The following is a 114,047-nucleotide window of genomic DNA, read 5'->3' on the forward strand; positions in this document are numbered from 1 at the left end:
CAGGTAACACGGACGTGAGCTCGCCATCTTTCCAATGCAGCTCAACGGAGAGCAAGCCATCTGCAGATGGCTTGAGAGCAACCCCTGAAGGCAACTCCAGAAGGCTCGCCGGGCATCGGCTTCGCAAAGATCCCGCACCCTTGGGCGTCATTCCATCCGACCGGCATCGGACTGGGTTTTCAGGACCAAAAATCGACCCGCAACCCCCAAGGTGGTGACGGAGTAGCGGGGGAGACGCAAGGTAGGGAGCAGATCCTGCCCCCCCACAGTGGTCAGGTAAATACTGGCCAATCCTAAATTCCACCGTCGTGTGAACTGGCTGGCGAGAGAGGCAAGCGTTACTTCCTGGTCCGCGATCAGGCGGGGACAATCCTTGATCCAGATCTGCAACACCAGAGGCAGTGTGCGCTGGTAGCAGAGCTCATTCGTGGCCAGGCTCACAAGTTGTGTTCCGGCATGGGCGGTGTAGTCCTCCTTGGTGGGATTGGTGATCACGAGAGCGGCGACACTCCCTCCGAGCAGGAGCGACATGGCGATCGCTGTCGCCGGAGGCCAGCGCCAATGTGCAGGTGACGTACGCAGGGCCTGGAGGGCGGATTGGTAGATTCTTACCGACGCGGCGGGCGTCGCCAAGTGGTTAAGGCAGCGGCTTGTGGCGCCGCTATTCGGGGGTTCGAATCCCCTCGCTCGCCCTACACATCTTTCTTTGTGAGATTCACGGAGCGATCAATCCCCTCGTGAGGGAATCTGCACCTTGTCTGATCGGATCAGAGCAGGGAAGGGAAAGTTTTTGGCTGAGTTCTGCTGTTTCGCGCTCGCATTCCTCATCAGTCAGGCCTGCGGTGTTCAGCGCCACAGCTTTCACCAGAGGTGGCGGCCCGGCTCCTCGCGGTCGGCCGATGGAGGCAAGTCCTTCACACAGCTGAATCACGTCCTCAAGTGGTGGCAGAGCAATATCGGGCAAGCGATGGATCTGCGTCTGCCGGGCACGATGAACCATCAGCAACGCCGTTGGCTGGCTGCCGCGCATCAAGGGCAGTGTGGCTGTCGAGCCTGGATGGCAAAGCGATCCCTGTCCCTCCACGAGAAGAAGAGCATCGCCAGGTACTGAAGACGCTGCGTTGAGCACAGCCGCCTCTACGGCACCAGCGGCGTAATCAACCCGCACCGCATCCAGGGGCACTCCCTGGCCACTGATGAGGATTCCCGCCTGTCCTGTCCCCACAAAAACGGCCGGCACATCAAGGCAGCGGGCTGAGTCCTGAATGGCCAGACAGGCACTCATTTTGCCGACAGCCATATCGGTTCCAACAGCCAGAACGCGCTTGCAAGGCAGAGCGGCAGCCCTGGCCTGGCCAACCCTGAGTCCCTCGGGCTCGCAGCGGAGATCCCAAATCCAGCATCCAGGCTGAACCGCCGCGCTGAGCTCCGGATCATCCGCCAGATGGGTGTGAAGACCACTGGCCACCGACAGCCCCGCACGGAGTGCAGACAACACATCCGAGCGCAGGGCCGCAGGCAGCACACCACCAGATGGAGCAAGACCGACCACGGCCACGGACGGTCGATAGAGAAGCGCATCGTCCAGATCCTTTACGACAGGCACAGGCCTGGGAATACCCGTAATGCTCTCCAGCGTTCGACCAGCATGCTCAGGGTCAATCACAGCCACGATCGGCCCACGCCGATGACGCAACATCGCCAGGCCGGTCTTGCCCATGAGATTGTCCAGCCCACCGTGCTGAAGAAGCACCACAGGATCCTGGTCAGCAAGCATCAGGAGGCCTCCACCGGCGTAACGCCCAAGCCGCTTCCCTGCGGTGGCAGAAGTTGATCCCCTTTGAGCGGCAAACCCTTGTAAGGATCGTTCACCAAATTGAGGTGGCTGTCCAAGTCAGGCCAGCGGATCAGAGACAGCAATTGAGCCGCTGCCGCATTAAGCAGTGTGCTGTCGGAATAGCAGCCCACCATCAGATCTAGGTCAAGCCGCTCAGCTACCTGGGCCATCAGCCAGGCCTCAGTCAGACCTCCAGTCTTCAGCAGCTTGAGATTCACGCCGTCAACGTGTGGCGCAAGCCTGAGTAGGTCCTTCAGATCCCAACAGCTCTCATCGGCCACCAAGGGCAGATTGCAATCTGGGCGTAGCGCTGCAAATCCCTCCAGATCCTCCTCAAGATCAACGCGAGCGGGCAGCGGCTGCTCCAGCAACACCACCCCCGCCTGCTCCAACGGTGCTTGCATCGCCTTGGCTTGCTCGAGAGTCCAGCCGCCGTTGGCATCCACCTGAAGTTCATGCGCCACCGCCATTCGCTGGGAGCGCTCCTGAAGGGCGATAGCCACCGCCTGCAACAGGGCACGGTCATGATCCAGTCCCTCGGGACTGCCGAGTTTGAGCTTGATGCGGGTGGCTGGCATCTGCCTCCACCAGCGATCAAGACGCTCAAGAACCTTCTCAACAGAGGCGAGACCCAAGGTGACGCTCGTGGCCACCTCGCTGGTTCCATCCAACGCCAACAGCCTCCAGATCGGTTGCCCCAGCTGCCGCCCCCACCAGTCCCATAGGGCCAGATCCACCGCACAACGAGCCGGCGGAGACAGGGTTGCCAACCACGGTGCCAGGCCATGACGGTCCTGAGGATTCAGGGACTCCAAAGTCGGCAACAGGGCCTGGAGTTCAGCCTCGATGTCCTCCAGCGCATAGGCGCGATGGCCCGTATCCAGCCCGCCGGTTTCCCCTAACCCCACAGTCCCGCCATGGTCCAGGCGAAGTTCCAGGCGTTCCACAACGGACGTGATTCCCCTGCTGATTGCCAGAGGCACCGCCTTCGTGAGCGGAAATCGACGCAGACTCCAACCCATGGCCCGCGAGCACCAGTCCACAAGCTGGCACAGCACCGCCGTATCCGACACTGAAAGCAGCGTTCGACGCCGCCGATCCCTCGGACGGCTCTTTGCCTTGACCGTAACCGCTTCACCTACCACCGAAATGCTGCCGAACCGGGAGCGTGGCAGCTACTGGATCACCACGTTCGGCTGCCAGATGAACAAGGCCGATTCCGAGCGCATGGCGGGGATTCTCGAATCCATGGGCTATCGGGAAGCGAGCGGCGAACTGGATGCCGATCTAGTGCTCTACAACACCTGCACCATTCGCGATAACGCAGAGCAAAAGGTTTATAGCTATTTAGGACGTCAGGCCCAACGCAAACGCACGAACCCAAATCTCACCTTGGTAGTGGCGGGCTGTGTGGCGCAGCAGGAAGGCGAATCCTTGTTGCGACGGGTGCCGGAGCTCGACCTGGTGATGGGGCCTCAGCACGCCAACCGGCTCGAAACGCTGCTTCAACAGGTGGACAGCGGGCAGCAAGTGGTTGCCACCGAAGAGCACCACATCCTTGAAGACATCACCACCGCCAGACGCGACAGCAGCATCTGCGGCTGGGTGAATGTGATTTACGGCTGCAACGAGCGCTGCACCTATTGCGTGGTTCCCTCGGTAAGGGGCAAGGAGCAGTCACGGCTCCCGGATGCCATCAGGCTTGAGATGGAGGGACTCGCGGCCCAAGGCTTCAAAGAGATCACCCTGCTGGGGCAGAACATCGACGCCTACGGACGTGACCTGCCGGGAATCACGCCCGAGGGCCGCCGGCAGCACACCCTCACCGATCTGCTCCATCACGTCCACTCCGTGGAGGGCCTTGAGCGGATCCGCTTCGCCACCAGTCACCCCCGCTATTTCACCGAGCGCCTGATCGATGCCTGCGCCGACCTTCCCAAACTCTGTGAGCACTTCCACATCCCGTTCCAAAGCGGTGACAACGACGTGCTGCGGGCCATGGCTCGGGGCTACACCGTGGAGCGCTACAGGCGCATCATCGACAGAATTCGGGATCGAATGCCCGATGCCTCTCTGAGTGCAGATGTGATCGTGGCCTTCCCGGGTGAGACCGATGCCCAATACCGGCGCACCCTGGCGCTGATCGAAGAGATCGGTTTCGACCAGGTGAACACAGCCGCTTACTCACCACGCCCGAACACCCCAGCCGCCAACTGGGACAACCAGCTTTCTGAAGACACCAAAGTGGAGCGACTCAGAGAAATCAATGCGCTGGTGGAGCGCTGCGCGCGGGAACGCAACGAGCGCTACTCCGGCCGCGTGGAAGAGGTGCTGGCTGAAGGCATCAATCCCAAGGATCCGTCCCAGTTGATGGGGCGCACCCGCACCAACAGATTGACATTTTTCCGTTCTGAGAATGGGAATGGCCGCCGCTTCAGTGCCGGTGATCTGGTTCAGGTGCGCATCGATGCCGTTCGATCCTTCTCGCTTAGTGGCACTCCTCTGAACAGCTGATACGTTGCGGGTTAACCCGAACTGCCAACTCCGAGCCCATGCCGACTTCCCTTCTCCGCCTTGGCGTGGTGTTCGGAGGTGAGTCCGGAGAGCATGCCGTGTCGATCCAATCGGCCCTCACGGTGATCAAGGCATTAATCGCGCCGGACAATCAAGATCGGTTCGAGGTCATTCCGATTTACATCGATCGCGAGGGTCGCTGGTGGGGCCCGACCGTGGCCCAGCGCGTTCTCGACCAGAACCACGCCATCAACTCCGAAGACCTGCCCCAACCTCTGCCCGCTCCAGGGCTGCGTCAGTGGCCGGTGGATCCCGACACGGTGGACCTCTGGTATCCGGTTTTGCATGGTCCCAACGGTGAAGACGGCACGGTGCAAGGACTGTTCACGCTGATGAACAAACCCTTCGTGGGCTCCGGGGTGCTCGGATCCGCAGTGGGAATGGACAAACTCGCGATGAAAGCCGCATTCGCGGCAGCAGGACTCTCCCAGGTTCCCTATCTGGGATTGAATGCGATCGACCTGGAGGAACCGGAGCGGCTTGAGCAGCTTCTTACCAGGTTGGAGAAGGAGTTGGGATACCCCTGTTTCGTTAAACCCGCCAACCTTGGCTCATCTGTGGGCATCACGAAGGCCCGAACGAGAGATGAGCTACTGGATGGCTTGCACCAGGCTGCTGTGCTCGACACCAGATTGCTTGTGGAGCAAGGTGTCAAAGCCAGAGAGCTCGAATGCGCCGTATTAGGGCGTCGTCATTTGCGGGCCTCTGTGGTGGGTGAGATCCGCTTTGACGCCGACTGGTATGACTACGAAACCAAGTACACCGAGGGACGCAGTCAAACGCTGATTCCCGCTCCACTTCCAGCATCAGTGAGCCAGCAGATTCAAGCCATGGCGATTCGGGCTTGCCAGGCCGTCCATGCCTATGGCCAGGCCCGCGTGGATGTGTTCTACGACGAAACGTCGGGCCAGATCTGGCTCAATGAAATCAACACCCTCCCTGGCTTCACCTCCCAAAGCATGTATCCCACACTCTGGGAGGCCACAGGTATCCCATTACCGCAATTGGTGGCGCAGCTGGTGGACACAGCGCGAGAATGAGTCGAGTGATTCAGGGAAAGCGGCAATGATGCACGGACTTCTCTGGCTACCACTGCTCCTCATGTTTGTGCTGCTTGCAGCACTCGGTTGGCTCGAGCGGCGCAGACAGAACCTCTTCAGGCAGTGGAGTCTGTCGGCCGAACTCGCCAAACTCGACGGGTGTGGGGCGGCTCGTTTGAAGGAGGGGGAACTCACTTGGAGCAGTTTTCATGCCGGGAGTTTCCGAGAAGAGGGTCGATTTGTGATTAAGACCCTGGAGCTCGTTGAGCTGATGTCCCTTGCCTCTGGAGACACCCCACTGTCTGAGGAATCCCAGGGACAGTGCCGTCTTCGACTGATCGGCGAGGGACAGCAGATGGACGTGCCCTTCTCGGATGCGGAACGGGCCCGTCGCTGGATGGAGCAGCTGATGACCAAGGCCCGATGTGACCTGTGATGGCCAGCATTCAGACCCCGTCAACACCCTCACCAACGCCGAACCCGTCGGCCCCACTTCCTCCAAACATCGAGCGCCGCCGAAGGCTTCGGCAAGAGAAACAGCGCGAACGGCTCATTCAGGCATGGCGGATCCTGTTCTTTGCCGGTTCAACCACTGCGCTGGCTTGGATTTTGCTGAGTTCCGGCTGGAACCTCCGCTCAATCGATCAAATTCGAGTCAGCGGAAGCGAAAGGGTGGGGGCGGAGAGCGTTGTCGAAGCAGGGGACCTACGTTTCCCAATACCACTTCTGTCACTCCAGCCGGGCAACCTCGAGCGACGCTTGATGGACGAACTGCCAGTGCAATCTGTCTCTATCCATCGCCGGCTCCTGCCACCTGGCCTGGAGATCAAACTGCTGGATCGACGTCCGATCGCGGCAGCCACGCGAAACGCAGCTGGCGGCATCGAGAGAGGGATGGTTGATCGTGAAGGGTTTTGGATGCCTATGACAGCAGCCCTTGCAGAAGAAACCCCTGAAAGCGATGTCCGCGTTCAGGGCTGGACTTTGACTCGTCGCTCAACCATCGCAAAACTCCTCGAGAAACGGGATCAACTCGGCAGCCCTCTGCAGGTGGTTCTTGTGGCTCCCGATGGAGATCTCAGTGTGCGCATGGCCTCTCTCGGCCTCGTGAAACTCGGGTCAAACGCGGCCTTGCTGGACCAGCAGATCAACACCGTGATTGAGCTGACACGCAGCCTGCCTCCACAGCTGCGAGGTCAGAACGACAGCACGATTGATTTATCGGATCCCAGCAAACCTGAACTGCAGTTGCCTCCACCTCCCCCGAAGAAAGCGAGCAAATCCTGACCACCGGTTGCGCTCTTCCTGAAGAAAACCGAGTGTGTCGGCACTGTCGGCGATCGTCACTCGCAGGGACATAATGCAAACGCAGCACAACGGCTCAAAAGTAACGATGGAGATGGTGAACGGTCAGCAGTCGTCGTCTCCAGCTGAAGAAGGAATTCTTCCAAGTCAGTCAGCGCGCATTGAAGTCATCGGCGTTGGTGGTGGTGGAAGCAATGCTGTCAATCGCATGATCATCAGCGATCTCGAGGGAGTGACCTATCGGGTGCTGAACACCGATGCCCAAGCTCTGATCCAGTCCGCGGCCATTCATCGTGTTCAACTCGGTCAAACCCTCACCCGGGGGCTCGGCGCTGGTGGCAATCCCAGCATCGGCCAGAAAGCAGCAGAAGAATCCAGAGCTGATCTTCAGCAAGCCATTCAGGGTTCTGATCTGGTCTTTATCGCCGCAGGCATGGGCGGCGGAACCGGAACTGGCGCAGCCCCCGTTGTCGCTGAGGTCGCCAAGGAAAGTGGTGCGCTCACAGTCGGCATCGTCACCAAACCCTTTGGATTTGAAGGTCGCCGCCGGATGCGTCAAGCCGATGAAGGGATCGCACGTCTTGCTGAACATGTGGACACGCTGATCGTGATTCCCAATGACAGGCTCAGAGATGCCATTGCAGCAGCTCCTCTTCAGGAAGCATTCCGCAGTGCCGATGACGTGTTGCGAATGGGTGTGAAGGGAATTTGCGACATCATCACTTGCCCAGGCCTTGTCAATGTTGATTTTGCCGACGTGCGTTCGGTGATGACCGAAGCCGGTACAGCTCTGCTTGGTATCGGCGTCGGATCCGGTCGCTCTCGTGCCATCGAAGCGGCTCAGACAGCGATCAACAGTCCACTCCTCGAGGCGGCTCGGATCGATGGTGCCAAGGGATGTGTGATCAACATCAGTGGTGGTCGTGACATGACCCTCGAAGACATGACCAGCGCTTCAGAAGTGATCTACGACGTGGTGGATCCTGAAGCGAACATCATCGTGGGAGCCGTGGTGGACGAAGCTCTCGAAGGGGAAATCCACGTCACTGTGATTGCCACGGGTTTTGAAAGCGGCCAGCCCTATCGCAGTGAGCGAAGCATTCCAAAACCGGCAGCCATGCCTTATGTGTCCCCTGAATCCATGGATGCTGGAGCAAGGATTCCCGAGTTTTTGCGTCAGCGTCAATCCCGCACTGATCAATCGGAATGATGCGGGCATGCCGGTGAGCGTCCCACGATGCCGTCGGCTTCATAGGGGGTGACCCGGAATCCACGCCTGTCCCGAGCATCCCGTGTGGCTGCTGCCTTCCGGATCTGACCAGGTTTGGGCGTCTGAACCGCATGGGTCCGAGTCACTCAAGATGTTAGCAATGGACTTCTCCTGAACCGAGGAAGGGGTTGCGAGCCTCTGATCTGATCCGCTTCAAACAATCCGGTCGCACCATCGCCATGCTCACGGCTTGGGATGCCCTCAGTGCCTCTGTTGTTGAAGAAGCAGGAGCTGACATCGTGCTGGTAGGGGACTCCCTAGCCATGGTGAGCCTTGGTCACGCCACCACGTTGCCTGTGACCCTTGAGCAGATGCTGCAGCACACCCAGGCGGTCTGCAGAGGGTTGCGCAAGGCTCCATCAGATCAACCTTTGGTGATTACGGATCTGCCCTTTCTGAGCTACCAGTGCGGTCTCGATCGTGCCGTGGCTGCTGCAGGGCACCTGCTGAAGCACTCCTCTGCAGCCGGCGTGAAGCTGGAAGGCGCCGAACCGGAGGTGGTGAAAGTGATCGAGCGGCTGGTGCGCATGGGCATTCCAGTCATGGGCCACTTAGGACTGACACCCCAATCAGTGCATCAGCTGGGGTACCGCCGCCAAGCGAAGGATCCAGTTAGCCAGGAGCGCTTACTGCGCCACGCCAGCCACCTCGAGACGGCCGGCTGCTTTGCGTTGGTTCTGGAACACATTCCGGAAGGGCTGGCGGGTCAGGTGCGGCGAAACCTTCAAATCCCTGTGATTGGAATCGGCGCTGGGCAGGACTGCGATGGCCAGGTGAGCGTGACAGCTGATCTGCTGGGGCTGACTCCAACGCAGCCACCCTTCAGCCCTGCACTCCTGGAGGGGAGGACTCTGGGCGTCGAAGCACTCCGGTCCTGGTTGGAGGGTCAGCGTGGATCGGCAACGACTCCCACCACTGCACCACCTCCACCAGGATCTGATTGCTGAGGGCCATGCCAAGGGGGTCTGTGAGTCGCCAGCGTCCCCCTCGTCTCTCCATCAAGCCCTGATTCAGGAACTGCTCCCAGCGTTCTGCCAGCTGGGGGAGATGCAAAGAACAGCGATGGGCAGTCCACCCACAGTGTTGAGCCTGCTGCTGCAGATCCACCCCTTCTCGGCGTCGCAGCCCCACCAATAGTCGGTCTTCCAATGAGAGCGGAGTGGCACTCTGTGACAACAGAGAGGAATGGGGCCCATCCAGTTCTTGCCGGTTAAGCCACTCGGCATAAGCCTCCCGGGTGCGCGGCCTGGCGAAACGCTCTCCCCAGGGTGCACTGGTGGCGCCAAGGCCAAAAGCCCACCATCCGGCACCGCTCCAGTACACACGGTTATGGCGGGAGGCGTGCCCCGGTCTGGAGAAATTGGAAATCTCATAGCGGCAATAGCCCACGTCAGAGAGATACTGCGTCGTGAAAGCGATCCGATCGGCCGCACCGTCCTCATCAGGAAGCATGAGCACCCCCTGCTCCTCGCGCCTGGCAAACACGGTGCCGGGTTCAACGCTGAGGTCGTAAATGGATAAATGCGGAGGCTGCAGCTCCACAGCCTGCGTCAGCACATCAGCCCAGGCCTCATCATCTTGATTCGGGAGATTTCGAATCAGATCAAGGCTCCAGCTCCGAAGACGTCCGTCTTGCAGAAACCGCTGCATCCAGTGGCAGGCCTCAAGCACGTCCTTGCGGCGATGCCGGCGTCCCAGCCCAGCGAGAACACCGTCATCAAAGCTCTGCCCACCAAGGCTCACCCGATTCACGCCGTGGCGGACCAGCGCCCTGAGTTCCTCAAGAGAGAAGCTGGCTGGATCCATCTCCAACGTGATCTCAGCCCCTCTCTGCACGCCAAACCGATCAGCGAGAGCGTCGAGCAAACATCGCACCTGATCAGGCGTGAGGAGAGATGGCGTGCCGCCGCCGATGTAGATCGTCGCCAAGGGAGGACCTGGTGGCGACGAGCGGATCTCCTTAAGAATCAGCTCCAGATAAGCCTTGATGGTGCGACTGCCGGGACCGTTCTGGGCGTTGACGCGATCGCCAAGAGGAACCACTGCGAAATCGCAGTAAAAGCAGCGGCGATGGCAGAAGGGAATATGGAGATACGCACTTCTGGGCGCAAGTGCGGACATCATCCCGGGCCAAACGATCGACGATGATGCATGCTGCCTTCAAACGGGGTGAGCAGCCGGGATCCAACACGATGGTGGAAGCGCTCATTCTCATTCTGTTTCTGATCTCCGGTTCAGCCACAGGCTGGATGGGGGTCCACCTCCTGCCACAGGAGCTACTCGATGACGTGAATGCCCAGTGGGTGCGTCTCGGGCTCACCGCCACGGGCGCAGGCATTGGCATCGTGGCCGGCCTGGTGTTCCGGAGACTGCGTCAACAGCTGATGCAGCAAGTGCGGACCATGCCGACCGACCTGCTCGTAAGCCGAGCTGTTGGCCTCATCTTGGGGCTTCTGGTGGCCAACTTGCTGCTGGCACCAATCCTGTTGCTCCCCCTGGCAGGGGCTAGCTCCCTGGTGAAACCCCTCGCAGCCATTCTCAGCAACGGATTCTTCGGTGTTCTTGGGTACAACCTGGCCGAAGTGCACGGACGCACCCTGCTTCGGCTCTTCAATCCAACCTCAACGGAAGCACTGTTGGTGGCCGACGGAGTTCTCACACCGGCGACAGCCAAGATTCTTGATACCAGCGTGATCATCGATGGTCGTATCCGCGGAATGATCGGCTGCGGTCTGCTCGAAGGGAAAGTCATCGTGGCGCAGACCGTGATCGATGAGATGCAGCAGCTTTCAGACTCCAACAACCTCGAAAAACGCGGCAAAGGGCGTCGTGGACTCAAGCTGCTCAATGAACTGCGCGAAGCCTATGAGCGCCGATTGGTCATCAACACCACCCGCTACGACGGTGCCGGAACTGATGATCGTCTACTCCAGTTGACCGAGGACACCGGTGGCACCCTGGTGACCGCTGACTTCAATTTGGCCCAGGTGGCACGGCTCAAGAGCCTGAAGGTGATGAACCTCAGCGAACTGGTCATTGCGCTCCGTCCAGAAGTACAACCTGGGGATGAACTCAATCTGAAAATCGTGCGTGAGGGAAAGGAGGATCACCAGGGCGTGGCCTACCTCGAGGACGGCACGATGGTGGTCGTGGAAAACGCCCGTTCGGCGATTGGAGAACGCCGTCCGATCGTGATTACTGGCGCCCTCCAGAACCCAAGTGGTCGCATGGTTTTTGCCCGTTTAAACAAGGACAGTGCGCCGGTGGGTGGAGGCAAAGAGAGCCGAAACGCTCAGCCAGCACGCAAGAGCAAAAACAACGAACGTCCGACACCGGAATCCCGCTAAGCTCCGTCTCACGACAGTTGATGAGAAGCGGATGACCACATCAGCCCCTTATTACGGAGACTCGTCGGTGATGAGAACACCACCGCCGGATCTTCCTTCATTGCTACTGAAGGAACGAATCGTCTATCTGGGTCTTCCACTCTTTTCCGACGATGACACCAAGCGTCAAGTGGGTATCGATGTCACTGAGCTGATCATCGCCCAGCTCCTTTATCTGGAATTTGATGATCCCGACAAGCCAATTTATTTCTACATCAATTCCACAGGAACGACCTGGTACACCGGAGATGCCATTGGCTTCGAAACAGAAGCGTTCGCGATCTGCGACACCCTCCGCTACGTAAAACCTCCTGTCCACACCATCTGCATCGGTCAGGCCATGGGCACAGCGGCCGTGATCCTTTCTGCCGGTACCAAAGGGCAGCGCGCAGCGCTTCCGCATTCCTCGATCGTGTTGCACCAACCTCGTAGCGGTGCCCGCGGCCAAGCCACGGACATTCAGATCCGAGCAAAAGAGGTTCTTCACAACAAGCGCGCCATGCTTGAAATCCTCGCCGCCAACACAGGGCGTTCTGTGGAAGAACTCTCAAAGGATTCCGACCGCATGAGCTACCTCACTCCGGATCAAGCCAAGGACTATGGACTGATCGACCGGGTTCTTACCAGTCGCAAAGATCTTCCATCTCCGGTTCCCGCGACCTAACACCCTTCTTCCTCCACTCTTCCCACTCTTCATCCCCCAGGATCCATGCCCATCGGAACCCCGAGCGTCCCTTACCGCCTTCCCGGCAGCCAAATGGAGCGCTGGGTCGACATCTACACCCGTCTGGGAGTTGAGAGGATTTTGTTTCTTGGCTCAGAAGTTAATGACGCCGTCGCCAATAGCTTGGTGGCTCAAATGCTGTACCTCGACTCTGAAGACAGCGGCAAGCCGATCTACCTCTACATCAATTCTCCAGGTGGCTCGGTAACGGCTGGCTTAGCCATCTACGACACCATTCAGTACGTGAAGAGTGACGTTGTCACGATCTGCGTCGGCCTCGCCGCCTCCATGGGCGCTTTTCTGCTTGCAGCGGGTACCAAGGGCAAGCGATTGGCTCTCCCTCACAGCCGAATCATGATCCACCAGCCCCTAGGCGGGACAGCGCAACGGCAGGCCAGCGACATCGAAATCGAAGCCCGGGAAATCCTGCGCATGAAGGAGATGCTCAACCGCTCCATGGCGGAGATGAGCGGCCAGAGCTTTGAGAAAATCGAAAAGGACACTGATCGTGATTATTTCCTCAGCAGCCAGGAAGCCATGGATTACGGCCTCATCGATCGTGTGATCGCTCATCCGAACGAGGCTTGAGTGAGCTGTCATTCATGAGGGCAAGCAGGCGCTCGCCTGTACTGGGATCAATGGGCAATCCCGTCCCATCGAGCAATCCGAGCTGAACCAACAGTCCAGCTTGATCCCAGTAAATGTGTTCGAACGACACTTTGCCCTCGGACAACCCAACCACAACCACTAAAGCAAGGGTTACTCGTCGTCCTGTTGGCTGGACCCCTGGCAGCAGATGACTGATGATTTGTGAATGGGTGAAGCGGATCACCACTTCATCCACCAAACGGTTCGCATCGGTCGTGCGCGAGATCGGAATGAATTCAGCATCCGGCGGAAAAAACTGACCGATCAGCTGCTCGGCATAAAAACGTCGGACTCCATCAGCACCCTGTCCACCAGTCCCTGAACCCAAGTTGAGCAGATGGGGATGTTTCACCATCGTTGCCATGGTCCCGTCAAGGTCCGAGGCCATTTCTGCACGCATATGTGCATCGAACAGAGATGAAGCAGCCGCAGCAGCGGGATCAAGGCAACTAAGGACAGGATCCATAACGATCGCAATTAAAACCAAAACTAGGGCTTCAAACGTTGCGCGTCAGACAAGTCCCGACGCTCCCTCAAAGGTTTAAAAACGGTGCTTGCGTAAGCTCAGTCGTTACCAAGCTCCACAACCACCGTCCGGATGGCTCAGCTTTTCTACGACACCGATGCCGATCTCTCGCTACTCAGCGGCAAGACGGTAGCCATCATCGGCTATGGCTCCCAGGGCCATGCCCATGCCCTCAATCTCAAGGACAGTGGCGTTGACGTGGTGGTGGGTCTGTACGAAGGCAGCCGCTCCGCTGAGAAAGCCAAGGCCGACGGTCTCGAGGTTCTCTCTGTGGCGGAGGCTGCCGAAAAAGCCGACTGGATCATGGTGCTCTTGCCCGATGAATTCCAGAAAGACGTTTATGCCAAGGAGATTGCACCGCATCTGAAAGCCGGCAAGGTGCTTAGCTTTGCCCATGGCTTCAACATCCGCTTCGGTCTGATCCAGCCGCCTGCCGACGTTGATGTGGTGATGATCGCCCCCAAGGGCCCAGGGCATACCGTGCGTTGGGAGTATCAGAACGGTCAAGGTGTTCCTGCTCTCTTCGCTATCGAGCAGGACGCTTCAGGCCAAGCCAGAGGCCTTGCCATGGCCTATGCAAAAGGGATCGGTGGTACCCGAGCAGGAATTCTGGAGACCAACTTCAAGGAGGAAACCGAGACTGATCTGTTCGGTGAACAGGCCGTACTCTGCGGCGGCCTCTCCGAACTGGTGAAGGCTGGTTTCGAAACCCTGGTAGAAGCTGGCTATCAACCCGAGTTGGCCTATTTCGAATGCCTGCACGAAGTGAAACTGATTGTGGATCTGATGGTGAAGGGTGGTCTGTCTGCCATGCGTGACTCCATCTCCAACACCGCCGAATACGGTGACTACGTCAGTGGTCCACGCCTGATCACCGACGACACCAAAGCGGAGATGAAGCGCATCCTCAGCGACATCCAAGACGGAACCTTCGCCAAAAACTTTGTCGCTGAATGCGAGGCCGGCAAGCCCGAGATGAACAAGATCCGCGAGAAAGACCGTGGCCACAAAATTGAAGAAGTGGGCAAGGGTCTGCGGTCGATGTTCAGCTGGTTGAAGGCCTCCTGAGCTCAGGACCATTCAGCCCGTTGTCCTGGTGATCGCCGCTGCCGGTCTCGACTGGTTGATCGGCGATCCCCTCTGGTCTCCCCATCCCGTTGTTGGGATGGGCCTGGGCATCGAACGTCTCAGGCAACAGATGGAACACTGGGCAGGAGACCGTCCCAGGGAACTCCGGTTGAGCGGTTATCTGATCACCTCTGTGCTGGTTTTAACCAGCGTTGCCGCTGGTTGGCTGATTGAGCGCCTTTGGCTGCAGTCCAGCGGACATTGGCGGTGGGCCTCTGGTCTGCTCCTGGTTGTGGCGTTAGCGAGTGCTCTTGCAGCACGCAGCCTCCACGATGGTGTCATGGCCGTCGTCAAAGCCCTCCCAGCCAAGGAGGATGAAGAGCCGTCCCTTGCACGAGAACGTCTCAGCTGGATTGTGGGCCGCGATACGAAGCAGCTTAACCGGGAGGAAATTCTGCGAGCAGCTGCGGAAACAGCCAGTGAAAATGCCGTTGATGGCGTTTTCGCGCCCTTGTTCTGGATGCTGGTTGGCGTTGTTCTATGGAGCGCAGGCTTGCTCCAAAGTCCTGGCCCTCTCGCACTGGCCTGGGGATTCAAGGCCAGCAGCACCCTTGACTCAATGCTGGGCTACAAACGCGGGAGGTTGCGCTGGTTAGGAACAGCAGGCGCCCGTTTGGACGATGCCCTCACCTGGGTGCCATGCCGGCTGGTGATGTTGACACTGCCGCTGATCAGCCGCAGCTGGCGATTATGGCTTGCTCTAGTGCTGGCAGCAGAACGAGATGGAGCTCTGGATCCTTCACCGAATGCGGGACGGTCTGAAGCGATCTACGCCCATTGCGCCGGGGTTCAGTTGGGAGGCAAAAACCGTTATGGAGACACCTGGATCACAAAACCACTCCTTAAGGCTGGAGGGAATCAAGCCAACCCGCACGGAGTAAGAACCATCCTGGGCCTGTCGGCACGACTTCAATGGGGGTGGCTGGTAGCAGCGGGGGGACTGAGCCTGCTCACGCAGCAATGACTGAACGGAGAAGGATCAATAAGCCCCCCGGTCCATCGGCAGCAGAAGAACTCCAAACGTGCGCAGGATGATGGCGAAATCAAGCCGGAATGAACGGCCTCTGGCATAGGCCAGGTCCAATCGAACCCTTTTGGCGTAGCTGAGATTATTGCGACCACTCACTTGCCAAAGCCCAGTCAATCCTGGGCGAACGGCCAGCACCTCATCCATGTAGTCGGAGTAGCGCTCAATTTCCTTGTCCACAATCGGCCTAGGACCCACCACGCTCATCTCTCCACGCAACACATTGAGAAACTGTGGAAGTTCATCAAGACTTGATCGCCTGAGGAAACGACCAATCGGAGTAATCCGCGGATCGTCCCGCAGCTTGAAATCACGCTCAAATTCAGCACGCATGGCTGGCGATCGCTCCAACACCTGAGCCAACACAGAATCCGCATCAGCCCGCATGGTGCGGAATTTGATGCAGCCGAAGCGCCGGTATCCCCGACCAACACGTTTCTGCACGTAAAACACAGGCCCAGGAGAGCTGAGTTTCACGAGTGCTGCCAACAATCCGAACAGCGGGGCACCCAACGTGAGAACAGCCAGTGAAAACAAAACATCACCACTGCGCTTGATGGTTCGCCCGACTCGGCTTTGCCGGCGAACGAGGGTGAGCGCCGTCAGGCTTGAGGGAGGAGCGGCAATCAGCTGAAGATGCCGTCGCGATGCGCGACGCCTGAGCCCTGAGGCCGAAGACTTCAAGACAGATCGCCCTGATGCGCTGAGCAATCCCTGTCCCCTGTGTCTCACCCCAATCAACCGTAGTGCAGGCGATCCGTCAGCGCTGAAGTGCCAGTAACTGCAACGGCACAGAGCGAATGCTGCAACGCTTTACCAGCATCAAGGCGTCTCACAGCGCGACAGCTTCATCACGAAGTTTCTCAGGAAATTGCCGACTGCTCGTCCCGTCCCGAAGCTTGGGTCATGCCAATGACCAGCACTTCTCTCAACAGCCTGCTCGAGGAGTCCCTCGAGGAGCCCTCAATCGGGGAAACCGGCCACTTTCGATGGCATGCCACACCTGTAGGCATCGCCGCGGTCTGGCAATCCAACGTTCAGCCTCTGACGCCCCCTTTTGAAGATGCGTTGAAAGAGGGCTTGGAAGTCGGACTGGACCTCAGTCGCGAAGAAAGAGAATTTCACCAGGTCAGCGTGGGGCTTGTTCTGCTGTTTCACTCCTGATCAGGCACTGGACGCCAAGACGATTCAGGACAAGTAGAGGCAGACATCACACCGGATTCTTGACAGGCTCAAGGGTTACCAGAGGCTCAAAACCATTCCGGAACTTTCAACAAGGATACTTCTCATGGGATGTCAAGGCGGTGATCGTTCGCCTCTTGGAGAGCAAAGCTGTGAATCACCGATGTGCAGTGGACTCCATAATCTTCAAGATAATGCATTCCCACAATACTCATAACCTTGATATCAAAAACACCGAGACTAACAATCATTAAACGCTATCATTAAGTTTGCTGCATTCATAGCGATAACAAACGTCGCCGGCCAGAGGCCCTCGCCACTTCCCGACCGACTCAAATTGGAATCCGGGAAGAACTCAATTAATTACGGGACAACTCAACGTTAGAATTTTCGAAGGAAATTGACATACGTCACCAAGCCAAAGACCACAATGATGGCTCAAGCACATTGATGAGCAATCGTAAAAACTTGTCCTCATGGAGTGTGATTCTCATAGATGGACAGGAAGGGGAAGCGCTGCATGCGCTCCAAGATTTGATCAACTTCAGCCATAGTCCACTCAATCGACGACCTACTGTTACGCGGCCGTCTGTAAAGAAGCCGATCAACATTTTTAAGATGCTGATGGTCGAAGGGAAGCATCAAAGCGCGCGAAATTCGTGAGATCTCCTCATCTGGGCAATCAATTAATTGCTCATGGTAACTGATTAAAAAGCTCGATTTCGTCTTTTTTGCTTCTATAGCAGCCAAAGCATCACAGTGCATAAAAAACCATCGAATGCGATCTTCAATTGGTGCTTTGCTGCGTTTGTGCATCGTGGCAATCGTATCAAAAGGATTACGGATTGAGGCAATTAAAAAAACTTTCGCTTCTAATGTCTTCTCCAAACCAGAAATCAGGTCATAGTCTCCATGCAGCAGCAATGTTGCTGGATTCCATATCTTGTCACCATAAACACTGACAGCAGACTTTGAACCAGGTGCCGCACCAATTTGGTATTGATACTCTTCAGACTGACGCCCAGACTGAAAGTTAGCAGAAGAATTCTCAATGATCTCCCCAAGAATGTCACTCTTACTAAGTCCTCTCCAGAAGACTTGAGACGCCATGGTTTCATTGGCGATAATGGCATTCGGATGCGCATCCACAATTGAGCCAAGGATTGTCGAACCACTTCGAGAATTGCCGATAATCAAACAAAACGACTTAAAATCACAAAAATGCTGTTGATTGTCGCTCACTACTTCCATCGCTGTCGGAAAATATTTAACCAAGCCACAGATTTTTCGGCCCGAGTTCACGACACCCCCTAGAGCAGACTTAAAAAGTTTAGAAATAAGCTTTTGAAACCATGCAAGAACTTTTGATTGACCCCTCATGAAAAAATACACCACTTATTGCGATACTATCATGCTCAAGCATTATCAATTCTCTTCAGCAGTCTTGCCGAAGATGCTTCCATTCACATTAGCTGCACAGGAAATATTTTGGATCACAGATCTGAACGCATCTACGCAATCGCGCGAGTCTGCCACATAATCAATACACATTAAAAAGTGGAAAGAAATCATCACTCACAAAAGCGATAGGCTTGCGACTAAGAGATGCATTCAAGGTGAGGGATAATCCAATCACGAATAAACGAGTTTAATTAACAATGCAATTGCTCTAAGCCTTCACTCCAGGGTTAGTTCTGGGACGCGTTGAAGAAGTGCTTTTGTCAACTCATCTCTTCTCTGGTATAAATCCTTATACCATTCAAGCCTAGCGACAGACTGCTGAGATTGAAGACGATTAGAACGAATCCAGTTTCTTGCATTGCTTGCACATGCTTTTGCCAAATCTGGACACTCTCCCCACAACTTCAAAATCTCGGCAACACGTTTACCATCCACTGCTATTTCACCGTTAAAACCTGGCTCAATCACTTCGGCATAGACTGTTGGACTCGCAATGGATGCAACTTCATACCCTGAGGCCTCGACAAACTTCAGATCTGATTTCATTTTATTGAACTTAGTATCCCTAAGAGGCATAAGTGCAACGTGACTATCACTTAAGAGTTGTCTGTATTTCGCATAGTCACAGATTGGCGTAAAGCGTTTATTGTTGGTCATAAGAGAATGAAAGAACTTTTTATCATGTACAACTTCGAATTCAAAAAGATCTTCATGTTCAAGCAGCAAGTCATTGATGCAGGGCAGCCATGCTTCCCAGTCAGCCTCACGATTTAAAGCACCAAAGAATACCCTTAGCCTTGGATTTGAAGACTTAACTATCCATTTACCAAGCTTCGATGCTGGCAAAAAGTCCAGGCAATTCTTAAATACTTTCACTTCAGGGTTATACTTTTTCATCGAGGACGAAAGACTATCTGTACTCACCTGAACAGCATGCACTGCCCGGAAACTTAAATACTTGTTGTCAATTATGCTCTGAAAATGATCCGGATCATCGTCAAACTCACTAATCAAGATATAACCAGCTTTGATTATTTTTTTAAGCTGCGTCAAAGAGCTCTCATAAGTTAATGTCTGTCTTTGCCAAATCATTATTTTTGGCACGCTGGGATCTAGTGATCTTAACTGAAGACCCGTACTGCTTAATTCTATGTTTACCCCGGGAAAGCTAGCGACACTTTTTAATGGTTGAATCATTCTCACCTCGTTCATTCCTGCTTGAGGTTTTAACATTAAGCCACTTATGTATACTGGCTTGATCAACTTTTTTGTTGCCGTAACAATATACTGAAGAGGAGCTGAACCTTCTAAAAACTTTTGGGGAGTCTGGCCCATCTTTTCTAGACATGGCTCCAAAATGTTCGCAAATTTTTTTGCCTGCTCTAAATTAAATATTCTCGGCTGAAATGAAGTTATCTTCAGTCCTAAACTAGCAAATAGTTCAACAATGCTGTTTCGTGTGAACCAGCGCAAGTGAGTTTTATCAAAAATCCCTGTGTCGTCTTGTGGCCAATTTCCTTGTATCAGATTGTAGAGCACACTCCAATGCTGCACGTTAGGAATACATGCAACCACGACACCATCAGGACTCAGCCAAGACACGTGCTCTCGAAGTATTTTTTGTGGATCTTTCAGATGCTCAAGAACATCTCCATAAACAAGAGCATCAATTGAATGATACCTCTCTGGAAGCTCAAACTGAATTTTCATATCTTCAACATCAATACACCACACTTGATCAAGTCTTTCTTTGGCAAGTTTTGCCGGTGTTTCCATCAGCTCAATTCCCAGATATTGAGCTGATGGATTAATCATCTTATAGGCATGACCAAGTGCACCGCTACCACAGCCAACCTCTAAGACAGTCGCGCAACTTGTCGGGATTCGGCTAAGAAGACCTGGATTTGCGTGATCGTAATAGGACTTTTCGACAGCCATACGCAGAACCGCGACATTCGCCTTATCGTAAGCTTTTGCTGACATCCTAGCAACCAAAGATTTTGCATTTTGTTTGGCACGAATGTCAGCACCTGAGCCAGAGGCGAAACATTTGGGAATCTACTTTGTCTTCAGTATCTAGCGACAAAAATGATGAACTTAGTCAAGACGACGAAGGGTGCAATGGCTCCTAGCCCTGAAATGATCGTCTTGAATTCATGACTACAGCGTCAACCTCGCGTCGGTTAGTTGTCAAAAGAACGAGCTGATTGATTGCAGGAAATTACGTCGACACAACGTCTCTATGTCTTAACCCCTGATGCAACCAACTTATCTGACCCTGGCAATGGAGAACAAGTGCTTCTTAACAAGAGCAGAAAACCCAACTAAATCAATAAATGATCGAAATTATTCAGGCGTAGTTAATGTCAACAGCCCTGCTCAATCAAAGCATCGGAGTCAATCCGGCACATTTGCGAACCTTGTTGAGCATTGAAACGGAGAGGGTGGGATTCGAACCCACGAGGGTGTGACCCCTACACGATTTCGAGTCGTGCGCAATCAACCGGACTCTGCCACCTCTCCCTGCGCAGTCGTGCGCTCGGTCACTTTAGGGCTATGCCCTACGCCCCACCGAGGCAACCTCCCCGCGTGATGTGACAAATCCCTGCGACGTAAGGGAAACAACCGCTGTCCCACCTGCATCTGCAAGTGACGACCTCTGACACCGGCCACGCGCAGACCGAGGCCAGCACTCCTCAACGTCTGCCCAGAACGCAGGGGCAACTGCCCCTGGTTTTCCGCCACAACGGTATGAGCCAGGGAACTCCAACACCCGGACTGGTCCATGGCCACAGGATCCATCACTGCCACCCAATCGAAACGGGCATGGCCAAGCCCCTCTCCCAGTTGCCTGGCCACATGGCAACTCAGGCCATCGCCATGGCTGCTCAACAGAGCCGCACGACCGCGATGCCGCAGCACCAGCCAATGGCGTCCCCACTGTTCAACCCTGATCAGGTCATCACTGAACTGCACCCACCCCTGCACCACCACGGCCAACAAGGCCAGGGGAGCGGCGTGGCAACGCCAACGGCGAAGCGTGGGTAACCACCAGGGGATCAAGGCGAGGGCAAGCAAGAGCACTACCAGCGGTTGGGGACGGCCGGTGAGCAGCTGGGCCCAAGGCCAGCCACTGATCCAGTACACAAGGGCGATCAGCAGACCTGCCAGCTTCTGAACGGGCCAGATCAACAAGGGCAGAACGAAGGTGGTGAAAGTTCCCGGCAGCACCAGCACAAGCAGGGCCAACGCCATCGCCGACAGGGTGAGCGGAGCGAGCAACGGAGCCGCAAGCAGATTGCTGACAAGGGCGTAAAGGGGGGCCGAGCCGAAGTGGAGCAACTGCAACGGCAGGGTCCAGGCCAGGGCAGCCAGGGGAACGGACAGGGCAGGGGCGAGAGGGCGTAGCCAACTCAGGCCATGGGTGCAGAGCCACTGTTCCAGGGGGGCGGCCGACAACACCAAACCAGCGGTTGCTGCAGCGCTGAGTTGAAATCCCACTGAACGGGCCCAGGATGGATGGAGGAGAAGCATCAGCAGCAGGGTGAACACCAGCACGCCGAGAGGGCGACTGCACTGGCCCCTTTCGCGAATCAACAGAGCCGCTGCTCCCATCAGCACGGCCCGCACCACCGAAGGCTGGGCGCCAGTCAGCGCAAGAAACAACGCCATGGCGCTTCCTGCAGCCACGAGGCGCAGCGCAGACGGAAGTGAACGGGTGCCAGCCAGGGTGGTGCCAAGCAGCACGGAAAGATGAAAACCCGATGCAGCCAGCGCATGGGATAAGCCCGCCACCCGGAAGGCCTCACGCAGATCCGCCAATAAATTCACCTGTGCACTGCCGAGCACGAGGGCAGCCAGTAGACCACCGCACGATGGTCCGGCTGCCTCGGTGAAGGTCTCCGCAATGCGCCGGCGGCCATCCGCCAACGGCGTCCAGGAATGGCGCAAAACCCGGATGGATTCAGTGCGGATCTGACTCCAACTGCCTCGGGCGACCAACCGCTCCGCTCCGCCGCGAAGCAAAGGGTGGGCGGCAGGCCGAGGCCGGCGCAGCGGCCCGGACGCTTCAATCCAATCGCCCAGACGCAAAGGCTCCTGACAAGGATCGACAAAGAGTTCCGTGCGCCCCCTGCGCCGCTCACCATCGAGATGGTTCACCTCCACAAGAGCCCGGCAACGCCCATTGCGGACCTGACCATCGCTCAGCAGCCGCCCCTGCAGGGTCACCACCTCAGCCGGGCCCCTTATCGGAATCCGGCGACTGGGATCCAGGGGATGGGGGCGCGGCTCAGCGGCCAGACCGGAGCGGGCGATCACGAGCATCAGCGAAAGGGTAATCAGGCCCAGCGATTGCCCAGAAAGCTGCAGCCATCGACGCAGAACGGCAAGACCGAGACCCAGCACCACCAGCAATGTGCACCAGTGGTGCCAGGTCTGGGACAGCGCGGCTCCCAAAGCTCCCAGCAGCAAAAGCAACGCCGTGGCCAGGGCCGAATTCATGGCGCAACCGCATCAGAGATGCACCGAGGATTCCCCGGTAGGACGCAAGCGGATCAGACCGCTGCAGCTGCCGCACTCGACTCCAGCAAGGGAAATCCGAGCCCCTCTCGCTCAGCCAGCCAGGCTTCTGCCACCTTGCGGGCCAGCGTTCGGATCCGGCCGATGGTGGCCGTGCGCTCGGTCACTGAGATCACGCCACGGGCCTCCAGAAGATTGAAGGTGTGCGAGCACTTGAGCACAAAATCCAAGGCCGGAGCGGGCAGGTTCTGGGCGATCAAATCCGTGGCCTCGGCTTCATAGATCGCGAAAAGCTGCTTTAGGCGCTCTGAATTGGAAGCCTCAAAGTTGAAATGACACTGACCCTTCTCGAAAGGAAGCCAGATATCGCCGTAACTGTGCGATTCATTCCAGCGCAGATCCCAGATGCTCTCCACATCCTGGAGATACATCGCCAGACGCTCCAGTCCGTAAGTGATTTCAATCGAGACAGGCTTGCAATCCAGCCCACCGCACTGTTGGAAATAGGTGAACTGCGTCACCTCCATTCCATCCAGCCACACTTCCCAGCCCACACCCCAGGCACCGAGAGTGGGGGACTCCCAATTGTCCTCCACAAAGCGGATGTCGTGATCAGCAGCCTTGATGCCGAGAGCGTCCAGGGAGGCAAGGTAGATCTCCTGAATGCCGTCAGGGGATGGCTTGATCAGCACCTGGTATTGGAAATAGTGCTGGGCTCGATTGGGGTTATCGCCGTAGCGTCCATCGCTGGGCCGGCGACAGGGCTCTGGATAGGCCACAGCCCAGGGCTCGGGTCCAATGGCACGCAGCACCGTATGGGGACTCATGGTTCCAGCCCCCTTCTCGGTGTCATAGGGCTGGAGCAACAGACATCCCTGCTCAGACCAGAAACGGTTAAGGGTGGAGATGATGTCCTGGAAGTGAGTGCCTGACTTGCCTGCCATCGAGAGAATACCTGAGATTGACTGGTATGACTAGCCCTTGCAACCGATAACAGGGGCAGACGTGGGCGAAAATGCAGCTATAACTTTGCTATAACAAAGTCAGTCACTACGACTTTCGCCATTTGCCAGCCTAGTCCAGCAAAGGGTTCTGCTTCCACTGCTTGAAAGTTGCAACAGCATTTGCACCTGGGCTGTTTCGTTCAAGCAGACAAGGCGTCAGGCACCAGCCGAGACCAAACAAGAACGACTGCAAACACTAAATTGTTAACAACCGTATTCGTTAGAATATATAAATAGATAGATACTAATTTGATATGCAATTAGCGAATACTCTAAGCAAAAGAAATAACTTGATTGCAGCACACGCTTCTACTGAAGAATGCTTACGTGCAGATAGGTTGATGATGCGGCTGAACCTCAGCAGCTATGGGCAGCTTGTGCGCCAGTTGCTTGAAGAGAAAGCACGGGCACTCGGAGTTCAGTGATGGCTATCAACAAGAACCCGCTTGGCAGACTGCAGGATGCCTTACGGAAATTAAATTTAGGAACACTCGACGATGCGCGTCAGGGTTTCAGGCGTGGTATGCAGCCGGCATCAGAAGATGCAAGGCCTGTGCTGTACACCTACAGAGACCAACGTGGCTTAGATGAGCCACCGTAGATAGCAGAGCAGGGTGCACGCTCCGGTCTGCTAAGCAATGTCAGGGAAATTGCAAGCGCTGCCCAAGAACAATTGGGTGCGCTGAAACCGTTGTCTGGAATAGCGTTCAACGACGAGATGCTTCGGACAAGGCTGGAGCAAGGGCAAACCATTGCTGGCAATCCAATGATGTTCGACGAAGCACTTGGCACCGTGCTTGATAAGAAGCGGAAGAGATACGAAAGCAGACTAGAGAACGCAAGCTTTGGTGAAGTCTATGACCCAAGTGAAATTAAACTAAGCGACAGTGAGTATCGCAAGGTCATTGGAGATACAGCAAAGAAACTGAGACGAGAGATTGGCGGGCAATCAATCCTCAAGAAGCTTGGGTACACCTTGGGTGCTGGTGTTGGTGATATTGCCGAAGACCGGACGAGGTCTCTGTACTGGCTACTCAATGCGCCTCAGGCTGTAACCGCAACTCTTGCTGACCTTGGCGTTTCAAGAGCCAACCCGAACCTCAGAAGCAAGCGCAATATCTACAGCAAAAGCTTTATCGATGCTGAGCGTGCTGGCTTACTGAGAAGAGTAGGAAATGCACCACTAGAAGATTCAAGGCTAAAAATAAAGACCCAGAAGACCTAGACAAGGTTCGACTACAGATTGGTAATGATTACACCGACGACACAAGGCTGAGTTCTTATCTCAACCCAGACAACTACCAGCCTGCTCAGCCTGGAGTCAGACGTGGATATGACCAAGACCTGAAGCAGCCTGTCTTTCAGCAATGCCGGCTTGGCCCGAACGTTCTTGCACTAGCTGGGCTTGGAGCAACAGGACTTGCAATAAATGCTGGGCTCGGCTTGTTTGGCTCAGAAGATAGCGGCGTTCCTGTTGTAGGAAGGCGCGAAGGCTATGCAGCTGCAGCACCGTCGGAACTAGATCCCAGAGAAACCGCCAATGCCATCAATGAAATAGGCGCCAGGTACATCTTGAGTAGAGACGGCAACCTGCTACCGAAGGATGACTTCCTTCTGGAGAGACCTGATGTAACGCCAGGAGAATTTGGCGCATACAACGCTTATCGCTTTGACAAAGAGCTGGACTTCAATCCATTTGATGATGGCAAGATGAACCTTGGCATTCTCAAGACAACAACTGAAGGCATCCACGGACCAGAGGCACAGCTGCCTGGTCAGACACTGAGCCTCAATGAAGCAGGCGTCCCAGTACTGGGTGCATCAGCAAGTACTGTGGCCGGCGGATTGATTCCAAATATCAGACAGATCAGATTGCGTAAAAGCCGTGGCGATTATGACCGGACAAAGAAGGTAATGATTAATCGGATTATGGGAAACATTCCTTACGTCAAGATGAAGACGTACAACAAGGAGAACGATAGAGCACCTTGGATTAAGCCGGGCTCAAGGATGGACAAAGTAACCAGCGCAATTGAAGACCAGTTCCTGACCACAAACCCAGTGACTGGTCAACTAGATATGAACGTACCTAAGACTGCAGGACTGATGGCTGCTGGTGCACGCACAGGACTAGCACTTGGTACAGCCATCGGCTTGGGGATGGAAGACCAACGCCGCCGTGATAACTTTGCTGGGAACAATCCAGGTGTGGACTACGACGTCGACAAACAGAACGCAAGGGATTTGATTGATCGCAAGTACGAACTCATCAAAGCAAATCCAAATGCGATGGAAGAGAAGGAGAAGTCTGGCGTAGGTTTCAGTAAGCGTTCACAGCAAGAAGTGCTGCAAGCTGAGGCAGTAAAGCAGCAGGCATTAATCAATCAGCTGATTGATGAGGAGCGTAAGTCACGCGCTCTCAAAGCGAATGACGATCGTCAAGTAGCACTCGACCGCTTTGACGAAATCGAGGCCTCATTTGAACGCTAAAACTTTTAAACTAAAACTATTAGGAGTATTATCATGGCTCGGCAAAGACAAACAGTAGAAACAAAGCGAGGCTTATTCGGAGGTACAAAGAACCTTGAAGAAGTACTAGCAGCTGAACGTAATAACAGAAAAGTTAATGTAGCAGATCAGTATTTAAGCTACCTGCCCAAGTCAGTACAGGAAAGACCAGTCGCCAGAAACATTGCAGATAAGTTTGTAGATCTGCAATACCTTCCACAGAACAGAGCGTGCCAAACTGCAGCAGCAGTAGCTGGAGTGGCAACACTTGGCGGTGGTGCATTGAAAGCATATTCAGATCAAAGGAATGATTATCTGCCTGCCGGTCCAATTGATGTAGCCGGACGTATGGTCAGCAACCTATTCCCAGCACCCGCCGTCAGTGCAGATCCATTGGCAGCTGCACGTAACAACGTTGCTGCTGCAGCAGAGTTGGTTGGTTCAGAAGCAATGGTTGAAGGCTTGGCTGCTGATCAAATCAGGGAGATGCGCGGAACGAATCAAGCAGCAATGACTCCCCTCGAGTTTGAGCAGATGACATCTGTTCAGAAGATGGTGGATGAACGTGCAAAGCAATTGATGCAGCAGCCCATCCAAAAGTCTGTTGGCAGTGTTGGTCCCGTGCCTTATGACACAGCACAAAAGATTACCACAGAACAAATCAACATGGAGCTGCGTGCTAATAATGCTTACTGATTTAAACTATTAACTATCAAAGGAGAATACCAATGTCGATTAGAGAACAAGCGATTAAAAGGATGATGGCAGAGAAGGCAGCGAAGGCTGTCCCGATGTCTACCTCAGACCAAGTCATCATCCGCCAGTCACAGTCAGATGCACCTGGCGTATATATCTCTTCTGATCAACAGCAGCAAGATACTTACGGTCAGGCAATGACAACGCAAGAGCAGATGGCAGTCATGAATGGCATGGGACTTGCTGCTGCATCAGCACCTCAGCCAATTCAGAATCCAAACGTTCGTGTTGAAACTCAAGGTCAGAACATCACTGCTCTGCTAGATGGAACCGTTGTCTATTACTGATAATGAATATAGATCAAGCAGAAGAACAGCTGAAGATAATTTCAGAGCGTTGTGAGAACAGAGCAGATGTAGAACGGGAGATGAATAGCCTCCCTAAAAAAGAGAAGATGGAAATCGTCTTTGCGTTAACACGGAGAGACTATTGCGAAGACGTGCAATGATGGTCGATGTGGCTCATCGATTTTATTGATGCACAAAACCTCATCAACAATTATGAGACGGGCACGTCGAGACGTGAGCTGGTCACAGGCTTTCTGAGAACGACTGCCTTGCTGTATCAGCAATCGGCAGACGATATGACGAGGGCTGAACTGCAAACACAAACAAAGGATTCGCAATATGCAGTGGCCCTTGCAAATGAAGCGTCGATGCTAGCCGATGCATTGAATAAGTTAGTCAGCCAGATTATTCAATGTGATGCTGATTACATGGCTGTGCTTAACGGACGTAAGAGTCACTGGCATTACACAGATGGTGATGGCAAAGGCAGGCCGTATCCACGCAAGCAATTAGAAGCAGAGCAAAGAGCCATTGCTCAACAAGAGCGTAGGCATAGGAAGGAACTGAAGGAAGCTCGACGTAAACACACGTTTAACTTTTGGAACTTTGCGCCACTGCCTGAGCTAAAGCCAGATAAAACCGAAGTGCAAACGATCATCCCTCTATGGGAGGCAGGCTTTATGACATAAAAGAACTTCCAGTAATTCACGATGCAGTATCAACTCACCAAACTATCAGAGTATACAAATGCAACACACATCTCCAGTGCAACCTCCATAAGGAGAATTGAATCGTTGTGGAGTCAGGCCATGATCTGCGCTAACTACATGGGCCAATCCTGCGGCCTTCAATGTTGTATGTGCAAAGCCGAGCAGTTCGCCTTTTTTGAACACAACGAACCTGACTTTAACGAGTTCTGTCCTATGCTTCACCGCTACGGGGAAATGCTTGATTGTAGCCAAGGCAGCAAGGCAAACGATCAGGGCAACCACTGGTCAACGTCTCGCTGGCAGTGAAAAAATAACTGGAGGAACGATAAAAGAAGCGGAAAAGGAACCGGCGTTAGCCGGCTCCGGTGTGGGCTTCAGCTGACTGCAGACTCAGCTTCTTTAACGGCAGACTTACGTCTTCGCTTCTTGGGCTGCTGGATTTCCTCTATCAGATTGTCCAGCTCATCAGGTGCAGCCTCGAAGGGAACCTCCTTGGGGTTTGCCTGTGTAGCCAACGTCTCTGACTCAGGATTGTCCTGGGCCTGTTTGTTGACGAACGTGATGACGTCAAGAGCTTCGTCATACCCAAGCTTCAGACCAAGGTCAGCCTTGGGAATCTGCACACGCTCGAAGGTGGATAGGTCAGGCTGAATGCAGCTGACAGAAACGAATAGTCGCCCTGCCCTTTGCAGCCAGGCTGATCTGAACCTGTTCAGCGTGCTGCTGCTTGGTCCTTGCATTGAAGCAAGTGAGAAAGCTAGACGCTGTCCAGCTACTCAAGCCCATGCGGTACACCCAGTTGGTGCCATCACTTGCAGTGACAGAAACCAACAGCTTGTCCACAGGATCGAAGCTGTCATACGTCTGTGTGACGACAGCCAGGTCAGTGACCCAGCAGCGCAATATGTTTGGAAGCCAGATCCGGCTGCCGTCGTCCCCGAGCATGTAAGAACAGCGGCCTTGGCTCTGGGCTGACGCACCTCTGATAAAGATGGTGGTCATCATTGACTTACGCAGAGTGTCCTCAGCTTCATCACTGAAACCTGTGAGGCCTTGAGCCAGCTGGTCGAAGCCTTGCTCGTCAACGTTGGTGGTGGTGAATGTCAAGAGAATGAATCTCAATAACGACACCCAGAAAGAAAGTCGGCGTTAGCCGGCCTGTTTTTCGGCAGCAATGATGCGGAACTTTGCCTCGTCTTCGCCTATGTCAGCCGTTACAGCACCCGCATCATCCACAATCAGACTGATCAGAGTGCGAGCCAACGCCATGCCATTGACTGAATCTCACATCAGCTACCGTATCGTCCGAGACGACGGTGTGGATGATGCCCTCACCCGTCTGAGCTTTGTCAGTTATGACCAATCCTATGACGAGCTGGAGCGTTACTACGAAGGCGTGTGCTGTTCCGATGATCGAATCGAGTATCAGATCCAAGAGATCAGATAGCTAAACGATCGTAGGCTTCCCGGTTAGTAATCGGCTTGAAAGCAGAAACCATTTGCTTTAGATAGATTTGATTTGAACGCAAAGGCATATAGACGGCGGTAGCCGGCCTTATTCTGTTGTGATTTCAGATCAAGGAAAGTCCAACTGAAGAAGAGCGTCTGCGCCTGACGAAGTGACGAACCTCTGCATCAGCGGTTGCAGTATTTAGAGATCCGCAAGTGAAACGTCGCTCTATAGATGACTCGCCAAATGATTGACGACTTGTTGTTCCAATGCGCGATTGCATTTGCCTAGTAAGTAGATGGATATTGCAGACCTACCCCGTTACTTCAGGAAGCACTTGAGTTTTCTACTGGCTGGCTCTCTACCTACTGGACGACAATGACATCGTCTCTATTCACCTGCTAGCCCAGTTGTGAATGAGGTTTAATTCTGCGGCCCGAACCAGTGGCTAGGCCTGGTTGGGTAAGCAATGAATTCAGCATGCACGGCTGGCACTCACACGTCAAGCATCAACTACTGAGCATTGGCTGAGTGGGCGTTACTAAAGTCAGACTGCAGAAAGATTTAGTCACAGTCAACAAGGTATCAAGCACCGAACGCTTCAATCACAAGAATGGTGATGAGCACTGGAGCTACAGCAGCAAGGACAATCATTGTGGATATCAATAACTACATAAAAAAAGCCGGCATTAGCCAGCCTGTTATTCAGAAATTTGTGTGGATTTATCCTCTATTGGCTTGCCACCTGCTGTTAGATAAGCAGCTCTAGCCTCATCACCAGTGATACGGACAAGAGTGCCTTCGTCATCAAGTAGGCAAATCTTTCAGACGTGCGCTCTAAGACAGTCATTCATTTAGCCCTAAAACTTAACATTATCGCTGCACAAAAGCAATAGTGAATAAAGCCAGCGTTGGCCATTGCCGCAACGCTTAGACTTTACGAGAGTATGAATAGCGACAGTCTGTTGGTTATGCAGAACAACACTTCATCCATAATCAACGCAACTGCCGTAGGATTACTTGCCATTGCTGTCATCTTTCTCGCAATCAAGGAGCCGAGATGTGACTGTCAAAATAACCCAAAGCAAGACGAAGCTTCGTCTGTTCAGCCGCCTTCTCCACCAAGGGCAACAGGAAGCAGAGGACAACGCGAACTTCGCAAGTTTTGAATAAGCAGCCAACCCACAACAAACGGTTAATAGAAGGAAGGACGCTGAACAAAAGCCGGCATTAACCGGCAATCACCGCCGCCGTTCGGAACGACGAGGCGTGTTGTTGTTCCTGGTGCACGCCTGACCAATCAAGCCAAGCACCAGGGCTGGTACAAACCAGCACGCGTGGATCAGGACGATGAGCACGAAGGCTCCACCGAACCAAAGCACCGCACCGACAAGGATCTCCAAGGTTCATAGGACGAAGGACGCTGAACAAAAAGCCGGCGTTAGCCGGCATTGGTTGCTCATCAGTTATCCGACAGCTGCAGCATCCGTAATGCACGTACCTGCTGAAACGTAGGTACGTCCTCACGCTGCATCACGGGGACACTTCGGGGCATCCCTAGTTCCTCGCGATACCGGACCGCACGGGTCAAGTAGCACTGCAGTGCGTGGATGAAGTCATCCCCCGCGCAGCATCTGGAACTGGGCAACTGCACCCGAAGGCGCAGTGATGCCGGTCATATGCAGCACCTGTCGCAACAGGTCGATGCGTGATAGCCGCTGGCTAGCAGCAATCATCCTGGTGCATACCTCTGCGACATCACGGGCAGCAGCTCCGTGTTGTCCCTTGGGATAGAAGTGAAGCACCTCATACAGATCGTGCTGACACGTCCCGATGGTGTACACGAAGCCGGGGATATCACCGTCGGGTTTGATGGCGAAGATGCTGAAGACGTCAGCCTGTGCAACCCGCTGTTGCTCAAGGAGAACAACAGGGCCGGTGAATGACTGGATCATACTGGTGTGAATATCAATGAACACGACAGACAGAAGCCAGCGTTAGCCGGCCTAGCTGTTGGCTCACTGGTCTGCCAGTAGCTCAGACACGTACTTCTCGGTCGTCTGCTCGATAGCAGCGAACACGGTGTCAGTGTCCCTGAAGCACGACCAGGCGAAGTAGCTGAAGGCAAGCACTGCTGCCTGGTAGCCCAGACTAAAGAAATGGCCGAGCCAGTAGCCGATCAGGTAGTAGGCGACGGAGACCAGGCCAAGTGCACCGAAGGCGCAAGCGTGGAAGGTCGCACGAAGTTGTTGCTCGTTCAAGGTTCAAGTAATGGAAGATCACTGAACTCAAAGCCGGCGTTAGTCGGCCTGCTGTTGGCCGTTGGTTATTGGTTGTTAAGCTCCTGCTTAAACTCAAGTTCTGCTTCAGCTCAAGCAACGCAAGCAAACTTACAAAGAAACAATTGAAGCAAAAGCAAACACAAATAATTCTGAGCTTTGCGAAATCATTTGCAAAAAATATTGCAGAAGAAACCTTCAGCTAAAAGTTTTGGTGGAAATAAATTCCACGAATAAATGCTGCAGAAATAAATTGCAGCTCGACAAAAACAGAACGCAACAAAGCAAAAGCTTCTCGCGTGCAATTGCTGCTGCTGAAACTTGTAGCTTGCAGTTGCTGCAAGTGATTAGATAGTTACAATTAGCACCACTATATTTTTTTGTTCAGCCAAGCCCAAAGCCTGGCTGAAGGTGCACTACCGCAGTGCCACATAGCCCTGTTCGCCTACGGAATACGGCTCAGCTCCCGATACCAACGACAGAGCAGACGCATTTGCTCACGTGTCGCTCCCTCGCTAGGTGCTTTACCTCTCACGCCTGTGTATTACCTTGAACCAGACTGAAACGGCAGAGCTGTGCCGGCGCTGCACGAGAGAACACGGGGAGGAGAAAGGGCCTCCCCGTTTTTGTGCCCGCGTCCCTGCCTCGGGCTAGGTGATTCACCCCTGGCAGCCGTGTATCGAATTGAACCATCCTGAAGGGGAGCACCGCTAGGACTCCGGACGGTGCTGCGCCGAGCGGAGAGGTTCTGGGAAAGCCTCCCCTTTTTGATGACTGAACTTCTCAGGGCTGCACAACTCAAGCCATCGCGACTAGAGCTGATGTACTACTGCAGTGCTAACGATTGGGGGAGTGGGCCTTTGTTGACGACCGTGAGCTTGCGAACTAGAAAGGCAACAGGGTCTGTATGACCTGCCATCACTTCACCTATGGGGTGAGTGCCCACCGCCACACCTTGGTTGCGTGCAATCTGAGGCAGAAGCAACTTCGACAAGGCGAGCACCTCACCAAGCGCTGCAGGCAGTGAGCGCCAACGTGGCAGAAGGAGATGGGCTTGGCTCCTGAGGCGGGGTGGTTACCACTTCACCTTGATTTCACCTCCATTAGGTCCCTCAAAGGTGACTGCTCCTTTCGAATTACGTGGCTCGTAGTGAGGCCCCCAATCAAAGGGACGACGGCCAGTCCACCAAGGCCCGTTTCGCGCACAGCGGCCTTCACCTGCGTAGTGATACCCGATTGCGCAGACCTGGTGGTCACGTCGATGCTTGGGCTTGCAGTAACCAGAACCCAACTGAGATCCCGTCTGCACCCAATGTGCATCAGCTCCGCAATTTTCAATCGCCTGAGCTGGGAGCGAGGCTGCTGTGAAGATCTGCGCAACTGTAAGCATCGCGGCAGCTGCTGAACCTATTCGAAGCATCTAATTGGTGTGGGACCCTCAAACTGGCAACGCCGATCTGCTTTGTCAGCTGTTTTTCGAGGTCATGAGGTCAAGCGCAGATCTGCATGACCTGTCAGCACTTCGCCTATGGCGTGGACAGGCATTGCCACACCTTGGTTGCCTGCAATCTGAGAAAGCAACAGCTTCAGCAAGGTGAGCACTTGACCAAGCAATGCCGGCATTGGGCACCGACTTGGGAGAAAAGCTAAGGCTGGACTCCTAAATTTGATTGCCTAATATCGTCCAATGGACAATCAAGCATCAGATAGTTCGGAGCAAAAGCTGCTGGAAATGTATGTCCGGCTTGATGCTTTGCATACCAACATCGAGGTAAACCTTTCTGGTAGATACGGAAGCCCTACTGAACAGGCGCGTCGCCTAGACGAAGTCAAAGAGCTACGCCAGCAGGTCATCGACAAACTTGGCTATACACCTAAATCAACTTTGGATAAGGAGATAGAAGCAATGAAAAGGGGAGAAGACCTTCAAGAGCCTTATAGAAATTACTGGTCTGGCCACGATCCTGTTTTCACTGGTCCGCGTGGTGGCCGTTATCGCATCAACAGTAATGGACGTAAATCTTACGACGTCTAAAGCTACACAATGGCATTCGATTAAAGCCACAACAGCTAAACATTCAAGTCACAGTTCAGAGATAACAAGCGCATAATTCTTTTAGTCACCGTCAGCAAACTCAGCAATCAAGTCAGCCTCGGTCAACTGCTCATACGAACGCTCCATCACCTTGATGCTGTGGCCAAGGTTCTTGGAAATCAGGTACGGGGTGTGGCCAAGAGCCAGCAATCGGGTGACACAGAAGCCGCGACTGCTGCGAATCGTGTAACCCTTACCGTCGAGGCCCAGGTCCTTGATCACTGAACGGAAAAAGTTCCCCAGCAAGCTGTACGAATACGGCTGTTCGGTCATCGGATTGCCGAATACCAAGTCGTTCGGATTCAAAGGCCGCAGACCAACGGACTTTCGCCAGTCAATGCAGTAGGTGCGCCACAAAATCAGGTAGTTCCCGGCGTCACACACAGTGGTTCTGCTGCCTTTGCCGGTGGCATGGCGGATTTTTAGGGAGCAAGCCCCCGAAAACCGTGCATCACCCGGCGATTTCCCTGGATTCAGGGGCTTAACGTCCTGCCACTGCAGCAAATTCGTGGCTTCTTGCGGCCTCATCCCCGAATCACAGAGGACTTGCAGCAATGTCTTGAGCATCGTGCGGAAATAGCGCTGGCTCGGCAACAAATCCCTGCGTTCCCCCTGCGTTTCCTTAGATAGCCGCAGCAATTCCCCTTCAATCAGCGCCCAATCTGCAGATGTGAAGGCGACATTGCGCGTTCGTGGCTCTTCACGGCGCATACTCGCCTCCATCAGGTCGATATCCACGTCAGTCAGCCGCTTCTTCCGCAGGTATTTCCAGAACGCTCTGACCTCGCGTATTGATTTGTTGAGTGACGCTCGTTTCAGCGTGCCTTCCTTGCCGCTCGTCACCTTCAGCGACTTATCGCGCCGCCATTCCATGTATCCGTCGAATGAATGGGGCTGAACGTCCGATATCCGGGCAATGTCCTCCAATTTGCAGAAGATCAGGAAGGTCTTGAGCTGTGTCTCCGAATCACGCCTGGCACCGTCCTTGATTTCGCCAGCCTCAACCCTTGCTTCCTTGTGCTTCAGGTATTCGTGCACAGCTGCCTGCAATGTCAGCGTCTCAGTCGGAACACCTGCCTTGATTAGAGGGACCAGCTCTTTCCATACCTGGATTGCTCGGTCAGTTGCTAGCGATGCTTCCTCTGTCTTCAATGAGCGGACTACATACCTGCGTTTTTCCTTGTTCCAGAAGCGGACATACCAACCAGGCCTGGTGTCATACCGGAAGATCTGAATCTCTCCACCCATCAGCCGGGTGATGTCTGTCGTTCGCATTCAGAAGCAGATCCTTGCTTGAACCTTGCAATAACAGCAAGCAAAAACCCTGTCATAGCAAGGCTATGCAGGAATTTCCTGGAAGAACATGCCCGGCTTGCCTGCCATCGAAGAATGAACCTAGAACTGCTGGTATGACTAGCCCTCGCGAGGGAAGTCGGGAAATGGTCAAGGAAGAGGCTGCTGCAATAACTTTGCGATGACAGAGCCAATCGACAACCACTTGACCAACGGCCAGCGTAGTCCAGCACTATGTTCTTGCGAGGTGGCCGATTCGCTTAAGCAATCAGAAAAGTGATTGGCACTGCCAAGAAGTGCCAGAAGCACAACGAATAAACAATTTTCAAAAAGTGATTTGTGCCCCATACGCAGGGCTTACTCACTTCGCCAAAGCCCATATTCAGCGATGACATGCCTGACCAATCTCGCTGGCACGAGCAGTTCAACTGTTATGACGCCCCTTACCTAGTGGTCCTTCATTATCACTGGGACAACCCAGAATGACCAAAAGAAGAATCATGCAATAATAACTCAGTTTACCCAACAGACATGGGAAGCTGGCGATCATTCGCATCGAAATCGGAAGCACTTCTCAAATCGAATAATATTGCCAAAGCACAGAAAAAAATTAGCGCAGGCTTAGAAAAGCATCCCAATCAAGCCAACCTCCTCTGCATTGCGATCCAAGCTTTCCGTGCATCAGACAAGCGCCAAGAGTCTCTAGAGTTCGCGGAACTTTTGATCAAGCATCATCCAACAAACTGGGAGGGATATGGACGCGCAGCACAAGACCTCGTTGCACTCAAGCGCTTTGAAGAAGCACAGCAACACATTCAAGCAGGCCTAAAAAAACTTCCCAATCATGCCACTCTCCTCAACATTGCAAATGCTGTCTTCCTTGCATCAGGCAATCGCGAGAAGGCGCTGGAGTACGCCAAACTTCTAATCACTCATCATCCAGGCATCTGGGATGGCTATGAGCACACCGCCAAAGATCTAATTGCACTGAAGCAGTTCGAAGATCTTGAACGATTCGGCGAGTGGCTGAGAGCGAAACCAATCAAAGAAATCTTCTTAGAGTCTATCAACGATTGGATTTTCACCGCGAATCTGGGTCAGCGCGCACTTAAAGATCTTGATGAAAGCTGCCTACCCAGGAAATTACAAGAGTTTTCAGAAGGCAGGGAAATCTTTATCCCCATAGGCGATTGCTGTTTGGGCGCTCAATTTATTAGTGACTCAGGAGGCAGAAAGTTCGCACTTCCATTTGACTGGCTTTTTATCGAACCAAAGCAAATCAAAAGAATCATCAAGGATGACTTTCAAAACTTCATCAATCTAGAAAATCTGCAATCTCAATACCCACGAAGGCAGTGTGGCCACACGCTCTACGGAAATACAAACTTCTTTAATCATCATGATCCATCGCGAGAGCCGGACAGATCAGCATTTTTAAGAAGAATTGAACGATTCAAAAAACTAGTCTCGACCTTCAATTCAGACATTGTGTATTTCAATGTCCGACTAGAAGAGAGGCACAGGGATCTTGTCGATCTCCTAGACGTCCTCCCGAGCAGAAGCAAAATACTGTCATTTGTTTTCTTGGGCAATGGCAGCCACGAGAAGCCAACGATCAATGATCTCGGACAAGACCTTCTCCAGATAGTTTTTCAATGCGACAATAAAAATACAAAGTTTGCAAAGAAAGATCTACACCCAAGTGGATATACCGATGGAAGTTTCATTCACTGCCCCTATTCCAGCGCTTACGCAGGGTCCATTTTGAATCATATTCTCTCCCACTCACAGCGTCATCACCGCTAATCAAGCAACAGGCTGTTAAATTTTTATCAGCAGCCATGTTTTGACCTCAATCAAAATATCAACAACACCATTTATTGGCAGCTTGCCAACAAAGCCGCTCTTGAAATCATCAAGAAATAACTCGAGAAAAAACTAAATCAATGATTATCAAACTCCCCACAATGGGATCAACTTGTTATCTAACCCATCACTTCGATCAGCGGAGAAGACGGATCAGTTTCTAGAACTGCCTTCTTTTAAAGCTCCCGAGCTCAACTCAACGACAGGCACCGGTGGAGATGGGCAATGGCATGGTGACGATGGGGATGACCTTTGCCAGGCCCCATCATGCCCAGCCAGAAACTGCCATCTCCCTGGAACACGAGCACCGGCTTGGACGCCCCCTTCCCATGGGTCTCAAGCAGAGACATACAGAGCTGTTCAGCGACCTCCGCTCCCCTTGGACGGGAACGCAGTCGGCGTAACACAGGATCCACCTGCGAAAAGGACACAAACGTGGCTTTCTGAGAGTCGGTCACCAGGATCATCCCATCCAGCCACTGGACTTCTTCCAAGAGATCTTCGATCGACGGCAGAAGCGACGGCAGCGGAAAAGCCAACGTGAACACCCCCGTTTCTTAATCATTTCTTTCATAAGTCATCGGTCTCACTTGTCGCAACAGATACAGGATGAGGAGTTATAGCTCTTCAACAACGCAGGGTCAGAAGCCCCATCAGCCCTCCGGCCATGGCGCGATGACGGGCACAAGCGAACCCTGCTTCTTTCGCCAGCTCTTCTTGGGCTGTGCCATCGGGAAAGCGCAGCAAACTGGCTTCGAGGTACGTGTAGTGGTCTTTGAGGCCAAGCCCCTTAGCCACAGGCACCACCACACGGCGCAAGTACGCACGCTGGAAGCGCGCCGCCCCTGACGCAGCAGGCAAGCGATTGAAATCAAGTAGGCCTGCCCGTCCTCCAGGCCGCAGCACCCTTTTGACCTCCCTGAGGCCAGCCGCCGGATCGGCAAGGTTACGAAGCCCATAGGCCATCACCACCCCATCAACTGAAGCGGTGTCGCAGTCCAGGGCCAGGGCATCGCCCTGCTGGAAATCAAGAGGCAACCAGGGCTCGCGCGCTGCACGTCGACGCGCAACGTCAAGCGGCGCCTCAGCCGCATCCACCCCGACCACCTGTCCTCCAGGACGAACACGCCGGGCCAACGCGAGGGCCAGATCTCCGGTGCCGCAGCACAGATCAAGCCAGACCTCTCCCCGTTGCGGAGCCAAGGTGAGGAGAAGCTGGCGTTTCCATTGGCGATGCAAGCCGAGACTGAGCAGGTCGTTCAGCCGGTCGTAGGTGGGGGCTGCGTCATTGAACAGCCTCTCAACAGCTTCAGGATCTCCTGGTCTCAAAGCAAAAAGTCATTCAGGGTCATCACCATCACCGTGGCCAATCCAACAGCTGCTGAACACACCAAACACCCTGCGAGCATCAACGAAAACTCCTGCTGATCAACAGCCGATTGCATGAGCTGAAGCCCCCATGCAACGAGAGCAATCACGACGATCGTCAGGGCAAGGCCAATCCAGGGAGCTGGCGTCCATGCAACATCCATGGGCAGCAACAGTGCGCTCAGAGACAAAGGTTTCGATCGTGAGACCAGCACTAAGCCTGCCAATTCGCAATATGTTTCAAAATTTTAATAATCCAGCTAGCCCTCAAGGGGTCGAATCGCCAAACCACGACGCAGCAATTCTTGCTTGATCTCTTGAACAGACAGCAGTCCGTCGTGAAGCAGGGACGCCAGCAATGCCGCAGATGCGTGTCCACCGTTCGGGCCCTGGTCGAGGGCCGCAGCAATGTGATCGAGCGTCCCGGCTCCGCCAGAGGCGATCACTGGAACCGGAACCGCTTGCGCGACAGCACGGGTGAGGTCGAGGTCGTACCCCGCCTGGGTGCCATCACCATCCATGGATGTGAGCAGGATTTCTCCGGCTCCGAACCTCGCCACTTCACACGCCCAATCAACAGCGTCAAGACCGGTGTTCTCGCGACCACCCTTCACGAATACATCCCATCCGCCACCATCACGGCGACGGGCATCGATCGCCACAACGATGCACTGGCAACCGAATCGCTCTGCCCCCTCTTTCACCAGCTCCGGACGCCGGACAGCTGAAGAATTGAGGCTGACCTTGTCGGCTCCGGCACGCAACAGCTCTGTGATCCCCTCCACAGAGCTGATCCCTCCACCCACAGTGAATGGAATCGTGACCTGCTCGGACGTGCGCCTTACCAGGTCAACGAGGGTGGCACGCCCCTCATGACTGGCCGCAATATCCAGAAACACCAGCTCGTCGGCTCCAGCCTGGCTGTACCGACATGCAAGCTCTACGGGATCTCCAGCATCGCGCAGTCCTACAAAATTGATGCCCTTCACCACCCGGCCAGCGGCGACATCGAGGCAGGGAATCAGGCGGAGAGCGACCATTGCGTTTGAGTTGCGGCTGTTAAGGTTGCGGCCACTTTCCAAGCCTCGCAGGCCATGTCACAGCAGGCAGTCACCATCGACATCGGCTCCAAGGTGCGTGTCACCCGCGTTCGTGATCGAATCCCCAAGGCTCTTGTTGAGCTGCTGAAGTCCGACTCCAATGGCACCGTGACTGATTTCCGGACCGTGGATGGCAAAGGCATCGGCGTTGTTGTTGAGCTCAGTGATGGGTCCACCAACTGGTTCTTCGACGATGAAATTGCTCCCGCCTGAGGACCCAACGCGTGAGTGACGCCCGTCAGCTGCTCGGCATGAAAGGTGCCAGCGGCACCACCAACATTTGGAAGCTGCGCCTGCAGCTGATGAAACCCGTGACCTGGATCCCACTGATCTGGGGTGTTGTCTGTGGTGCAGCGGCCAGCGGTCATTACGAATGGCGCCTGGATCACTTCGCAGCGGCCCTTGCCTGCATGGTGATGAGTGGTCCGCTACTGGCTGGCTACACCCAAACCATCAACGACTACTACGACCGCGAGATCGACGCGATCAACGAGCCTTACAGGCCAATTCCCTCAGGAGCCATCCCCCTGAGCCAGGTAAAACTGCAGATCTGGGTTCTACTGGTCTCAGGCCTCGCCGTGGCCTACGCCCTGGATGTCTGGGCAAGACATTCCACTCCAGTGCTGTTGCTGCTTGCACTGGGTGGTTCCTTCGTGAGCTTCATCTATTCCGCTCCCCCTTTGAAGCTCAAGCAGAACGGCTGGCTTGGCAACTATGCCCTTGGAGCGAGCTACATCGCACTTCCCTGGTGGGCTGGTCAAGCGCTGTTCGGTCAGCTCACCTGGGCGACAGCACTTCTCACACTGGCTTACAGCCTTGCCGGACTCGGCATCGCTGTTGTCAACGATTTCAAAAGCGTGGAAGGCGATCGTGCACTTGGGCTCCAGTCACTTCCAGTTGCATTCGGAATTCGGCCAGCAAGCTGGATCAGCGCTGGGATGATCGACATCTTTCAGCTGTTGATGGTTGCCGTACTGATCGCCATCGGGCAGCATTTTGCTGCTGTGCTTCTTGTACTGCTGATCGTGCCTCAGATCACTTTCCAGGACATCTGGCTGCTGCGAGATCCCGTGGCCTACGACGTGAAATACCAAGCCAGCGCACAGCCATTCCTGGTTCTCGGCATGCTGGTGACGGCCCTGGCGATTGGCCATAGCCCCCTGACCCCGGGGATGTGATTCGCACTCGTCTTCACTGGTTTCTGATTGGTGGATGCGCCGCTGTGGTGGGAGGTGGTGTGGCCCTTGCCCAGGCCGCTATCACCCGTGCCTTTGACGCCACCCTTCCTGATGCCCGGGGCATCAGTCGCTTCAACCGTCCAGGCACGATCACACTGCTCTCCAGCAGCGGAGCTGTGATCCAGAAGCTTGGCCCTGCCACCCGGGAGAAGATCGAACCTGGACAGATGCCCCTGCTTGTGAAGCAGGCCTTCATCGCCGCTGAAGACCGTCGCTTCTACAACCATGACGGAGTCGATCTCTGGGGCATCGGCCGAGCCTTGGTGCGCAACGTTCGCCAAGGTGCTGTTCGAGAAGGAGCCAGCACGATCACCCAGCAGCTGGCCCGCACAGTGTTTCTGAGCCAGGACCGCACGCTCACTCGAAAGCTCAAAGAAGCGGCCCTGGCCTACAAACTCGAACGTCAGCTCAGCAAGGAGCAGATCCTCGAGCAGTACCTCAACTACGTGTATCTCGGCTCCAGCGCCTACGGACTTGCGGATGCCGCCTGGGTCTATTTCTCCAAGACACCCAATCAGCTCAACCTTCCTGAGGCCGCATTGATCGCCGGTCTGCCTCCGGCACCCTCGGTGTATTCGCCCCTGGTGAACCCAAAACTGGCATTGGAACGGCGCAGTCTGGTGCTCAGCCGCATGCTTCAGGCTGGGTTCATCACAGAGAGCGAAGCCGAGCAAGCCCGCAACAGCCCCCTGGCGCTCACACCCGCTATTCCCAAATATTTCAACAGCGCTGCGCCCTTCTTCACCAGCTGGGTTGCCCAACAGCTACCCCGTCTTTTGACCCCTGAACAGCTGGAAGTTGGCGGCCTGAAAATCCGCACCAGCCTCAATCTGAACTGGCAAAAAAAAGCACAGGCCGTGGTGCGTGAATTCGCCCCGTTCGACACCGAAGGCTCGATCGTCTCGATGGAACCCGGCACAGGCCTGGTGCGCGTGATGGTGGGAGGAAAGGACTTCAGCAGCAGTCAATTCAACCGCGCCACCCAGGCCCTGAGGTCACCAGGTTCCACCTTCAAGCTCTTCCCCTACGCCGCAGCGATCAATGCCGGTGTGAAACCGGAAAGTAAATTTGTGGACGCTCCCCGCTGCTGGGCGGGCTACTGCCCCAAGAATTTCGGCAATAAATACTTCGGCACGATTTCTCTGGCTGACGCCCTGAAGAACTCACTGAACACCGTGGCGGTCCAGCTGCAGGACAAGGTTGGGTTTGATGCAATCATCGGTACTGCCAACAAGTTGGGCATTGGCAACCAGCGCCCGTTGGGTAAGTACTACCCCATGGCGATCGGGGCCTACGAGCAAACCATTCTTGACATGACAGCCGCCTATGCCGCTGTTGCCAATCGCGGTATTTATGTCAAACCCTCAGCTTTCGAAGAGATCCGTGGCCCCGATGGCAATGTGCTCTGGAGCCGACGTGTAGACGGAGACAAAGGACGGAGGGCCCTCGACAGCGATGTAGCCGACGCCATGAACTGGATGTTCCAGCGGGTGGTGAGTGGCGGAACCGGCGCAGCAGCCCGCCTGGATGATCGTCCCGTCGCCGGTAAAACCGGAACTTCGGAAGGAGCACGTGATCTGTGGTTCATCGGATCAATCCCACAACTCACCACAGCGGTGTGGTTCGGCTACGACAACAACAAAGAAACCAACAGCAACAGCGGAGAGGCAGCCTGGGCCTGGAAGCAGTTCATGGAGGATGTGAAGGACACCTACCAGGTGCAGAACTTTCCTCCTAAGCCCGTGCTCACCCGCACATTCCAGCCCCCTGGCAAAGCCAAAGGTTCAAACAAAAAGAAAGAAGCTCCTGACCGGGGAGACAAAGACTCTCCTAACTCCGACCTCTGGGCCCCCGGCGAAGAACCGTTTCTTGGTGGGACTGAACCACCCGCTACACCTGCTCCTGCGCCTCCCCGTTATGTAGCCCCACCGGGGGGACCTCCGGTGGATGAAAATTTCAGGCCGCTGCCGGTGCAGTGATCACAGCTGCATAAAACCCATCTCCCCCCTGGGGGTCAGGCCAGCGCTGCTGTTCAGACACCAGCACAAGTTGGGGATGACGCTGCAACCAGCCATGAATTTGATCGGTGTTCTCGGCAGGGTGCACTGTGCAGGTGGCATACACGATGCGGCCGCCAGGCTTGAGCAACGGCAAGAGTGCATCAAGAAGACCAGCCTGAAGCTGCACCAAATCGGCAATCGAAGATTCACTGATGCGCCAGCGCGCATCAGGATGACGGGCCAAGGTACCCAGGCCTGAACAAGGGGCATCCAACAGGATCCGATCGAAGGAGGCCATCCACTGCGGGCGTTGCTGAAGCAATTGCGATGCATCCGCCGCCAAGGCATGAATGCAATGACTGCCGAGCCGAGAGGCATTGGCTGCCACGCGTTGCAGGCGCCCGGGTGAACGATCCACAGCCCACACCTCACCTTGATCACCCATCAGTTCGGCCAGATGGGTGGCTTTACCGCCGGGCGCTGCACAGGCATCCAACACTCGCTGTCCTGCCTCAACCGCCAGCAACGGAGCCACCCACTGCGCCGCGCGATCCTGCACACACCAGTGCCCTTCGTCATAACCCGGCCACTGCCGAAGATCCCCAGCCGGATCCAACACCTGCAACCCATCCGGGCAGCCGGGGATCGGAGCCGTGGGCATGCAGTGTTCGGCAAAGCGTGAAGCCATCTCTGCTGGCGATGCGCGCAGACGATTGATGCGCAAATCCAACGGCGGCACCTGATTGCAGGCCTGCGCCACCTGAGCGGCCTGCACTAGACCGCACCAGCGCAGGAGATCGCGGGTGAACCAGAGCGGAAGCGACTGGTCCTGCGCCAGCTCCATCTCCGGTTCAGAAGGTCGCACCAAACCGTCGCCAGCATCACGGGCCCGCAGGGCTGCGCGTAGCAAACCATTCACCACAGGTGCCAAGCGTGCCAACGGGCCGCCTTTGGCCAGTTCCACAGAGGTATTCACTGCCGCGGCTGGAGGGATCCGTTCCATACGCAGAACCTGGTACAACCCGAGATGAAGCAGCCAGCGCAGACGTGGAGGCTGTTTGCGGGCAGGCACTTTTCCGAGCTTGTCGAGCCAGGCGTCCAGCCACTGCCGCCAACGGATGGTGCCATAGGCCAATTCGGTGGCCAGGCCACGGTCAGCGGCTTGCAAGGGGTGCTGCCGCAGCGCCCGCTCAAGGGCCACATCGGCGTAAGCCCCCGCCGCCACCGCTTCAAGCACCTCCAACGCCACCCGGCGAGACGCCAGCCCAGGCTTGTCGGATCGAGACGGCGACTCACTCACGCGTGACAGGCAACACACCCTCCAGAGCTAGCGCCGCGAGCTCAACACAACCAAATGCAACGCGCCTCTTGCACGGATTTCGAGAATGATTATCGTTCTCATAACAACAATTTTTGTCATCCATGAATCCCGTCGTTCGGCGTCTTGCCGTTATCGCCTTGGTAGGCGCAACGCTCGGCATTAGCGAAATCGGCTACTCAAAAGGGCACGCCCACGGCGCTCATGGCGGAGCAACACAAGCGGAAGAATTGGAAGCCGGTGAATTTCGAGCCATTCCCGTGCTGACCATCGAAGGCCATACGGGATTTGAAAACAACCTGGAAGGACAGCCTTACCACTCAGCCATTGATCTCCAATTCGGCGGCGTTTTCGAGTGGGGGCTTGGCGAAAACTCAAACTTCACCATCGAAGGGCAACTCGGCCCGGCCATTGTTTACGGTGAAGCCGAACACTTCTACGGGCGTGTCGAGATTGAAGAAGAAGGAGAAGAAGAAGAAGAAGAAGAAGGAAGCCCTTACCGCCGCGTCGATGCGAAAGGTTACTTAGCAGCTCGCTATCAACCCAACGACAAGCTGTCGATCTCCGCAGACTGGAAACCCTATTGGGTCAGCGCAACACAAGCCGAAGATGTTCGTGGCTTCAAGCATGAAATCGGCACCGAAGTCGTTTACGCCTTTGGCGATGGAGATGTCAATTTTGCGCTGGGAGATGGACTTGAGAGCGTTGTCGATGGACTTTTCGTCTCAGCAGAAAATCGTACTGGATGGGAAAGCAACGGAACCTACCTGGGCAATTACACCGACACCTGGGTTGGCTTTGGCTTCAATTACGACCAATTGAATGTCACCATTTCTGGAGGACCTCGCTTCTACATTCCCGGTAGCTATTCAGGTCTCGATCAGAGAACTGACTGGGGTGGTGAGATCGAACTCGAGTATCCCTTGAACGAGAAATTAACGCTCTTTGCGCACTGGGAACCTGTGTACAGCACTGACGAACGTGAAGCAGGCGGATGGGGCAAAGGATTTCAACATCACGTCGGCCTGGGTTTAACCGTTGCCTACTAGAAGCATCGATTAAAAACTCAGTCAAAAACGATCTCACAATCGCGACAGAGTATCGAAGGCTAGTGATTCACTGAGCGGTTCAATGCAAGCGCTGAAAATGCCCCTGGTCGTGAGCTCCTTGGGGCTGATCACTCCTGTCGTTGCAGAGGCAACCGCCCAGAAGATCTCTGAAGACAACTCGCACGGTCGTTAGGCCTCAAAAAGCAACCTTCAATCAATCACCAGCCTCAAGCAGTTCTCAGATATGGTCTCTAACGACTGGCCTGGGAAGCCTGGACAGTGGAGAGGTAGGCGTTTTATCTCCACAGGGACTCGGTACTTCAATCAATAATCTGGGCGGCTTGATCAAGACGAGCTTTCGCTTCCGAACGATCACAGCGCGACAGGGCCTGTTCGAGAAGCTCAGATTGAGGCTCCCAGAGGAAACGACGTAGAGGAAGCCGCCCCTCGTCATCCACGGGAATGCCTTCGCTGATCAGCAGCTCCCGCTGCATCCAGTCAGATCCCTCACGGCTCAGGCTCATCGAAATCCGACCCTGGGCATTCACAACCCGTTGCCAAGGAATCGTCGATGGAAGGGTGAGCCGGCGCAAGGCCCAGCCCACCTGACGGGCACAGCCATAGGCACCGATCCAGTCAGCCACCTGCCCATAGGTCGCCAGACGTCCATAAGGAATTAAAGCCACAACGGCATAAACACGAGAGTCAAACGTTGCCGTCATCACACTCCTCTTGGTTCCGAAGCGGTTTCGGAATCCAAGCATTCACAGATCATTTTTTGAAAGGGACCAGTATTAGAGAGTGAGTTCATGAATGGCATGCTGAACACATTATTGGCCGGACTTGGTTCAAGCCTCACCTTACTGAGCCCTGCCATTTCATCTGAGAACAACAAGATTCTTGAACCATCGAAATCATCACCATCCTCGGTATTAATCAGCGGACTAGGGCAAGGTTTTTGCTGGGCTCATATTCCTGCACCCAATGGACCGGTGACCAAACTCACCAACTTCTGCGGCGGTGGTGGAGAAGGCGCGGGTGATACCAGCTGTTCTCCATTCTTTTATCGGCCATTCCAGTTCAATCTCGATCAAAATCCAGTCTTGCAATCAGTGTGCGGAGGCGGACCCTATGAAAACATCGTGGCTGGAGCTCAATGGAATATGGGTGCTCGAACGTGGGCTAGTTTTCCGAAAAGCAATCGAAAAGACTATTGGGTCTTCCACAACTGCGACGGTGCGGGCATTCAACCCGATTGCCTTGGAGATATTAAATATATTGAGCGATTTGACGGAGGCAATACTCAACCAAGCTGCACAAAAGGCCCCCATGGTCGCAATCACTGCACCTTTACCCACCCCAACTCCAAGACAACCTTTGGACAGATGCGTTACTGGGCTGGCTGGTATGGATCTGGTGACGACGTACGCAATGGGGCTATTTGCGGCGCTGGCGCAGGCAAGGCTCGCCCCTGGTACAAACCTGTCTGCGACAAGATCATGGCCATTCACAAGTCTGGCAATCCATACGACAACGTCAAAGGCAAAATCCATACCTTCAGCTTCGCCCTATACCCATGGGTCTGCGAACAGGACTCCAGCATGCCGAACGCGAATTTCACATCGCCAAGTATGGATTCCTATGGGGTGAAATCCGGCTGGAAATGCTATGCAGATAACGAGCCTGGGGTCAGCGGAAAAGGCTGGCCTCCTTTTGTAGAGATCTACTTCGCCGGACTCTTTCAAGAAAGCCCTAATAAATATGTTTTACGACTCGACAAATGGATGATTAACAACAGCAACACGCCAACGCGTGTTGGAGAGGGTTACAAGATCTATCCCTGCAACTCCGGTGATGAATGCGAATGGTGAAAGTCAGCATCTGACTCCTTCTATTCATTTCAATGGTGCGATGCTTGGCATCACATTTCAACCACCATCCACCTGACAGCCGATCAGCGCGCCGGCAGCACCACCCACTGGCACTCCAACCCATCGACCATTCCCCCGCGAGAGGGAAGCACCGAGACCAGCACCCAACAAACCTCCAATCACACTGCCTTCGATACAACTATTTGTATCAACATCTGGGTTATCTCGTGACGTCCGCCGAACACGATCATCCCGAGCATAAGGATTATCATGATAAATATAATTGCCTTCCACTCGATGCATAGACTCTCCTGCGATTCCCTGCAATGGTGAAATCACCAATCCAGAAACACAGAAACCAGCCAGCAAGATCCTTTTCACAATGTGATCGGTAGGAATCAACCCCATTCTTGAGGCCATTGGCTCATCATTGATGACCAAACCCCCATCCGATTGCAACCAGTTGTGACTCCTCGTTCACGACCATCCAAATGCCTTTCTGCTGGTGTCGTCGTCACGACCCTGATTTTCGTCACACTCGTCCTCGGCAGCTTGAACTGACGGTCGGTTCAACAACCCCAGGTCAGCCAACTCTTTGCTGGATCTCATGAATGCTCGTCTCGCCTGGATGCCAGCAGTGGCCCAGAGCAAGTGGATTCTCGATCTGCCCGAGGTCAACAAACGATTTCAAATTTTTTATTCGGCACAAATCGAAGCCGCCTAAGCACTTCAACGTCAACAAGCTCGCGACCGTCTCTAGAACAAGATTCGACCCAGTTTGCTCGCTCTCGGCAAGCAAATGGCATCACTCATTGTTCAACGATCGTCCAGCCCAAGACGTCCGAATGCGCAGGCCATGGTGCATGCAACTCTGAGGTGAGGATTCGTGGCGACTTCTGTATGCACGCAATCCGGCACGCAGCCCCAGTCAGCCCATGCCATTGCTTCCCCGTCGATTCGAGCGCCTAAAGACGGTCTTGAACCAACGCATGTCCGATCTGACCGTCTTGGTGGAGCATGTCGAGAAACCGCACAACCTCTCGGCCATCCTGCGCAGCTGCGATGCCGTGGGTGTGCTCGAAGCCCATGCGGTGAGCTTCAGCGGCAGACCGCGAACCTTCAACAGCACCGCCCAGGGCAGTCAGCGCTGGGTGTCTCTTCACGACCATGCCGATATCAGCACCGCTGTGCATCACCTCAAGGAGCGGAGCTTCCGTCTCTACGGCACCAACTTGGGCGTCGATGCCCGTGATTACCGCGACTGCGATTTCACCGGTCCCTGCGCCTTCGTGCTCGGCGCTGAGAAGTGGGGTTTAACGGAAGAGGCCACGGCCTTGATGGACCAGGCCATCTTCATTCCGATGCGAGGAATGGTGCAGTCCCTCAATGTCTCGGTGGCCACGGCCACCCTGCTGTATGAGGCACTGCGTCAACGCCAGGCAGCAGGCCTGGCTCCTCTGAACGGTGAAGGAGTTCCAGCGCAGCACTACAGCGATCTGCTGTTCGAATGGGCCTATCCCCAAGTGGCCGCCTGGTGCCGCGAGCAGGGACGTTCCTATCCGGAGCTGAACGAACAAGGAGAAATCCTCGAAGACCTTCCGCGCACCGCCAAATTGCGCTGCTGACCTTCGAGCCGGCGGCTACGGTCCGAATAAGTGAAAGCGACCGCCCCGCGATGGCCATCGAACTGGGTGATGTGCATCTCTACCGCATGTCGATGCCTGAGCATGAATGTCCCTGGGGGCTGAAGGCCATCGCGCTGCTGCAACGCCGAGGTATCGCCTTTCAGGATCACCGTCTCATCAGCCAGGAGCAGGTGAACGCCTTCAAGCAGCGTCACAACGTGCCCACCACGCCGCAGATTTTCTCGGGCGACAGGCGCATCGGGGGCTACAGCGAACTGGCTGAGGTGCTTGGCGAGAAGGCTGAGAGCGCCGAGTACTCGTATACCCCTGTGATCGCCGTGTTTGGCACGGCCCTGTTGATGGCCCTTGTGCTGGGCAACAGCATCATCCAGCACTTCATGGGCATCTCGATCTGCGCTCTGGCGATGCTCAAACTGATGGATGTGGAGTCGTTCGCATCCAGCTTCGTGAAGTACGACCTCATCACCCAGCGCTGGCGGCCGTGGGGCAAGCTCTATCCCGGAGTGGAGCTGCTGATCGGCCTTGGCTTTCTGCTCAGTCCTCCCTTGCCTCTGGCCGGTTGGGCTGCACTAGTAGTGGGCGTGCCGGGCATGGCGTCGATAATCAAGGCGGTCTACATCGACAAGCTCGCCCTCAACTGCGCCTGCGTGGGCGGCAACACCAAAACCCCTCTGGGGGTTATCAGTTTCATGGAGTACGCCATCCTCACCGTGATGGGCGTGCTTGTGGCATTCCAGCTGGCGTTTTAAGACTCTCCAGCAGGTTCGATCAGAACGGCATCAATACATCTTTGCTGCCCTGAGTTCGTTCCTGCACGGGATGATTGCGACGGGCTGCGGGCAGACGTAGCGCAAACACCAAGGCCAACAGTTCCAGCATCAGACTGCGGCCGATAAAAAGGACCACCAGCCCCAGGGTGATCGCCAGCATCTGCTCCAGAAGGCCGATCACATCGTCTGGATTGCTGCGGCCAGACACCCAGAGAATCACCATTAACGACAACAAAACCAGCGTGGCCCAAAACGGCATGGTGGGATCAAGCGCTTGTTTCAGTGTGCCGCGTCGCGACCGGTGCTGCTCACCCAGGCCTCCAGACCTTCACCCAGAAAGGAGAGACCGAGAACCAGAATGAACATGGCCAACCCCGGATACAGGGCTGTCCACCAGATTCCAGTAGGGACAGCGGCCAAAGCCAGGTTCAGATCACTACCCCATTCCGGAATCGTTTCCGGCAAGCCGAGGCCGAGAAATCCCAGGCCTCCCAGAACCAGCACCGCATCAGCTGCGTTGAGGGTGAGCAGCACCGGAACGGAGGTGATCACATTGCGCAGCAAGTAGCGGCGAAGGATCCAGACCGGACCAGCCCCCAGGGTGCGGGCGGCTTCCACGAACAACTCAGCCTTCACCTGGGCGGTTTGATTGCGCACCACCCGGAAATACTGGGGCACGTACACCACGCAGAGAGCTGCGGCAGCGTTGGGGATGCCCCGCCCCAGCAGAAAGGCCAATACCACTGACAGAAGCAGCACCGGCAGGGTGTAAAGGGTGTCCATCAGCAACACCAGAATCCGGTCAACACCGCCGCCGAGATATCCGCTCACCATGCCTAGGGGCACTCCGATCACAAGGGCGAGCGCCACAGCCAGAAGTACCACCTGCAACGCCACCCCACTGCCTTGCAGCGTGCGCACACACACATCCCGTCCGAGGCGGTCAGTTCCGCACCAGTGCTGGAGCGACGGCGGCGCATAGATGGGATTCTCAAGCCCTGCATTGGGATCGGGGAGCACTCCCGCAGCCAGCAGCAGGGGAGTGACCAAGGCGACCAACAGGTACATCGCCACAATCACCAATCCCCAACGCGCCATCCGGCCCGAGAGGCTCGGGCGGGCGGAGCCCAGAGGAGAAGACGCAAAGCTCACGTCATTGCAGGTGTGTTGTGCCAGTCATTCTTGCCTGCCTGAACCGGAACGAGCAGGATTGACGCATGCACCGTTCGCGATTCTGGAAACACCGCCTCACAGGCAGCATGCTGGGCCAGTTGCAGCTGGCCACTTATGCCGCCGTGCTGCTGGGATTCACGGCGGCAACCAGTGCAGGCCTCTGGTTAAGCGAACGCACACGCCTGCAGATGGGAGAGGCGGAGCTGCGAGCTGTTTCTGATTTAGCGGCCAAACACCTGATGGATATTGAGACTGAAGATGCAGACGAAGTCCTCAGGGAATTGAACTACCACTCGAATTCGCTCATTCAACACTGGCTAGAGAAGGCTGATGGAACGCTGGTCGTCCCCAAGAGTCTCCGGCGGCCTTCATTGCATGGACTCGTGCAGTCCTCCATGGCTACCAATCTGCCACGAACTCCGGGCAAGGCGAACATGATCGAGGTGAGGGGACGCGATCACCTCACCATTGTGGACCGAAAGATTGACTCCGGCGATTGGCTCTGGAGCAGCATGGAGATCACCGAGCTGGGCCAATCGCAGACCGAATTCCTGGGCTGGATGATCGTGATCTGGGGTTGCTGCCTCGCAGGCTCCCTGATGCTGGGCACCCTGCTGGTGCGACGGATCACCAAGCCCCTGCAGGATCTGAGCGACCGCAGCGCAGAACTCACAGCCGAGGGGCTGAAAACGGCGGCCCTGCCCGTACCGAGGGGGCCCATCGAACTCGCCCGCCTCACGCGAACCTACAACGACCTGATCGAAAGGCTGGCGTGGTCGTGGAGTCAGCAGCGACAATTCGTGAGCGCGGTGAGCCACGAGTTGCAGTCGCCGCTGATTCTCGTGTCAGGTTCGCTGAAACGGGTGATGCGCAAGGCACCGGATCTGGATCCGGCGTTGAAGCAATGCCTCCAGGATGCCCAGGACGAAACCGCCGAGATGCAGCAGCTGCTCAATGATCTGCTGGATCTCTCCCGCAGCGATTCCGGCCGGTTGCAGTTGAAGGAAGAAGCGGTGCCCTTGCAACCACTGCTGGACACCATCGTGCGCGTGCAGGGGCCCGCCTACGGGCGCTTTCTAGAGCTCACCCGACCAGACGATGAGTGCTCCCTCGTTGCCCTTGGCGACGCATCCCGCCTGCATCAGGTGCTGGTCAACCTGGTGGAAAACGCTCACAAATACTCTCCTCCTGATCAACCGATCCAGTTGACCGTGGCGCGCGTTGCCGAGGGGCTCGAAGTGGAGGTAATCGACCATGGCATCGGCATTCCCAGCACCGACCAACCCCACATCTTTGAACGCTTCCATCGAGGGTCGAACACCGGGGGCTACAGCGGCAGCGGCCTCGGTCTCTCCGTAGTGAAATTACTCGTTGAGGCGATGGGGGGATCGATCACTGTGGCCAGTGAACCCGGGATGGGCAGCCGCTTCCGCATCCTTCTGCAATCAGCTTGATGATCGCTTATTTCATTCTCTGCACATTGTTGGTTCCGGCCAACCTATGGGCCACGATCACCCCCCACCTGCACAGCGAGTTGAGCATGCGCCTGCTGCATGCGCTTTCAACCGCCGTGCTGATTCCGCCCCTGGTGAGCCTGTGGCATCAGCGTCGCAGCGTCCAGCCGCTGCCCGCCTTGCTGTTCGCTCCCTTCTCGATCGTGCTGATGGTGGTTAATACCCACATCGCGCTGAGGGGCATGGGCGTGCGCTTTGGCTGGATCGATCATTTGTTTCTCACCATCGCCTGCTTTGCCGTGATCGCGTTTTATCTCCTTCATGGCGGTGATGCCGAGGACGTGGATCCGAGGGACGGGGGCATCGCCTGAGGCTGATCACGAACACGGCACCCCCGCCCTCGCCATCCTCCACCGACACTTCTCCTTCCATCTGGGAGACGAGGGTGGACACCACCGCCAGGCCAATGCCGCTGCCAGGAATGCCGGTGTTGTGTTGCCCGCGGCGGAAGCGCTCGAAGATCAAACTCCTCTCCTCCGGCGGTATTCCGGGACCATGGTCGCGAACGCGCAGCTCCACCACAGACGGCGTGGTAGAGCAGCCGATCTCCACTGGTGACTGCTGGGGGCTGTACTTGCAGGCGTTCTCGATCAGATTCACAAGACACTGCACCACGCGGTCCCGGTCGGCCCAGGCCTGAAGCGTGTGAGGGTCAATGCCATCGTCAGGACGTAAAAGGAATCGGCGCTCACCCGCCCCACCGGCCAGGTCAATCGCCTGCTGCACGGCGTCGCAGACACTCAGAGGCTTGAGATCAACCTGCAAGCTGCCGGTTTCCGCTCGAGTGAGAGCCAACAGATCGGTCACCAACCGCCCCAGACGACGGCTCTCTTCCTCCACGATCCCCAACTGATGGCGCTGGTCGTCGGAGAGGTTGTCTGAACGCCTCAGCAAGCGGCGGCTGTAGCCGCCAATCAGCGTGATCGGATTGCGCAGCTCATGGCTCACGGTGCTGGCGAACTGGCGCTGGCGCTCAAAGGCCTCGGTCAGGCGATCCAGCAGCGCGTTGAACGCATGGGCGAGAGGCTGGAGTTCTTCTGGTTGCTGATCCGGCTCAAACCGTTTCTGTTGTAGAGAACTTGAACGCACAGCGCTGAGTGTGTCACCGAAGCGACGCAGGGGGAGCAGGCTGCGCTGAATCCCGCGGCGATTGAGCATCAAGGTGACCAACGACGCCAGCAAGGCCGCCGCGGTAAGGATCAAATTGAGCTGTCGCTCCATTGCAACGTCCTGACTGACATCAGTGAGCAGGTACAACCGCCAGGGCTCATCGCTGAGATTGACCGCGGCGGTACTCACCGTGTAAGTGCGTGCCTCGTGCGCAAAGGTCTGAGGACTGGAGGCGCTGCGGGCTAAGTCCTGCGCCCGTGCACGCAACTCGGGATTGGAAGCGATGAAATCGTTACTGCTGAGTTGCGGCATCACCATGCCTGCAGCAGAGCCGGTCGGTTGCCCCCAGATGGCGCGATCAAAGGTTGAGAAATGGTTGAAGCAGCGCTGCAACGCTCCGCCATCATCCTGGTCCCCCTTGCTGCTCACAAGCAGACGCTCCGCCATGGCCATCGTGTCCAGTTGGCGCTGATCACGGTTGCGGCTGAACACCTGAAGGTTCACCAACAGCAGCATGCCATACCCCAGAAGCACAGCACTCGCACTTGTGCGCTCCAGACGGCGCTGAATTCCCGACGAGGGCATCCTGCACGGGCGCAACAACCTCTTCAGTTGAGCACGAGTGTTCGAGGCTGCCATCCCTCAATCGGGAGAAAGTGCAGGCGCAACTTAGGCAGCGCGCCTGGTGCGCAGCCGCCGCTCACCCCCAGAGGCATCCGGCAACACCTGCTCGATCTGCAGCTGCAGCACAGGCAGGTTTGAGTCGGGAACAGCCTCAAATCCTGCATCGGGCGCTGCCGGCAGCGCATCCAAGAGCACCCGGTTCTGAAACGCACCCTGGAGATTCAGCACTCCATCGAGCCCGTAGGACGGACCGCAGCGCATCAGCACCTGGCCATGCCAAATCGCAGACGGTGCCTGGCCTACGGAATAGACGATCACAGCGTCTCCACGGGCATCGGGGTCGCCGGGGTCCATGGCGATGGCGAGCACCGGTCGCCGTCCGCTGAGGCGACAGGGCCAGGTGGATGAAAGTGGTGGATCCACCATCCAGCCATGGCCAATCGCCACTTCATCGCGAATCAGCTCCAGGGTGCGGCGCTGCAGCCCTGAAGCCTGCAGATGCCTGGCCATGGCCGTGCCCAGCCGCAGGTCGGCTCCGATCAAGCGCAGCAACAGCACAAACAACGCAGTGCCCAAACTCAAGGCCAACAGCAGCTCCAACAGGGTGAAGCCCCTGGACCCTTGGCGTGGAATCACAGGCTCAGCCCTCCTGAAGCAACGGCAGACACTGGCGGCTGCGCAACGCCTCTCCATCAGCAGAGGGAGAGGCCGAATACCTGCCGACACGGCTGATCCCCAAGGGCAGGCTCACCACCAGACAGCGTCTGCTCGTCACCCGCGGATGGCTCAACACCGTGGTGCCACCATCGAGGAGCAAGCCGTTGGCTGACACCCGCAGCACCGAGGGCAGGTTGGTGTGCACTTTGATCGCGGCCTGACCAACACCCTCCTGGAGCGACAGGGCCGCACCGCTGCAGGGGGGCAAGCCGGCGTGATCGGCCGCCACCCAGCCGCCCGCCACCAAGGCCACAGCACAGGCCTGCTGATGCCTGCGGGCCGAAAGCCGAGCCCGTTCAAGACCCAACCGCAAGCGACGAGCTGCCGCATCGAGCTGCAAACGATCCCGGTCGGCACCGGCATGCACCAGGCCGATGCTGCAGATGATGCCGACAAGGGCAATCGCGATCATCAGCTCCACCAGCGTGAAGCCATTGCGGGTGGGGGTCATGGCTGGCACAGGCCATAGGCCGCTGGAGTGATCAGTTGACGCCGCTGCGGACCAACAGGGCCCTGGGGTGCGTGCGCCTCGAGCTCCTGCCAAACTCCGACGCCATCGGGATCGGGTGTCCATTGCCGGCGGATCCCCTCCGGCACCGGCAGAGCCTGATCCATGGCTGCGCTGAGGGTGCCTACTTCAAACTGACAGGAGCCATTGGTGAGCCTCTGCGCACGGGCTTCGGAGATCAACCAGCGATGGCTCGCAAGACGGAGCTGTTCCAACTGATCCACCTGCTGTTCCAGCCGAGTGGACGCCGCCACTTCGCTTGCCGCCTGACCCCACACCCCCAAAGCCGCAGCACTGCTTCCTGCCAGCAGCAGGCTGGAGATGAGAACTTCGATCAGGTTCATCAGACGCCCTCCTGGACCGAGCGGCCGAGCAGCTGGGGCTCTCCGAGCGCTGTCACCTTGAAATCACCTGCAAAACGCACCAGAACTCGGGCTTGTCGGCCATCGTCCAGAGCCAGCAGCAGCGTTCCGCGGCTGGCAGCGGGCTGCCAACGGATCAGGCGCCAGGGCTCCCCATCCACGACGCCGCTTTTCAAAAGATGAGGGTCGGCCTCTGGGCAAGCAGATCGCGCAGCCTCCCAGGCCACGGACGGCAAAGGCAGCAAACAGGCCTGGGGGCCTTGGGAAGCTGCAACAAACGCCTGCGCCGCCGAACGCAGCTGATCCGCCCCGACGGCGCGTTGCTGATGGGCCGCCACCCGCAAGCGCCCCTGGAGGCTGAGGGTATGAATGGAGGCACTGCCCAACAGGAGCAAAGATGACGCCCCCAGGGCCAGGGGCATCACAAAGCCTTGGGTCTGCGGCCTGGGCTGATGCCGAAGCGGTTCACAACAGAGCATGGGAACGGGAGCAGCACAACTGGCTGAAGCATTCCCCGGCCTCCACCCATAAGGTGACGGCATTGACCTGTTTGCGATGGCCGAGGAGCCCAGCGGCCAACTGTTGATCGTCGACGACGACCCGGAGCTACTGCAGTTTCTGCTGGAGGAACTCAGCCAACACACGCAGGTCTGCCAAGGGGCGAATTGCGGTGCGGAAGCCTTGCTGCTGCTGCGCCAGCAGCACTTTGATCTGGTGGTGCTCGACTGGAACCTTCCGGACTTCAACGGCCTGGAAATCTGCAGGCGCCTGCGCAGCAGTGGCGACACCACACCGGTGCTGATGCTCACAGCCCATCACGATCTGGAGGATCGGGTTCAGGCACTCGATCTGGGAGCGGATGACTACATCACCAAACCGTTCGAGCTGCCGGAACTGCATGCGCGGGTGCGCGCCCAGCTGCGGCGTAGCCGTTACCCAAGTGTTGAACGCCCCAGCGAACCACTCACCCTTGGCGATTTAAAGATCAATCTGATGAACCGCACGGTGCGCCGCGGCGAACGCGATGTGTCCCTCACCCAGCGAGAGTTTGATCTCCTGGCCTTTCTGGTGAAACACCAGGGCACGGTGCAGCCACGCCAGGGGATTCTCGACAGCGTTTGGGGAGCACCCTTTGTGGGCGACCCCAACACGCTCGATGTGTACATGGGCTATCTGCGCCGCAAGCTGGAGGGGCCAGAACGGCCAAAGCTGCTGCACACCGTGCGCGGCGTGGGCTTCATGGCGCGTCTGGAGCAAGCTTGAAACGCAGCTGCAGATCAGCCCCACCGCCGGGGGCATCGGCGATCACCACCTCAGCGTTCATCGCTCGCATCAACTCATGCACAAGGGCAAGACCGATCCCAGGGCCCCGTTGCCCGGCAGCACTGGATCCGCGCTGGAAACGCTGCAACACCAACGCACGCTCGGATTCAGCGATTCCTGGGCCGGAATCCTGCACATGCAGCACGAGCTGCTGATCACTCCTTTCGGCAAAAAGGCGCACCGAACCGGTGCTGAAGTTGAGCGCATTGGTGATCAACAACTGGAGGCACTGTTGAACACGGCTGGAATCCGCTGAAAACAACGGCAAGCCGTTGGTAGATGGAGGCGGTAACGGCAACCGGTCGGGCGAACGCGGCCAGGCCTGCTCATGGACCAGCAGCAGTTGTTCATCGGCATCGAGGCGCTGGAATTGCAGCTGCAATCGACCGGCATCGCAGCGTGCCAGTTCACGCAAAGCCGTTAGCAAACTGCCCATCCGCCTGGCTTCCGCATCAATCGACTCCACCGACTTCAGAGCGAGATCGGGAAGCACCTGACGCTGCAAGCGCTGGCTGTGGCCGGAGATCACCGTGATCGGCGTGCGTAACTCGTGGGCAACACCATCCACAAACGATCGCTCCCGTTTCCAGGCCTCTGCCAGGCGTTGTTGAAGGTTGTTGAAGGCGTGGGCGATGGCGCGCAACTCCTGGGGCTGCAGCCTCGGATCCAGAAGATGATCCCCAAGCGTGTCGGCCTCCAGGGCCTGCAGCTCCTGATCAAGGTCGTTGAGGGGAACCACCAGACCCCTCCTCAACACCGGCCGCAGCAGCAGCGACGTGAACAGGATCGAAACACCAGCAGCAGCCACCAGCAGCAGCTGCGCCAGGTGCTGCTGCTCGAGGTCCAGGCTCACGTCCTGACGCAGCTCAAGCAAGCGACGCTCGCCATTGGCAAGCTCAAGGGTGGAGCGGCTCACCAGCCATTGCTGGCCGGACGGCCCCTTGCGAAGGCTGGGGCGTAGCTCGTCCCCCTCGGGCAGCACCCTGGCCTCCAGGCCGAGAGAGCGCATAGGTCCTGCAGCCAACACCCCTGTAGCAGCCTCCTGACGCAGTGATGCCGCCAACTTCAGGTGCTGCTGTCTGCGCTGCAGATCACCGAGGGCGGCATTCACGCCCAGCAGCAACACATAGCCAGCAATCACCGACAGCAAAGCGGTGGACTGCAGCCAACCGCGCAGCGATGGCAAGACGTAGCGCTTCAACGGCTGAGAGCAACCCTAAGAGCCTTCTTAGGAAGCTTTAGCCGTTCATTCCTGTACGAACCATGAGAAAAGGAGATGGTTGATCTGTGGGCACACCAGGTGCCGAAACCATTCATCCCATCCACTGATCAGCCATGACCACTCTCAACAGCCGGCTGCAGCTGGCACTCCTCAATCGCAAGAAAGGCCGCAATCTGATCGAGAAGGGCTTCACCTTGGTGGAGCTGATGATCGTGATTGTGATTGTTGGGATCTTGTCTGCAGTTGCACTCCCTAATTTCTTGAGTCAAACCGCCAAAGCGAAGGCAACAGAATGCACATCAAAGGTTGGCGCAATCCTCAGCCAAGTCGCAGCGGAACACCAGTTAGACCCCGATGATGCCGCTGTTTTCCTGACAAACGAAGTAGGAGCGGCAAACGCGGACAGCGAAAACTGTACCTTCATCGATGCCGGGCTTATAGCGCCTGCATATGGAGTCAATGTCACAGGAGCAGATCAATTGTTAAATAAATACGCAGCGAAATCTTGCGTCGATGCAGATTCAGGAAAGCGAGATATTAAGAGTAAAACAGGAGACCCTGTTACTTTAGGCGACGTCGCAGCTGCTGTCTGCGCATGATGACAAGGAAGTGCTACCAATCTTTAACCATATCCCGCTCACAATGCTCACTTCATAAATGATCAACAAACAAAGCCATCAAAAACAAAATAATAAAGATGGCTTTGTCCTCCCCCTCGTTGTCACCATCGGCCTGATCATGCTCGCGGGCAGCGCCGCCATGCTTACCCGCAGCTTTGGCGGCCTGATCGGCTCCACCCGTCTCGAACAATCGCGCCAAGCCAAAGCGATTGCCGAGGCGGGTTTGGCACGCACGATCGAAGGATTGAATCGGAACTTCAACTACCTCCTTATTAACTGTTATTCCCAGAGCGGCTCAGCCCCACCCCCTAACGATTGCATTAACACCGGCACCTGGGGCACACCATCGCTGCCCTCATCCATTTGTTCAGATGCCACCCAAACAGGAACCCCAGCCCTGACGTCAAGCAACACCAATCCAAGCGGGGACTACGTCATTGATTACTACGCCTATTCAGGTACGAAATTTTATGGCGGCACAGGTCGCCTTCGCGTGATCGGCTATAGAAAAAATGCCGACAACAGCAAAATTCTTGCCACTGCAGCGGTGGAAATGAGCTTTGACGTGAAACCAAAACCCTGCAACTGCCGCTTCGGTGATTTTTCCGGCGAGTGCTCCTCCAGCGGCTTTCCAGGGCTTCTCGGCTCCTACATCAACCTTGGCAATAATGACGTGAAGGGGGCCATATCTGGAAATGTACTCTGCACCCGCTGCACCAACCCCAATCCCGACGGTCCACCCACAGAAGAGCAGGCGAAGGAAGCTATCGGTGCTCAAGCCAACAGTGATGTGGATGGTCAGATTTTTCTAGGACCAATTAATCTCCCACCGGTTCCCACCTTCCCGGAAGACTTAATTCAATACATCAATACAACCGGCAATATCCAGGATTTTCCGATCAAAGACAAAACAGACAAAAAATCATTAGAAAACACATACTTTATCCAGTCTCAGAGTAAACCAACAGAAGAAGAAGACAACAAAGAGCCTTCGAGCAATGGATACTGCGCAACAGATGCAAGCAACCCACCGGTCACGCACTGCCGCATCAACACGATCTTGTTAAGCGGCAAAGAACGCCTGGAAATTGATACGAGCTCAGGCCCAGTGCGCCTCTACGTCGAAGGCTTGGATACAGACACCCAAGGAGGAGAAGTAGTCAAAGTTGGAGGCAACACGGGGATCATTCATGACGGCCGTCCCGGAGACCTCTCCATGTATGGACTACCAATGAGTGCTGATCCAAAATGCAGCACGGCCAATGAGAATGACACCATTCAAACAGTGACCTTGGCAGGCACATCACAAGGCAACAATCAAAAAGCAGCCAATATGTTTGTGTATTTTCCCTGCGCCACAGTCGGCATCAATGGCGGTTCAGGGGACTCTGCTGACTGCGATCTCGATGGTGAATGCGGCGGCGGCGATATTTCCGGAGCCGTATGGGCCAAGACCTGGGACGGCTCAAACTCAAACAACGCCCAATTGGTGGTTCCCAAAGACATGGGTTCACAACTGTTCACCGGCTTGGGCACTCGCTTTGGAATTAGCATTCAAGATTACATCGGCCTGGGAGTAAACAGCTGGACATCATTTGAGAAGCTCTGATCATGGTGGTCACGACGAGGGACTCGAAAACGAATTCAGGATTCACCTTGATTGAATTGCTTGCAGTGATGATCATTGCAGGCATTCTCAGCGGGATTGCCATCCCATCCTTTCAACGCAATTGGCAGCAGGAACGATTGAAAGCAGCAACCCGCGAGGCTGCCAACTGGATCGAAGACATACGCCTCCGCGCAGTGCAGCAAGCGCAAATATGCATCATCCAAGTTATCGATAGCACGGCGTCACTTGAGCCCACGCCAAACACAAGTAATTGTAACAATATTAGCACACTCAAGCTTCGCGAAATCGTTGAAAATTCTGAACAATTAGTGATTTGTAGCCAAACAGCTTTAGCACCAAGCACGTTCAAATGCACCAAAGAAAATAACAATGCACTGCCCACTGAAATCGTCTTCACCCCAAGAGGAACAGTTTCCAAGGGCGGTTTGATCAAATTACACTTCTCTCCAGACATTCCCAATCGCTGCATTGCCATCATCCAACCCCTTGGGTTGGTTCGCCAAGGGATTGAACGTTCCAGCGGCTGCGACTACAACACTGCGTTTTAAGCTATGGGATTCACACTGACTGAACTTCTGGTCGCAACGTTCATTGGCATGATGACGGCCACCGTGGCAGGGCAAGCACTTGTTTCCCATCTCGAAAGCAGCGAAAAAGCCGAAGCGATGGAACGCCAACGCAACGATTGGTCAAGGGCAACATCCTTTGTTGAAGCTGAAATTGCACTATCAGAACGCTTAATCACTGATAGCAGCAATGTACTGATTCCGCCGAGTTGCCCAATCAACACCAGCAACACATTGTCGGAATTTCGCTTTGCTATCGACATGCGCCGGGATCTGCCCTTGGCGATCTATGCCGTGAAATCCTCCACAAGCGATTGGCTGCCCAACAACACTCTCTGGCGGTGCGGCCCTGCACTCGAAGACGACGGCTCTTACAACAACAGCCTGGAATGGAGCCCGATGTTGGATGGCCTTGATGGCGACTCTCCAGATGGAGGATTCACAGTCACAAGCAACGATGGCAAGTATGCCTCCTTCACTCTTGCCTTGAAGGGCCATGCCACCGTGAAATATGGAAGCGTCACTGGAGCCCGCTCAAGAATCAGCCCTCTCTATTCAAGGCCTTCGGATGGAAGTCTTTGTGATGCGTCCAACCTTGTAAATGTCCCCGGCAAAGCGGGAGAAGCTGATGAAATTAGTGTACCAATTGCAAACATCAAAGAAGGGGAAGATGTGCTTGTTTGCGGTTACGGTGGCGGAGACAAGATCACAGGCTCTGAGGCCAACGACATCATTGAAGCCGGAGACAACGGCTCGAGCATATTGAATGGCGAAGCAGGCAATGACTTCCTAAGAGGAACAAACGATGCCGACACCTTGAATGGAGGCGACGGCATCGATGTGCTGGTGGGGCGTGGTGGAAGCGATAGTCTCAATGGCGGCGGTGACAAGAATATCTATCTTCCTGGAACTGGAGCCGACAAAATCAATGGCGGCCCAGGCCTCGACATTGTTTTTTTTGAAGGAAGTCGCTCTAACTACGGAACAGCTGGGTGCACAAAAACACAATGCACAATCACCCACGCCGATCAAGAAAATCAAACCCTAAAAAACGTCGAGATTCTCATCTTCGATGACGCCAGACTTGACCTTCCAAATTAGACAATCCACTCTTATCAGGAAATACTCAGATTAAAATCATCAGCATTTCAGTGAATCTATTCCCTTTACAAGCGAAAGAAAGAATCCAAGCAGAGAGAATGCATGGGTGCAAGCAAAAAGATCAACTTCTCATAAATCCTGGCAACGCCTGGCCGTGAAGAAACGCGCCTTTAGCCGTGTTTTCCATTCACACGTCTGGGAGGATCAAGCGAGGGAAGAGCTAGACCATGACACTCACCGAATCCCTGGTCTCATCCTTCATCCTGGTGGCACTCACCACACAGACAGGTCGCCTGTTTGGAGACTCCATGCAAGCCCTGGGCAAGAGCCGAGCAAGAGATACCGTCAACGCAGCCATCCACAGGGATCTTGAAGACGTTCGCCAACAGGTTGCGTTATGGAAAGCTGACAGCTCAATGACAACCAATGGGCAACTCGCTTACACGCCGGATGCAGGTCAGTGTCAAAATGCGACTCTGGGGACAGCACTACTCAACGAAGAATCCAACACTCTGAATGTGATCTCAAATCTGGACTTGTCGCAGAGTCCAACACCTCTTCAAGGACTAACCGTCACACGAACAATCAGCACGGCCAATGCAAACAATAATTTGATCCAAGTGAACTACAGCACCACTGGAAGCAGCACCATCAAGATTCAGCACAGCACCACACTCTCCATACCAGCTCAGAGCTGGTGTCCTACTTAAGGCGCCTCAGCTCCCCCCACCATCATTGAGCTTGAGCACCGCCATGAAGGCCTCCTGCGGCACATCCACCTTGCCCATCGCCTTCATTCGCTTCTTGCCCTTGGCCTGTTTCTTCAGCAGTTTCTTCTTCCGTGAAATATCGCCGCCGTAACACTTGGCCAGCACGTCCTTGCGGATGGCACTGATGCTGGTGGAGGCAATGATGCGGCTGCCGATGGAGGCCTGCAGGGGAATCTTGAACTGCTGGCGAGGAATCAATTCTTTCAGTTTCTCCACCAGAGCCTTGCCCACGTTGTAAGCCTTGTCCCGGTGCACGATCGTGGTGAGGGGATCAGCCCGCTCGCCATTGATCAACACATCCAGGCGCACCAGTTCGTTCTTGCGATAGCCGATCAGGTGGTATTCCATCGACGCATAGCCTTGTGTACGCGTCTTCATCTGATCGAAGAAGTCGGTTACCACTTCCGCCAGCGGCAGTTCATAAATCAACGTCACCCGATCGGTGGTGATGTATTTCATATCGAGATACTCACCGCGCCGTTCCTGGCACAGCCCCATTAGCGCGCCGTTGTATTCATTCGGCGCGTAGATCTCCATCTTCACGTAGGGCTCTTCAATCGATTCGCGCTTCTGCGGATCGGGAAGGGTGGCGGGGTTATCCACCATCACCTCCGTTCCGTCGATCATGTTCACCTTGTAGATCACCGACGGTGCGGTGACAATCAGATCGAGGTCGTACTCCCGCTCCAGGCGCTCCTGCACGATCTCCATGTGCAGCAACCCCAGGAAGCCGCAACGGAACCCGAAGCCCATCGCACTGCTGGTTTCCGGTTCGAACTGCAGTGCCGCATCGGAGAGCTGCAGCTTGTTGAGCGCTTCGCGCAGATCCGGATACTGATCCGCCTCGGTGGGGAACAGGCCGCAGAACACCATCGGCTTGGCTTCGGTGTAACCCGGTAAGGCCTCATCCGCCGGGGCATTGAGCAGGGTGATCGTGTCGCCCACGCGGGCATCGGCCACGGCCTTGATCGATGCCGCCAGATAGCCCACCTCGCCGGCGTGAAGCTCACCCACCTTGCGCTGATCCGGTGCCATCACCCCGATCTCATCAAGCTCGTAGGTTTTCTTGCTGGCCATCAACAGCACCTTGTCTTTGCAGCTGATTCGGCCGCTCATCACCCGGAAATACACAATCACCCCCCGGTAGGGGTCGTAATAGGAATCAAAGATCAGGGCCTTGGTGGGCTCCTCCACCGTGTCCGCTGGCGGCGGCACCCGGTCCACCACCGCCTGCAGAATCTCGGGAACACCCAAACCTGTTTTGGCCGAACAGGGAATGGCATTGCTGCAGTCGAGGCCGATGATCGCCTCCACTTCCTCCTTGATGCGATCGGGATCGGCACCGGGCAAATCGATCTTGTTGAGCACTGGAATGATCTCGAGGTCGTTCTCCAGCGCCAGGTACACATTGGCCAGGGTCTGAGCCTCCACCCCCTGGCTGGCATCCACTACCAGTAGCGCTCCCTCACAGGCCAGAAGGCTGCGGCTCACCTCATAGGAGAAGTCCACGTGGCCGGGGGTGTCGATCAGGTTGAGGACGTACTCCTCTCCATCGGCTGCCGTGTAATTCATCCGCGCCGCCTGGAGCTTGATGGTGATGCCCCGCTCCCGCTCCAGATCCATGTTGTCCAGGAACTGCTCCTGCATGTCCCTGTTGGCCACCGTGCCCGTGTCCTGCAGCAACCGATCGGCCAGGGTCGACTTGCCGTGGTCGATGTGGGCAATGATGCAGAAATTGCGGATGCGTGAGACGGGAGCGTCGGTCATGCGGTTGGCGAAATCCCGGCCCGGGCTAATTCGTTCGTTGATGCAATCCTAAGGAGCTGCCCAGGCCCACCACGAAACGGGGTGATCGGGCTGGGTCTTCCTCCAAGCTCACTCTCATCGTGTGCTTGTGCCGTCTGTGTCGCCATGGGTTCTGCTGCTGCTCGCAATCGGCGCCGAGGTCATCGGCACCTCCTGTCTCAAGCTCTCCGAGGGATTCAGCAGACCCGGTCCCACCCTGGTGGTGCTCACCGCCTATGCAGTGTCCATGACCTTGATGTCACGGGTGGTGCAGGTGTTGCCCATGGGCCTCACCTATGCCCTCTGGAGCGGCCTGGGCATCGTGGCCATCGTGCTGATCGGCATGCTGCTCTATCAACAAACGCCCAGTGCCGGGCAGTTGATGGGAATGGCGCTGATTACAGCTGGCGTGGTGTTGGTGAATCTGTCTCCAGCAACGTCAACAGGATGAGTCATTCTCGAGATCATCTGAAACCGAGCTGATCGCACTGATGCAACGCTGGCGTCGCTTTCTCCTGATCACCGCCACGATTGCTGGGCTGACGGTTTTTTTTCACCTTGCGCAAGTGCATGGGCTGGAGCCGATTCGCAATCAGGTGGAACGCCTCGGCGTCTGGGCGCCGATCGCCATCCTCCTGCTGCGAGGAGTGAGCATCCTCTTGCCCGCCCTACCAAGCACGGCCTACTCACTGCTGGCTGGAACGCTGTTGGGTTTCGAGACGGGGTTCATCACGATCGTGATCGCCGATCTGCTGTTCTGCCAGGCGGCCTTCCTGCTGGCCCGACGCTATGGACGCGGGCTCATCGGCCGCCTCGTCGGCAGTAGCGCGATGGCCAGAATCGAAGGGTTCGGCCGTAATCAATTCCAGGGCAATCCTTTTCTGCTTACTGGATTGTTGATGACTGGCCTGTTCGATTTCGTGAGCTACGCCGCTGGCCTCAGCGGCACAACCTGGCGAGCCTTTGTCGTTCCCTTAGTGGTGAGTGTGCTGCTCAGCGATGCACCGATCGTGGCCCTGGGTGCAGGACTGTTTGATGGTGGTCGCTTGATCCTGGGTCTGGCCCTTTTGGGAATGTTTGCTCTTGCTGTAGTGGCTGGTCTGGTGAAACGCAGAACACAACACAATCAGGCGATGCACCCTTCCACAAGCACTCAACTGGATTGAATCCCAAGCAGTGCATCACTGCGGCGGCGAACCTGATCGAGGAGGTCAGCATCAGCGTTGAGGTCCTGTCCATAGAAAGGCAGCAAGCTGCGCAATCGCTCCTGCCAGGCCTGGGTGGCGAGTTGCTGCGAAAAACATCGGTTCAGAACATCGAGCATGATCGGAACTGACGTGCTGGCTCCCGGAGAGGCCCCAAGCAGTGCAGCGAGAGATCCATCAGCCGAGCTCACAACCTCGGTGCCCATCTGCAAGCGGCTTCCTTCAGGCGTGCGTTTAATGATTTGCACCCGTTGACCAGCCACCGAGAGGCTCCAGTCATCACTCTTTGCCGATGGAAGGAATCGCCTAAGTGCGTCGATGCGATCCGTCTCACTCTGGCGAAGCTGAGAAATCAGGTATTTGACAAGTGGAAGATTGTTCAAGCCCACCTGCAGCATCGGCACCAGATTGGTGCTGCGAACGGATCTTGGAAGATCAAACAGGGAGCCTGTTTTAAGAAACTTGCTGCTGAATCCGGCATAGGGGCCAAACAGAAGTGAACGCTTGCCGTCAATCCAACGGCTGTCGAGATGCGGAACCGACATGGGAGGCGCTCCCACCGCGGCTTTTCCATACACCTTGGCGAAATGCCGATCCACAAGGTCGGGGCGCTGGCAGACCAACCATTGGCCACTCACAGGAAAGCCAGCGAAATCGGCAGCTTCCGGGATGCCGCTGTTCTGCAACAGCGGCAGCGCCCCCCCACCGGCGCCAAGAAACACAAACGGGGTTTGAACCTGCCAGCTGCCGGATGGCCCCTGGAGCTGGATCCCCCAATCGCCTGAGGTCATCGCCTCGGTGCGTTGGCGCTTCAGCCCCTTCACAACCGTGCCGTAGCAGATCTTGAGGGCCCCAGAGCCTTGCAGCGGGGCCAGCAGTGCACGGGTGAGGCTGCCGAAATCCACGTCGAGCCCTCGCTTGATCCGCGTGGCCGCAAGCGCCTGATCGCCTGATCGCCCCTCCATCACCAAGGGCAACCAGTCCGTCATCTCTGCAGGATCCGTGGTCCACTCCATGGCGCTGAAGGCGGGCAGCGCCTTCAGCTGCCGGTATCGCTGCTCCAGAAAAGCCACATCGTCCTGACCCCAGACCAGACTCAAATGAGGCACCTGATGCAGAAAAGTGTCTGGCTTGAGGAGCCCCCGTTCTGCCAACGATGCCCAGAAGGCGAGGCTGCATTCAAAAGCCGCATTGATAGCCAACGCCTTGCTGGTTTCGATCCGGCCATCAGGGCGCTGGGGGGTGTAGTTCAGCTCACAGTTCGCCGCATGTCCCGTGCCCGCATTATTCGCCGCCGCGCTGCTTTCGAGAGCCGGCCCCTCGAGTCGCTCCACCAGCAGCAAGCGCAGGTCGGGATCGAGAGCGTGCAGGAGTGAGGCCAGGGTGGCACTCATAATTCCTGCGCCTACGAGCACAGCGTCGTATTGATCCAAAGGGATGACGGCGTCTGAACCCAAGGGTATGAATCGGTCAGCCCTGTGCTGCGATTACGCTGGGTTTCATAGCTTGATTGATCCATGAGCTCAGAAACGCTGCCACTCACCAGTGAAAACGTTGAAAAGGTGCTTGATGAGCTGCGTCCATTCCTAATGGCCGACGGCGGCAACGTGGAAGTGGTGGAAATCGATGGTCCCGTGGTGAAAGTGCGCCTGCAGGGTGCCTGCGGAAGCTGCCCCAGCAGCACGATGACCCTGAAAATGGGCATCGAGCGCAAAATGCGTGAAACGATCCCTGAGGTGAGCGAAGTAGTGCAGGTTCTCTGAACTCCGAAGCGTGCGACGGGCAGACGTCTCACATGCATTGACGTCATTGAGCACGCCTGCAGTCCACCTCTTAAGCAAGGTAAAAACAGTTTGAGAGGTGGGGTGAGGTGTAAAGCATTCCAACGACTCACTGGCACGACCTGGATGAGCGGGAAGGATTTGAGGTGGAGAGATCGACACCCGACTCAAACGGCGAGCTGAAGTTGATCGCCTGATGTGGTTTGGTCAACAGGCCTCACGATGGGGCAAGTCTTATCTCTTGGCGATTTCTTTCTAAAACCAATCATAGGTGGCTGGTACCAACCAAGGAATTCATCAGCCGCATGAGCCTCCCCTGCCAGGACTCATAAAAGAGTTCGGATCAATTCAAAAACCCAAGATCATTGAGACTGAAGCAACTGAAACGGAATCAAGTCAACAAGGAATCATGTCAAAAGAAGCCGGTCAACAAATTGAGACCACTCTATGGCTGATTGAGACTCAAAAATATATGCTACTTCGTCCGACGAAAGGGGCTCTAAACCAAGAGAATGCAGCAACATCGACAATTCATTGACATCAAAAGAACAATCATCATTACGATCAATAGGCATCAGATAAGCGAGCAAACGCTCTTCATCTCTCCTAAGGTATTGCAATTTATGAATCAACAAACAAAATTCTTCAAAATCAACGAAGCCATTGCGGTCAAGATCCATACTCGCCATCGTGGCATCAAGCTGATGAGCCACCAAATGAGGCGACAATCGCCGACCCGAAAAGTTTGCCGAAGATTGACTCTTGATCAAAGCACGCGAGAACTCGCTCACACTCAGTACATCATCATGATTAACGTCAATGAATGAGAAAAGATCGCGGGCTTGATCCAGACAAGGCTGGTCTAATGGATACCTTTTGAGCAAGTGATGATCACCCGCTGTGCGACACCTCATATTAAAACGGAAGTCTTTGAAAACCCTGAATGCAACTTTAAATCGACGAAGATGCTCTTCCGGTGTGACAATAGAATGCAGGGGAATCGGGATTAATGCTGGCAAGGCTTTGCCAGCTAAACGCATCACCAACCACGTCGTAAGAACAAAACTTAGTGTCAGAGTCGGCAAGCTTCCAATCAATAGTTCTTGCATCAATTGCAAATAGACAGCAACAATGGCACCGATCGACGCAAGAATCAGGCTTCGGATCGTGGGTGTGTGAAAAATCCCCCCGATTGCGATTGCCACTAGCAAGCTATTGTATCCCCAAAGGCCATCTGAAATAGAGACCAATTCAACACCTTGACTTAGAGCTGTCATCATTCCCAGGAGTGATCCCCAAGCCCCTAAACCAGCAGCAATCGGGCTAGCAATCAAAACAGCGAAAAAAATCAAACAACCACTAAGCAATTCTCCATTCAAAAAGACTTGTCCAAAGCTTTTGAAGATACCCACGAAAATAGACTGCGCAATGTCAAGTAAAAAGCCCCTGCCAGTCAATATCTCCATTAGCTCGGGCGATGTATTGATAGCAGGAGTAAAGAAGAGCCACACAACCAAACAAAAGGGCAACGTAAGTGCTGGGGGATCGTTTCTATGAGAAAACCTTTTTCTCCATAGTTCAACGAGCACAGTTGAAAGGCCAGCCGCCAAGAGGACAAGAGCGATGACACCAAATCGATTGAAACTCGAATCAACGTTAATCAATGCAGCAGCTGCACAGCCAACCAGAGTGCCGTTAAAGCCATAAATCCCCTGATCGCGCAGGTTTGGACTCAAACCGAGGAAGTAAGCAGTTAAGTTGGCCGACAACATGGCAGCCAACACAAAAAAAACCGTTGATGGTGAATTAATCCAAAATGCCAAAAAAATGAAAAAACCACTCACCGGGTTATTAATGAAAACAACCTGAGAAAAGCTGCGAAAACAGATCGCGGAAAAGCCACGACTGGAAAGAATTTTTTCGAAAAAGTTTAAATTTCGGGTGAGCGACGGAGCGGGAAGCAAAGCATTAAACTTTTCATAAATAAATTGAGAATCAGAATTCATCATTAAATCAGCAATTGGAGTACCGATCAGACAAAACATCAATTCCTGCTCGAAAAATCCCCAAGGAGACTTCCGCCAAAGTATTTAACTCATCAAGATGAGGATTAATTTCACAAATTTCCCAGCAGCAAACACGCTGATCAGATAAAAGGGTTCTTAGCAAAAGAATAGCCTCATGCGCCCAAAGACCACCAGGTACAGGGGTGCCTGTTCCTTTACAGATCGTTGAATCCAGGCAGTCAACATCAAAACTAACGTAAATCAAATCAACATCTGAAAGATAGGAAAGACAACGATTAGCAGCCGCAACTGGTCCCTCTTGTCTTACATCATCAGTAGTAACGATTGGGATATCGTATCGAGAAAGTGTAATACTCTCTGCAGGCTCGGTGTCTCTAACACCAACATAGACAAGGTTATCGAGGTTTATGGCTGGAGAACTCAATCCATGGAGCCCTTTCAATTCATCCCATAATTGTCTGGTCAGCGAATCAATATCGTTAATAGCCTCTGATTGATTATCATAACCAGATGCTATAGCAACTGGCATCCCATGCATATTACCTGAAGGTGTCGTAAAAGGTGAATGAATATCTGCGTGAGCATCAATCCAAATCACTCCAAGATTCTTCTCTGGGTGAGCCCGTCGAATGCCAGCAATCGTTGATGCCGCAGTTGAATGATCTCCAGCGAGTACAAGTGGAAAAGTATCATTCTCCAAACTATTGCAGACCAACATCGCTGCATCCTTCATTACTTGAGTAATGACCTCAATATGACGCGCATATGGAGTAACAGTGTCTGCTTGTATTTTCGAGGCTCGTGCTAGAGAAGAAGTATCGTTAATATCAACCATTATTTGCTCACATGTGGAGCGTAAATCATGCTGATTTTTAATAGCTTCCTTCAGCATCTCGATCCCGGCACCAGCGCCAGGTTTTCCAGCTCCAAGATCACAATCAACTTCCAACAATGAAATTTTATCCAATCTTAATGACGAACTAATCTGGACTAGTTTCTTTTTCAATAACTTTAAGTCTAAAAGGGAAATATCAAGCGAACTTGCCTGTTGAAGCAGGGCAAGAAATTCAGCAGTATTGATCTCACCGTTTTTATCGACGTCTAAAGAGTCAAACAAAGCCTGAAAAGCATCCGTCATTTTGTCCGCATCAAACAATGACATCAACGTTGAAAGCTCTGCGGAACTTAGAGAGCCACTGCCATCCGTATCAATCAGTTTAAAGATATCTCTGAGGAGTTGATAAGGCCCTAACTCTGGTTGCTTTTGGGCCCACTCTAAAAACTCATCTCGACTAACTAAGCCATTATTTTGCATCAGATTATTGAGCAACAACATCTCATCATTAGCTAAAATATCTGTCATTGACGCAAACACTTGCTCAAGCTCTTTTGACGTAATAAAACCGTCACCATTAACATCAAAGAGCGAGAAAAGTGAGGACAGTTCTTTTGAATTGACCACCACGTTCGTAGATACACACCTAAACAACATTTACACCTAGAGGAATAAAAAACTAGTACTTGATGTTACATTTTTCTTTTTATTTAAGAAAGGAATGACAACCTCTGTAAAGCAGTCCAGACAAAAAGGCGGGCTAAATCTAAAATTTAATGTTACAGGCCTTCTTAGCTTAATGAAATTCAACGGCACTCTGATCTCCCTAAAAGATATTGTCAATAAGCTCGATCGACCTTGTCGCTGGGTCCACAAAGGAGCCTATGAAATTGCCATTTTCGAAGATGAGGTGAGCAACCTAAAACTCAATTGGTGGCCATCGACCGGAGAGATTAGGCTCGTTGGAGACCCCGAAGTTCGAGACGATGCGGTAAAGAAGTTGACACAACTCTTGGCTGAAGTGGGTTCCTAATGTAGACACACTCCTGCAGGGCAATGAAACAAATTCTGCAAACCTGATGACGGTCGCCAATCGGATTGAAACCTGGAATTCGCCCTTAGAACCAACAACCCATGGGCCTCAAAGCAGGACACAGACCTCCGGCTGCTGCCCGAACCCGGCAACAACAATTTGAAGGGCAGCATTGGTTCCCTGAGCGGCTCTCAAATCAAAGAAGCCAGGTTCACTCCGTACATGCGCTGACGTGCAACCAGGACACTGACGCAAGCGGTTGGCATGGCCATCTTTGGTGTAAGTCGGTGATCGCATGCGCCGGACCATCTCAAAACGCTTCAAGTTCCTGCTCATTGCCTCGGTTCTGGCAATCGCTCTGTTGTTGGGCACACGCGCGATCGTGCATCGCGGCCCCAGTGCAGAAACGATTCACTCTGACGCGGTTCAGGAGGTGATGGAAGGCGCCACAGGCCTGGAGGCCATCGAGCCCTCCGAGGAGCTTGTCGCCAAACACCCGTTCATCTATGCGGGCATTCATCTCGACAAGATCTACGAGCTCGACCCTCTCTGGACCTCCCACAAATACGCCGATCTACGTCTGCTGCCTTTGCCCTCCAACGACAATCTTGTCGGAGAGCTGGGCTCCCTCAGCGGCTACCAACTTCAGGGCGCCAGTTTCACACCATTTCTGCGAAGAAGCTCCAACAAGCTGGGCACCTGGTATCACCCTCATTTCAGCCAGGTTCGCTTGGAACTGACATTCCAGTCGAATCTGTGGCCAGGGATTGTGAATTGGATCATCCCCCTGATGATCATCAATTCGATCGTGCTGATGGCGCCATCGGTCGAGGGAACCCTCTCAGATGTGCGACTTGCGATCCCTTCAACGGCCCTGCTCACTCTTATTTTTCTGCAGCAGTCGTACCACGCATCCCTGCCAAAGCTTCCATACACCACCTTCCTTGATGATCTCTTCACAACGAGCTATCTGATCGCCATGGCTCTGTTCGCATTGTTCACATGGGGATACAACGCCTACATCGCTGCACTGGATGAGCAGAAGGCCAGCACCATGCGGCGGATCAATCAAGCCGACATGCGCTTCCAGTACCTCTCCTTATGCCTGCTGGTGCTGACCGCTGTCATCAGCTGGGGGAGACGATGAACCAATGCATCGCGACTGCGACGCGGAGAGGCCTACCCGGCCTGGTCAGCCTGCTGAGCTCGCTGTTGCTCCTCAGCTGCGGACAACGAAATGGGCCGCAGCAAACAGGGACGATCCGCGTGGGCATCCTGCACTCTCGGACTGGCACCATGGCGCTCTCCGAAGCCACGGTGGCTGAGGCGGAGCGTCTGGCGATCGAAGAGATCAATGCTGCTGGCGGCCTCAAGCTCAACGGTCGGCGCGTGCTGGTTGAGCCCATCGAAGAGGACGGCATGTCTGACCCCGCCGTCTTCGCTCGCAAAGCACAACGGATGCTGAACGACGACAAGGCGGTGGCAATCTTCGGTGGATGGAGCTCCGCCAGCCGCAAAGCCATGGTTCCGGTGATGGAGGCGAGTAACAGACTTCTGTTCTATCCGGTGCAATACGAGGGACAGGAGTGCTCTCCTGCCGTGGTGTACGGAGGATCGGTGCCCAACCAGCAATCCGAACCAGCCTTAGGGTGGATGCTGAACAACCACAGCAAACGGTTGTTGCTGATCGGCTCGGATTACGTCTACCCGAGAACAGCCAATCGCATCATCCGCGCACAGGCTGAGCGCGAACAAGCACGTGTACTCAAAGAGCACTACCTCCCGCTGGGGAGTGAAGCTGTTCAACCGTTGATCGCAGACATTCAAGCCGCTCTCAACGCTGGGCCAGTTGCCGTGGTGAATACCCTCAACGGCGACAGCAATATCGCTTTCTTTCAGGCCCTGCAAAAGCAGGGATTGAATCAGCGTTCCGCACTCAAGGTGCTCAGCCTTTCCGTGTCGGAAGAAGAGGCGGTCGCGATCGGAAGACGCAATATCGCCGGCACCTACGCAAGCTGGAGTTATTTCCAGAACCTGCAAACGCCGGAATCCGCCGCTTTCGCGCAACGTTTCCAGCAACGCTATGGCTTCCACCGCGTGATCAACGACCCGGCGGAAGCCGAATACAGCTTGGTTCACCTGTGGGCTCAGGCGGTGGAGACCTCCGGCAGTGTCGAAACCGACGCTGCACGCCAGGCGCTCATCGGCAGCCGTTTTACAGCGCCCCAGGGTGATCTTCAGGTGAGTTCCAGCCTTCATCTGAAGAAACGGTCTCTGTTGGCCAAGGCAGACCCCAAGGGGGGATTCAGGGTGCTGGAGGATTGTGGAGTGATCGAACCCAAGCCCTGGAATCCTGCTCTTCCAAAATCAGCGGGGGCGACCTGCGATCAGAGGGATGCCCCCCTGATCAAGGAGTGATCCCAGGTGGCTGACTTGAAGCAGGAGGCGGACAGGTGCGCGTCTTGAAATTGCAGGCATAGATCGTTGAAGCCTGCCAACTCAAGGGGATTTCGAGCAGATCGCGGGTCCCGGTGATGCCCTGCACCAGGAACAGCACTGCCGCCAGCACATTGGCGGTGACGTGCAGACGCCGCAGGCGCAGGTCACGCAGGATCTCAGGCTGGGCACCGAGAGAAAACAGCATCAGGCCCACCACAGCCACACCGGACCAGTAATGGGACTGCCAGAAGGCTGGAGAGAGTGGATCGTCAGAGAGTCGCCAGACCTCTGGCTGCGCCCCGAGACCGAGCACGCCGGCCCAGGTGATCAGTACAAATGCAAGACGAAGCACAGGCGCCTTCGACACCCAGAGCGCTGCCAAACTCACAAGTGTTCCTGTCAGCACAAGCAACAACTGCGCAGCCCTGGCGGCTCCGCCGTGAAATGCCATCAAGGGCTTGTCAGTCGCAATCGCCACGGTGAGGGCCACGAGCACGACCAGCACCACGCCTACCGACAACCAACGGCCAAGATCGCTGTGTTCGCGGCCCACGGTGGGGGGGCACTTCAGCGTCTTCAAACGACGCGCTCGGGTCTGCATCGCCAATCGCACGACGATGCCGATCAAGGGGTAGACGATCACCACCGCCAAAACGGGGTGAAGAATGCCGAGCCAGTCAACGGTCGTCATACCGATCTCTTCACGCCTGCAACGTAGCCACGGTGCCAGCCTGCATTTACGAAACGACCGAGCCCACCCATCTGATCGCATGCTGAGAGATCTCTGCCCAGCCCTGAGCGGCAAGACGTATTTCAACTACGGAGGGCAGGGGCCCTTACCCGATCCTTCTCTGGACGCCATCACAACCAGCTGGAAACGCATTCAGGAGCTGGGTCCTTTCACAACGGACGTCTGGCCCTACGTGAGTGCAGAAGTGAACAGCACCCGTTCTCTGCTGGCGAGAATCTGCGGCGTCCCGCCCCATCGCCTGGCCCTGAGTGAGAACGTGACCAGTGGCTGCGTGCTGCCGCTCTGGGGATTACCCATCCATGAAGGAGATCACATCCTCATCAGCGACTGCGAACATCCCGGCGTGGTGGCGGCATGCCTGGAACTGGCGCGCCGGCAGCGCCTCACCGTGAATTGTCTGCCGGTGCGTCAACTGCGGGGAGGGCGTAACGATCAGGCTGAGACCGATGCCGCCGTGCTGGAGGCTCTCGAGCAGTACCTCACGCCGCAAACCCGCTTGGTGGTGCTCTCCCATCTGCTGTGGAATACCGGACAGCGGATGCCGATTGCCGCGGTCGCCGACCAGCTCCAGCAACACCCAGGCCAGGCGTTTCTGCTGGTGGATGCGGCCCAGAGCATGGGCCAGATTCCAGTGGATGAGGCCGCCGCTGCCGCAGACATCTATGCCTTTACAGGACACAAGTGGGCCTGTGGACCCGAAGGACTTGGGGGCGTCGCTCTGTCGGAGCGCGTTCTCGAGGAGTCCAATCCAACCTTGATCGGATGGCGCAGCCTCCGCGATGAAACCCGCGCGTCCCTCGACGATCCCCATCCTTTCCACGCCGACAGCCGTCGTTTCGAGGTGGCCACCAGTTGCGTGCCCTTGATGGCAGGACTGCGTTGTTCGCTGAATCTGCTGGAGCAGGAAGGAAGAGCAGGCCAGCGTCTGGAACGGATTCGCCTTCTCAGCGAGCAGCTCTGGCAACAGCTCTCGGATGTTCCAGGGGTGATCCCCCTGCTCGATGGCCCTCCCGTTGCAGGCCTGGTGAGCTTTCAACTCGATACGACCAGCACCACACTGAAACCGTCTCAGATGGTGAAACGCCTGGGAGATCAACGCATCTGGATCCGCGACCTCGCCGATCCAAGCTGCCTGAGAGCCTGCACCCATGTGTGCAGCAATGACAACGACCTGCGACAACTCGTCGCCGCTATTCAACACGCGCTAGTAACGCATGCGTAACGCTTTAGAGGCGCAATTGTTCTTGATTAACTTCAACTTGCATGTGCTGATCCATTGCCGGAAACCTTTGTGGGCCAGCCCATTCCCTGGCTCACTGTCTCTTGCGATCCTTTCCGCATTTCTGATGGAGTTCGCCATCGGCGGCCTGATCCTCGGGGCCTGGTCTCCAGCTGGGAGGAAGCCGAAGTGCACCGGCAGCTGGAACTGCTCGTGGCCATGCTCTGTCTGGTGCATGGCCTGCTGTTAGTCCTCAGCGAGAGACTGACGTACCTCGGCCTCGTGCTGATGGGATCGGCAGCGGGCATCAACCAAACGGCGAGCAACACCGGCAGCCCACTGAAAACGCTCTACGTCCTGCGCCACGGGCTGAACCAAGGAATCACCATGCGTGCCCAACTGAGCCAATTGCTGGTGCAGAACATGCTGAAGCTGATTCCCCTGACAAGCCTGGGACTGCTGATCGGTCGGCGCACCTGCCTGGATGCTCTGAGCCTTGTGATCGAAACCTTCAGAGAGACATGAGCGAGAGGAACGCCTTGACAGATTGACGCAAGCAATAAAGAACTCAAGCACCCTGGGGAATGGAAATCCAAGCGATAGTCACCGCAATCGTGCAAAACACGACCATCAACAAGGGCCATATTTCATCAAGAACTTCCAAACGATGCGAGAGCTTATTTTTAGACTCACCTGGCGCCATCACATCCAACTCAGCATAACGACGACCAATCCAAATCAACAAGATAAAGGCAACCAGTGTCACCAGATAAGCGATGACATACACCTGATCGAGAAATGTCAAAAATGGCAGATCTGGCAACTCATCACGATAAACCTGCTGAAGAAAGACCAAAGTAAGCAAAACGGTAACGGGAATTCCAGCTCTCGCATCCTGTTCATCAGGACGCACTTTAAAAACAAGCAAAACCATCACCATCACAACCACTAAAGGCAACATCAACCTCCAAAAAGCCGACCAAGCCGATGTACCAAAAGTGATGTCATAGACAACAAGACTGTAATCCCCTTCAACACCACCCAGCCCGAAATTAGTGGCGTAATTATGCCGATATTCCGCGATAGACCAACCACGACTGAGCCAGCCAATAATCCCCGTTCCCGCATACAACCCCATCCCACTATTTTGAATATCCGGCTCTATTCGAAAGTTTTTATAGCCAAATAGACCATCCACATCATCAACCTCAATCGCAATTGGAAGACTAATTGTAAGAAACGGGAAATGACGGAAGCTCGTTCGATCAATGTAGAAACGACCGATATAGGTGTAGAGCTGGTAATAATCACCATTGTCCAATTGCACTGGATCTTGACGGACGGGGGTTAGTACTGGGTCGGCATCAGACAGCAGGGCATTAATCAACTGAACCTGTTCGTGCAATTGAACATCTTCAGCATCAAGATAGTCCTGCAAAGATTGATTCCAGCGCATCCAAACATATCCGTTCGACGAAAAGCTTGGAACGCTTAAATCAAGGTCGTATGTGCTGTTCGCATAAATGCCAAGCTTGACATGAAAGCGTGCCTGCTCGAGAGCCTCCATATCCTCAGCCGACTCCAAAGGGCCGAGAGATTCACCCCGTTGAGACGTCCAACCATCACTTGGCAAACGATTGGGAGATGTCGTGAGCGCCCTTGATGCTGAAGACAATCGCAATGAATCCCTTCCACTGATGTGATCGACGTTTAGATTGGTAACTGCAAACATCGCCAATCCAGCGGCCATCACCACGGCAGCCATGGCAAGGATGTTCCACTTAAAGCGTCGTAGTCGAGTCATGAAAAAGAAATTAATCGTGAACAGTCAAAATCTCTTGGTCCAAAGCCAAAAGACGTGGCCTTGGCTGATTTCTGCACTAACTCTTGGCCTAAGTCTATCCACGACGATCACTCCTGCCCAACTCAAAACGAATCAGCAAATCGAGTCTCAAGACAATGCATTGATTATCGGACAGTCAATACCACTGACAGGACCTTCCGCCGAACTCGGCAAGAAGTATCACGCTGGAGCCATGGCATGGCTCACACACATCAACAAACAGGGGGGAATTCACGGGCAAAAAATCAAATTATTAAGCCTAGACGACCAATATGAGCCTCAACAGACAATTGTCAATACACAAAAACTAATTCAAAAACAAGGCCTAATCGCTTTATTTGGTTTTATCGGTACACCGACAAGCAAGGTCGTATTGCCAATTGTCGAACGCGAGCGTATTCCCTTCGTGGCTCCACTCACAGGTGCTTCGCTGCTACGAGATGATGACCTTGAAATGGTTTTCAACATGCGTGCAAGCTATGCACGAGAGATCCAAGCGATTGTCAACAGCTTGGTAAGAAATGCACAACAAAGAATTGCCGTTATATATCAAAATGATGCATTCGGAGAAGACGGGCTGCAAGCGACTCTTGCCGCCCTGAAAACACATGATCTCAAGCCTCTGACCACCGCAACGGTGGAGCGCAACTCTGCGAATGTCAGACGAGCTGTCAACACAATTGCAGATGCAAACCCCAATGCTGTCATTATTATTTCAGCTTATGTAAGCTCCGCTGCCGTCAGCAAAGCTCTTCGCGATAGAAGAATGAACGTTCAGATTATGAATGTTTCATTTGTAGGAACCGGGGCCCTAGAAGAGGCATTGCCACCAGGACAAGCGAACGGAATTGGCATCAGCCAGGTGGTGCCCTTTCCCTGGAATCGATGGATCCCAGTTGTTTCAAGGTATCAACAATTAATGCGTAAATACAATCCAAACGCCGCTTATGGATTCACAAGTCTGGAGGGATTTATTGCCGCGCAAATGCTTACAATAGCTCTTGAAAGAGCAGGCAAAAATCCTTCCAGGGCAAAGCTGGCAAAGTCCTTGGAATCGATCCAAAATCTCGACCTCGGTGGTTACACAATTGACTTTGCAAGTGATGACCACCAAGGAAGTGATTATGTCGAATTAACTTTTCTCGGCGCACAGCAATGGGAGCCCTGAGCCTGGGCACAACAATCATTCAGCATCCTTAAGCACTAAGGACTAGACTTTGCTCATCGAAACTTAAATTACTCAAGAGACAATTGAATTCAGCTAACCCAGGCTTAACATCTAACACTTTCCTGAAGCTTGGGCGCTGGAAAGCAATACCGGCCTTGTTCTTATTGCTGTTAACGCAATTTGCACTCAGCCAGGGCTGGCTACCGTTGGTAAGTTTTTTGATTGCTGGTCTAGGAATCATTCCGATTGCACTGCTTTTGTCAGAATCCACGGAAGAGATTGCAGAGCATAGTGGTTCAACCATTGGTGCGATCCTCACCGCACTGTTCGGAAATTGTGCCGAATTCATCATCGCCCTAACAGCACTCCGGAAGGGCCTCGTTGATGTTGTCAAAGCAAGCATCACTGGAGCGATTCTCTCCGATCTCTTACTCGTCACCGGATTGGCAATGCTGATCGGAGGTTTGCGCTACAGCGAACAAAGCTTCCAGCCCACAATGATGCGCACAAATGGTGCTGCCATGACTCTCGCAGTGATCGCGTTAGCACTGCCTGCATCATTAATCAGTACGTCAGGAATCGACAATCCACAGGATATTCACGGCCTCTCGATCACAGTTGCAGCAATTCTCATCGCCATTTATTTACTAACGCTTGTCTTCTCACTGGCCACCCACAATCATTTATTTGATCCGCCAATTATCATTGACAAAGACAATGAGAACGTTGAAGCCGAAACAAGCAGCTGGAAAACATTAAGACCCTGGTTAATTCAATTGGTGGTCAGCACTGTAGCTCTCGCATACCAATCTGAACAATTTGTTGTTGCATTGGAGCCTGCAACTGAACAACTAGGTCTTAGTGCATTATTCACTGGTGTCATCATCATTCCGATCATTGGTGGCTTTTCCGAGTATCTTCCAGCGGCGAGAGGCGCCTTGAACAATCGAATGGACCTTTCGCTGTCCCTAGCCATGGGATCAAGCCTTTTGGTTGCATTATTCATGGCCCCAGTGCTTGTCATCATCGCCAATTTCATCGGACAACCGATGGATCTAGACTTTGCATCTTTCGAAGTAATCGCCCTTGGATTCAGCGTTTTTATTGTTAATTTAGTGGGAATGGATGCGAAGTCAAACTGGCTTGAAGGGGTACTCCTTCTTGGCACTTACACTATTTTTGGAGCGGCTTTTTATTATTATCCCTCTTGAATTTCAAGACAGTCCATAGCGACGCAGTGCTTTTTCCGCCTCTTCTCGATCGTCAAAATGAATCTTTCCAATGTCCAAGATTTGATAATCTTCATGCCCCTTTCCAGCGATCAGAAGAAGATCATCTGGACGGGCTTCACGAATCGCATTAGCGATTGCAGTTGAGCGGTTCACATCTACTGAAAACTCCGTACCAGTAGGTAGGCCAACGACAATATCTTCAAGGATCTGGTTTGGATTTTCCGTACGGGGATTGTCGGAGGTGATGACAACCCGATCAGCCAACGACGCTGCTATGGATGCCATCTGAGGTCTCTTTCCGCGATCCCGATCACCGCCACAACCAAAAAGGCAGACAAGCCGGCCTTTAGTAAAAGGTCGGCTTGCAAGAAGTGCATTGCGCAAACCATCAGGGGTATGGGCGTAGTCAACAATCACAGAAGGATGTTCATCGATCATGGCTGAGCCCTTAACAACGACCCGTTCCATCCGTCCTGGCACACCCCTGAAGGAGGGAATCGAAGCCAGCAGCAGACCCAGTGGCAGTCCCTGCTGAAGCAGGGCACCCACGGCCTGCATGAGATTCATCAAATTGAAGCGGCCCACCAACGGAGAGTGAAACCGGCCTTCACCGAGAGGTGTCACCAACAGTCCATCCACGCCCGCGGACGTCATCCGCAGGTCGCCCATGGTCAAATCAGCATTGGTTTCAAGACTGGAGCTCCAGCAACGTTCCCCCAGTCGATCCGCCAACTGCCGGCCCCAGGGGTCGTCCGTGTTCACGACCGCTCTCGGCCCCTCACCAACCAAGTAGGGCGACGCGAACAACCGTGACTTGGCCTCGAAATAGGCCTCCATGGACGGGTGGTAGTCGAGATGGTCCTGAGTGAGATTGGTAAAGACGGCTCCTGAGAAGCGACAACCAGCCACACGATGCTGATCGAGAGCATGGGAGCTCACCTCCATGGCGGCCATCTGGGTGCCGGCCTCGAGGGCTTCCGCCAGCTGTGCTTGCAATCGATCCGCCACCGATGTCGTGTGCGTGGCGGTGAGGCTATGGCCAGGCCAACGGTTCACCAGTGTTCCAAACAAAGCAGCAGGCTGGCCACACGCCTGGCTGAGATGTTCGATCAGATGGGTGGTGGTGGTTTTTCCATTGGTGCCCGTGACACCGATCAACCCCAAGCGTGTGGAGGGCTGCTGCCAGAACGCCGACGCCAGCTCCCCGGCCCAGACGGACACTGGATCTGGCAACACGAGAACCGCGTCTCCAAAGGCCGGTGGATGGGACGCGGCAGCCTGTTCTCCGATCAGAACGGCAGCTGCGCCGGCCGCCATCGCCTGCGGCCAGAAGCTGCCTCCATCCACCCTCTCTCCTGGCAGGCCGATGAACAAACTCCCCTTTCCGACGCACCGGGAATCACAGGTGAGCGACGTCACCGTTGCATTCGCCAGACCAGAAGGAACAGGCAAACCCGCGGCCTTGAGCAGAGCATGGAGCATCTGCGTCATCACCAACCCCTGCAATTAAGAGATTGTTCTAGTCCGATCCAAGAGCACTGGCGCAGACCCGTTGCAACCAACTAAACAGTCCCTCACCACGAAGGCGTGGAGAGACCCGCGGTAATGGACTGCTGTCCAAAGCCAGGACAGGCACCTCGAGTTCGTAGAGAGCCTTCAATCTGGGGTCAAACCCAGGAGCATCAATATCCTCCACCCTCAGCACCAGAGGGGGGAGCACAGCCATGAGGTCCAGCGCTTTCAGGCGCTGTTCGAGCCCCTCGCACAGGCAGCAGCCCTGGCGGCTGTAAAGCGTCAGTACGCGGGGCGTCGGGTCAAGGGTCATGAGCGATCAGTCGGGAACAGGATCACACCCGCAGGGGGTGAAGGGGTGGCAGCGACTGATCCTGCGCAGGGTGAGCAAGCCACCTTTCCAGGGACCGTGCTTCTCAATGGCCTCCAATCCATAGGCACTGCAGCTTGGAATGAACCGGCAGCGGGGTCCGATCAACGGCGAAACAAAGCGGCGGTAAAAGCCAATCAAAGCGACGAACAACGCAGCCGTCGCCATCGAAATCCGATGCCCTAGCGCAGCCATTGCATATCGATCGAAGTGAATGGACCTTCATAATTTAGTGACAGCACAGAAACCGTTTTGCCGCGCAGACGCTGGATCCAGCTCTTGCTAGCTCTGCTGTCGATCGGGATCAGCATCTGGCTCCACCTCCTTCCCATCGCGCAGGCGAATGAACGCCTACCTGGCCAGGCCAACCGCATTGGCGAGCTCTGGAAACTGAACGCGTCGCGCTATCCCTGCGTACCAGCTGACACGCTCCCATCCAATGCCTTCATCCCGCCTCAGGAGCGGAAGGAGCCAAAACCAATCCCCGTTGGTGTCAATATTCATGTGAATGAAATACCGCAAATATCAGACACCTACAATCGATTTCAAGTGGATGGCCTGCTGACTTCCACTTGGTGCGATAGCCGGATTATCAGCGAAATCCCTCAGGGCGAAGCTGAGCTTATTTTGTTCAATAATGCAGCTGAAGACTGGCTGAGCGAACATTGGTCGCCACAACTTGAATTCACCAACCGAGTGAGTGAAGCCTTTTACCAGACTCAAACAATTGCACTGAGAAGCAATGGATCCGTCGAGCGAACTGCTCGCTTTGAAGAGCAGCTTGGATCCGAATTCAAACTCGAAAAATTCCCATTTGACCAGCAGCTTCTCAAACTCTTTATCCAGTCCTTCTCCTGGGAACAGAGCATTGTGAAATTGGTCAGCCTTGGAGATGTGGTCAGCCTGAGCAGAAACGCGAGGCTACCCGAATGGAAAATCAAAGATCTTCGATACGTAATCAAAAACCACGATGATCCTGAAAAAGGCAGTAAAGAATTTTCGCGATTGTCATCCACCATCACCATCAGTCGCCGCTCCGGCTACTACATCTACAAAATATTCTTACCCCTAGGAATCCTCACCTTTACGAGCATATTTTTCCTGGCCATTCCAATTGATGCCTTCGCAGACAGGATGGCATTTATTTCGGGGCTACTCTTCACAACGCTGGCCTACCAAATCATTATCGCAAGCTCTGTTCCCCGAGTTCCATACCTCACACTTGGCGATACCTACACGATCTTTCTATTTACATTCATGATCTCAGAAGTTTTTATTGCTTACCACATCTCACAAAATCTGAGAAAAAATGTGAGTGAGCGTGTTCCAGCAATTGAGAGAGTGATGGAAATCTTTCTTCCGATCATCTTCATCACATCCCAGGTTCTTTTCATCTGGCTTGCTCTGAATTAGTCACAACACCAGAAAAGTTTTACTCTAAATGCTGATCACGAAGATCTTTAATTCGACGAGCAATAAAGCCAAATTCATCAGGACGCTTTCCAAGCACCTCATTCATGTCCTCACCATTCAACATGCACATGACTCCGAACAGGGGCCTAAGGATCACTCTTGAAAAAACCTTGTTGACAAACAAAATCACGGCCACTGACAATCCACCGATCGCGGCAACCAAAAGCAAAGCGAACCGGCTCGGCGCTGGGAGGCCTGCATCTTCCGGCAGCGTCACAATCTGAGCACCAACCACATCACCCACTTTCCAGCCAAATCCTCCCTTTCTGCCATACACCCTGAGTTGGCTACGGGGGGCACGCTCAGGAGTTGAATGACAGACAAGGCAACTTTCCTTGCTCAAACGAATTGGTTTTGCAACGAAGTATTGATGATGATCACTACTGGTTTTCAGAGATCCACTTAACTCCTTGAGCGATGGATCATCCATGAAACGACGAATTAAAATTGCTTCCTCATCGTCCGCCAAATCGGCCGGACTTGTGGGATTGAGGGATGCCTCCCGATACTGGAAATCCTCATAGGCATGATTTAACTTCAAATATTCAAAAACCTTCGTTGCCGAGTAGCTGGGAACAGCCGCAGGAAGGAAGGCTTCATCAGAGACAGCGTTGATGGGAGCAATGATCGGATTGACCTTTCGCGAGGTGTATTCGCGAACTGACAGCATCACATCCATGAATTGGGTGGCCTGGGATTTCACGTATTGCCTTGCGACAGCCGAGTAGCCCGCAAGCACCAACACCACGGCAAGGATCAAGGCGATGAGCTGGACACCCACAAACCTCAAGAGAAAGTCGGTGGCAACGGATCGGGTAGGCGGGCTAGTCAAGACGTGACCCGAATTTTGATTCGCGATGCTAACGAAGGTCTACAGTGGCTGGTTCGCGCTCACGCGCGGCACACACCCAAACAACCTTCCCTATGTCTCGTTACCGCGGCCCTCGTCTGAGGATCACGCGGCGCTTGGGAGACCTCCCCGGTCTCACCCGGAAGGCCGCAAAGCGGTCCTATCCCCCCGGTCAGCACGGCCAAGCCCGTCGCAAGCGCTCTGAATACGCGATCCGTCTCGAAGAGAAGCAGAAGCTTCGCTTCAACTACGGCGTCTCCGAGCGTCAGCTCGTGCGTTACGTGAAGAAAGCGCGCGCCCAGGAGGGTTCCACCGGAACCAACCTGCTCAAGCTGCTCGAGAACCGTCTCGACAATGTCTGTTTCCGCCTCGGCTTTGGCCCCACCGTGCCCGGCGCCCGTCAGCTGGTGAACCACGGCCACGTGACCGTGAACGGCCGCGTCACCGATATCGCCAGCTACCAATGCAAGCCAGGCGATGTCGTTGCCATCCGCGAGCGTAAGTGCAGCAAGCAACTCGCCGAAGGCAACCTGCAATTTCCAGGCCTTGCCAACGTGCCCCCGCACCTGGAACTCGACAAACCCAAGCTCAACGCCAAGGTGGTGGGACGCTGCGAGCGGGAGTGGGTGGCACTCGAAATCAACGAACTACTGGTGGTGGAGTACTACTCCAGAAAAGTCTAAATTTCAGCCACTGCCTGGTTTTTTAAACCCCACGAGACTCTTGTCCCCCGTCAATCGACGACGGGTGACAAGAGTTTTTTTATTCAGATTCTTGACGATTCAAAGAAGTCAGTCACTCGGCAATCTTGAAAGACTGCTCCAAATGGCTCACATGTTTCTCCAAGGTCGATTCTCTTCGCTTTAATTCGAGCTCGCGCTCGTAAGCCCTCTCATCCATCTGCGCTCTACCGCCATTCATCATCTCTGAGTAGGTGAGAGCTCTCGGTTTTTCCGGGGGCAGGGGAGGGGTAATGTCGCTCATTCGCAGAATCCACTAGCATTAGACAATGTTAGTTAAAATTTCAACCAGATGCTGCCAAGTTAAGTTTATTTTTATCATCAGATCTAGCATTCGACACAATCCACTCACAAAATTTGCGTCGAATCCATCACTTCCAGGCCATACATCAACAAAGGCTCTTTTCTTGACCAGCCCCGTAACCAAAAACTTGTCACCATCGACGCTGAGGCGCATTGACTTAAATATCAAGCCCTTTGTTCAGAGCAATGACGGAATTGCCGCATGGCAGCTTGCCAATACAATTTTACCCTTAATTGCATTTTGTGTTGCGATTGCAAAACTTACCGAAGAGCTAACGCTTGCTTCGATAATATTAACTCCGATAGTATTCATTTTCATCATACTATTTTTAAGTAGAAGTTTTTCATTAATGCATGACTGTGGCCATCACAGCTTATTCAGGTCCAAAACATCCAATCGTATTGCGGCCTTCCTTTTAAGCATAGTCCACGCAATGCCACATCATCCCTGGTCGAGAGGTCATGCTTTTCATCACAAACATAATGGCAACTGGAATCGATACAGAGGTCCATCAGCACTTACCACGCTCCGCGAATACGACAAGAAAAGCAAAAATTCAAAATTAATTTATCGAATCTTACGTCATCCGTTAACCCTGTTACCAGGAGGTTTCTATTATTTAGTCATCAAGCCAAGAGTTGCGCTACTTCTAGGACTTTTTGAGCTGATCTCCAAGGCACTTGCGGATGGGTGGAGCAATCTTGTGGCAGGGAGAACTTTCAGACCAAAAGTTTTCATTGCCAATCATAAATCAAGTTTCTTTTACACGAAAGAGGAAGTTTATGACACCGTTGCCAATACAATTTGCGTCTCGATAGCATGGTGGTTGATCGGGAGCGCAATCGGCTACTGGCATTTTTGGATTTTATACACCCTTGTCATGAGCGTTAGCGCAGCAATCATGATCGCCGTTTTCTTTATTCAACACAACTTTCCTGGTTCTTATGCGAGCGGCGAAGATAATTGGAGTTATTTCAAAGGAGCTGTCGACGGCTCCTCATTCTTGATCTTGCCTCCGATTCTCAATTGGTTCACCGCTGATATCGCTTATCATCATGTCCATCACTTATCAGAGAGAATACCTAACTACAGCTTACGCATGTGCCACGAAGACAATAAAAGTAAATTCGATGGCGTCAAGCGACTTCATCTTAACCAATTTTGGGAATGCTTTTCATTAATCCTTTGGGACAATGAATCCTTCAAGCTTGTTTCAGCTAAACGCTAAATACAAGATCCTTTTCGACAGTACAATCGCAAATCTAATTTAGCATTATTTTTAGCATGAGCCCGAACTCATCATCGAATGAGATTGGCCTTAAAAAAACCAAGCCCCAAGCCAAATCCCTTGGGTTTGTCTTCCAGGAACGTGATAGCTAGTTCAAAATCCATTAACCCCACTTCTTCGATGACTTCTCGCGAGATTTTGCCCTCACCTTGTTCGAAATAGCGAGCATGAATCAAGTCTTTGTTTTCACTCAGAAAATTGACAATTTCACTGAGAATATGATCTCTCCACTCATCTTTCTGGGACTGCAGCAGATTCTCAGCCACAATGATGTCTTGATACGGTCTTGACCCTAGTGGGTTCCTGATCAGCGGTTTCCTAACCTTCGAACAGAGTGCAACCACCCCGTGCAGCATCCCGCGACCGCACCGGCTGATGCCACCCGTGCAATCCATCACGGTGAAAGCTTCGCGGATGACACCGGCACGGTGATGCCACCGATTTACGCCACCTCCACCTTTGCCCACGGCAATGTTGGTGGATTTGACTACACCCGTTCAGGCAACCCCAACTTCTGCATTCTTGAAGGCGTGTTGGCTTCTTTGGAACGGTGTGACCACGCCACGGTGTTCGCCTCAGGCGTGAGTGCGATTACGGCCATCGCCTCCACTCTCCAACAGGAAGATCTCGTGCTGTGCGAGGAAAACCTTTATGGCTGCACCGTGCGTCTGTTCGAACAGGTGTTTGCCAAATTCGGTGTGCGCACCGAATGGATCGATTTCACAAATCCCTCGGCGCTATCAGCGATCGCAGAGCGTCAGCCCGCCATGGTCTGGCTGGAAAGTCCCACCAACCCGCTGCTGAAAGTGATTGATCTTGAAGCGGTCTGCAGCGCAGCCCATGGAGCAAACGTGCCTGTTGTGGTCGACAACACCTTCGCCACCGCCCTGGTGCAGCGCCCTTTGCAGCTCGGTGCCACGCTCTCGCTCACCAGCACCACCAAATACATCAACGGTCACTCCGACGCCCTCGGCGGTGCCGTTTGCACGGATTCCCCCGAATGGCACGAGCGCATGGTGTTTGCTCAGAAGGCCCTGGGACTGATGCCATCGCCCTTCGATTGCTGGCTGATCACCCGCGGCGTCAAAACCCTGCCTCTGCGGCTGCGCCAGCAGATCGCGAACGCAGCTGTGCTTGCCGACCATCTTGCCGACCATCCCCAGGTGGAATGGACGCGTTATCCCCACCGGTCGGACCATCCCCAACAGGCTGTCGCCCTCAGGCAGATGCAAGGCGGTGGAGCCATCGTGACGATCGGCCTGGATACCAGCCGAGAACAGGCCTACGCAGTATGCAAAGCACTGCGCTGGTTCACCATGGCAGAAAGTCTGGGGGGCGTGGAGAGCCTGATCTGCCATCCCGCCACCATGACTCACGCCGCTGTGTCTCCTGAAGTGAAACGCAAGCTGGGCATCAGCGATGGCCTGATCCGCCTGTCAGTCGGCTGTGAAGACGTCGCCGATCTGATTGCCGATCTCGATCAGGCTCTGACGACGTTGTCATGAGTCCCCGCGATCTAATCCATGATCCTTGTTGGCAGGGGCACGATCTCGGTCACCCCTTGCCGGACTCCACGCATGCGGTCTCGGTCGCGTTGCCTCGCTGGAGCGACGTGGTCGCCTACGAGGAGAACGATCCAGCCTGCCGCGCAGTACTTCGCACGGTTTACCCACGCTTCGGACTGCATCCACTGGTCAGGGAACTGGCGCGCCTAGCCCAAGCGCAAACCGATGCATCGGAGGGTTGCAGCACCTGGCCCTACTCCACAGAAGCTGCTGCTCAGGCCGCCGCCGCCCATTGCCGACGGCGTGTTCGTGATGCCGAGACCCAAATCAAATACGTACGGGGGCTGGCTTGCCTGATCGCCAACCAGGCGGCAACCCCTGCGGCCAAAGCCTTCTGGCAACATGCCGGACTGGGTGCCAGTTCTCGCCAAGCCGCCATTGCTTTAGGGAAAGAGCACTGCCCCACAAACACGCGAGGCCACGCTGCTCGCGACACTATTCGCAAGCGGCTTGCCGATATCTATGGCTGTGGGACCGAGTCCGTCAGCCTGCGTCCCTCGGGCATGGCTGCCCTTCACGGCGCCCTCAGCCTTGTATCGACACTTCATCCTGGCCGCCCGACTCTGCAAGTCGGCTTCCCTTATGTGGATGTGCTGAAACTTCCACAGGTGGTGTTTACCGGAGCCGAACTGCTGACCGACAGCTCCCCTGCCGCCATCGGCGAGAGTCTCGATCGCCTCAATCCTGCAGCGGTAGTGGTGGAGCTGCCCAGCAACCCGATGTTGCAATGCGTGGATCTGATCACCGTGGCAGAGCTTGCCCATGGGCGCGGAATCCCGGTGATCGCCGATGACACGATCGGATCGTGCCTGAACATCGACGCACTGCCTTATGCCGATCTGGTATTTAGCTCCCTGACGAAAAGCTTCGCAGGTCGAGGCGATGTTCTGGCCGGAGCCCTGGTTGTGAGTCCTCGTTCCCGCTGGCATCAATCCTTTAGCGCCGCCATTCATCAGGCACCAGCAGTCCTGGGGGATGCCGATGCCCTTTGCCTGGAGGAGGCCAGCCGTGACGTGCGCGTACGCATTCCCCGCTTGAATGCCAACTGCACCGCTCTGGCTCAGCGGCTCAGCCATCACGCCGCCATCAAGAGAGTCCTACATCCCAGCCAGTGCAGCACGTTCGAGGCGCTGCAGCGGCCGGGATCGGGCCACGGTTGCCTCTTGTCGTTTGAACTTCATGGAGGCCTTGAGGCCGCCAAACGGGTGTATGACTCCCTCTCCATTAGCAAAGGGCCCAGCCTGGGCACCTCCTTCAGCCTGTGCTGTCCTTACATGCTGCTGGCCCACTACAGGGAGCTGGACTGGGCCGAATCCTGTGGAGTCCCCCCTCACCTCCTGCGCGTTTCAGTGGGACTTGAAGATCCCAATGAACTCTGGGAGCGGTTTGCCCTGGCGCTGGCTGCCTAGAAACGAAACCGAAGACTCCCGATCACCGCTTGAGTCTTGAGATCCACCTGAGTTCCCCCAATGCCAAGCCGAGCGCGGCGCTGGGAACGCGTGATGGTGGCGGTGGCCTTGGGAGTTCTGAGCTGGCCCAGATCCATCCAGCGGTAGGACAGATCCAGCGCAATACGATCGCTCAATGGGATCGCCACACCAGCCGTGAGCAGCGTGGCCAACGACTGACTTGTGCCCCCCTTGACCACAGTTTCGGCACTGGGGCCTTTGGCAGGGAAACCAAAGGTGATGTCCGCAATCGCGATGGATGCAGCGCCCACACCTGCCCCTAGATAAGGACGGACACCAATCACTTCCGGCGCGTCGACGAGAACCACGCCAAAACCCGCCAGGCTGCGGCCGGTCGCCGTCACAGGCTGATTCGAACCCGCGCCAAGAAAGTTGGCCTGCCCCTGCCAATCCAGTTGTGGGGACCAGTTGACCAGTGCCTCAGTCCGCAACCAGGAGGTCCAGCGGTACCCCAGGGCAGCGTCGAGGGTGGGACTTTGCCGGAAGGATCCCAAGGCTCCGAGTGGTTGGCCATCCTCACCGGATCCACATCCAAATAAAGCCGGTGGCGTTGTCGATGCACAGTCCTGATCGCGAAGGCGCTCCATCTGCGGCCACTGCACCCCAGCTCCGAGCCTCATATACAGGCCACGATCAGCATCATTTTCCGATGCGGACACCGGAGTCGGAATCAATGCCAAGGTTGAACAGCCCAGCGCACAGCCAATGGCAGGGGCAATGCAACGGGGCAAGGCAGGAGTCAGATACACGCTTCAATCTTCAGCCATGTCGCAATGGTGATTTAAGCCGTTCAGGCACTTCAAAGTCTGAACAAGTCATTAAGCGACGGAGCATCCCTTCTTAGCCATTCCTAAGTTGGTCAACTAGGGCTTTTTGCGTTTCCACCATGTCCCGCGTTTACGCCGACAACAGCCAGGCCATCGGCAACACACCCCTGGTGCGTCTGAATCACGTGACCAAAGGCTGCAAAGCCACCGTGCTCGCCAAGGTAGAAGGGCGCAACCCCGCCTACAGCGTGAAGTGCCGCATTGGCGCCAACATGATCTGGGACGCTGAAAAGCGTGGGGAGCTAACAGATGGCAAGGTAATTGTTGAGCCCACCTCAGGGAATACCGGAATCGCCTTAGCGTTCACCGCAGCGGCCCGCGGTTACAAGCTCGTACTCACCATGCCGGAGTCGATGTCGATCGAGCGTCGGCGTGTGATGGCCGTTCTCGGAGCTGAGATTGTTCTCACCGAAGCCGCCAAAGGTATGCCCGGGGCCATCGCCAAGGCCAAGGAAATCGCTGACAGCGATCCAGCCAAGTACTTCATGCCTGGTCAGTTCGATAATCCGGCTAACCCGGACATCCATTTCAAAACCACTGGCCCTGAAATCTGGAACGACTGCGACGGAGCCATTGATGTACTGGTGTCGGGGGTCGGCACCGGCGGCACGATCACCGGCGTGTCCCGTTACATCAAGAATGAGGCTGGCAAAGCCATCGAATCTGTGGCTGTGGAACCCAGTCACAGCCCTGTGATCACCCAGACCCTCAACGGTGAGGAAGTGAAGCCAGGTCCCCACAAGATCCAGGGCATTGGCGCTGGTTTCATCCCCAAAAACCTCGATCTCTCCATCGTCGACAAGGTGGAGCAGGTCACGAACGAGGAATCGATCGCCATGGCTCTGCGCTTGGCCAAGGAAGAAGGCTTGCTTGTCGGCATCTCCTGCGGCGCGGCGGCGGCCGCCGCCATTCGCCTGGCTCAGCAAGACGACTACGCCGGCAAAACTATCGTGGTGGTGCTGCCTGATCTAGCCGAGCGTTACCTGTCTTCCGTGATGTTCGCTGAAGTCCCCGCTGGAATCATCGAGCAACCTGTCCCCGCCTGATTGATACTCAAGACTGCCCTTAAAACATTAAAAAAAGCCCCGAATGAATCCGGGGCTTTTTTATTGATTCTTTCTACAGCAGTGCTGCAGGCCAATCGAAATGCATCCACCAAAGATGAACCGACGGCGATTGTCATTAGGAACAAAAACCCTCGGAATTTACCGAGGGTTTTAATTCACTTAACCTAAAAAAATCAGAGCATCAATCAGCCAAATACAACCGTGTTGCTGAAGTCCACAAAATCGAAGAGGTTCTCACCGTCGAACTGGGCGGTGAAAACATCCGCATCGACACGCAGACCTTCACGGCCGTTGCCAGTGGCAACGACGGTATTGAATTCGGCAAAAACAGGATTCAGAATTTCTAGCTCCGCACCATCATCCGATGCAAAACTTTCCAGTCGGATGCCGTTTCTACCACCTTGATCAGGGACGTCATTGCGGTTGTCAAGAGCCCAAACTGCCTCAAACAAGGCGTCAACTTCACCACCGCCAAATTGCTCAAGGCGGAATCCATAATCATCGTTACCATTGGCTTGTGAATTAATGAATTCAGCAAAAATGTTCCCCTGATCTTCCTCACTCAGCTTGACACCAGTACCACCAGGATCAGTTGCTAATCCATTGAGCTTGGCATTACCGTTGTTGTTGGCGAATGTATCTTGAACTTCAATAAAAATACTGCCTCTACCTGCCTCATCAAGGTCAAGACCTTCATCAAAGTTACCGTTGATTTCACTTTGACGAACTCTGACCTCCAGCCTTCCGGCGCCAGCCTCATCGATATCTAGGCCGTCGTCAGTGTCATTCAGGTCAAAGGGACCGTTGTCGTTAAAAGCCGATCTGAAAACGTCTGCAGCAGCAAAGCCTTTACCAGTTTCATCAAGCTCAAAACCATCAGCGCCGTTCAGAACGAACGCACTGTTTCTAATGAGAACAGTTGCGTCACCAAAACGACCTTCATCAACGCGGAAGCCGTCACTGTCGCTAACGCTGTCCTCCCAGATACCGTTTTCTGCAATCTCCGAACCGAAGATTTTAACGAGCAGGCTTGCATCGGAATTAGCACCGGCCAAGTCATCTTTACCGCCCGCTGTATCGCCGCCTTGGCCAGTAGCACCTGCCTGATCATCAATATGAACGCCGTGGTCCCAGAAACCCTCAACCTCAACACCTTTGAACGTAGCCGAGATAACTCCATCGGCATCGCCAGGAACGTCCAGCTCAAATCCATGCTGGGAGCGACCTTCATTACCGTTGAGCTCAAGATCTTTGATCTTGACATTTCCGGAACTACGAGATGTGATCAGAGCAACGCCCTTTCCATCGACGGCTGCACTGACGCCCTCATAAGTCTGGAAAGTATCGCTGGCCACGATCTCGGAGCCATTGCCCACAAGAACGAGATCACCAGTTCCGGTGTACTCAAGGCCACTGGTCAATTCAATTTCGCTGTCTGCCGCGAAGATGATCCTGTTCAGATCGAAGCCACCAGCGTTGGCCGCTTCAAAAGCGTCTTGAAGCTCAGCCTCGTTGGAAACAAAGAACCGTGCCATGAGAGAGGAAACATTCCAAACGGCTTCAGTATGTATTTGAGAAGAGCAGAGGAGAAGAAGAGGCGATTAAAAATCGTTTAAATAGCGCTTAAAACCCCCATCGCCCACCTTCGCACCACAAAAATCCTCTATTTACTCTACGAGAGCGCTTCATAATGCCGGGCCAAGACAATAAGTCTTTAAGTCCAACCGCTCTTACCAAATCCTCCAATGGCGATCAAATCATGAGCCAAAAACAGCCCTAGAGCAGGTCAAGTCTTTGCTCGGGAGTTAAATCTTCCCAATCAGAGGCCGAGACTCTTGCAACCACGCCTTGGGGGCAATCCACATCGCATCGCCATACGAATAAAACCGATAATGATTCTCAACGGCTTGTGCATATAGGCTCAATAACCTCTCCCGTCCGATCAGAGCGCTGACAAGCAGCAAAAGTGAACTCTTTGGCAAATGGAAGTTCGTTAGCAGTCCCTGCACCACTGAAAAGCGATAACCAGGCTGAATCACCAGATCAACAGGTCCCTTCAGAGGCTGGAGTTTGCCTCCTCCTGCTTGTGCTGCCCCCTCCAGCGCGCGAACACTCGTGGTGCCAACGGCGATGACCCGCCCCCCCCGCCTGTGGCATGCCTCCACGGCGGCCACAAGCTCAGACGAGACCTCCACCCACTCGCTGTGAAGGCTGAGGTCTCGCAGATCTTCGGTTTCCACTGGACGGAAGGTGCCCAGCCCCACGTGGAGCGTCACTGAAGCGATCGTCACTCCACGGGCACGGATCGCCTGAAGCAGATCATCACTGAGATGCAGACCTGCCGTTGGTGCAGCAACCGCTCCAGGTCGTGATGCATAACGCGTTTGATAGCGCTCCTGATCGGAGTCGTCATGACGAGTGATGTAGGGAGGAAGGGGCACCTCGCCATATCGCTGCAGCAAGGCTTCGATCGCGATGGCATCGTTGTAGGTCGGAGGGAACTGGACGATGCGTCCTCCACTAGCACTGTCGCTCGCCAGAACTTGAAGGGGCAGCGAATCCTGTTCCAGGGCTTCTAGCCAAACCTGATCTCCTGGTCGCAACTTCTTAGCAGGACGTGCAAGGCACAACCAACGTCCTTCTCCCCTCGGTTCCAAAACCAGTAGTTCACCAAGTCCACCTCCCGAGCGCCTCACTCGCAAGCGGGCCTGAAGAACCCGAGTGTCATTCACCACCAACAGATCACCGGGCTGCAGTTCGCTCTGCCAGTCCCAGACCGTTGCATGTCGAACCTGCGAAGAAGACTCCTCCAAGGCAGGAACCATGAGCAATCTCGCGGCGTGCCGCGGCTCAACCGGCCTCTGAGCGATGCACTCCGCAGGCAGCTGGTAGTCGTAGGCGCTCAGCAGAAGATCCCTGGGATCAGCCACACTCTGATTCGATGATCACTCCATCGTGCCTGAGGGGTGGGGCGACGCCCCGGGCGGCTCCGTCGGGATGAAATAGCGAACGATCGAAAACACTCGACTGTGATCATTGGCGAGTGCAGCAAGGAGGCTGAGTGCCCGCTGGTTCAGCAACATGGCATCCAGTCGATCGCGCGGGATGGCCAACGGCATCACCACCGTGGTGATGCAATCCGATCGCAATCGCTCTGTTTCCATCACGAAGTCGCAGAATGGACCGATCGTCGAACTGAACGGACTCTCCAGGAGAACCAGGTCCAGGGCTCCGGTCTCCAGACCGGCGTAGCGATCCCAGGCCGAACTGATCGGACCGGCCTGTTCGGGGTTCGCCAACACGATCACAGCCGTAACGGAATCAGCAAAGGAGCAGGCGTAGCGCACGGCTTCAAACGATGGGCGGCTCAGAGCAGCCATCCAGACGATGGCATGGTGGCCGAGGGGAGGATCCCTAGGGGTCAACTGGAGCGGACCCATGGCCTCATCCGGTGCGATGGCCTCATAAACCTCCCGATAACGACGTCGGATCCCGGCCAGCCCCCACACCAGCAAAGGGATGGCAATCACCACTGTCCAGGCGCCCTCGTCAAATTTGCTCACCACAATCACCAACAGCACCACAAAGGTGGTGAATGAACCCAGGGCGTTCATTGCCATGCGTCCCTGCCAACCCTCACCGCGTAACCGCCACCAACGCCGCACAAGCCCCAGCTGCGAAAGCGTGAATGCGCTGAACACCCCAAGGGCGTAGAGATTCACGGCAACCGTGGTGTCGCCGCGACACACCAGGATGATCGCGGCGGTGATGCCCAACAGCACACCGATTCCGTTCTGATAAACCAGGCGGTCGCCTTGCCAGCTCATCTGCAATGGCAGGCACCGGTCTTCCGCCAACATGGCCGCCAGCCTGGGGAATCCTGCAAATGCCGTGTTGGCCGCCAGCACGAGAATCAAGAGCGTGGCGATCTGAAGCACCCAGAACAGGACACTGCCGGATCCAAACACTCGCTGGCCGATCTGGGCGAGAACAGTGATGTCGGGATTGGGAGCGATCCCGTACATAAAACCCATCCCACTCACCGCAAAAAACATGGCGGAAAGCAGAAGGCCCATCACCAGGAGCGTCTGACGCGCATTCTGGGCAGCTGGCTCCCGGAACACCTTCACGCCGTTGGCGATGGCTTCGATACCGGTCATCGCTGAACATCCCGAACTGAAGGCCCGCAGGATCAAAAACAAACCGATGGACTCCATCCCTGCTGTCAGAGGAGGTGCATCAGGAGTCCAGCCATGGTGAAACATGAGGTCCTTCAGGCCTGCAACGCTGAGCAGCGCGATCATCACCACAAACGCGTAGGTGGGTACGGCAAACACGCGGCCAGCCTCCTTCACACCTCGCAGATTGGCCCAACCCACCAGCACCAGCAGCACCAGGGCAATCGGAACTTCGTAGGGCAGAAGACTCGGATCGAGAGATGACAGCGCCTGGGTGCCGGCCATCAAACTCACGGCCGCTGTGAGGGTGTAGTCGATCAGCAGCGCTGCTGCGGCCACCAATCCCACATTGCGGCCAAGGTTGTCGCGCGCCACCACATAGGAGCCACCACCATTGGGATAGGCCGCAATGGCCTGGCGGTACGACAGCACCACAATCGCGATCAAGGCGATGATCGCCATGGTGATCGGCACCGACAGGCGCAGGGCCATACTGCCGCCAAGGATCAGGATGCCGAGTGCAGCCTCCGTTGCATAGGCAACCGACGACAACGCGTCTGATGAAAGGATAGGTAACGCCTGAATGCTGGGCAGGCGTTCGCTTGCACCACTCGAGCGCGGCAGAGGTCGACCGAGAAGACGGGAGAAGATCGAAACGGACACAGGTCCATCGAAGTCACTCAAAGAGTGGCAAAAGTCTTGGTTTCACGCCGACCACAGAAAAGCTGAGGGAACGCCTGTGCCTGGATCAGAGGGCCAGGCTTTCCGGACGGGTTTCAATCAGCTCAGCCAGATCCTTGAGGAAGGCCGCGCCATCGGCGCCGTAGATCACCCGGTGATCCGCCGTGAGGTTCACCTGCATCTGCCGTTTCACAGCGATGGAACCGTCTTTCCCTGCCACCACCGTTGGACGAGACGCGGCGACAGCAAGGATCGCGCCGGTTCCAGGGGGGAGAATCGCGTCAAAGCGATCCACACCAAACATCCCCAGGTTGGAGAGAGTGAAAGTGCCCGTGCTGTATTCCTCGGGCTGCAGCTGCTTGCTGCGAGAGCGCTTCACGAGATCACCCCACTGACGTGAGAGTTCATAGAGGTCGATGCGATCGGCCTGACGCAGCACCGGCGTAATCAAACCGCCATCTTCCATAGCCACAGCCACGGCCACATTCACATCAGCTGGATAGGCCATCCCTTCCGCAGTCGTGGCGGCATTCACCTGGGGATGCCGCGCCAGCGTGACGGCGACTGCCTTGGCCAGAAGGGCGGTCATCGTGACTCCCTTGGGCTTCACCTGCTTGTAGAAAGCATCAAGTTTGTCGGTGGTGATGGTGTAGCCCACCCGGAAGCTGGGCACGGCCAAGCTGGCCTCCATATTGCGGTTCACCGCAGCCTGCAGGGTGTTGAAAGGCACCGTCTCACCCGGCAGTCCGAAGCTGTTTCCAGCGGGAGCACTGGGCGGTGCGGGCACGGCTCCGCCAGAAGACGCGGCGGGTGCCGTTCCTTCACCCACTTGGGGAACGGACACCGGCCGGCCAGCGGCCCGCTCAACGTCTTCAGCCTGAATGCGGCCTTTGGGACCACTGCCGCGTACCAAAGAGAGATCCACACCCATCTGGGCGGCGAGTTTCTTGGCACGAGGGCTGACGATCAGACGCCCGGTGCTAGTTGGCGCAGGTGCGACTGGAGGGGCTGGCACGGCAGCCGGGGCCTGCGTGGTGGGAGCAGGCGGCGGGGAAGGAACTGAAACAGCTGGAGCAGGGACAGATGCTGAAGCAGAGGCCGTTGGGGCACCGGTTGACGCAGCAGCTGGAGCACCAGCGGGAGCTTTGGCCTGCGCCTCAGCGATCTCCGCTTCTGACTCAACAATCAGTCCGATCGTTTCACCCACCGGGGCCGTACTGCCAGCAGGCATCAGCACTGCAGCCAGGAACCCTTCGTTGAAGGATTCCACATCCATATCCGCCTTGTCCGACTCAACGACAAGAACGGACTCACCCCGGGCAACCTTTTCACCAGGCTTCTTGAGCCACTCCACGATCTTGCCCTCCGTCATGGTGGAGCTGAGGGCAGGCATGAAAATGTCGTGGGTTGCCAAAGCCGTCTCCGGATGGACTGAGTAGTAGGGGATTTTACGGGCCGGCAGACCGCGGCCCGTTCACTGGATCAACCCTGCTCGATCGCCTCGATCACCCCGTCGCGCACCACAACAGCCACCTGCATCTTGCTGACGAGGTTGTCACCAACCTGAACATCGCAGAAGCTCTCCAGCTGACCCTGTTCCACAATCTGTTCCATTTCAAGCTCACGCACCTGAGCCTGTTGCTGCAGCAGGTTGCGCTTCTGTTCCTCGAGCTCGGCCCGCTTGGCCGCCACCTGCTGCTGCACCTGAGCCACCTGCTCCTGAACCCGGGGATCAAGAGGGTTGGCGCTCTGACGGCGCACATCGTCAACCACCTGCTGGCCTTCCTGCTCCAATTGCGCCAGCTGCTGGTCGGTGGTGGCGATCGCCGTACTCAATTCGCGCTCGGCTTCTTCCTTCCAGGCCGGAGTCACCACAGCACGGACGGTGATGGAGCGCTTGATCGACAGGGTGGTGCCGTCGGACATGAGAGCCAAGAGGAAGGGCCAAGCGTCTCAGCCCGACGGCCAATGGTCAACCCAGGATCCCGTGCCAGCACTCAGCGCCCGTACAGCGCCTCAATCGCTTCCGAGTCCCGCTCAGTGATCCGATCGCGCCGTTGTTTCAGCGTCTGCGTTAACAACCCATTGTCGATCGAGAACGGTTCCACTAGAGCCACACCCACGAGGCGCTCATCCCCCCGAGCCCCCACCCGATCACTCAGCAGACGGTTGAGCTCTCCGCGCAGCAGTCGCCTCAAGCCCGGATCTCCTGGAGACCCGCCCAGATCCTCACCAGGATCAGCGATCTGATCACTGGCCCAGGCCCGCATCGCCTCGAGACGGGGCACAACAAGGGCCCCGAGCTGACGTTCGTCCTGTCCCACCAGCATCACCTGCTCGATCAGAGGACTAGCCACCAGGGTTTCCTCCAGGGGGCCCGGCTCGATGTTCTCGCCACTGCTGAGAACAATCGTGTCCTTGGCACGGCCGGTGAGTACCACCGACCCATCCGGGAGCAGCAGACCCAGATCACCGGTGTCAAACCAACCCTCAGCATCCAGCACTTTGGCCGTGGCTTCGGGTTTGTCGAGATAGCCCCGCATCACCTGGGGACCCCGCACCTGCACGACCCCCCGCTGGCGATAACCGAGAGGCAACCGGGTTTCGGCATCAAGGATTCGAAACTCGGTTTCCGGCATGGGCAATCCCGAGCTGCCTCGAATATTGCGCCAAGGGCGCCGGCAACTCACCACCGGGCTGGTTTCCGTCAGGCCATACCCCACGAGCAGTTCAATACCCACCGCTTCAAAGAAGGAATCCACGTGGGGAGCGATGGCGCCGCCACCGTTGATCGGAAAGCGCAGGGAACCACCACTGAGCTGACGTCGCACCTTGGGCCAGATCAGACGGGCGGCCAGCGCATGGGCCGGCCAGCGGCTGGAGGCCTCGGCAGCAGCGATGACACGATCCCGTTTGCGAACAGGGTCCAGCATCAGATTGCGACTGCGACGACGTGCCAGGGCATAGGCAGCACTGTTGGCCAGTGCTGTTTTCAACAGCCGCTGGCGAGCGGGAGGAAACGTTTTCAGAACATCATCGAAACCGGCCTGAACGGCCTCCCAGAGCCGAGGCACCGTGACCATCACCACAGGTCGAACCCGGGGTAGATCCCGTTTGAGCTGCTTAATCGTGGTGTAACTCTGCGAGCAAGCGCAGGAAAAGAAGTAGTACTCCGCGCTGCGTTCGTAGGCATGCCAAATCGGCAGAACGCTCAACACCGGATCACCTGCTTCGGGGCGAGCGACACAGGCCAGGCTGCGCATCTGATGGAGAAGATTGGCGTGGCTGAGGGGCACGCCCTTGGGGCGCCCGGTGGTGCCGCTTGTGTAAAGGAGTGTGGCGGTAGTGCTGGTCGCAGAAGCGCGGTCCCTGGCGAGCAGTGGGTCCGGCGCCAACGCCAACTCGCCACGGGCTAAGAAGGCATCAAAAGAGAAAGCACCATCCGGAGCTTCTCCCTCCAGCACCAACACAAAGCGCAGTTGCTCTCGCCATGACCCAGGCAATTCGAGCCGTTGCAGCAGCTCGGCGTTTTGCACCACCAAAGCAACCGAAGCTGAATCCTTGAGGATGTAGCGAAGCTCTTCAACAGGTGCTGCTGCTCCCCTTACCGCATCGATGGCACCCGCTCGCATCAGCCCCTGATCAGCTACCAGCCATCGGGGACTGTTCTCTGCAAACAGGCTCACCACATCCCCCGTCGTGACGCCGATCCTGCGGAAGGCAGCCGCTGCCAGGCTGATCCTGTCGGCCAGCTCCACGTAGCTGAAGCGCTCAGGGTGGGTTGCATGGGGAGCATCCACGGCTAGCACCTCACCGTGGTGGTCGGCGAGCCACGGCCAGACCTGATCGACACGCCCCAAAGACTCCACGTGGTGCTGACGAGCCAGGGAAGCCTGCTCGCGTGGAATGGGACGCCAGGAAGCGTATGCGGTGGCAGTCACAGGACGGAATCGCAGTCGCCCAGGCCTATCACCAACCTGGACCTTCGGCAATCGCCGTGCTCGGAGTGTCCTTCCAGCGCAGACCAAACCGTGCGGCCATCGCCTCGCCAACCAGCGGTTGAATGTCCGAAACGCTCAACCCGGGAATCCAGTCGCTGAGCCGGCCGACGGCCCGCCCGGTGAGGCCACAGGGAACAACAGCCTCAAACCCATCCATGGCGCAACTCACGTTCAAGGCAACCCCGTGCTGAGTAATCCAGCGCCTGCACCCCACGCCAATGGCCGCCACTTTGCACTGATCAAGCCAGACCCCCGTCAAACCGGCGAGTCGCTCACCTCTGAGACCCAGCGAAGCCATCACATCAATTACCACCTGCTCCAGCTGACGCAGGTACCAATGCAGATCCGTGCAGTGGCGATGAAGGTCCAGCACGGGATAGATCACAAGCTGACCTGGACTGTGATAGGTCACCTCCCCGCCGCGATCAATGCGATGGAGGGGTGCTGGAGGTTGTTGCGGATCAAAGAGGAGATGACCTTCCGAAGCGCCGCGCCCAAGGGTGTAACAGGGTGGATGCTGCAGCAGCCATACCGCTTCTGCAGGCGGGTCGCCCCCTAAATAAGCCTCTTCCAACAGCCGACGCTGCCAGTGGCGCTGCCAGGCCCAGGCCTGCGCGAACGGTACCAAGTGAGCTGGCTGGAAAAGAAATGCCGCAGACCCTGTTCCGGAACCGGGCTTCGTCACTAGGTTGCCGATAGGACAAGGCACCGGAGGGATGCCATGAAGCTGTTGATCCATGGTCGCAACCTGGACGTGACACCTGCTCTACGCGACTACACCGAAACCAAGCTCGACAGGGCGATTCACAATTTCGGCGATCTCGTGAAAGAGGCGGATGTGCATCTCTCAGTGGCCCGGAATCCACGGGTCCCGCAGCAAACGGCAGAGGTCACCGTGTTCGCCAATGGAACGGTGATCCGAGCCCAGGAACGGAGTGAAAACCTCTACGCCAGCATCGACCTCGTGGCCAGCAAACTCGCTCGCCAGCTGAGACGTTACAAAGATCGCCACAGCGACCATCACCACAGCCACGGCCACAAAGCCAGCGAAACCCCCACAACGGAAGCTGTGCTCGACAACGAAGCCGTCGTCGAGTCACTCCTCGACGGGAAGGAGGTCCAATTGCCCAGCCCAGGCGTGCGCCGCAAATATTTCGCCATGCCACCGATGACCCTGGAACAGGCCAGGCAGCAGCTTGATCTGATCGATCACGACTTTTATGTTTTCCGCGACAGCGATAGCGGCGAGCTGCAGGTGATCTACCGCCGTAACCACGGTGGTTATGGCGTGATCGAAGCGCGCGGCTGAACAACGAACCACTGACTGCTTTGCCTGTCCCTTGTGATGACCGCGCCAGCGCGCCGGCAGGACCTTCCGGACCTGCCCCCCCTGATTCATCAGGCTCTCCTCAACCCCCTGCTGCGTGAGGAGGACCTGCTCAGCCTTTGTGACGCGTCCCGTCAATACAGCTTCGGTGGCGTGGGAGCCAGCCTGATTCACCTTCAGACCATCCGCCAACGTCTGGGTGGAAGCGGGCCGGTGAGGCTGATTGCCACTGTGGCCTTCCCATTCGGTGCCCTTCCAGCCGACTTGAAGCAAGCCGAGGCGGAATGGGCTGCCGCCGAAGGTGCCGATGCCCTCGATGTCACCCCCAACCTGGCAGCGCTGGTGAACGGACAACCCAACGTCTACGCCGAAGAGTTGGCCGCGATCGCCTCTCTCGATCTACCCATGACCGTTGTTCTGGACGTGAATCAGCTCACCCCAGAGCAGTTGGCGCTTGGAGCCGAAGCGGCCCTCGATGCTGGAGCGGCCGCACTGCAGGCGGGCAATGGTTTCGGCGGCGCGGTCACGGCAGAACAGGTGAAGCAGTTGCGTCAGCTGACAGTGGGGCGTTGCGGCCTCAAGGCAGCCGGTGGCATCAAAACCCTGGAGCATGCGCTCGATCTGGTCGAGGCCGGTGCCACAGCCCTTGGAACAGGCCATGGCCCTGCCCTGGTTCAGGCTCTGCGGCATCCGGGATGAGCGGCGACAGACGATTGCAAGGGTTGGCCCTCAAGGTGGGCCCCCTTGGTGAGCACGACCGGCTGCTCACACTGCTGAGCGACGACGTTGGCGTGATTCGACTGGCTGTTCCTGGCGCCAGAAGACCCCGCAGCAGCCTGGCCGCTGCCGTGCCACTGACCTGCCTGGACCTTCAGATCGTCGGTCGCCGCGGCCTGGCTCGGGTCCGTCAGCTTCAGGTGCAGCGCAGCTACAGCGGCCTCGGGCAGCGCCTGGACACCCTTGCAGCTGCCCAGGCACTCTCAGAGCTGGCGATCGCACTGGTGAGCTCAGATGATCCCGTGCCCGGCCTCCTGGATGCGGTGCTAATCCATCTCGAGCGACTGGACAACCTCAGCCGAGCCCCCAGTGAAAAGGTTGATCACTGCCTGGCACACGTGGTGCAGGCTGGAGTTCACCTGCTCGCGCTCGGGGGGTATGGGCTGCCACTTCAGGCCTGCTGTCGCAGCGGGGCGACCTTGACACCGCCAATTGGTCAGTGGGAGTGGCGATGCAGCGTCCTGCCGGAGGAAGGACTGGCCCTCGGAGCCTTGGCTGGAGCAACCATCCAGCTGAATCCATCGGAGCTAGCTCTCCTGCAACGTCTGCCAAGGGCAGAGTTGCCCCGCCGCAGCAATGGCGACCTCCTCGGGCCGCGACCGGTCTGGCTGAAGCTGCTTGCGGTGCTGGAGTGCTGGTGCCGAGTCCACCTGCCCCGCCCGGTGCGATCCCTGACGATGGTTCGTGACTGCGTGAGCGCAGCCTCTTTGAGCGAACATGAGCCGACTTGATCAGGCCCCTTGAGCGGATCCTCCCTGAACAACCCGGAACCGACGCTTCCTACCGGAGGAAATCCCAAAGGTCCCCGTGGTCTGCAGACCGTGGTGCGCTTGGACGGATTCCGTCAGCTCTGGATCGGCCAGATCTTCTCCCAGCTCGCCGACAAGTTCTACATCGTGCTGATGGTGTACCTCATCGCCCAGTACTGGGTGACGAGCACCCCTCAGGAGAATGGGGCCCTTGCGGAAATCGCCTCGGCCATCCGCATGGATTTCGAGACACGGGCCCAACGCATTACCCTCCTGGCCACCGGCGTTTATGTAGCCAACACCATTCCAGCAATGGTTCTGGGATCAGTGGCAGGTGTGTGGGTGGACCGCTGGCCAAAACGGCGCGTGATGGTTGCCTCCAACGGACTGCGCGCTCTACTCGTGCTCTTCACCCCGCTCTTTTTGCTTCCTGGCCCCCACTGGCTTGGCCTCAGCTGGGGCTACTGGGCCCTGCTGGTGATGACCTTCCTGGAATCCGTGCTCACTCAGTTCTTCGCGCCAGCGGAACAGGCAGCCATTCCCCTGCTTGTGCCCAAGGAACATCTCCTGGCAGCCAACTCGCTTTATCAGGCCACAAGCATGGGGGCCACGATCGTGGGATTCGCCCTTGGCGACCCCATCCTTCGCGGCCTAAACAGTCTGTTTCAGTTGGTGGGGCTGCGTGGCGGCGAATTTCTGCTCCTGCCGTTCTGTTACGGCATGGCTGCGCTCTGCCTCAGCACGATCCGACTGCATGAGCAACCCCGGTTCGAAGCTGTTGATTCCGTATGGAAGGAAATCGTCGCGGGTGTGCAGGTGTTGCGCGAACGGCCCTCCGTCAGAGCCGCCTTGGTTCATCTTGTCCTTCTGTACAGCTTGTTGGCAGCGCTTTACGTGCTTGCGATCAGCCTGGCCTCCGCAATCCAGGGGCTGGGCCCGACAGGTTTCGGGACCCTATTGGCGATGAGCGGTCTTGGGATGGCTATCGGAGCGGTCTTGGTTGCTCAGGTCGGCCACGGCTTCAGCCGTCGACGCCTTGCGGCCGCAGGGCTGGGAGCAATCACTTGGAGTTTGGTGCTTCTTGGCCAGCTTCGTGGAAACCTTGGCTACACCCTGGGACTGTGCAGTCTTCTCGGACTCGGTGCGGCCCTCGTTGCCATTCCCGCGCAGACCACCATTCAGGAAGACACCCCTGAATCGCAGCGGGGACGAGTGTTCGGGCTGCAAAACAACCTGATCAACATTGCCCTCAGCCTCCCTCTGGTTCTGGCGGGAGCCCTGGTGAGCAGCATCGGACTACTCCCAGTTCTTTGGGTACTCGCAGGTTTGGCCTTCATCGCCGCTGTGATCGAGCGTCCGTGGGAACGCTGCTAACTTCAGAACCAGCGCTGGAACGGTGCGGTGGGGCATATCGCCTGGCTTGGCAAAAAATCTCCGTTCTGCGGGAACGTCACTTATGGCCTCAGCACTACGAACGCCCTAAGGGAACGTGGTCACCAAATCAGCTTCATCCATTTCGCCAATCCCGGCGTCCCTGGTAGCGACACCTCACTGCTTGCCAACGATCCGGATGTAAGCCTGCCGTATCTCGTCAAATCGCAGGTTTACACCATCCCATCGCCGGGGGCGCAACGGGAGCTGAGGGAATCTTTGGAGCGCCTGCAGCCCGACCTGGTGCATGCCAGCCTCACGCTGTCACCACTCGACTTCCGGCTTCCAGATCTCTGTCAACAACTGGGAGTACCACTGGTGGCCACCTTCCACCCTCCGTTTGATGCCGGACTGCGCAATCTCACCGCTGGGACCCAACAGCTCACCTATCAGCTTTACGCCCCAGCACTGGCCCGTTTCGACCGGGTCATCGTGTTTTCCGATCTTCAGGCTGAGCTGCTGGCCCGTCTGGGCGTCCGCGAGGAACGCATCGCTGTAATTCCCAATGGGGTGGACCCTGACTGCTGGCGTCCAGACGATACGAATCTCTCCACGATCGGCAGCCCTCTCCGATCCGTGCGGGCACGCATCGGAGACCAGCGAATGTTCCTCTACATGGGGCGGGTGGCCACGGAGAAGAACGTGGAAGCCTTGCTGCGAGCTTGGAGGCTCGTGAAACCGGAAGGATGCCGTTTGGTGATCGTCGGTGATGGTCCTTTACGCACAACCCTTCAGAACTCATACAGCGGCAACGACGTGCTGTGGTGGGGCTACGAATCAGATCTGGCAAACCGGGTGGCACTGCTGCAATCAGCCGAGGTGTTCGTGCTCCCCTCCCTCGTAGAAGGCCTGTCCCTGGCCCTTCTGGAGGCAATGGCTAGCGGTTGCGCCTGTGTGGCCACGGATGCCGGTGCTGACGGCGAAGTGCTTGATCACGGAGCAGGAATCGTACTGAGCACCCAGGGGGTGACTACACAACTACGCACATTGCTCCCCGTACTCCGGGATCAACCCGTGCTCACCAGAGAGTTGGGACGCCGCGCTCGAGAGAGGGTCCTCGAGCGATACACCATGAATCGAAATATTGATGCCCTTGAACGCCTCTACGCCGATGTGATACGGCATGAACCAATGGCCGCTTAACAAAGCGCGCGCCCATGCTCTGCTGCCGCAACCACCGCTTCGATCAGGGCGGACCGCACACCGGCCTGCTCCAGACGCCGAAGGGCCGCCATCGTCGTGCCCCCGGGCGAGGCAACCATGTCTTTGAGCTGACCGGGATGGAGTTCCTGCTCATGCAGAAGGGCCGCCGTGCCCGCCAGGGTGCGATGGGCCAGATGATGGGCAAGAACACGGGGCAGACCGGCAGCCACGGCTCCATCAGCCATCGCCTCGGCCATCAACGCCACATAAGCCGGTCCGGATGAGGTGAGCGCGAGGAAGGCATCAAGTTGCGATTCCGGCAATTCGAGCACTTCACTCACAGGCTCGAACATCCGGCGCACCCATGCTTTCTGCTCTGGTGAGACATCACGCCCCCATGCGAGCCCGCACAATCCTTCAGCCACCAGGCAAGGAGTGTTGGGAACGGCGCGCACGCAAACCCTGCTGGGAAAGGTGCTCTGCAAGCGTTCCAAGGTGACTCCAGCCAACACCGAAATCAGAAGCGGTGCATGTCCTGCAGGAGGAGTGCTGGCAGATTCAGCAACCCGATCAAGCTGCTGAGGCTTGACCGCCAGGAGCTGAACTTGTGCCTCCCATGCCTCATGAACACGAGGATCGCTAGCAGAAATCAATGTAATTTCAGAGGGCAGTTCAGGTTTCAGACGAGCCACTGACGACTCCTGACCAACCACCGCGATCAAATCAGAACCCCGAAGGGAACCGCTTTCAACTAAGGGACGAACCAAGGCCTGGGCCATACGCCCCAGGCCGATCACACCGACTGAGAAGCTCACTGCAAAGGATCAAAGAGCCGTAGCGGTTGCAGACCAGGCAGGTGAAGGCGCGACGGTGGATTCAACTGAAGTCGACTCCATATCTTTTTTGACAACAGTTGGAGTTGAAGCTTCTTCCTGGCTTGTGTTGGTCACGGTGACGCAGCTCGGTGCAAAGAGGAAAATGCTTTCACCGACACGCTCCTGATGACCGTCGATGGCGAATGTGCCTCCTGCCACAAAATCAACAGCACGCTGCGCCTGATCGGGCTCCATCATCGTGAGGTTCAGGATCACGGTCTTGCGTTCGCGCAGAGCTTGAATTGCCCTTGGCATTTCGTCAAAACTCCGGGGCTCCATCACTGAAACCTCCGCAGCGGTGGAACTGATTCCAGGCATGCCGATCACATTGGATCCAGTAAATGTCTGGTCCATCTCGAAAGGATTGGACGAGTCAATGGGAGCTAGGGCACTGGATGGAGACGTCATCGTTTGAGGAACGTCCTCCTGCTCGCCAGCATCGTAGTCAAGATCATCGTAATCGCCGTCGAGATAGTCATCTCCTGCGACAACAGCACGAAGGCGAGAAATCAGCGACACCGGGATACTGCAGAACCTTGACCCTGAATAGCGCTCCGTTGAGTTGTGAGCAAGCGTGTACGGACCGATTGTTGCCTCAAACCGAGGACTGGCGAGGACCGAACAGCACAGAGCCAAGACGCACCCAGGTCGCCCCTGCTGCCGCGGCCTCGTGCCAATCTCCACTCATTCCCATTGAGCAATGCTGAAGCCCAAGGGAATTAGCCAGCTCACGGCACTCCCTGAACAGCTCACTGCGGTCTTCGGCCGCAACGTCCATGGGCGCCATCGTCATCAGGCCAGAGATCTGAAGGCCCTGCAGCGTTTGAAGCTCAGGCCAGGCATCATGCAAGGCCTCAATCTCCCAGCCTCCCTTGGCTGGATCGTCCCTCAGCTTCACCTGGAGAAGCGCAGTGGGCAGCTGTTGCTCTTCAAGAGCAATGCGCGAAGCGCGCTGGGCCAGGGCAAGCGAATCAATGGAGTGGATCCAGCTGAAGGCTTTCACCACAGCTCGCACTTTGTTGGCCTGGAGTCGACCGATGAAGTGCCAACGAATCTGAGGAAGATCACGCAAAGCGTCTTGCTTCGGAAGAGCCTCCTGCACTCGACTTTCGCCGAAATCAAGCTGACCGCATGCCACAAGATCTCGAATCGCGTCGGCGGGATGGCCCTTGCTCACAGCGAGAAGCTTCACCTCACTTGGCAACGCCGTTGTTAGCTGCTGCCAGCGGCTCTGGATAGACGTCACCAGTGCGGCTCCCTCAAGCGATTCAGATGAAGGTCTGATCGAACAATTGCTTCCAACTCTCAAGATCTGCGGCCCGTTCCCGGCGACGCCTTGCCAGATTCAATTCAGCATGATGTCGGGCATCCAGATAAGGGATCACCTCAAACTGCGCACCCCGCGGCTGCAACGTGACCAGAAAAAACATTCTCTGGGCATAAAGCGTTGCATAGACATCACGGCCATCTCCGGCCGGGGCCACCCTGTACAGCATCCCGAACGTGGGGTGGTTCAGATAACCCTCAGCGCTCACAGGACTCAAGTGCATTGGTTAGAGGGCACCGTACCTTCCACGCAGACCGATCACCAGAAGCAACATCAGAGCAGAAAACCAATTAAGAGCATGCTGGCCTGTGGCCGAGGGCACTGGAACAGGCCGAAAAGCCTCCGCTGGCAACCAGACCCCACCCCTTGCAAGCAGCGCCTCCGCGCCCTGTTCGGCTCTCAGCAAGATGTTGGCTAACAGCCGTTCACCAACAGCAAGAACGAGACCAAGAGATACCTTGAAACCGAGGCGGCGGAGATTAACGGCACGACTTGCGAGGGAGCGCAGCAAGTTTTGCAATTCCTCCTGAACCAGCGGTAGAAACCGCAGAGCAAGCAAAAGCTGAAAACTGAGCCTGTCCATCGGAACCCCCAGCCGAGCCAGCGGCGCCAACCACCAACTCAGAGCCCACATCAAATCCTCACTCGGGGTCGAGAGCAGCATCAGATTCACGCTGTGAACCACCGTCACAATCAGCGTTGCGCTGTTCAATCCGAGTTCAGCTGAACGCCGGTCTACTACCAATGGACCGATCTGAAGCGGTCCCAGCTGAAGCGGACCAAGGCGGAGCAGTTCCCAGGACGGCGCCTGCAGCACGAGTCCCGGCACCTCACGAGCCGACCTCAAACCCAATGAGGCCCCTGGGTCTCCGGTGGGCAGCACCATGGCCAACAGACCGATTGCACATCCGAGCGCAGACAGAAACAGCAGAGAACGCCACCAGAGCCTTGGGGGCAAACCGCTCAACCCAGTCACGAGAAGCAACCCGATTACAAGACCGACTCGCCAGATGGGCCCCGCGAGCACAGGCGTCAGCAAAAACATCAGCACCCAAGCAAATTTGAGCCTGGAATCAAGACAGCGCAGCCATCCCTCCTGCCCATCCACGTATTGCCCAATCGGAATCTGTCGTAGCCAGTCCATGCCCTTCAGCCCTGGCGGTTCTGCTGACGGGCGAGGTCACGTTCGGCATCGCGCTGCTGCTTGCCCCGCCAGAACAACTTCAGCGGGGTGCCATCAAAGCCCAGACCCTCTCGGATTTGTCGTTCCACGTAGCGGCGATAAGTATCACCAAACAACTTGGGATCGTTCACGAACAACGTGAAGCTGGGGGGACGGCTAGCGACCTGGGTGCCGTAATAAAGGCGGCCCTGGCGCCCGCCTCGGGTGGTGGGAGGGCTCCGCCAGCTCAAGGCCTCTTTCAACACCTCATTCACCACAGAGGTGCTGACCCTTCGGCGGTGCTGCTCCACAGCCAGAGCAGCCAACGCAAAGATGCTGTCCACCCGCTGGCCTGTCAGCGCAGAAGTGAACAGCATGGGTGCCCAGTCCAAGAAATAGAGCTTGGCTCTGAGCTCCTTCTCCATGGCCGGCATGGTGTGGCTGTCCTTCTCCACGGCATCCCACTTATTCACCACCACCACACAGGCACGCCCGTCTTCCTCGATGCGACCGGCAAGCCGTTGATCCTGCTCTGTGACACCGTCAAGAGCATCGATCACGAGGACGCAAACATCACTGCGCTCGATCGCTTTGAAACTGCGATTAATCCCGAAGAATTCAGGGCCGTAACTGACGCTGCGACGGCGACGAATGCCCGCCGTGTCAACCAGACGCCAAGGCCTGTTCTCGCGCACGAGACTGGTATCGATGGTGTCGCGGGTCGTCCCGCGGATCGGGCTGACGATCGCCCGTTGCTCACCGCAGATGGCATTGAGCAAGCTCGACTTGCCCACATTCGGGCGACCGATGATGGCGAGCTGAATTGGCTCTTCGCTGTCACCCTCCTGAGACTTTGGTGGCAGGTAAGTGAGCACCTGATCCAGCAGTTCGGCGGTCCCAGCCCCGTGAATCGCAGAGATGGGGTAGGGCTCTCCGAGACCAAGACTCCAGAACTCGGCGGCCATCGCCAGTCCCTGCTCCGGCGACTCGCATTTATTCACAGCGAGCAGAGCGGGGCAACGCTGGCCGCGCAGAAATTCGGCGATAGCTTCATCGGAGGCTGTCACGCCCTGCTGACCATCCACAATCACCAGGGCGACACTGGCCTCTTCCAGGGCAAGAGCAGCCTGCTCGCGGATCTCAGGCAGGAACTCGCTGTCGTCATCGAAGACCAGCCCGCCAGTGTCCACCACTTTGAACTCACGGTCGCTCCAGTAACCGTCCTGATAAGTGCGATCACGAGTGACACCTGGCTCATCGTGCACAATCGCCTCCCTGCTGTGGCAGAGGCGGTTCACCAGCGTGGACTTGCCAACGTTGGGGCGCCCGATGATCGCGACGACGGGACGCGCCAAGTCAGACCGATGCAAACACTGTCTTGACAGTACAGAGGCACCCTGACGAGCTCCGCAGACGCCGGGCGAAAGGGAATTCTTTCCAAGGAAGACTAATGAGTCTCAAACAAGACAGCTACCGATGGTGCAGTGCTGCCGCTGTCACATCACCATGTTGGACCTCATCGCCACCCTGGTTGTGGATCTCTCCGACCAGAAGCTCACCGTCCTCGACACCCAGGACAACATCGTGCGGGTGATCCCTGTGAGTACTGGGAAAGCCTCCACACCCACACCCACTGGCCACGCCTCAGTGATCACGAAATACCGCTCCGTCACCATGCGCGGGCGCAACTACGTGGCGCCAGGCGTTCCCTACGCCATGTGCATCACCGCCAACGAACTGATCTGCATGCACGGTGCCCCCTGGCAGGAGGATGCTGGCCAGTCCTTCGGCGTGCCCCGCAGCAACGGCTGCGTGCGCATGCCCACGACTCAAGCCCGATGGCTTTTTGAGAACACCCGCAAAGGCACGAAGGTGATCATCCAAGGCTGAGCCGTCTCAAACGAGCCAACTCACGCCAGATTCAGCCAACAGGGGCGTCTCCGGGATGCCCCTGCACCGGGTTCGCCGGGGGATCGCACAGTTCAGGGACAGGACCGACCGAAGGCAACTCACCTCCCTGATCGGCGAGCCAGGCGAGCAACCAGCTCACGACTGTCGCCCGTCGTGTTCTACGGGGGTACAGCTCACCGATGCGATAGCCAGCGAAGTGGAGCTGCTCCTTGAGCAGCTGCTTGTGCTCCCGCGGAATCGACCGAGTCAAGGCCACCGACGCCGGCCGGGTGGCCACGACCTCCGGAGCTTCGGGGAATGCATCGCGCCAGGACTCCGGCGTTTGAGGCCCGGCCAACCAGGGACCATCCCCTTCGGACTGCTGGCGATATCCCAGCCGCTCCCAGACCAACTCAGCAACCAATCGGTCACTGAGACGATCCGCAAGCACGGCCTCCAGAAGCGGTCGGCTCAGAGGCCAGGACAGGGTCTCCATGGACTCGAGCCTAAAACTCCTCCACAAACTCGGGTCGAACGACCTTTCACCCCCTTAAGGATTCCATTACTTTCAGGAGATGTACGTGTTCGACACCTCCCTAGAGGACTCCACGACCCTTCATGGGAACGCGCATCTTCAGCGGCTGGCTTTCCATCTGCCGAGAGAGGTGATGAAAGCGGCCAAGCGCGATCGTGTCCGCCTGCTGGCCTCGACTGACTCCGATCAAGCCAACGGCATGCCCTGGAACGACGAAGGGCTCGTCACCTTCAGCTTCAGCGCCGAAACCGGGAGCAGCACGCCGGTGTTCTCCGACCGCCGCGATCACCCCCTCAGCCGCAGCGCCGTCCAGCGCATTCGCTTGGGAAGCAGAGTGAGGCTCTCCGTCCGGCAGGTTCGGCGGCGTCATCCTCGTCCTGGCAGCCGACTGCAGGTGCTCAAGGTTCAGGTGCTCGATCTGGACGCCATTCCCAAAGGAGGACCAGCAAGCCCTCACAGCATCCAGACTGTGAGTCTCCAGCTTCCCCTCGATCTCATGCAGGAAGTTGAACGGCTGGCGACTCAAGAAGACTGGTCGACGCAAGCTTGGTTGCGGAATGCGATCGAGACCCAGGTACATCGCAGCCGTCAACGTCTGGAGCAGCATGAGTCCGCTGCCTGAGCCAATCGGCTTGGTCGGTTAGCCAGAATGAACACAATCAGGCCAGGTCCGATGCCCTCGGTACTGCATGCGGATCTGCATCTGAACGGCAGCAGCCAGACGCGTGTTCTGACAAGCAGAGTGCTGCAATCACCGCTTGCCGGCGTCAGTGACAAAATTTTCCGGGCCTTGGTGCGGCGTTGGAGCCGCGATGCACTGCTCTTCACCGAAATGGTCAATGCCACCAGCCTCGAGCTGGGTCATGGCCGCGGAAAAGTGGAGGAGCTCCGGCAGGAAGCAGGACCCATCGGTGTTCAACTGTTTGATCACAGGCCTGAGTCGATGGCGGATGCGGCGCGGCGAGCTGAGGATGCCGGCGCTTTTCTGATCGATATCAATATGGGATGCCCGGTGCGGAAGATCGCCCGGAAAGGCGGGGGCAGCGGCCTCATTCGTGATCCAGACCTGGCCTGCACAATCGTGGAGGCCGTGGTTGCCGCCGTCGGCATCCCTGTCACCGTGAAGACCCGTCTTGGATGGTGCAGTGTTCCTCAGGGCGGAGACAGCCACGCAGCGGCCATGGCTTGGTGCCGCAGGCTTGAAGCCGCCGGGGCCCAGCTGCTCACCTTGCATGGCCGCACCCGGGAACAACGCTTCAGCGGTCGCGCCGACTGGGAAGCGATCGCTGCGGTGAAACGCGCCCTAAGGATTCCTGTGATTGCTAACGGTGATGTGTTCAGTCCGGAGGATGCCCGGGAATGCCTTGGGGTCACCGATGCTGATGGTGTGATGGTTGGCCGGGGAACCATGGGTGCTCCTTGGCTTGTGGGTCAGATTGATGCCGCTCTGAAAGGGTTGCCGGTGCCTCCCACGCCCGGGGCAAGCGAACGCCTCATGATCGCTGCGGACCAGCTTCAAGCGCTCGTGGCGGCTCGCGGCGATCACGGTCTGCTGATCGCCAGGAAACACATGAGCTGGACCTGCACAGGATTCAACGGAGCGTCCCAATTTCGCCAGCAACTGATGCGAGCACCCACTCCAGATCAAGCCCTCAGTTTGTTGCGCCGGCAGCAAGACCAACTGGCATGAGCTGGCTGCCGCTGCTTGCCCTGATCTGGCCGGCCTGGCTGAGTCGAACACCGGAGCAGTCGAGCCCGATCTGGCGCAGACGAAGCCTGATCGTTCTGATCGGTGTCCTCACCCTGCGCTATCTGCTCTGGCGGGTCAGCGCAAGCCTGAATCTGAGCACCCCACTGAGCACAACCCTGAGCCTTCTATTGCTGGCCGCCGAAGGCTGGTTGCTTCTCAGCGGGATGGTGCCATTTGTGCTGGCTTGGCGTCGCTTCCCCGACCGCCGTCCAGCCATGCATCAGCTGCGGGAGCAATGGCGGCAAAGCCACTGGGCCCCATTGGTGGACATCCTCGTGCCCACCTACGGCGAACCCATCAATGTTCTGGAAAGAACGCTGATTGGTTGCTGTAGCCAAACCTACTCCCACACTCACGTGTGGGTCTTGGATGACAGCGGTCGCCAGGAGGTGAAAGCCCTGGCCTCTCGCCACGGCTGCACCTATGTGCATCGACCGGTCCGCTCCTCCGCCAAAGCGGGGAACCTGAACCATGGTCTGCGTCGTTGCCGAGGGGAGCTAGTGGCCGTCTTCGACGCCGATTTCATCCCACAGACCACGTTTCTCGAGAACAGCATCGGCTTTCTTCTGGATCCCGAGGTAGGGCTTCTACAGACACCCCAAACCTTCATCAACGCCGATCCTGTGATGAGGAATCTGAGAATGGAACGCTGGCTGCTCTCCGATGAGGAAAGCTTTTACCGCTGGATCGAACCTGTGCGTGACAGTTGGGGAGCGGTGGTCTGCGCCGGCACGGCATTCCTGGCTCGCCGATCTGCTCTCGACTCCGTGGGTGGTTTTGTGGAACGGGCGATCTCAGAAGATTTCGTCACCGGAATCAACCTCCGACGCAAGGGATGGAGACTCCTTTATCTGCAACAGAAGCTGAGCGCTGGTCTGGCAGCGGAGACCATGGCGGACTTCGTGCGCCAACGGCAGCGCTGGGCAAGCGGCACGCTCCAGAGCCTGCGGCTACCGGAGGG

Annotated in this window: 117 protein-coding genes, 2 tRNA genes, 1 other RNA gene and 1 pseudogene (2 of these 121 cut by a window edge); 60 read left to right on the forward strand and 61 right to left on the reverse strand. The window is 56.0% G+C overall.

All coding sequences use genetic code 11. The features are described from left to right. Together ACLM45_RS05630 and ACLM45_RS05635 are read right to left on the reverse strand one after the other, a co-directional pair. Positions 1-151, reverse strand: the 5' portion of a protein-coding gene (locus tag ACLM45_RS05630) for an amidohydrolase family protein (RefSeq protein WP_415411064.1). It extends 1,079 nt beyond the left edge of the window; 151 of the gene's 1,230 nt are visible here — the first part of the coding sequence; the start codon lies at positions 149-151; the stop codon falls past the left edge of the window. Beyond that, entirely contained in the window at positions 148-531 is a 384-nt protein-coding gene (locus ACLM45_RS05635; RefSeq protein ID WP_006041949.1) for a DUF4359 domain-containing protein, read from the reverse strand. Before ACLM45_RS05635 ends, ACLM45_RS05630 begins: the two co-directional genes overlap by 4 nt. A gap of 88 nt (positions 532-619) precedes the next feature. On the opposite strand from ACLM45_RS05635, the gene ACLM45_RS05640 reads away from it, so the two are divergent. Then, positions 620-692, forward strand: a tRNA-His gene (locus tag ACLM45_RS05640). A gap of 23 nt (positions 693-715) precedes the next feature. On the opposite strand, the gene ACLM45_RS05645 is transcribed toward ACLM45_RS05640, so the two are convergent. Together ACLM45_RS05645 and ACLM45_RS05650 are read right to left on the reverse strand one after the other, a co-directional pair. Continuing rightward, positions 716-1,777 (reverse strand): DUF1611 domain-containing protein, encoded by a 1,062-nt coding sequence (locus tag ACLM45_RS05645; protein ID WP_415411065.1) that lies wholly within the window; start codon positions 1,775-1,777, stop codon positions 716-718. Next, entirely contained in the window at positions 1,777-2,859 is a 1,083-nt protein-coding gene (locus ACLM45_RS05650) for an enolase C-terminal domain-like protein (protein WP_415411066.1), read from the reverse strand. Before ACLM45_RS05650 ends, ACLM45_RS05645 begins: the two co-directional genes overlap by 1 nt. A gap of 127 nt (positions 2,860-2,986) precedes the next feature. Here ACLM45_RS05650 and miaB point away from each other — a divergent pair, with 127 nt between their 5' ends. The 5 genes from miaB (at position 2,987) to ftsZ (ending at position 7,966) form a co-directional block, all read left to right on the forward strand. Next, the gene (miaB, locus tag ACLM45_RS05655; RefSeq protein WP_038005078.1) at positions 2,987-4,351 is read left to right on the forward strand and encodes a tRNA (N6-isopentenyl adenosine(37)-C2)-methylthiotransferase MiaB; all 1,365 of its coding nucleotides are present in this window, start codon (positions 2,987-2,989) and stop codon (positions 4,349-4,351) included. A gap of 38 nt (positions 4,352-4,389) precedes the next feature. Continuing rightward, positions 4,390-5,451: a D-alanine--D-alanine ligase family protein gene (locus ACLM45_RS05660; protein WP_415411067.1), complete on the forward strand. Its 1,062-nt coding sequence runs from the start codon at positions 4,390-4,392 to the stop codon at positions 5,449-5,451. A gap of 25 nt (positions 5,452-5,476) precedes the next feature. Then, complete coding sequence (locus ACLM45_RS05665; protein ID WP_415411068.1) at positions 5,477-5,887, forward strand: hypothetical protein; 411 nt, start codon at positions 5,477-5,479, stop codon at positions 5,885-5,887. Further along, entirely contained in the window at positions 5,887-6,738 is an 852-nt protein-coding gene (locus tag ACLM45_RS05670; RefSeq protein ID WP_415411069.1) for a cell division protein FtsQ/DivIB, read from the forward strand. Before ACLM45_RS05665 ends, ACLM45_RS05670 begins: the two co-directional genes overlap by 1 nt. 73 nt (positions 6,739-6,811) lie before the next feature. Beyond that, positions 6,812-7,966 (forward strand): cell division protein FtsZ, encoded by a 1,155-nt coding sequence (ftsZ, locus tag ACLM45_RS05675; protein ID WP_415411070.1) that lies wholly within the window; start codon positions 6,812-6,814, stop codon positions 7,964-7,966. 47 nt (positions 7,967-8,013) lie between these two features. Here ftsZ and ffs read toward each other — a convergent pair. Further along, positions 8,014-8,110, reverse strand: an RNA gene (gene ffs, locus ACLM45_RS05680) — signal recognition particle sRNA small type. A gap of 44 nt (positions 8,111-8,154) precedes the next feature. On the opposite strand from ffs, the gene panB reads away from it, so the two are divergent. Next, positions 8,155-8,973, forward strand: coding sequence for a 3-methyl-2-oxobutanoate hydroxymethyltransferase (gene panB / locus ACLM45_RS05685; protein WP_415411071.1), 819 nt, complete (start codon positions 8,155-8,157; stop codon positions 8,971-8,973). Here the strand turns inward: panB and hemW are convergent. After that, positions 8,855-10,147, reverse strand: a pseudogene (hemW, locus tag ACLM45_RS05690) (radical SAM family heme chaperone HemW); the annotation flags it as partial. The gene panB and the pseudogene hemW overlap by 119 nt on opposite strands. A gap of 23 nt (positions 10,148-10,170) precedes the next feature. Here hemW and ACLM45_RS05695 point away from each other — a divergent pair. The 3 genes from ACLM45_RS05695 to ACLM45_RS05705 are packed head-to-tail and all read left to right on the forward strand — an operon-like array spanning position 10,171 to position 12,724. Continuing rightward, positions 10,171-11,373, forward strand: a complete 1,203-nt coding sequence (locus ACLM45_RS05695) for a PIN/TRAM domain-containing protein (RefSeq protein WP_006041959.1) — start codon at positions 10,171-10,173, stop codon at positions 11,371-11,373. Positions 11,374-11,404: 31 nt separating this feature from the next. Further along, positions 11,405-12,076 carry an ATP-dependent Clp protease proteolytic subunit gene (locus ACLM45_RS05700; protein ID WP_415411072.1) on the forward strand — a complete coding sequence of 224 codons (672 nt, stop codon included), beginning with the start codon at positions 11,405-11,407 and terminating at the stop codon, positions 12,074-12,076. Positions 12,077-12,121: 45 nt separating this feature from the next. After that, complete coding sequence (locus ACLM45_RS05705; protein ID WP_006041961.1) at positions 12,122-12,724, forward strand: ATP-dependent Clp protease proteolytic subunit; 603 nt, start codon at positions 12,122-12,124, stop codon at positions 12,722-12,724. Here ACLM45_RS05705 and ACLM45_RS05710 read toward each other — a convergent pair. Then, positions 12,687-13,172 (reverse strand): carboxymethylenebutenolidase, encoded by a 486-nt coding sequence (locus ACLM45_RS05710; protein ID WP_415411073.1) that lies wholly within the window; start codon positions 13,170-13,172, stop codon positions 12,687-12,689. The two genes, ACLM45_RS05705 and ACLM45_RS05710, sit on opposite strands and share 38 nt — an antisense overlap. 210 nt (positions 13,173-13,382) lie before the next feature. Here ACLM45_RS05710 and ilvC point away from each other — a divergent pair, with 210 nt between their 5' ends. Together ilvC and cbiB are read left to right on the forward strand one after the other, a co-directional pair. Next, a complete protein-coding gene (ilvC, locus tag ACLM45_RS05715; protein ID WP_006041963.1) occupies positions 13,383-14,378 on the forward strand; it encodes a ketol-acid reductoisomerase in 996 nt (331 codons plus the stop codon). Between the two features lie 10 nt (positions 14,379-14,388). After that, entirely contained in the window at positions 14,389-15,402 is a 1,014-nt protein-coding gene (gene cbiB / locus ACLM45_RS05720) for an adenosylcobinamide-phosphate synthase CbiB (RefSeq protein ID WP_415411364.1), read from the forward strand. A gap of 15 nt (positions 15,403-15,417) precedes the next feature. Here cbiB and ACLM45_RS05725 read toward each other — a convergent pair whose 3' ends face one another. Then, a complete protein-coding gene (locus ACLM45_RS05725; RefSeq protein WP_006041965.1) occupies positions 15,418-16,176 on the reverse strand; it encodes a sugar transferase in 759 nt (252 codons plus the stop codon). Between the two features lie 195 nt (positions 16,177-16,371). On the opposite strand from ACLM45_RS05725, the gene ACLM45_RS05730 reads away from it, so the two are divergent. After that, positions 16,372-16,629, forward strand: coding sequence for a hypothetical protein (locus ACLM45_RS05730; RefSeq protein ID WP_038004440.1), 258 nt, complete (start codon positions 16,372-16,374; stop codon positions 16,627-16,629). A gap of 492 nt (positions 16,630-17,121) precedes the next feature. Here ACLM45_RS05730 and ACLM45_RS05735 read toward each other — a convergent pair whose 3' ends face one another. The 5 genes from ACLM45_RS05735 to glyQ all read right to left on the reverse strand — a co-directional run bounded on the left by ACLM45_RS05735 (position 17,122) and on the right by glyQ (position 23,573). Beyond that, positions 17,122-17,949: a hypothetical protein gene (locus ACLM45_RS05735; RefSeq protein ID WP_415411074.1), complete on the reverse strand. Its 828-nt coding sequence runs from the start codon at positions 17,947-17,949 to the stop codon at positions 17,122-17,124. 375 nt (positions 17,950-18,324) lie between these two features. Continuing rightward, complete coding sequence (locus ACLM45_RS05740; RefSeq protein ID WP_415411075.1) at positions 18,325-20,091, reverse strand: methyltransferase domain-containing protein; 1,767 nt, start codon at positions 20,089-20,091, stop codon at positions 18,325-18,327. Positions 20,092-20,544: 453 nt separating this feature from the next. Further along, a tRNA-Ser gene (locus ACLM45_RS05745) sits at positions 20,545-20,631 on the reverse strand. Continuing rightward, the gene (locus ACLM45_RS05750; RefSeq protein WP_415411076.1) at positions 20,608-22,611 is read right to left on the reverse strand and encodes a ComEC/Rec2 family competence protein; all 2,004 of its coding nucleotides are present in this window, start codon (positions 22,609-22,611) and stop codon (positions 20,608-20,610) included. The genes ACLM45_RS05745 and ACLM45_RS05750 overlap by 24 nt, the downstream gene beginning before the upstream one ends. A gap of 53 nt (positions 22,612-22,664) precedes the next feature. Beyond that, positions 22,665-23,573: a glycine--tRNA ligase subunit alpha gene (gene glyQ, locus ACLM45_RS05755; protein WP_415411077.1), complete on the reverse strand. Its 909-nt coding sequence runs from the start codon at positions 23,571-23,573 to the stop codon at positions 22,665-22,667. A 733-nt stretch (positions 23,574-24,306) separates the two neighbouring features. Between glyQ and ACLM45_RS05760 the strand changes: the two genes are divergently transcribed. From ACLM45_RS05760 to ACLM45_RS05780, 5 genes are all read left to right on the forward strand, one after another. Continuing rightward, on the forward strand, positions 24,307-24,858 hold the full coding sequence (locus ACLM45_RS05760; RefSeq protein WP_415411078.1) for a hypothetical protein: 552 nt from the start codon (positions 24,307-24,309) through the stop codon (positions 24,856-24,858). Between the two features lie 218 nt (positions 24,859-25,076). Next, complete coding sequence (locus ACLM45_RS05765; protein WP_415411079.1) at positions 25,077-26,123, forward strand: hypothetical protein; 1,047 nt, start codon at positions 25,077-25,079, stop codon at positions 26,121-26,123. A gap of 33 nt (positions 26,124-26,156) precedes the next feature. Then, entirely contained in the window at positions 26,157-26,837 is a 681-nt protein-coding gene (locus ACLM45_RS05770) for a hypothetical protein (RefSeq protein ID WP_415411080.1), read from the forward strand. A gap of 95 nt (positions 26,838-26,932) precedes the next feature. Further along, positions 26,933-27,184 carry a hypothetical protein gene (locus ACLM45_RS05775; RefSeq protein WP_415411081.1) on the forward strand — a complete coding sequence of 84 codons (252 nt, stop codon included), beginning with the start codon at positions 26,933-26,935 and terminating at the stop codon, positions 27,182-27,184. Positions 27,185-27,351: 167 nt separating this feature from the next. Further along, the gene (locus tag ACLM45_RS05780; RefSeq protein ID WP_415411082.1) at positions 27,352-27,873 is read left to right on the forward strand and encodes a hypothetical protein; all 522 of its coding nucleotides are present in this window, start codon (positions 27,352-27,354) and stop codon (positions 27,871-27,873) included. Between the two features lie 395 nt (positions 27,874-28,268). Here the strand turns inward: ACLM45_RS05780 and ACLM45_RS05785 are convergent, their stop codons facing one another. Together ACLM45_RS05785 and ACLM45_RS05790 are read right to left on the reverse strand one after the other, a co-directional pair. After that, the gene (locus ACLM45_RS05785; RefSeq protein ID WP_415411083.1) at positions 28,269-28,517 is read right to left on the reverse strand and encodes a hypothetical protein; all 249 of its coding nucleotides are present in this window, start codon (positions 28,515-28,517) and stop codon (positions 28,269-28,271) included. A 19-nt stretch (positions 28,518-28,536) separates the two neighbouring features. Continuing rightward, on the reverse strand, positions 28,537-29,001 hold the full coding sequence (locus tag ACLM45_RS05790) for a hypothetical protein (RefSeq protein WP_415411084.1): 465 nt from the start codon (positions 28,999-29,001) through the stop codon (positions 28,537-28,539). A 166-nt stretch (positions 29,002-29,167) separates the two neighbouring features. Between ACLM45_RS05790 and ACLM45_RS05795 the strand changes: the two genes are divergently transcribed. Further along, entirely contained in the window at positions 29,168-29,341 is a 174-nt protein-coding gene (locus ACLM45_RS05795) for a hypothetical protein (RefSeq protein WP_415411085.1), read from the forward strand. Between the two features lie 1,244 nt (positions 29,342-30,585). On the opposite strand, the gene ACLM45_RS05800 is transcribed toward ACLM45_RS05795, so the two are convergent. The 4 genes from ACLM45_RS05800 to ACLM45_RS05815 all read right to left on the reverse strand — a co-directional run bounded on the left by ACLM45_RS05800 (position 30,586) and on the right by ACLM45_RS05815 (position 33,246). Continuing rightward, positions 30,586-30,747, reverse strand: a complete 162-nt coding sequence (locus ACLM45_RS05800) for a hypothetical protein (RefSeq protein ID WP_415411086.1) — start codon at positions 30,745-30,747, stop codon at positions 30,586-30,588. 213 nt (positions 30,748-30,960) lie between these two features. Then, entirely contained in the window at positions 30,961-31,299 is a 339-nt protein-coding gene (locus tag ACLM45_RS05805; protein WP_415411087.1) for a hypothetical protein, read from the reverse strand. A gap of 63 nt (positions 31,300-31,362) precedes the next feature. Further along, on the reverse strand, positions 31,363-31,605 hold the full coding sequence (locus tag ACLM45_RS05810) for a hypothetical protein (RefSeq protein WP_415411088.1): 243 nt from the start codon (positions 31,603-31,605) through the stop codon (positions 31,363-31,365). Positions 31,606-33,105: 1,500 nt separating this feature from the next. Beyond that, positions 33,106-33,246 (reverse strand): hypothetical protein, encoded by a 141-nt coding sequence (locus ACLM45_RS05815; RefSeq protein ID WP_415411089.1) that lies wholly within the window; start codon positions 33,244-33,246, stop codon positions 33,106-33,108. 64 nt (positions 33,247-33,310) lie between these two features. Here ACLM45_RS05815 and ACLM45_RS05820 point away from each other — a divergent pair, with 64 nt between their 5' ends. Further along, positions 33,311-33,658 (forward strand): hypothetical protein, encoded by a 348-nt coding sequence (locus ACLM45_RS05820; RefSeq protein WP_415411090.1) that lies wholly within the window; start codon positions 33,311-33,313, stop codon positions 33,656-33,658. Between the two features lie 81 nt (positions 33,659-33,739). On the opposite strand, the gene ACLM45_RS05825 is transcribed toward ACLM45_RS05820, so the two are convergent. After that, positions 33,740-34,966, reverse strand: a complete 1,227-nt coding sequence (locus ACLM45_RS05825) for a tyrosine-type recombinase/integrase (RefSeq protein WP_415411091.1) — start codon at positions 34,964-34,966, stop codon at positions 33,740-33,742. Positions 34,967-35,542: 576 nt separating this feature from the next. Here ACLM45_RS05825 and ACLM45_RS05830 point away from each other — a divergent pair. Then, on the forward strand, positions 35,543-36,817 hold the full coding sequence (locus ACLM45_RS05830; RefSeq protein ID WP_415411092.1) for a DUF1796 family putative cysteine peptidase: 1,275 nt from the start codon (positions 35,543-35,545) through the stop codon (positions 36,815-36,817). 251 nt (positions 36,818-37,068) lie between these two features. Here ACLM45_RS05830 and ACLM45_RS05835 read toward each other — a convergent pair whose 3' ends face one another. From ACLM45_RS05835 to hisF, 4 genes are all read right to left on the reverse strand, one after another. Next, entirely contained in the window at positions 37,069-37,416 is a 348-nt protein-coding gene (locus ACLM45_RS05835; RefSeq protein ID WP_415411093.1) for a hypothetical protein, read from the reverse strand. A gap of 88 nt (positions 37,417-37,504) precedes the next feature. Beyond that, positions 37,505-38,206 (reverse strand): bifunctional demethylmenaquinone methyltransferase/2-methoxy-6-polyprenyl-1,4-benzoquinol methylase UbiE, encoded by a 702-nt coding sequence (gene ubiE / locus ACLM45_RS05840; RefSeq protein ID WP_415411094.1) that lies wholly within the window; start codon positions 38,204-38,206, stop codon positions 37,505-37,507. Continuing rightward, entirely contained in the window at positions 38,203-38,409 is a 207-nt protein-coding gene (locus ACLM45_RS05845; protein WP_415411095.1) for a hypothetical protein, read from the reverse strand. Before ACLM45_RS05845 ends, ubiE begins: the two co-directional genes overlap by 4 nt. Positions 38,410-38,505: 96 nt before the next feature. Further along, positions 38,506-39,285, reverse strand: coding sequence for an imidazole glycerol phosphate synthase subunit HisF (hisF, locus tag ACLM45_RS05850; protein ID WP_415411096.1), 780 nt, complete (start codon positions 39,283-39,285; stop codon positions 38,506-38,508). Between the two features lie 54 nt (positions 39,286-39,339). Between hisF and ACLM45_RS05855 the strand changes: the two genes are divergently transcribed. The 3 genes from ACLM45_RS05855 to ACLM45_RS05865 are packed head-to-tail and all read left to right on the forward strand — an operon-like array spanning position 39,340 to position 42,562. Continuing rightward, positions 39,340-39,558 carry a DUF2862 domain-containing protein gene (locus tag ACLM45_RS05855; RefSeq protein WP_006041996.1) on the forward strand — a complete coding sequence of 73 codons (219 nt, stop codon included), beginning with the start codon at positions 39,340-39,342 and terminating at the stop codon, positions 39,556-39,558. A gap of 11 nt (positions 39,559-39,569) precedes the next feature. Beyond that, entirely contained in the window at positions 39,570-40,523 is a 954-nt protein-coding gene (gene chlG, locus ACLM45_RS05860) for a chlorophyll synthase ChlG (RefSeq protein ID WP_415411097.1), read from the forward strand. After that, the gene (locus ACLM45_RS05865; RefSeq protein ID WP_415411098.1) at positions 40,520-42,562 is read left to right on the forward strand and encodes a transglycosylase domain-containing protein; all 2,043 of its coding nucleotides are present in this window, start codon (positions 40,520-40,522) and stop codon (positions 42,560-42,562) included. The genes chlG and ACLM45_RS05865 overlap by 4 nt, the downstream gene beginning before the upstream one ends. On the opposite strand, the gene ACLM45_RS05870 is transcribed toward ACLM45_RS05865, so the two are convergent. Then, positions 42,540-43,883, reverse strand: coding sequence for a 16S rRNA (cytosine(967)-C(5))-methyltransferase (locus ACLM45_RS05870; protein WP_415411099.1), 1,344 nt, complete (start codon positions 43,881-43,883; stop codon positions 42,540-42,542). The two genes, ACLM45_RS05865 and ACLM45_RS05870, sit on opposite strands and share 23 nt — an antisense overlap. Positions 43,884-44,005: 122 nt before the next feature. On the opposite strand from ACLM45_RS05870, the gene ACLM45_RS05875 reads away from it, so the two are divergent. Next, the gene (locus ACLM45_RS05875; protein ID WP_415411100.1) at positions 44,006-44,950 is read left to right on the forward strand and encodes a hypothetical protein; all 945 of its coding nucleotides are present in this window, start codon (positions 44,006-44,008) and stop codon (positions 44,948-44,950) included. 320 nt (positions 44,951-45,270) lie between these two features. Here ACLM45_RS05875 and ACLM45_RS05880 read toward each other — a convergent pair whose 3' ends face one another. Then, on the reverse strand, positions 45,271-45,672 hold the full coding sequence (locus ACLM45_RS05880) for an MGMT family protein (RefSeq protein ID WP_415411101.1): 402 nt from the start codon (positions 45,670-45,672) through the stop codon (positions 45,271-45,273). An 87-nt stretch (positions 45,673-45,759) separates the two neighbouring features. Between ACLM45_RS05880 and ACLM45_RS05885 the strand changes: the two genes are divergently transcribed. Then, positions 45,760-46,821 carry a hypothetical protein gene (locus tag ACLM45_RS05885; RefSeq protein WP_415411102.1) on the forward strand — a complete coding sequence of 354 codons (1,062 nt, stop codon included), beginning with the start codon at positions 45,760-45,762 and terminating at the stop codon, positions 46,819-46,821. 57 nt (positions 46,822-46,878) lie between these two features. Here the strand turns inward: ACLM45_RS05885 and ACLM45_RS05890 are convergent, their stop codons facing one another. Continuing rightward, positions 46,879-47,262: a glycine zipper 2TM domain-containing protein gene (locus ACLM45_RS05890; protein ID WP_415411103.1), complete on the reverse strand. Its 384-nt coding sequence runs from the start codon at positions 47,260-47,262 to the stop codon at positions 46,879-46,881. A gap of 494 nt (positions 47,263-47,756) precedes the next feature. On the opposite strand from ACLM45_RS05890, the gene trmH reads away from it, so the two are divergent. Together trmH and ACLM45_RS05900 are read left to right on the forward strand one after the other, a co-directional pair. Then, positions 47,757-48,446, forward strand: a complete 690-nt coding sequence (gene trmH, locus ACLM45_RS05895) for a tRNA (guanosine(18)-2'-O)-methyltransferase TrmH (protein ID WP_415411104.1) — start codon at positions 47,757-47,759, stop codon at positions 48,444-48,446. Positions 48,447-48,496: 50 nt separating this feature from the next. After that, the gene (locus ACLM45_RS05900; protein ID WP_415411105.1) at positions 48,497-49,216 is read left to right on the forward strand and encodes a MauE/DoxX family redox-associated membrane protein; all 720 of its coding nucleotides are present in this window, start codon (positions 48,497-48,499) and stop codon (positions 49,214-49,216) included. A 19-nt stretch (positions 49,217-49,235) separates the two neighbouring features. Here ACLM45_RS05900 and ACLM45_RS05905 read toward each other — a convergent pair whose 3' ends face one another. After that, positions 49,236-49,496 carry a hypothetical protein gene (locus ACLM45_RS05905; RefSeq protein WP_038004457.1) on the reverse strand — a complete coding sequence of 87 codons (261 nt, stop codon included), beginning with the start codon at positions 49,494-49,496 and terminating at the stop codon, positions 49,236-49,238. Between the two features lie 20 nt (positions 49,497-49,516). Then, complete coding sequence (locus tag ACLM45_RS05910; RefSeq protein WP_006042009.1) at positions 49,517-50,335, reverse strand: ABC transporter permease; 819 nt, start codon at positions 50,333-50,335, stop codon at positions 49,517-49,519. 119 nt (positions 50,336-50,454) lie between these two features. Between ACLM45_RS05910 and ACLM45_RS05915 the strand changes: the two genes are divergently transcribed. Beyond that, the gene (locus ACLM45_RS05915; RefSeq protein WP_415411106.1) at positions 50,455-51,864 is read left to right on the forward strand and encodes an ATP-binding protein; all 1,410 of its coding nucleotides are present in this window, start codon (positions 50,455-50,457) and stop codon (positions 51,862-51,864) included. Continuing rightward, positions 51,864-52,235 carry a hypothetical protein gene (locus tag ACLM45_RS05920; protein WP_415411107.1) on the forward strand — a complete coding sequence of 124 codons (372 nt, stop codon included), beginning with the start codon at positions 51,864-51,866 and terminating at the stop codon, positions 52,233-52,235. The genes ACLM45_RS05915 and ACLM45_RS05920 overlap by 1 nt, the downstream gene beginning before the upstream one ends. Here the strand turns inward: ACLM45_RS05920 and ACLM45_RS05925 are convergent. From ACLM45_RS05925 to ACLM45_RS05945, 5 genes are all read right to left on the reverse strand, one after another. Then, the gene (locus tag ACLM45_RS05925) at positions 52,144-53,619 is read right to left on the reverse strand and encodes a sensor histidine kinase (RefSeq protein WP_415411108.1); all 1,476 of its coding nucleotides are present in this window, start codon (positions 53,617-53,619) and stop codon (positions 52,144-52,146) included. The two genes, ACLM45_RS05920 and ACLM45_RS05925, sit on opposite strands and share 92 nt — an antisense overlap. Positions 53,620-53,703: 84 nt before the next feature. Beyond that, a complete protein-coding gene (locus tag ACLM45_RS05930) occupies positions 53,704-54,294 on the reverse strand; it encodes a prepilin-type N-terminal cleavage/methylation domain-containing protein (RefSeq protein WP_415411109.1) in 591 nt (196 codons plus the stop codon). 4 nt (positions 54,295-54,298) lie between these two features. Next, entirely contained in the window at positions 54,299-54,826 is a 528-nt protein-coding gene (locus ACLM45_RS05935) for a GspH/FimT family pseudopilin (RefSeq protein WP_415411110.1), read from the reverse strand. After that, complete coding sequence (locus ACLM45_RS05940; RefSeq protein WP_415411111.1) at positions 54,823-55,227, reverse strand: hypothetical protein; 405 nt, start codon at positions 55,225-55,227, stop codon at positions 54,823-54,825. Before ACLM45_RS05940 ends, ACLM45_RS05935 begins: the two co-directional genes overlap by 4 nt. Beyond that, positions 55,227-55,667: a hypothetical protein gene (locus ACLM45_RS05945; RefSeq protein WP_415411112.1), complete on the reverse strand. Its 441-nt coding sequence runs from the start codon at positions 55,665-55,667 to the stop codon at positions 55,227-55,229. The genes ACLM45_RS05940 and ACLM45_RS05945 overlap by 1 nt, the downstream gene beginning before the upstream one ends. Positions 55,668-55,800: 133 nt before the next feature. On the opposite strand from ACLM45_RS05945, the gene ACLM45_RS05950 reads away from it, so the two are divergent. Then, entirely contained in the window at positions 55,801-56,508 is a 708-nt protein-coding gene (locus ACLM45_RS05950) for a response regulator transcription factor (RefSeq protein ID WP_415411113.1), read from the forward strand. Here the strand turns inward: ACLM45_RS05950 and ACLM45_RS05955 are convergent. Next, a complete protein-coding gene (locus ACLM45_RS05955; protein ID WP_415411114.1) occupies positions 56,483-57,769 on the reverse strand; it encodes an ATP-binding protein in 1,287 nt (428 codons plus the stop codon). The genes ACLM45_RS05950 and ACLM45_RS05955 overlap by 26 nt on opposite strands. Before the next feature lie 134 nt (positions 57,770-57,903). On the opposite strand from ACLM45_RS05955, the gene ACLM45_RS05960 reads away from it, so the two are divergent. The 5 genes from ACLM45_RS05960 (at position 57,904) to ACLM45_RS05980 (ending at position 62,417) form a co-directional block, all read left to right on the forward strand. Then, positions 57,904-58,389: a type IV pilin protein gene (locus ACLM45_RS05960; RefSeq protein WP_415411115.1), complete on the forward strand. Its 486-nt coding sequence runs from the start codon at positions 57,904-57,906 to the stop codon at positions 58,387-58,389. Between the two features lie 58 nt (positions 58,390-58,447). Further along, on the forward strand, positions 58,448-60,019 hold the full coding sequence (locus ACLM45_RS05965; protein WP_415411116.1) for a hypothetical protein: 1,572 nt from the start codon (positions 58,448-58,450) through the stop codon (positions 60,017-60,019). Between the two features lie 2 nt (positions 60,020-60,021). Next, entirely contained in the window at positions 60,022-60,588 is a 567-nt protein-coding gene (locus ACLM45_RS05970) for a Tfp pilus assembly protein FimT/FimU (protein ID WP_415411117.1), read from the forward strand. A gap of 48 nt (positions 60,589-60,636) precedes the next feature. Beyond that, on the forward strand, positions 60,637-61,707 hold the full coding sequence (locus ACLM45_RS05975; protein WP_415411118.1) for a calcium-binding protein: 1,071 nt from the start codon (positions 60,637-60,639) through the stop codon (positions 61,705-61,707). Positions 61,708-61,934: 227 nt separating this feature from the next. After that, positions 61,935-62,417, forward strand: coding sequence for a hypothetical protein (locus ACLM45_RS05980; protein WP_415411119.1), 483 nt, complete (start codon positions 61,935-61,937; stop codon positions 62,415-62,417). Between the two features lie 6 nt (positions 62,418-62,423). Here ACLM45_RS05980 and lepA read toward each other — a convergent pair whose 3' ends face one another. Then, entirely contained in the window at positions 62,424-64,244 is a 1,821-nt protein-coding gene (gene lepA / locus ACLM45_RS05985; RefSeq protein ID WP_415411120.1) for a translation elongation factor 4, read from the reverse strand. Positions 64,245-64,371: 127 nt separating this feature from the next. On the opposite strand from lepA, the gene ACLM45_RS05990 reads away from it, so the two are divergent. Both ACLM45_RS05990 and ACLM45_RS05995 read left to right on the forward strand, forming a co-directional pair. Then, positions 64,372-64,713 (forward strand): DMT family transporter, encoded by a 342-nt coding sequence (locus ACLM45_RS05990; RefSeq protein ID WP_415411121.1) that lies wholly within the window; start codon positions 64,372-64,374, stop codon positions 64,711-64,713. 40 nt (positions 64,714-64,753) lie between these two features. After that, a complete protein-coding gene (locus tag ACLM45_RS05995) occupies positions 64,754-65,428 on the forward strand; it encodes a TVP38/TMEM64 family protein (protein ID WP_415411122.1) in 675 nt (224 codons plus the stop codon). Here the strand turns inward: ACLM45_RS05995 and ACLM45_RS06000 are convergent. Next, positions 65,416-66,900: a malate:quinone oxidoreductase gene (locus tag ACLM45_RS06000; RefSeq protein WP_415411365.1), complete on the reverse strand. Its 1,485-nt coding sequence runs from the start codon at positions 66,898-66,900 to the stop codon at positions 65,416-65,418. The genes ACLM45_RS05995 and ACLM45_RS06000 overlap by 13 nt on opposite strands. An 84-nt stretch (positions 66,901-66,984) precedes the next feature. On the opposite strand from ACLM45_RS06000, the gene ACLM45_RS06005 reads away from it, so the two are divergent. Next, on the forward strand, positions 66,985-67,230 hold the full coding sequence (locus ACLM45_RS06005; protein WP_006042028.1) for a NifU family protein: 246 nt from the start codon (positions 66,985-66,987) through the stop codon (positions 67,228-67,230). Between the two features lie 425 nt (positions 67,231-67,655). On the opposite strand, the gene ACLM45_RS06010 is transcribed toward ACLM45_RS06005, so the two are convergent. Both ACLM45_RS06010 and ACLM45_RS06015 read right to left on the reverse strand, forming a co-directional pair. After that, a complete protein-coding gene (locus tag ACLM45_RS06010; RefSeq protein ID WP_415411123.1) occupies positions 67,656-69,293 on the reverse strand; it encodes an urea transporter in 1,638 nt (545 codons plus the stop codon). Next, positions 69,262-70,737 carry an arginase family protein gene (locus tag ACLM45_RS06015; RefSeq protein WP_415411124.1) on the reverse strand — a complete coding sequence of 492 codons (1,476 nt, stop codon included), beginning with the start codon at positions 70,735-70,737 and terminating at the stop codon, positions 69,262-69,264. The genes ACLM45_RS06010 and ACLM45_RS06015 overlap by 32 nt, the downstream gene beginning before the upstream one ends. A 701-nt stretch (positions 70,738-71,438) precedes the next feature. On the opposite strand from ACLM45_RS06015, the gene ACLM45_RS06020 reads away from it, so the two are divergent. After that, positions 71,439-72,290, forward strand: a complete 852-nt coding sequence (locus ACLM45_RS06020; RefSeq protein WP_415411125.1) for a hypothetical protein — start codon at positions 71,439-71,441, stop codon at positions 72,288-72,290. Beyond that, entirely contained in the window at positions 72,287-73,561 is a 1,275-nt protein-coding gene (locus tag ACLM45_RS06025; protein ID WP_415411366.1) for an urea ABC transporter substrate-binding protein, read from the forward strand. Before ACLM45_RS06020 ends, ACLM45_RS06025 begins: the two co-directional genes overlap by 4 nt. Here ACLM45_RS06025 and ACLM45_RS06030 read toward each other — a convergent pair. Further along, positions 73,551-74,273, reverse strand: coding sequence for a DUF4079 domain-containing protein (locus ACLM45_RS06030; RefSeq protein ID WP_006042035.1), 723 nt, complete (start codon positions 74,271-74,273; stop codon positions 73,551-73,553). The genes ACLM45_RS06025 and ACLM45_RS06030 overlap by 11 nt on opposite strands. A 79-nt stretch (positions 74,274-74,352) precedes the next feature. Here ACLM45_RS06030 and ACLM45_RS06035 point away from each other — a divergent pair, with 79 nt between their 5' ends. Both ACLM45_RS06035 and ACLM45_RS06040 read left to right on the forward strand, forming a co-directional pair. Next, entirely contained in the window at positions 74,353-75,555 is a 1,203-nt protein-coding gene (locus tag ACLM45_RS06035) for an aminotransferase class V-fold PLP-dependent enzyme (protein WP_415411126.1), read from the forward strand. Positions 75,556-75,609: 54 nt separating this feature from the next. Beyond that, positions 75,610-76,077, forward strand: a complete 468-nt coding sequence (locus tag ACLM45_RS06040) for a hypothetical protein (RefSeq protein WP_415411127.1) — start codon at positions 75,610-75,612, stop codon at positions 76,075-76,077. 43 nt (positions 76,078-76,120) lie between these two features. Here the strand turns inward: ACLM45_RS06040 and ACLM45_RS06045 are convergent, their stop codons facing one another. Then, complete coding sequence (locus tag ACLM45_RS06045; protein ID WP_415411128.1) at positions 76,121-77,317, reverse strand: hypothetical protein; 1,197 nt, start codon at positions 77,315-77,317, stop codon at positions 76,121-76,123. Between ACLM45_RS06045 and ACLM45_RS06050 the strand changes: the two genes are divergently transcribed. Beyond that, positions 77,316-78,563: an ABC transporter substrate-binding protein gene (locus ACLM45_RS06050; RefSeq protein WP_415411129.1), complete on the forward strand. Its 1,248-nt coding sequence runs from the start codon at positions 77,316-77,318 to the stop codon at positions 78,561-78,563. The genes ACLM45_RS06045 and ACLM45_RS06050 overlap by 2 nt on opposite strands. Before the next feature lie 83 nt (positions 78,564-78,646). Beyond that, positions 78,647-79,774 carry a calcium/proton exchanger gene (gene cax, locus ACLM45_RS06055; RefSeq protein WP_156783628.1) on the forward strand — a complete coding sequence of 376 codons (1,128 nt, stop codon included), beginning with the start codon at positions 78,647-78,649 and terminating at the stop codon, positions 79,772-79,774. A gap of 3 nt (positions 79,775-79,777) precedes the next feature. Here cax and ACLM45_RS06060 read toward each other — a convergent pair whose 3' ends face one another. From ACLM45_RS06060 to yidD, 3 genes are read right to left on the reverse strand one after another with little or no spacing between them, the layout of a single operon-like run. Then, positions 79,778-81,286 carry a UDP-N-acetylmuramoyl-L-alanyl-D-glutamate--2,6-diaminopimelate ligase gene (locus ACLM45_RS06060; RefSeq protein WP_415411130.1) on the reverse strand — a complete coding sequence of 503 codons (1,509 nt, stop codon included), beginning with the start codon at positions 81,284-81,286 and terminating at the stop codon, positions 79,778-79,780. A gap of 28 nt (positions 81,287-81,314) precedes the next feature. After that, positions 81,315-81,620: a glutaredoxin family protein gene (locus tag ACLM45_RS06065; RefSeq protein ID WP_006042043.1), complete on the reverse strand. Its 306-nt coding sequence runs from the start codon at positions 81,618-81,620 to the stop codon at positions 81,315-81,317. 6 nt (positions 81,621-81,626) lie between these two features. Then, the gene (gene yidD / locus ACLM45_RS06070) at positions 81,627-81,872 is read right to left on the reverse strand and encodes a membrane protein insertion efficiency factor YidD (protein ID WP_415411131.1); all 246 of its coding nucleotides are present in this window, start codon (positions 81,870-81,872) and stop codon (positions 81,627-81,629) included. Positions 81,873-81,929: 57 nt separating this feature from the next. Here yidD and ACLM45_RS06075 point away from each other — a divergent pair, with 57 nt between their 5' ends. Beyond that, positions 81,930-83,090, forward strand: coding sequence for a hypothetical protein (locus ACLM45_RS06075; RefSeq protein ID WP_415411132.1), 1,161 nt, complete (start codon positions 81,930-81,932; stop codon positions 83,088-83,090). Positions 83,091-83,109: 19 nt separating this feature from the next. Here ACLM45_RS06075 and ACLM45_RS06080 read toward each other — a convergent pair whose 3' ends face one another. Beyond that, positions 83,110-83,931: a DUF3365 domain-containing protein gene (locus ACLM45_RS06080; protein ID WP_415411133.1), complete on the reverse strand. Its 822-nt coding sequence runs from the start codon at positions 83,929-83,931 to the stop codon at positions 83,110-83,112. 143 nt (positions 83,932-84,074) lie between these two features. Here ACLM45_RS06080 and rpsD point away from each other — a divergent pair, with 143 nt between their 5' ends. Then, positions 84,075-84,683, forward strand: coding sequence for a 30S ribosomal protein S4 (rpsD, locus tag ACLM45_RS06085; protein WP_415411134.1), 609 nt, complete (start codon positions 84,075-84,077; stop codon positions 84,681-84,683). A gap of 464 nt (positions 84,684-85,147) precedes the next feature. Further along, positions 85,148-86,272 (forward strand): fatty acid desaturase, encoded by a 1,125-nt coding sequence (locus ACLM45_RS06090; protein ID WP_415411135.1) that lies wholly within the window; start codon positions 85,148-85,150, stop codon positions 86,270-86,272. A 71-nt stretch (positions 86,273-86,343) separates the two neighbouring features. Here the strand turns inward: ACLM45_RS06090 and ACLM45_RS06095 are convergent, their stop codons facing one another. After that, a complete protein-coding gene (locus ACLM45_RS06095; RefSeq protein ID WP_415411136.1) occupies positions 86,344-86,598 on the reverse strand; it encodes a hypothetical protein in 255 nt (84 codons plus the stop codon). Positions 86,599-86,679: 81 nt separating this feature from the next. On the opposite strand from ACLM45_RS06095, the gene ACLM45_RS06100 reads away from it, so the two are divergent. Both ACLM45_RS06100 and ACLM45_RS06105 read left to right on the forward strand, forming a co-directional pair. Further along, entirely contained in the window at positions 86,680-87,837 is a 1,158-nt protein-coding gene (locus tag ACLM45_RS06100) for a trans-sulfuration enzyme family protein (RefSeq protein ID WP_006042052.1), read from the forward strand. Next, the gene (locus tag ACLM45_RS06105; protein ID WP_415411137.1) at positions 87,834-89,306 is read left to right on the forward strand and encodes a PLP-dependent transferase; all 1,473 of its coding nucleotides are present in this window, start codon (positions 87,834-87,836) and stop codon (positions 89,304-89,306) included. The genes ACLM45_RS06100 and ACLM45_RS06105 overlap by 4 nt, the downstream gene beginning before the upstream one ends. On the opposite strand, the gene ACLM45_RS06110 is transcribed toward ACLM45_RS06105, so the two are convergent. Beyond that, on the reverse strand, positions 89,303-90,115 hold the full coding sequence (locus ACLM45_RS06110) for an outer membrane protein (RefSeq protein ID WP_415411138.1): 813 nt from the start codon (positions 90,113-90,115) through the stop codon (positions 89,303-89,305). The two genes, ACLM45_RS06105 and ACLM45_RS06110, sit on opposite strands and share 4 nt — an antisense overlap. 137 nt (positions 90,116-90,252) lie before the next feature. On the opposite strand from ACLM45_RS06110, the gene cysK reads away from it, so the two are divergent. Then, positions 90,253-91,239: a cysteine synthase A gene (gene cysK, locus ACLM45_RS06115; protein ID WP_006042055.1), complete on the forward strand. Its 987-nt coding sequence runs from the start codon at positions 90,253-90,255 to the stop codon at positions 91,237-91,239. 206 nt (positions 91,240-91,445) lie between these two features. Here the strand turns inward: cysK and ACLM45_RS06120 are convergent, their stop codons facing one another. The 7 genes from ACLM45_RS06120 to lipB form a co-directional block, all read right to left on the reverse strand. Then, positions 91,446-92,795, reverse strand: coding sequence for a hypothetical protein (locus ACLM45_RS06120; protein ID WP_415411139.1), 1,350 nt, complete (start codon positions 92,793-92,795; stop codon positions 91,446-91,448). Between the two features lie 270 nt (positions 92,796-93,065). Then, on the reverse strand, positions 93,066-94,190 hold the full coding sequence (gene queA, locus ACLM45_RS06125) for a tRNA preQ1(34) S-adenosylmethionine ribosyltransferase-isomerase QueA (RefSeq protein WP_006042057.1): 1,125 nt from the start codon (positions 94,188-94,190) through the stop codon (positions 93,066-93,068). 15 nt (positions 94,191-94,205) lie between these two features. Then, positions 94,206-96,101 carry an APC family permease gene (locus tag ACLM45_RS06130; RefSeq protein ID WP_415411140.1) on the reverse strand — a complete coding sequence of 632 codons (1,896 nt, stop codon included), beginning with the start codon at positions 96,099-96,101 and terminating at the stop codon, positions 94,206-94,208. An 85-nt stretch (positions 96,102-96,186) separates the two neighbouring features. Further along, complete coding sequence (locus tag ACLM45_RS06135; protein WP_006042059.1) at positions 96,187-97,512, reverse strand: dihydrolipoamide acetyltransferase family protein; 1,326 nt, start codon at positions 97,510-97,512, stop codon at positions 96,187-96,189. A gap of 89 nt (positions 97,513-97,601) precedes the next feature. Next, positions 97,602-98,045, reverse strand: coding sequence for a YlqD family protein (locus tag ACLM45_RS06140; RefSeq protein ID WP_006042060.1), 444 nt, complete (start codon positions 98,043-98,045; stop codon positions 97,602-97,604). A 71-nt stretch (positions 98,046-98,116) separates the two neighbouring features. Further along, a complete protein-coding gene (locus tag ACLM45_RS06145; RefSeq protein WP_415411141.1) occupies positions 98,117-100,060 on the reverse strand; it encodes an AMP-binding protein in 1,944 nt (647 codons plus the stop codon). A gap of 28 nt (positions 100,061-100,088) precedes the next feature. Next, entirely contained in the window at positions 100,089-100,829 is a 741-nt protein-coding gene (gene lipB / locus ACLM45_RS06150) for a lipoyl(octanoyl) transferase LipB (protein WP_415411367.1), read from the reverse strand. A gap of 12 nt (positions 100,830-100,841) precedes the next feature. Here lipB and hpf point away from each other — a divergent pair, with 12 nt between their 5' ends. From hpf to ACLM45_RS06175, 5 genes are read left to right on the forward strand one after another with little or no spacing between them, the layout of a single operon-like run. After that, complete coding sequence (hpf, locus tag ACLM45_RS06155; RefSeq protein WP_415411142.1) at positions 100,842-101,429, forward strand: ribosome hibernation-promoting factor, HPF/YfiA family; 588 nt, start codon at positions 100,842-100,844, stop codon at positions 101,427-101,429. 36 nt (positions 101,430-101,465) lie between these two features. Further along, positions 101,466-102,146, forward strand: a complete 681-nt coding sequence (locus tag ACLM45_RS06160) for a 2-deoxyribose-5-phosphate aldolase (RefSeq protein ID WP_415411143.1) — start codon at positions 101,466-101,468, stop codon at positions 102,144-102,146. Then, the gene (gene recO / locus ACLM45_RS06165; protein ID WP_415411144.1) at positions 102,143-102,955 is read left to right on the forward strand and encodes a DNA repair protein RecO; all 813 of its coding nucleotides are present in this window, start codon (positions 102,143-102,145) and stop codon (positions 102,953-102,955) included. The genes ACLM45_RS06160 and recO overlap by 4 nt, the downstream gene beginning before the upstream one ends. Positions 102,956-102,964: 9 nt before the next feature. Then, positions 102,965-104,347, forward strand: coding sequence for an MFS transporter (locus tag ACLM45_RS06170; RefSeq protein ID WP_415411145.1), 1,383 nt, complete (start codon positions 102,965-102,967; stop codon positions 104,345-104,347). A 27-nt stretch (positions 104,348-104,374) separates the two neighbouring features. Continuing rightward, a complete protein-coding gene (locus ACLM45_RS06175; protein WP_415411146.1) occupies positions 104,375-105,547 on the forward strand; it encodes a glycosyltransferase family 4 protein in 1,173 nt (390 codons plus the stop codon). Here ACLM45_RS06175 and proC read toward each other — a convergent pair. From proC to der, 6 genes are all read right to left on the reverse strand, one after another. Then, on the reverse strand, positions 105,544-106,362 hold the full coding sequence (proC, locus tag ACLM45_RS06180) for a pyrroline-5-carboxylate reductase (protein ID WP_415411147.1): 819 nt from the start codon (positions 106,360-106,362) through the stop codon (positions 105,544-105,546). The two genes, ACLM45_RS06175 and proC, sit on opposite strands and share 4 nt — an antisense overlap. A gap of 9 nt (positions 106,363-106,371) precedes the next feature. Beyond that, positions 106,372-106,941, reverse strand: a complete 570-nt coding sequence (locus ACLM45_RS06185; protein WP_415411148.1) for a cell division protein SepF — start codon at positions 106,939-106,941, stop codon at positions 106,372-106,374. 76 nt (positions 106,942-107,017) lie between these two features. Continuing rightward, on the reverse strand, positions 107,018-107,668 hold the full coding sequence (locus ACLM45_RS06190; RefSeq protein WP_415411149.1) for a YggS family pyridoxal phosphate-dependent enzyme: 651 nt from the start codon (positions 107,666-107,668) through the stop codon (positions 107,018-107,020). A 22-nt stretch (positions 107,669-107,690) separates the two neighbouring features. Further along, the gene (locus tag ACLM45_RS06195) at positions 107,691-107,957 is read right to left on the reverse strand and encodes a PipX family protein (RefSeq protein WP_038005114.1); all 267 of its coding nucleotides are present in this window, start codon (positions 107,955-107,957) and stop codon (positions 107,691-107,693) included. 18 nt (positions 107,958-107,975) lie between these two features. Further along, positions 107,976-108,893, reverse strand: coding sequence for an energy-coupling factor transporter transmembrane component T family protein (locus ACLM45_RS06200; RefSeq protein WP_415411150.1), 918 nt, complete (start codon positions 108,891-108,893; stop codon positions 107,976-107,978). A gap of 5 nt (positions 108,894-108,898) precedes the next feature. Then, a complete protein-coding gene (gene der / locus ACLM45_RS06205) occupies positions 108,899-110,266 on the reverse strand; it encodes a ribosome biogenesis GTPase Der (protein WP_415411151.1) in 1,368 nt (455 codons plus the stop codon). Positions 110,267-110,417: 151 nt separating this feature from the next. On the opposite strand from der, the gene ACLM45_RS06210 reads away from it, so the two are divergent. Continuing rightward, the gene (locus tag ACLM45_RS06210) at positions 110,418-110,801 is read left to right on the forward strand and encodes a L,D-transpeptidase (protein ID WP_415411152.1); all 384 of its coding nucleotides are present in this window, start codon (positions 110,418-110,420) and stop codon (positions 110,799-110,801) included. 31 nt (positions 110,802-110,832) lie between these two features. On the opposite strand, the gene ACLM45_RS06215 is transcribed toward ACLM45_RS06210, so the two are convergent. Continuing rightward, positions 110,833-111,297 carry a DUF1823 family protein gene (locus ACLM45_RS06215; protein ID WP_006042076.1) on the reverse strand — a complete coding sequence of 155 codons (465 nt, stop codon included), beginning with the start codon at positions 111,295-111,297 and terminating at the stop codon, positions 110,833-110,835. A gap of 79 nt (positions 111,298-111,376) precedes the next feature. Here ACLM45_RS06215 and ACLM45_RS06220 point away from each other — a divergent pair, with 79 nt between their 5' ends. The 3 genes in view from ACLM45_RS06220 to ACLM45_RS06230 are tightly spaced (at most 51 nt apart) and all read left to right on the forward strand, a layout consistent with a single transcriptional unit that may run on beyond the window. Beyond that, entirely contained in the window at positions 111,377-111,958 is a 582-nt protein-coding gene (locus ACLM45_RS06220; RefSeq protein ID WP_415411153.1) for a hypothetical protein, read from the forward strand. Between the two features lie 51 nt (positions 111,959-112,009). Further along, on the forward strand, positions 112,010-113,026 hold the full coding sequence (gene dusB / locus ACLM45_RS06225; RefSeq protein WP_415411154.1) for a tRNA dihydrouridine synthase DusB: 1,017 nt from the start codon (positions 112,010-112,012) through the stop codon (positions 113,024-113,026). Next, on the forward strand, positions 113,023-114,047 hold the 5' portion of the coding sequence (locus ACLM45_RS06230; RefSeq protein WP_415411155.1) for a glycosyltransferase. It continues 991 nt past the right edge of the window; 1,025 of the gene's 2,016 nt are visible here — the first part of the coding sequence; its start codon is at positions 113,023-113,025; its stop codon lies off the right edge, out of view. The genes dusB and ACLM45_RS06230 overlap by 4 nt, the downstream gene beginning before the upstream one ends.

The organism is Synechococcus sp. A10-1-5-9 (genome assembly GCF_047716785.1).
GTDB lineage: Bacteria > Cyanobacteriota > Cyanobacteriia > PCC-6307 > Cyanobiaceae > Synechococcus_C.

Bases quoted from the DNA above. Each gene is read 5' to 3' on its own strand.
- miaB (WP_038005078.1), top strand. From the start codon at position 2,987: ATGCTGCCGAACCGGGAGCGTGGCAGCTACTGGATCACCACGTTCGGC.
- ACLM45_RS06050 (WP_415411129.1), top strand. From the start codon at position 77,316: ATGGCAAGGATGTTCCACTTAAAGCGTCGTAGTCGAGTCATGAAAAAG.
- ACLM45_RS05660 (WP_415411067.1), top strand. From the start codon at position 4,390: ATGCCGACTTCCCTTCTCCGCCTTGGCGTGGTGTTCGGAGGTGAGTCC.
- ACLM45_RS06220 (WP_415411153.1), top strand. From the start codon at position 111,377: ATGTACGTGTTCGACACCTCCCTAGAGGACTCCACGACCCTTCATGGG.
- ACLM45_RS06045 (WP_415411128.1), bottom strand. From the start codon at position 77,317: ATGGCTGCCGTGGTGATGGCCGCTGGATTGGCGATGTTTGCAGTTACC.
- ACLM45_RS06105 (WP_415411137.1), top strand. From the start codon at position 87,834: ATGAGTCCCCGCGATCTAATCCATGATCCTTGTTGGCAGGGGCACGAT.
- ACLM45_RS06140 (WP_006042060.1), bottom strand. From the start codon at position 98,045: ATGTCCGACGGCACCACCCTGTCGATCAAGCGCTCCATCACCGTCCGT.
- ACLM45_RS05730 (WP_038004440.1), top strand. From the start codon at position 16,372: ATGCCAATGACCAGCACTTCTCTCAACAGCCTGCTCGAGGAGTCCCTC.
- dusB (WP_415411154.1), top strand. From the start codon at position 112,010: ATGCCCTCGGTACTGCATGCGGATCTGCATCTGAACGGCAGCAGCCAG.
- ACLM45_RS05635 (WP_006041949.1), bottom strand. From the start codon at position 531: ATGTCGCTCCTGCTCGGAGGGAGTGTCGCCGCTCTCGTGATCACCAAT.
- ACLM45_RS05925 (WP_415411108.1), bottom strand. From the start codon at position 53,619: ATGCCCTCGTCGGGAATTCAGCGCCGTCTGGAGCGCACAAGTGCGAGT.
- ACLM45_RS06035 (WP_415411126.1), top strand. From the start codon at position 74,353: ATGCTGAGAGATCTCTGCCCAGCCCTGAGCGGCAAGACGTATTTCAAC.
- ACLM45_RS05705 (WP_006041961.1), top strand. From the start codon at position 12,122: ATGCCCATCGGAACCCCGAGCGTCCCTTACCGCCTTCCCGGCAGCCAA.
- yidD (WP_415411131.1), bottom strand. From the start codon at position 81,872: ATGGCTGCGCTAGGGCATCGGATTTCGATGGCGACGGCTGCGTTGTTC.
- ACLM45_RS06065 (WP_006042043.1), bottom strand. From the start codon at position 81,620: ATGACCCTTGACCCGACGCCCCGCGTACTGACGCTTTACAGCCGCCAG.
- glyQ (WP_415411077.1), bottom strand. From the start codon at position 23,573: ATGGCAGGCAAGTCAGGCACTCACTTCCAGGACATCATCTCCACCCTT.
- ACLM45_RS05700 (WP_415411072.1), top strand. From the start codon at position 11,405: ATGACCACATCAGCCCCTTATTACGGAGACTCGTCGGTGATGAGAACA.
- trmH (WP_415411104.1), top strand. From the start codon at position 47,757: ATGCCATTGCTTCCCCGTCGATTCGAGCGCCTAAAGACGGTCTTGAAC.
- ACLM45_RS05945 (WP_415411112.1), bottom strand. From the start codon at position 55,667: ATGCCCCTGGCCCTGGGGGCGTCATCTTTGCTCCTGTTGGGCAGTGCC.
- ACLM45_RS05780 (WP_415411082.1), top strand. From the start codon at position 27,352: ATGTGGCTCATCGATTTTATTGATGCACAAAACCTCATCAACAATTAT.
- ACLM45_RS05935 (WP_415411110.1), bottom strand. From the start codon at position 54,826: ATGACCCCCACCCGCAATGGCTTCACGCTGGTGGAGCTGATGATCGCG.
- ACLM45_RS05805 (WP_415411087.1), bottom strand. From the start codon at position 31,299: ATGATCCAGTCATTCACCGGCCCTGTTGTTCTCCTTGAGCAACAGCGG.
- ftsZ (WP_415411070.1), top strand. From the start codon at position 6,812: ATGCAAACGCAGCACAACGGCTCAAAAGTAACGATGGAGATGGTGAAC.
- ACLM45_RS06010 (WP_415411123.1), bottom strand. From the start codon at position 69,293: ATGTTTTGTCTGATCGGTACTCCAATTGCTGATTTAATGATGAATTCT.
- ACLM45_RS05885 (WP_415411102.1), top strand. From the start codon at position 45,760: ATGAATGGCATGCTGAACACATTATTGGCCGGACTTGGTTCAAGCCTC.
- ACLM45_RS06160 (WP_415411143.1), top strand. From the start codon at position 101,466: ATGACCGCGCCAGCGCGCCGGCAGGACCTTCCGGACCTGCCCCCCCTG.
- ACLM45_RS06215 (WP_006042076.1), bottom strand. From the start codon at position 111,297: ATGGAGACCCTGTCCTGGCCTCTGAGCCGACCGCTTCTGGAGGCCGTG.
- ACLM45_RS05830 (WP_415411092.1), top strand. From the start codon at position 35,543: ATGGGAAGCTGGCGATCATTCGCATCGAAATCGGAAGCACTTCTCAAA.
- ACLM45_RS05670 (WP_415411069.1), top strand. From the start codon at position 5,887: ATGGCCAGCATTCAGACCCCGTCAACACCCTCACCAACGCCGAACCCG.
- ACLM45_RS05950 (WP_415411113.1), top strand. From the start codon at position 55,801: ATGGCCGAGGAGCCCAGCGGCCAACTGTTGATCGTCGACGACGACCCG.
- ACLM45_RS05815 (WP_415411089.1), bottom strand. From the start codon at position 33,246: ATGCCGGCATTGCTTGGTCAAGTGCTCACCTTGCTGAAGCTGTTGCTT.
- ACLM45_RS05910 (WP_006042009.1), bottom strand. From the start codon at position 50,335: ATGGCGCGTTGGGGATTGGTGATTGTGGCGATGTACCTGTTGGTCGCC.
- rpsD (WP_415411134.1), top strand. From the start codon at position 84,075: ATGTCTCGTTACCGCGGCCCTCGTCTGAGGATCACGCGGCGCTTGGGA.
- ACLM45_RS05825 (WP_415411091.1), bottom strand. From the start codon at position 34,966: ATGGGTGGAGAGATTCAGATCTTCCGGTATGACACCAGGCCTGGTTGG.
- ACLM45_RS05775 (WP_415411081.1), top strand. From the start codon at position 26,933: ATGTCTACCTCAGACCAAGTCATCATCCGCCAGTCACAGTCAGATGCA.
- ACLM45_RS05770 (WP_415411080.1), top strand. From the start codon at position 26,157: ATGGCTCGGCAAAGACAAACAGTAGAAACAAAGCGAGGCTTATTCGGA.
- ACLM45_RS05980 (WP_415411119.1), top strand. From the start codon at position 61,935: ATGACACTCACCGAATCCCTGGTCTCATCCTTCATCCTGGTGGCACTC.
- ACLM45_RS05940 (WP_415411111.1), bottom strand. From the start codon at position 55,227: ATGAACCTGATCGAAGTTCTCATCTCCAGCCTGCTGCTGGCAGGAAGC.
- ACLM45_RS05695 (WP_006041959.1), top strand. From the start codon at position 10,171: ATGATGCATGCTGCCTTCAAACGGGGTGAGCAGCCGGGATCCAACACG.
- recO (WP_415411144.1), top strand. From the start codon at position 102,143: ATGAGCGGCGACAGACGATTGCAAGGGTTGGCCCTCAAGGTGGGCCCC.
- ACLM45_RS06005 (WP_006042028.1), top strand. From the start codon at position 66,985: ATGAGCTCAGAAACGCTGCCACTCACCAGTGAAAACGTTGAAAAGGTG.
- ACLM45_RS05965 (WP_415411116.1), top strand. From the start codon at position 58,448: ATGATCAACAAACAAAGCCATCAAAAACAAAATAATAAAGATGGCTTT.
- ACLM45_RS05750 (WP_415411076.1), bottom strand. From the start codon at position 22,611: ATGAATTCGGCCCTGGCCACGGCGTTGCTTTTGCTGCTGGGAGCTTTG.
- ACLM45_RS06135 (WP_006042059.1), bottom strand. From the start codon at position 97,512: ATGCCTGCCCTCAGCTCCACCATGACGGAGGGCAAGATCGTGGAGTGG.
- ACLM45_RS05920 (WP_415411107.1), top strand. From the start codon at position 51,864: ATGATCGCTTATTTCATTCTCTGCACATTGTTGGTTCCGGCCAACCTA.
- ACLM45_RS05650 (WP_415411066.1), bottom strand. From the start codon at position 2,859: ATGGGTTGGAGTCTGCGTCGATTTCCGCTCACGAAGGCGGTGCCTCTG.
- ACLM45_RS06030 (WP_006042035.1), bottom strand. From the start codon at position 74,273: ATGACGACCGTTGACTGGCTCGGCATTCTTCACCCCGTTTTGGCGGTG.
- ACLM45_RS05905 (WP_038004457.1), bottom strand. From the start codon at position 49,496: ATGCCGTTTTGGGCCACGCTGGTTTTGTTGTCGTTAATGGTGATTCTC.
- ACLM45_RS06025 (WP_415411366.1), top strand. From the start codon at position 72,287: ATGAACCAATGCATCGCGACTGCGACGCGGAGAGGCCTACCCGGCCTG.
- ACLM45_RS05880 (WP_415411101.1), bottom strand. From the start codon at position 45,672: ATGACGGCAACGTTTGACTCTCGTGTTTATGCCGTTGTGGCTTTAATT.
- ACLM45_RS05960 (WP_415411115.1), top strand. From the start codon at position 57,904: ATGACCACTCTCAACAGCCGGCTGCAGCTGGCACTCCTCAATCGCAAG.
- hisF (WP_415411096.1), bottom strand. From the start codon at position 39,285: ATGGTCGCTCTCCGCCTGATTCCCTGCCTCGATGTCGCCGCTGGCCGG.
- ACLM45_RS06060 (WP_415411130.1), bottom strand. From the start codon at position 81,286: ATGACGCAGATGCTCCATGCTCTGCTCAAGGCCGCGGGTTTGCCTGTT.
- ilvC (WP_006041963.1), top strand. From the start codon at position 13,383: ATGGCTCAGCTTTTCTACGACACCGATGCCGATCTCTCGCTACTCAGC.
- ACLM45_RS05740 (WP_415411075.1), bottom strand. From the start codon at position 20,091: ATGTCAGCAAAAGCTTACGATAAGGCGAATGTCGCGGTTCTGCGTATG.
- hpf (WP_415411142.1), top strand. From the start codon at position 100,842: ATGAAGCTGTTGATCCATGGTCGCAACCTGGACGTGACACCTGCTCTA.
- ACLM45_RS05875 (WP_415411100.1), top strand. From the start codon at position 44,006: ATGAATCCCGTCGTTCGGCGTCTTGCCGTTATCGCCTTGGTAGGCGCA.
- ACLM45_RS05975 (WP_415411118.1), top strand. From the start codon at position 60,637: ATGATGACGGCCACCGTGGCAGGGCAAGCACTTGTTTCCCATCTCGAA.
- ACLM45_RS05900 (WP_415411105.1), top strand. From the start codon at position 48,497: ATGGCCATCGAACTGGGTGATGTGCATCTCTACCGCATGTCGATGCCT.
- ACLM45_RS05845 (WP_415411095.1), bottom strand. From the start codon at position 38,409: ATGGATGTTGCATGGACGCCAGCTCCCTGGATTGGCCTTGCCCTGACG.
- ACLM45_RS06020 (WP_415411125.1), top strand. From the start codon at position 71,439: ATGCGCCGGACCATCTCAAAACGCTTCAAGTTCCTGCTCATTGCCTCG.
- ACLM45_RS05710 (WP_415411073.1), bottom strand. From the start codon at position 13,172: ATGGCCTCGGACCTTGACGGGACCATGGCAACGATGGTGAAACATCCC.
- ACLM45_RS05820 (WP_415411090.1), top strand. From the start codon at position 33,311: ATGGACAATCAAGCATCAGATAGTTCGGAGCAAAAGCTGCTGGAAATG.
- lepA (WP_415411120.1), bottom strand. From the start codon at position 64,244: ATGACCGACGCTCCCGTCTCACGCATCCGCAATTTCTGCATCATTGCC.
- ACLM45_RS06210 (WP_415411152.1), top strand. From the start codon at position 110,418: ATGTTGGACCTCATCGCCACCCTGGTTGTGGATCTCTCCGACCAGAAG.
- ACLM45_RS05915 (WP_415411106.1), top strand. From the start codon at position 50,455: ATGCACCGTTCGCGATTCTGGAAACACCGCCTCACAGGCAGCATGCTG.
- ACLM45_RS06120 (WP_415411139.1), bottom strand. From the start codon at position 92,795: ATGGCACGGTTCTTTGTTTCCAACGAGGCTGAGCTTCAAGACGCTTTT.
- cysK (WP_006042055.1), top strand. From the start codon at position 90,253: ATGTCCCGCGTTTACGCCGACAACAGCCAGGCCATCGGCAACACACCC.
- ACLM45_RS05970 (WP_415411117.1), top strand. From the start codon at position 60,022: ATGGTGGTCACGACGAGGGACTCGAAAACGAATTCAGGATTCACCTTG.
- ACLM45_RS05855 (WP_006041996.1), top strand. From the start codon at position 39,340: ATGTCACAGCAGGCAGTCACCATCGACATCGGCTCCAAGGTGCGTGTC.
- ACLM45_RS06200 (WP_415411150.1), bottom strand. From the start codon at position 108,893: ATGGACTGGCTACGACAGATTCCGATTGGGCAATACGTGGATGGGCAG.
- ACLM45_RS05995 (WP_415411122.1), top strand. From the start codon at position 64,754: ATGCAACGCTGGCGTCGCTTTCTCCTGATCACCGCCACGATTGCTGGG.
- ACLM45_RS05665 (WP_415411068.1), top strand. From the start codon at position 5,477: ATGATGCACGGACTTCTCTGGCTACCACTGCTCCTCATGTTTGTGCTG.
- ACLM45_RS05645 (WP_415411065.1), bottom strand. From the start codon at position 1,777: ATGCTTGCTGACCAGGATCCTGTGGTGCTTCTTCAGCACGGTGGGCTG.